Consider the following 115,343-nt stretch of genomic DNA (forward strand, 5'->3'; position numbering starts at 1 on the left):
CTCATTCATCACCAAGCACAATCGGGCAGGCAAGGGGTTGGGCGTGCGTCTCTTTCGCAGCCACGATGCGCTCAGGCGGTATGTCGGGAGCGATGTCTTCGAAGAGCCGATCGATGGCATCACCCTGGTGCAGGAATACATCGGTGCACCTGAGCCTTTCATTACGCGTGTCGAGTTTGTCGGTGGCCGATTCCTGTATGCGGTACGTGTCGATACTTCACTCGGCTTCGAGTTGTGCCCGGCGGACGTGTGCCAGGTCGACGACGCGTTTTGTCCGGCAGGCGAGGCGCCGCCCGCAGCTTCCGCGCCGCGCTTTCGCATCCTGAAGGATTTTCGGGAACCGATTGTCGAAAAGTACGCCCGCTTCATCGCGGACAATGGCATCGGCATCGCCGGCATCGAATTCATCATCGATGCTGCGGGCACCATCTATACCTACGACGTCAATACCAATACCAATTACAACAGCGAAGCAGAAGCCGAAGCGGGCATGTACGGCATGCGCGCTATCGCTGCATATCTGGGTGAAGAACTGGAGATGTCGGTCAGACCGTGACGCCGGCGGCCGTGTAGTCACGCGCATCGTCGCGGGCTTGAGGCGAAATTAAGAGCCAGCCCGAAGAGGCTGGCTCCTGCAGTTCCGGCATCTGCAGACTTGCGTGCCTAGCGGTTGTTCAGGCTGATCTCGGAGGCGAGCAAGACATTCCCCTGCATATTGCCTTTGACGTAGACTGCCGCTCCGGGGATGAGATCGCCGGAGCTGATAGGTGCAATAAACGATGTAAAGCCATCCCACTTTACCGTGACGTTGCCGTTGCGCATGGTGAATGTCCGGTTTCCTGAATCAACATTGAAAATCTTGCCATGCACCTCGTTGAGATTGGCTTGCGGCTGGGTCTTGTCCAGAACCAGGATGCGTGAAGCCAGCAGGACGCCATTGCTGAAGCTGCCTTCGACTTCGACGCGCGCGCCCTGAGTCAGGGTGCCGATGAGCTGGCCATCGGCGGCGAGGCTGACTTTCAGTTTGTTGATTTCGAAATCAGCAGCCGATGCAAACTTCGTCACCACGCCTTCCAGCTCGGCATACTGGCTTTCCTGAAGGGCCGGGACCAGGCCAATTTGCCGCACTTCGCTGGCGAGGATCATTCCTCCTGCCGATATCGAACCTTTGATCCTTACTGTGAGGCCTTCCAGGACGCCATATGGCAAGCCAACGAGTTGGGCGCTGGAATACTTCACCGTGGTGTCGCCGATCTTGAAGGTGAGGGCGTTGCTGTTTGCTTCGGCGGCAGTGCCGGTCAGGCGTACCTCCGTGGTGGCGACAGGCTTTCGTTCGATGCGGGTCGCTTCCAAGGTACCCGCTGCATCAGGGAGTCCGTAGACTTCCACGATGTCGCCTGACTGCAGCCCGCTCACATCGGAGAGGCTGCGATTGTCGCTGTCGTCATATACGGTGTTCGGCGTGACGTTTACCGATACGCCGAGGACCTTGATTTGCTGGCCAACGAATTCGACCGGCCCTTGCACGTAACTGCGTCCGGCGATGCGTGAAGCGGTCCCGGAAGTCGCACCCGCAGCCACAGTGCCTTCGATATCGACCGTCATGCCGAGTCGCAGATCGCCATCCGTTGCTGGCGCATCGTCCAGCATGATGGTCGCAGAATCGTCGTCCATACGGATGCCGTTCACGATGACGCTCCCGAAGCCGGTCACCGTGCCGCTGACCGCGGCGCCCGTGCCGCCGCTGCCGACGCCGGCAACATCGACTCCGCCGCCGCCACAGGCGATCAGGATGGCTGCAAGGCCGGCTGTGGCCGCGAGCCAGAGCCGGCGGGGCGTGAACAGCGTGAGATGGGAACGAATATTTTTCACTTTGCTTTCCTGTCTAGATCGTTTTGCAGGTCCTGAGCGGGCTCGCGCTCGTCTTCTGCATAGAAATACATGCCCAGCCTGATACGGGCATATCGCGGCGGGTTGGCGCCGGCTGCAGGTTGGGCATCCTGTGTGTCTGGTTCATGGCGCGCGACTTCCGGCACGAAGCTTTTCAGGATGTGGGTCCATTCCTGGCGGGCCAGTCCTGCCAGTTCGGCAACCGCGTTCGCATGCACGGCATCGCTGTAAATGCTTTGTTCCAGGAATGCCGGCTTGATCCCAAGCGTGTTGCGCACTGCAGTGGCCGCATGGTCGTGCAGGTTGGCGCCCAGGTAGGCCAGCATTTGAGCGAAATCGGAGTTCGGCACGAAGGCATTGAGCCTGGGATGAACGCTCTCACCGTCGACGTCCACCAATCCCAGCCGGCTCAATTCGTTAAGCACGGTACGCGGGTGCACATCGGTGGAGATGCATTTGACGAGCGATGCGAAATCGTGCGGGGCGTCGCCGCGCCGCAGCAGTGTTCTCGGCTTGCCGTCCTTCTCGCAAAAGGCCGGATCGCTCAGCCAGCGGGTGAATACGGCAGAAGGCAGGCTGACGGACATCTTGCGCGGCCCGTCTGGTGTGGCGCGTGCCCGCGCACCGCTCAGGCGCTTGGCATCCTTGCGGTGAATGCCGGTTTTCACGGCCAGCCGGCTGTCGGTCATGCGCCGTCCATTGTCACGCACTTCCTCCCGCGCCACTTCAATGAACACGCCCTTCAGCATTTCGGTCAGTTGCGGATATGTCACTCCGTGACTGAGCAACAGTCGCACCAAAGGACGAAACGCAAGGGCGGCCTGCTGCAGCACCGCGACGCCTCCGGGCGTGCTGTGGACCGCATCGATGCCAGACTCATCGTCGCCTTGGCGAGCCTTGTTGTCCATATTGAAAGTTTCTTTCGCGGAAAGAACCCTCGCATTCTGCCATCTGGCAACTCTTGCCACCAGCGATGTTGCGCCTGAGCAGCAATAAATGGGAAAAAATCCCATTTATTGCCGTAACTCAATTATAGTTTTGGAACCGTATAAAGGCGGGGAAATCCGCCCGGAGTTGTCAAGGTGGCATCAATTCTTCAGGTTCTTCATACAAGGAAGCAGCGAATGGACAGCAACATTGCTCGCAGGCGGACAGATAGCCGTGGCTTTACCTTGATCGAGTTGATGATTGTCGTCGCCATCATCGGGATCTTGGCTGCGGTGGCTTATCCGTCGTATCAGCAGCATCTCGTCAAGTCGAACCGGGCGGCGGCGCAATCCTTTTTGATGGACATTGCGCAGCGTGAGCAACAGTATTTGCTCGATAGTCGCAATTACGCATACTCCGTCAGTGATCTCAATTTATCCACCCCTGAAAAGGTGGGCAGTTTATATACGGTTACGATTGATCCGGTTCCCGGCTCGGCGGTAAGTTTCATCGCGAAGGCAACCCCGATAGCAGGTAAAGCTCAGGCGAATGACGTTGTCCTGAGCATCGATAACGCCGGGGCGAAGACCCCCGCTGGCAAGTGGTAGGCGAACCATGAAATCCGCTGCTTGCGTCCCGATTCGCTTAAGTCTGTCGAGCATGGAACGCCTGCTTCGGCAGCAGGCGTTTACGCTCGTGGAACTGGTGACCGTGGTTGCCATCGTTGCAATCCTGGCAGCCATGGCGGCTCCGTCCTTTTCCACCATGATCGCCAACCAGCGCGCTCGGGCAGCCGCGACGGATCTGCATACTGCCCTGATCAAGGCGCGCAGCGAGGCGATCAAGCGGAATACGAGCGTAAGCCTCGTCCCGAATGTTGCGAACGACTGGCAGTCGGGCTGGAAAATCCCCAATCCTTCGAACCCCGCACTCGATATCGAAGACAAGGCCGCCGTTTCCGGTGTCACGATCACCGGGCCGGTCAGCGTCATCTTTCAAAGTTCAGGCCGGATCAAGGGCAGCACCACGCCAAGTTTCGAGGTCTCGGCTCCCCGTGCTACCAAGCGCTGGTGCGGTTCCGTCGACTTGAGCGGCCGTCCCTACCTGAAGGCGTCATCATGCTGAGAATCCGTTCAACTCGCCATCGGCAAGGTGGCCTGACGATGATCGAAGTGCTGATCACCATCGTTATCCTTGCGTTCGGCCTGCTCGGCTTGGCTGGCTTGCAGAGCAAGATTCACGTTGCGTTGGTGGAGTCCTATCAGCGGGCCCAGGCGGTTTTGCTCCTGACGGATATGACCGAACGGATCAAGGCCAACCGCAATCAGGCCGCAAGCTACGTTACCGCGGATGTGCTTGGCACCGATGACAGCCAGCCGGATGACTGTAATACCACAGCGATCGGTGTTGCACGCGACCACTGCGAATGGAGCAAGGCCTTGAAGGGTGCAGCGGAGGTCAAGGACACGGCGAATGTGGGTGCGATGGCAGGTGCGCGGGGGTGCATTACCGAGGTACAAGCACCCAACCCGGCGTCCGGAGTATGCACGCCTGGGATTTACCAGGTAACCGTGGCGTGGCAGGGAATGTATGAGACGAAAGCACCGGATGCTGCCTGCGGCAAGGATTTGTACGGAGCCGATACTCAGCGTCGCGCAATTTCCGCGCGGGTCTCGGTTGGCTTACCTTCCTGTTCCTGAGGCGAGGTCCTAATGCATCACTATTCCAGCCAACAGAAGCGGCGCGTACAGGAAGGCTTTTCCCTGATCGAACTGATGATCGCGATCGCGATCGGCCTGTTCCTCGCAGCCGGACTGACCGCAATCTTCGTCAACAACAGCCAGTCGCGCGCAGAAACAGAACGCAATAACCGCCAACTGGAAAATGGCCGTTATGCGATGTCTCTACTCACGGAAGATCTGCGGCTTGCGGGATTCTTTGGTGAATTCGATCCGACTGTCTTGACAGGTCCGACTGCAGTTCCCGACCCTTGTGCAACTTCGGTGGCCGACCTCAAGGGAGCGATGCCGCTTCATATACAGGGCTACGACGATGAAGCCGGATTTGCCGTGCCAAGCTGCCTCAGTGATGTCCGCAGCGGGACTGATATCGTCGTAATCCGCCGCGCCAGCACTTGCGTGGCGGGCAGCGCCGACTGTGAAGCTGTCATAGAAGGTACCCCTTATTTTCAGGCTTCCCGTTGCAGCGACACGAACGAGCTGGCCTCCGGCGACGTGACAAAGTTCTATGCGCTCGATACAGCAACAAGCAACCTGAACAGGAAAAAGCGCGACTGCACGACCAAGGCAGATTTGCGCCGCTATCGGACGCACATCTACTACATTGCGAACAACACCGATGGCTCGGATGGTGTTCCCGCCCTCAAGCGCGCGGAGCTTGGTCCGGATGGTTTCAACATCGTTCCCCTGGTGGAGGGAATCGAGAATTTTCAGCTGGAATACGGACTTGATACCGACGGCAACGGGGCGCCGGATCTTTACACCACGCAGCCGGAAAGCGGCTGTACAGGTGCGGACTGCGTAACCAATTGGAAAAACGTAGTGACGGTCAGGTTCAGCTTGTTGGCCAGAAATACCGAAGGATCGCCCGGCTACAGCGACGAAAAAACTTATGTCCTTGGCGTCAAGCAGGACGGTACAGCCAAGTCCGTCGGCCCGTTCCGCGACAATTTCAAGCGCCATGCCTATCAAGGTTTGGTAAAGCTTGCCAATCCGGCAGGACGGAGAGAGTGATGCACAGATTTTCAAACCATCCATCCCTGAGCCGCCAGAAGGGGATTACCCTTTTGATTGCCCTGATCATGCTGGTCCTTCTTACCCTGCTCGTCGTCACAAGCCTGAATCTCGGGAAGGGCAGTCTTCAGGCAACAGGGAACATGCAACATCGAAACGACACGATCAATGCCGCGCAGGAGGTGCTGGAGAGGACCATCAGTACCACGCGCTTTGTCGAGACTCCGACAGCGGTTTTCCTTAATCCTTGCGATGGGGTCCCCAACAGAAGGTGTGTCGACATCAATGGCGATGGCAAGAATGACGTCAAAGTCACGCTTACCCCTGCGCCGACCTGCCTGAAGGCGCAAACCATCAAAACCACATCGCTGGACTTGTCGAATCCGGAGGACGCCGGTTGCAGCCTTGGCACGCCACAGAACTTCGGAATAGGCATGCCGGGAACATCCTCCGGCGACTCATTGTGCTCCAACAGCTTGTGGGAGCTGCGCGCAGAGGCAGTTGACGACGTAACAGAAACCAAGGTGGTCGCCACGCAAGGCGTATCCGTGCGGGTGTCGAACGACAGTATTGCTGCCTCCTGTCCTTGAATGTAAGGGGAACCGTGATGAATAAATCCTTCATATCGAAGTTGCTCACGCTGGCGCTATGCCTTGGCCTGCTCGCTGCGCCACTGCAATCTGGCGCGGAAGATATCGATATCTTTACCGGCGCGTCCGGTGGCACATCCATCAATGCCAACGTCCTGATCATTCTCGACAATACATCGAACTGGTCGGCAGCCAAGCAGCATTGGCCCGAGGACGGCGGCAAGCAAGGGTTATCGGAGCTGAAGGCGCTTCAGACAGTCGTGGCAGGCCTCGGCAGCAATGTCAATCTCGGCCTCATGATGTTCACGCCGAACGGCTCAGGCAACGCGGGCGGTTATGTTCGATCCGCGGTTGTGCCAATGACCGACGATAACAAGACCATCATGAACGCCAGGATCCAGACCATCATCGACAACTTCCAGAGTTCGAGCGAGAAGGCGGCGTCCAATGCGAATTACGGCAACGCGCTATTCGACGCGTTCAAGTATTTCGGCGGATATACCAAGCCTGCCAATTCGAAGACGGATACAGCAGGAAGCCCGCTGGACAAGACCCACTTCGGACCGGCGGTGTTTAACGACCTGACACCTGTTTCCATGGCCGACCAGCGCGCCTATACCGACAGCACGTTCAGGACTTATCTGCCGCCGGGAACGGTCGCCAACATTTGCGCACGAAATTACATCATCTTCATTGGCAATGGCTTTCCCAACGCGGATGAAAAGACTTGGCTGTCAAATGTCGGTGGGGACACTACCGAGCTTCGCCTGACGAATTACGTTACGAAAACCACGGTTGTTGGAGATCCTGTCAATCTGGGTCAGTCAAGCGCCTGCTACGTTGATGCGGCGTCATGCGGAAGTTCCGGCTTCCCGGATTATCCGGCCTGCACGGACGGTACCTACAGCACATGTTCATGCCTGAGTTCGAGTGCCAATGGCGCTGGTTGTTCGAAAGTCAAAGGCAGCAACACTTTTAAATTCACGGTTCAGGGCATCAATACCGTAACGACCCTGGAGCCCTCCGGAACTTACCTGCCCTCCGGGTCGACAGCACGTACCGCCGACGAGTGGGCTAATTTTCTGGCCGACACTGATATGAACTCGGCGACCGGTCAGCAAAACGCGACGATGTTCACCATCGACGTCTACAAGGATGCACAGGATGCCAACCAGACTGCGCTTTTGCGCAGCATGGCCGATTACGGCGGTGGCAAATACTACGCAGCGACCAGCAAGGACCTGATCATCAAGGCGATGAAGGAAATTCTCGCCGAAATCCAGGCAGTCAACACCACCTTCGCTTCCACCAGCCTGCCGGTCAATGCGACCAACCGCACGCAGAATGAAAACCAGGTCTTCATTGGCATGTTCCGTCCGGACGCCGATGCCAAACCGCGCTGGTTCGGCAATCTGAAGCGATATCAGTTGATTAACTCTGCGGGGAGCATCGAACTCGGCGACGTTGATGGTGTGCTGGCGACCAATACCCTGACTGGCTTCGTCACCAACTGCGCAACCAGCTACTGGACCAAGGATTCAGGTACTTACTGGCAAAACGTGACCATGAATCCCAGTCCGGCCGGCGGCTGTACGACGACGGCTTACAGCCCATATTCTGATGCGCCCGATGGTCCGCAGGTTGAGAAGGGCGGAACCGCGGAAGTGATCCGCCAGGGGAATAATCCGCCAGGTACTGCAACGAATCCAAGCTGGCAAGTCAACCGGACCATCTATACCGAAAATGACAGCGCGCTGACTGCCTTCGACACGAGTTCTTCCGGCCTGTCTTCCGATCTGGTGGATTTCCTGAAGGGCTATGACTTGCTGGACGAGAACCGGAACAATGTGCGAACGGATACACGGGTGTCGGTGCATGGCGACGTCGTTCACTCGCGGCCACTGCCGGTGAACTATGGCGGGACCAAAGGGGTGACCGTGTACTACGGTGCGAATGACGGCACGCTGAGAGCCGTGGATGCGGCAACCGGCAAGGAGCGTTGGGCATTCGTTGCGCGCGAATTCTTCCCGCGGTTGTCGCGCCTGAAGGACAACAGTCCGCTGGTCAATTATCCGAGTTTGCTGCCGGGCGTTACGCCGACTCCGACGCCGAAGGATTATTTCTTTGACGGCACGACCGGGATTTATCAGAACGCCGACAATACGACAGTCTGGATCTATCCCACTACCCGGCGCGGCGGGCGGATGATCTATGCGCTCGATGTGAGCGATCCGGCCTCCCCTGTATTCAAATGGAAAGTGGGCTGTCCTAATCTAACCGATGACACGGGTTGCACCACCGGGATGTCGGCCATCGGGCAAACCTGGTCGGCACCGAATCTTGCGTTCATCAAGGGATTCTCCGACAACACGCCCCTGATCCTGGTTGGTGGGGGATATGACAACTGCGAAGATGTCAACAGCTCCAGTCCGTCATGCGAAAGTGCGAAGGGCCGCGTGATCTATGCGCTCAACGGCAATACGGGCGAATTGATCCGGGCATTCACTACCGAGCGCAGCGTCGTAGGTGATGTTTCCTATGCGGATATCGACGGTGACGGCCATCCGGATTATGCCTATGCCGCAGATACCGGTGGCAATCTGTACCGGATCAGTTTCATCGACATGTCGAATACTTCGGGATCGACAGCACTGGCAAGCAATGAATGGACTATCACCAAGATCGCTTACACGAGCGGCGCTGGCAGAAAGTTCCTGTTCAGGCCGGAAGTCCTCAGCAACAGCAAAAAGGTGTATATAGCGATCGGTTCCGGCGATCGCGAGCATCCGCTCCAGAGCCATTACCCGTATGCGTCATCCGTGGTTAACCGCTTCTATGTATATGTGGACGATCCGGCTTCCAACACGGTCGTTAACCTTGATGACACCAGCAAGATGTATGACTACACGAGCGACACGACGTGCAACACCACGCCGGTCCTGCCGGGCTCACGCATGAAAGGCTGGTTCATGAGCCTGGATCAGTATGGCAGAGGTGAGCAGGTAGTGACCTCGGCATTGATCGCAAGTGGCATGGTCACGTTCAGCACCAATCGTCCGATTGTCAACTCCAACCAGTGCTCCACGATTCTGGGTGAAGCAGGAGGCTACTGGGTCAACTTGCTGAACGGGTCCGGGGCCATTGGCGTGACCGGAAATTGCGGCGGTACCCGGCGAACCACCTTCGTCGGCGGTGGCCTCCCACCATCTCCAGTATTGGCTACAGGGGTACCGATCGATGGCCGTCCTACCACGGTCGTGCTTGGTGCGGCAAGAAGGGGTGGTGGTGCAAGCGTCACCATTAATCCGCAGGAAGTAAAACCGACGATCTCGTCCAGGCGGAAACGCACCTATTCTGCTACATCAACGGATAATTGAAATAGACGCGTAATAGCAAAATGCCCGCTCATGAGCGGGCATTTTTTTTCTCTGCATTCCCTGCGGGACTTGCACCATAAGCCCGCATGAATACCTCGACAGCGGCCGCGACAATGCGCTCGATCTCCTTGCGGGTCACCTTGCTGATGACCCCAAGCAGCTGGAGTTCAACCACTTCAGCTTCGTACAGGCTCTTGAGATGCATGGTCATGATGCGTGCGTCGGCAGGGCGCAGAACGCGGTTGTCGATGGCGGATTGGAGCAGGTCTGTCACCTGTGCCCATGCGCTCTTCGGGCCGCGTTCATAAAATAGCCGGCCGAGATCCGAGCGCCCGCTTTGGGAAATCACGATACGTCGCATGGCAACGATTTCCGGGGCCATGATGATCTTCAAAAAACTCTGCCCCAAATTTTGCAGAATGGCTTGCAAGTCGCCTGACCTTTGCAACGCAGCGAAGAACATGTCGCGGCCTTGCTTCTGGGCAGACGAAAGCATCACCTCGACAAACAATTCTTCTTTCGAAGAAAAATAATTGTAGAGCGTTGCCTTCGAACCTCCGGTTCGCACGGCGATTTCCGCCATCGATGCTGCATCAAATCCGACTTCCTGAAATACGTCCGCCGCCGTGGCAAGAATCGCCTGGCGCCGCGCTTCGGTTTTTACTCTCACGGCATCTCCTCGTTCTTCTTTCTTTTATGAACCAGGGAGTACAGTTTTGCTTGACAGAAACAGCAATTGCAAACTACGATCATAACTGTACTGCGCTGTGCAGTTTATGCTGGCCTACAGGGCCAGGCAAGACGTTGCGGGCAATGCGCAACGATGAAGCAGCAAACCCGCCCGCCCAAGCAACCGAGCAACTTGATCAACCAAGCAATTGGACTGGAATGTCGCCGATCAAGTGCCGGAAAAGGGTCTCAATCTGTGGCCGACCAATTCCGCGGACGTTCAGGTACAAGCACGTTTCCGCCCATTCGGCCGCATGGCAGCGGTCCCGGTGCCCCTGATTCACTGCGACGCTGCCGGAAGTGAATTTGACACTTACGGGCGCCGCATGTCGTCTGGACGCGTGTCAAAAGCGACGTCTCGCGGAAATCTCCATCGCGAGGGTGGCTATAACAATTTCAATGCTGAGAGGGATACGTCTGCCGAACCGCGGCCCTTGTGCCCATACGTATCGCGCTCTGGCTTACTTCTGGAACAAGGGAATTGATGTCTTTTGAAACACTTCTAGCCTCTAGCGAAGCCGGCATGCCGGATGGACCGAATTCCGTGGAGCGGCATAGTTTCAGCAAGCGCCTGCAGCAGGCTTTGCAGCAGGCGAATTATCCAGCGGATAGCCCGACCCGGCTGGCTCGTGAATTCAATGTGCGATTTACCGGAAGTCCGATCTCGGTGCATGCGGCACGAAAATGGATCGTGGGCGAGGCCATGCCCACCCAAGAAAAGTTGCGCACCCTTGCCGCCTGGCTCGGTGTATCTGCGGAATGGCTACGCTTTGGTACGGGCGGGAGTGAAACGGATACAAGCATCCTCAGCACCCGGCTGCAATCGGAAGATTTGGCCCTCCTTTCTGATTTGCAGCAGCTCGAAGACAAGCATCGCCAGATCGTGCGGACCATGATCCGCATGCTGCTGCATGCGCAGAAATAGGCAGAGGCGACCCAAGAGATTTACTGTGCACGAGCGGCCCTCCGGGCGCTGCTAGATAACGCCGGCCGACATGAGCTCTGGTTGCGAAGAGGTGCTTCCGCCTGCATGTGAATGCGCTAAAACAGCTCGAATTGCCCTGTCGCATTCCCAGGCTTTCTCATGGCTTGCACTGTCTCGATCGCGGGGCGGCGAAAGCGTGAGGCATCCAGCGTCTTGAATCCGCGCGACCTGTCACCGAGACCGAGACGCGCAGCTGCCTTTGCAAAACGCTGCCTGATCAAGTCGGCCCATACGCCTTCGCCACGCATGCGCGCGCCAAAGCGCGCATCATATTCCTTGCCCTTGTGCATGTCGCATATCCGGTTCATGACCCGTTCGGCACGATCGGGAAAGTGTGCCTGCAACCATTGCTGAAACAGCGGATTTACTTCCCAAGGCAGCCTCATGACGATATAGCTGGCATTGATGGCGCCGGCCTCTACCGCGGCTTCGAGTACGCGTTCCAAGTCCGGTTCGGTAATGAAAGGGATGACCGGCGCGATGCTGACGCCAACCGGAATGCCGGCGTCGGCCAGGGTGCGGATGGAGCGCAGGCGCCGCGCAGGCGCTGCTGCGCGCGGCTCCAGGATACGTGCGAGGGTGTGATCGAGCGTCGTGATGGTGATCGCTACCACTGCCTGCTGCTTTGCGGCCATGGGCGCCAGCAAGTCGATATCGCGTTCGATCAGGGAAGACTTGGTGATCAGACCAACCGGATGTTCGCACTCATGCAGCACCTCGAGCACGCGTCGTGTCAGCTTCAGGCCGCGTTCGCATGGTTGGTAGGCGTCAGTGTTGACACCAAGCGCGATCGGTTCGGGCTCATACGATGGCTTTGCGAATTCCTTTCTCAGGAGTTCCGGCGCGTTGGCCTTTGCAAAAATCCGGCTCTCGAAATCCAGGCCCGGCGACAAGCCAAGATAGCTGTGCGTAGGGCGGGCATAGCAATAAATGCAGCCATGCTCGCAACCCCGATATGGATTCAGCGTGACGCCGAATGGCAGGTCGGGAGAAGCATTGCGACTCAAAATGCTTTTGGCCTCTTCGAAATGGACTTCAGTTTTCGCGCGCTGCGGGACGGCATTATCGTCGTCGCTCGGCCAGCCGTCATCGAACTCTTCGCGGACATCCACTTCATGACGGCCCTGCAGGTTGGAAACCGCGCCGCGCCCCTTCTGTGCCTTCAGATCCCGTTCCCCAGCCGGAGGCAGGCTCACCGGTTTCCAGTTGTTATCTGCCATGGCGTTTCATGTACTGTATAAAGAAACAGTATCTTAGTTGGCAGTTGCTCCGAGATCAAGGGCTTCTATGCCTGAGTGGAATCGTCAAGGTGAGCTTTCGCACAAAGGTTTGATCTCACTCACCATCCATGCAAATGGCGATGATTTAAATCGGGAGAAGACTGTCATTGAACGATGCACGGTGTATCTCTCTGTGACTACGTTTCCGGTCCGAAGGCGGCCCCTGTCGGGCGGCCAATCGTAGCCGCTACACATGTGCAGTAGCTCGGCAAGGAGGCACCGTGAGGCGCAAATACGCAGCCATGTTTGTGCGGCAATTCATGCAGCCATGGAGGCTAGCATTGCTGTTGCTGGCTGCATTGTTGCAAGTTGCCGGCTGCGGCCAGAAGAACCAAGGCCCGGCACAGGCAGCGCCGCCGCCACCGGAAGTGTCGGTGATCAAGGCTGCTACGTCCCCTGTCACCTTGCTGGAAGACTATGCTGCGCAGACGGAAGCGGTGGAGGCGGTCGAGATCCGTTCGCGCGTCGGCGGCATCCTTGAGCGGCAGGCGTTCAAGGATGGCAGCCCTGTAAAGAAGGGGGAACTGCTTTTCGTGATCGACCAGCAGCCCTTTCTTACCGCGCTGTCGCAATCCAGGGCAAATCTGGCGCAGGCGCAGGCGTCCCACCTGAACTCCGCCCAGAATCTGGCGCGGCTGAAACCCCTGATGCAAACCCGGGCCATCAGTCAACAAGACCTTGATGCAGCTGTCGCCAAAGAACGCGCGGACGCGGCCAGTGTCGAGGCAGGCAAGGCCCAGGTACGCCAGGCCCAGCTGAACCTTGACTACACCACCATTCGCGCACCCCGCGACGGGATGATCAGTCGCGCATTGATCAGGCCGGGAGGGCTGGTCAATGCCTCGTCGACACTCCTGACGACACTGTATTCGGTCGATCCCATGTATGTCAGCTTCACCATCAGCGAACAAAAGCTGAATGAGCTGCAACGGCATTACAACTTGCGCGATGCCCGCAAGAGGCCTGATTTCAAGGTCAAGCTCATCGACGGTTCCGACTACAAGTATGGCGGCAAACTCGATTTCGTCGATGCAGCCGTCGATCCGCGAAACGGAACGCTGCCGGCACGGCTGGTCGTGCCCAATCCGGAAGGCTACCTGCGGCCCGGGCAGTTCGTGCGCGTCATCATGCCGGGCCAGGAAAATCCGAACGCCATCCTGATACCGCAGAAGGCAGTGCAGGAATTGCAGGGAAAGCGATCGGTATATGTCATCGGGCCGGACAACAAGGCGCAGTACCGGGACATCGTTGCCAATGCCCGGGTTGGGAATAACTGGGTCGTGGAACAGGGGATCAAGCCGGGAGAACTGGTCGTGGTCGAAGGCATTGCAAAGGTCAAGCCGGGCGCACCAGTGAAGCCGGTTCCGGAAGGCGCTGCCGGAAATGGCGACGCAAAACCCGCGCAGCAGGCAAGCGACCACAAACCGCAGAAAGCAGGAAGCTGATTTTCACGGGACGCCACAGTCGAATGCCCGGGCCTGAGGCTTGCCTGACAGCAGGTAACACATGTTCAATTTCTTCATTGACCGGCCTGTTTTTTCCACGGTGATTTCCCTCATCATCACCCTGGCAGGCGCGCTCGCCGCATTCACCTTGCCGATCGCGCAGTATCCGCAAATCGTCCCGCCTCAAGTGCAAGTCACCACGAGCTTCCCCGGTGCCAACGCGAACGTGGTTGCCGAATCGGTGGCCGCGCCGATCGAGCAGCAGGTCAACGGCGCGAAGGGTATGATTTACATGGATTCGAAGAGTGCAAACGACGGCTCCTACAGCCTGACCGTTACCTTCGATATCGGGACCGACCCCGACCTCGACGCCGTCGATGTGCAAAACCGGGTGGCGATTGCTCAAAGCACGCTTCCACCCGATGTGGTCCGGCAAGGCATCACCATTCGCAAGCAGTCGACCGATTTCCTGGAAGTGCTGGCGCTGACCTCTCCGGACGGTCGTTTTGATACGACCTTCATGAGCAATTACGCCTTGCTCAACCTGCAGGATACGCTGTCGCGCATTCCCGGCGTCGGCATCGTGCGCATCTTCGGCGCGCGCGATTACAGCATGCGCATCTGGCTCAACCCGGACAAGATGGCGCGGCTGGGCGTGACGGCATCGGATGTGCAGCGGGTCATCCAGGAACAGAACATCGTCGCGCCGGCAGGACGGATCGGCATGCCGCCGGTGCCGCCCGGCCAGCAAATGCAGTATTCGTCGACGATCCAGGGACGACTGTCCGAACCGTCGCAATACGAAGATCTGATCATCCGCGCTGCGCCGGACGGCCAGATCGTCTATCTGCGGGATATCGCTCGGGTCGAACTCGGCGGCGCCGACTACAGCATCAATGTCCAGGAAAATGGTACTGCCGGCGTGTTCATCGGCATTTTCCTGCAGCCGGATGCGAACGCGCTCGACGTGGCAAAACAGGTGGGGCTGACGATGGATGATGCGGCCAGGCGCTTTCCTCCCGGCCTCGAATATTCCATTCCCTACAGCACTACGCCATTCGTGACGGAATCCCTGAAGGACGTGGTGAAGACCCTGGGCGAGGCATTCCTGCTGGTACTGTTCGTGGTGTTCCTGTTCCTGCAGACATGGCGCGCAACGATCATTCCCATGCTTGCCGTCCCGGTATCGCTCGTCGGCACCTTCGCGATCTTCGCTGCGCTCGGCTTTTCCATCAACACGCTCACGCTGTTCGGGCTGGTGCTCGCCATCGGCATCGTAGTGGATGATGCGATCGTGGTGGTGGAGGCGGTGCAGCATCGCCTCGACGAAGAACAGATGTCGCCGGCCGAAGCAACCAAGGCGGCCATCGCCGACGTCGGCGGGCCTGTCGTCGCCATTGCACTCGTGCTTGCGGCAGTGTTCATTCCGGTCGCATTTCTGGGCGGCTTGACCGGCCAGTTGTACCGGCAATTCGCACTCACGCTCGCCACCTCCGTGATCCTGTCCGCCGTCGTCGCGCTGACACTGACACCCGCCTTGTGTGCGTTGCTGCTGCGTCCGGCCGCCCATGCGAGACCGCCCGGTTTGCTGGGCAGGTTCTTCCGGAAGTTCAATCACGGATTCAACACATTCGCCGACCGTTACAGCGGCTGGGTCGTCTATCTGGCACGGCATGCGGCAATGGTCATGCTGACCTTTGCGGCCTTGCTGGTCGTCCTGTACGGCCTGATCAAGGCACGTCCGACCGGGCTGGTGCCGTCGGAAGACCAGGGCTATGTATTTGCAGTGATGCAATTGCCGCCAGCGGCATCGCTGGAACGCACGAACGAGGCGATGGCCCAGCTGACCCGGATTGCGAATGAAACGCCGGGCGTGGCAGGTGTTGCATCCCTGGCCGGATTCAACCTGCTCACCGGCCTGACGACGTCCTACAATTCCACCTCCTTTATCCGCTTGAAGCCATGGGATGAACGCAAGGAGCCCGGACTGAACGCCGATGGAGTCGTGCGCGCATTGACTGCGCGCCTGAACAGTGAAATCAGGGAAGCACAGGTCCTGGTGCTGAACCCGCCGCCGATACGCGGCCTCGGTTCGACCGGCGGCTTCGATTTCATCCTCCAGGACCGGACCGGCGGCGATCCTAAGCAGTTTTCCCAGGTTCTCCAAAACGTGGTCGCCGCTGCCAGCAAGCGGCCGGAAATCGCCTTTGCCTTTCCCAACTATAACGACCGCATCCCCCAGATTGAATACCAGGTGGATCGGGAAAAGGTGAAGACCTTCGGCATCGCCCTGAACGAAGTCTTCTTCACCCTGCAAACCCTGATGGGAAGCTACTACGTCAACGACTTCAATCTGTACGGCCGCACTTTCCGGGTGCAGATGCAGGCGGAGGCCAGTGCGCGGGCGCAGCCGAATGACATCAACCGTTACTATGTGCGCAACGGGAATGGCGACATGGTTCCGCTCAACACGGTACTGACACCGAAATCGATCAACGGGCCGGAGTTTTACGAGCGCTACAACGTCTACCGCGCCGCAACCATCACCGGTGCTGCAGCGCCGGGCTACAGCTCGGGCCAGGCTGCGCAAGCCATGCAGGAAATCGCCAGCAATATGCCGCCGGGCTTCGGCTATGAATGGACCGGGGCCACCTATCAGGAACAGAAAACCAGCGGACAGACCGGATACATCTTCGCGCTGTCGCTCATGTTCGTGTTCCTGGTGCTGGCGGCGCTCTATGAAAGCTGGGCCATGCCGGTCGCCATTCTTCTCGTGATTCCGTTCGGGGTGCTGGGGGCATTTACCGGCTTGACGCTGCGCACTTCGGTAAACAATGTCTACACGCAGATCGGGCTGATCATGCTGATCGGGCTGGCGGCGAAGAATGCCATTCTGATCGTGGAATTCGCCAAGCTCGCGCATGAGCGGGGCGCAAGCATCCTCGAAGCCGCGCGCCAGGGGGCGCAATTGCGGCTGCGGCCGATTCTGATGACTTCATTCGCCTTCATCTTCGGCACGATCCCGCTGGCAATCGCCACCGGCGCCGGTGCTGCTGCGCGCCAATCGATCGGTACGGCAGTGGTATTCGGAATGCTGTTTGCCACCGCGATCGGCATCTTCGTTATCCCGGTTTTCTACGTGATCCTCCAGCGTATCAGTGAGCGCAAGATGCCGTTCAGGCATGAGGACGAAAGGCCGCCGGGCGGCAGGCTGCCTCCGAGCACCGCGCCTGCCGCGCCGAGAAAAGGAGAGCCGTAGCGCAGCTTGCCGCCGTCGTCACGGCCGGCGCGCGGATTTCGTTACCCTTGGCCGGTCTATCATGAGCCATGCAGTACAGGCTGCGCCAAGAGCAAGCAGTGCCGATGCGAGCATGACCCAGCGGAAGCCGTAGACAAACGAGTCGGAAACTGCCTCCCCGAGTGCCTGCCTGTCATGTTCGGTCGCTTCATCAGGAATTTCGACCGCCGCCAGCTTGTATTGCTCGGCCAGGACTTGTTCCAGTATCGGAGGCGGCACGCCGGACTGCTCGGCATGCCGGCCCAGTGCGCTCCCGAAGGCCTGAGTCATTGCAATGCCGAGTACTGCAATTGCCAGCAGGCCTGCAGTCCGTGAAACCGCATTGTTGACTCCGGACGCGATGCCGGCCATCTTGTTGTCAACCGAGTTCATGACCGTGGTGGTAAGCGGCGCCACGCTGATCGTCATCCCCAGGCCCAGAACCAGCACCGCGGGGAAGAAGGTGAGCCAGTAACTGCCCCCGACGCCGGGTACGGCAAACAGGGTGAAGCCAAGCGCAGCGATCGCGGGACCGATGACCAGCGGGCGTTTTGCGCCATATCTGTCCACCAGGCCGCCAGCCCAGCGCGACAGCACGAACATCATCAGGGTCAAGGGTAAGAAGACGGCCCCTGCTGCGGTGGCGGAGTAGCGGTGAATCTGGATCAGATCGAGCGGTATGAAGAACATGCTGCCGCCGAGGGCCGCATAGAGCAGCAGGGTCAGCAGATTGGCCCCGGAAAAATTCCGGGAGCGAAACAGGTGCAAGGGCAGCATGGGTGCCGGGTGCCTTGCCTCGGCAAATATGAAACCTGAGAGCGCAAGCACCGCTGCCATAAACGCAGCAATTGTTTCGGCATCGCTCCATCCCTGCGTAGGCAATGCAATCAAACCATAGACCAGGCATCCCAGCCCAATGCTGGCAAGCAGCGCTCCCAGCCAGTCGAGGCGCTGCACGCCCTGCGCACTGCGGCTTTCGGGCACGTATCTGAAAGCAAGAAACAGGACCAGCAGAGCAAGTGGCAGATTGATGAGGAAAGCGTAGCGCCAGGACCAGTGCTCAATCATGAAGCCGCCGAGCACCGGGCCAAGTGCGGTGGTAATGGCGGTATAGCCCGACCAGCTGCCGATCGCCTTGCCGCGGACATTTTCAGGAAACGAGGCACTGATGAGGGCAAGGCTGCCCGGAACGAGCAAGGCGCCGCCGATGCCTTGCAGGGCTCGCGCGACAACCAAGTGCGCGAGCGTCGGCGCCAGCGCGCACCAGACCGAAGCGGCAGCAAACAAGCTGACTCCGAGGGAAAACACCCGGCGCCGCCCGAACCGATCTCCGGCACTTCCCCCGACCAGCAGCAATGCGCTCAGCAGCAAGGCATAGGATTCGACGATCCACTGGACCTCGGCCATGTTGGCCTTGAATTGCGCCTGCAAGGCGGGCAGGGCAACATTGACGATCGTGCCATCGATGAAGGCCATGCTGGAAGCCAGGATCGTGGTCGTCAGGACCCAGGGGCGCGCCTTTTCACTGCATGGGAAGTCCACGACACTGGTCCGGATAAAAGGTTCGTCGCATGGAGGCAGTAGTTATCAGAGAAAAAGTACGGTGATTTGCGCTCGAAGTCCTGCCTCCACTGGTGAGCGGCAGTATCGATAGACAGCAACGAATGGGAGAAGTGCCGGCCAATGCGGCCTGGAACATTTTCTGCCTAGTCCTTCAAATGGAAACGCCGGCGCAGGAATACGCGTTCGACAAGTTCGAACAGGAATTGGGTCAGCAGCGCGAGCACGGCGGCAGGGATGGCGCCGGCCAACAGGATGGCATTGTCGTTGAGTGCGAGACCGGTGGCGATCCGCTCGCCATAGCCGCCGGCACCGATAAAGGCTGCGATGGTCGCGGTGCCCACGTTCATTACCGCAGCGGTTTTGATGCCGGCCAGGATAAAGGGCAGGGACAAGGGCAGGTCAATATGCACCAGGGTATCCCTTGGACGAAGGCCGAGCGCCAGCGCGGCTTGCCGCAATCCGGTCGGCACCTGCTCGATGCCGGTGCAAGTGTTGCGCACGATGGGGAGCAGGCCATACAGGAACAGCGCGATCAGGGCCGGTACGGCACCAATGGTCCCCAGGACCGGGATCAGGATGGCGAGCAGGGCAAGCGAAGGTACGGTCTGGAGTACGCCAGCCACTGCCATGATGGCCTGGCGCAGGCGCGGCTTGAAAGCAGCGACGATGCCGAGCGGGATGCCGATGCATGCAGCGAGCGACACGGACAGCAGCACGAGCATGACATGCTGCCGGGTCAGGCGCCCGAGATTCCCGTCGAACAGTTGCTCAATCAAGCCGTTGGGTTTGGATGGAAGCGTCCGATCCTGCGCTAAAAACGCGCCCGCAACCGCAGAGAAACTCTTGCCCTCCAGTTCGGCTGCCGCATTCATTCGAATCATGTCGTTGGCCGATATCCGGCCTTCCAGCTTTTGAATCGCTTGCCACGCTTGCGGAAAACGTGCCGGAACGTCGAGGCGGTACAACAGCACGGCATCGTAGCGGGGGAAATAATTCAGATCGTCCAGCAGGACGTATAAATGCATTCGCTCGATCCTGGCGTCGGTGGTGTAAATGTCGATCGCATCCACCTGCCCGCTGGTTAAGGCTTCATACGCGATGCCATGGTCCAGCCCGGTCACCCTGTTGCGCAGCCCGTAACGCCCGGCGAGTCCGGGCCACCCGTCCGCCCGTCCCAGAAATTCATGGGATAGTCCCAGGCGCAATTCCGGGTGGCGCGCCAGTTCGCTGAGCGTGCGGATTCCGTAACGCTCGGCATCGGCGACCCGCATGGCGATTGCATAGCCGTTGCTGAAGCCGAGCGGCACGCCGATTCCGATCCCGAACACAGCCAGCTCGCGCCTTGCCGATTCGAGCGGCATAGGGGATGAATGTTTCAGTATTTCGCGTTCAACAGTCCCGATGTATTCGGGATAAACATCGATGGCGCCGGTCTTGAGTGCTTCGAACACGATCGCCGTGTTACCCAATCCCTGCTTGTGTGCCGACTTCGCATAAGGTGCACTTGCCTGTGCCAGGATCTCTCCAAGAATGTAGGACTCGGTGAATCGCTTCGATCCGATTTTCAGTACTTCCTCGGCGCCAACTGTTCGGGGCACCAGGATTGCGGCGAAAACCAGCAGCAGGAAAAGAGTTGCGCGCAAGGCAGGAAGCCGCGTGTGCGGACATCTCGCGGCAAGCGCCGCAAGAGGCGGGAACAGTGAGTGGTCGGTCATTTTGGTCGCGGGCACTCCGGCAGGTGCAGGAATCTGCTTCGTGCTCTGGTCTCGTTTCCGGGCATGGATTCACGAAACATCCTAATTCTTGAACATTATGCATGTCGCGACCGCGGCGAGGCGGCTGCCATGTCAACCCGGGAGCACCGTACCAGCGCTCCCGGGGCAAGGGCCGGCACGGTTCCGAAAGAAACTGCGATATGACCGGTGTCAATTCCGCCGGACGGAAGCAGCGCTTGCCATGCCCGCTTTTCGGTACACTTGGAACGCCCGGCGAAACATTCCAGGCGGCAGGTGAATTGCATCTGCCGTTTTCGCTTCCGATCCCACGACAGGAGGACACATGCTGCATCCACAGGCGCGTGCATTGCTCGATCTGATTGAACAGCGCGGCGTGCCGCCGACCCATACGCTCGCGCCGGAAGAGGCCCGGCGTGTCTATCGGGAGCGCCGGTCCTTTACGCAGCCGGATGCCCCGGCAGTGGCCGAGGTCCAGGATTTGCAGGCAGAAGGGCCGAATGGTCCGATTCCCGTCCGGCTGTACCGGCCGCGCCTGCCCGAGCAGGCCGCAAACCATACCCGATCGCTACCGGTGCTAGTCTATTTTCACGGCGGAGGCTGGGTGATCGGCGACCTCGAGACCCATGATACCTTGTGCAGGGAACTGGCCAATGGCGCGCGCTGCGCAGTCATGTCCGTGGATTACCGCATGGGACCGGAGCACCGTTTTCCGGCTGCCGTGGAGGACTGCATTGCCGCGACCTACTGGGCAAGGCGCAATGCTGCCAAACTTGGGCTCGACGCAGAGCGGCTTGCAGTAGGCGGGGACAGCGCCGGCGGCAACCTGGCCGCAGTCGTCGCCATCGCGGCCCGCGATGCAGGCAACTTGCCCATCGCATTCCAGCTGCTGATCTATCCCGCTACCGACATGCGGCGCAGCGCGCCGTCGCATGCGACCAATGGCCAGGGCTATCTGCTCACGCGCGACACCATTGACTATTTCCACGACCACTACATCATCGATCCTGCGCAAGACCTGGACTGGCGTGCATCGCCGTTGCTGCGGGAAGACCTGGGTGGTTTGCCGCCCGCCTTCGTGCTGACTGCAGGATACGATCCCTTGCGCGACGAAGGTCTCATGTACGCGCAGCGCCTTACCGAAGCCGGCAACCGGGCCGCACATATCTGCTTCGAACGGCAGATCCACGGCTTCATCCTGATGGGCAGGGTGATCGATGAAGCCAATGATGCCGTTGCCATTTGCGCGTCGCAGCTTGCGCGGGCGCTCGGGACAAGCAGTGGATGAAAGGATTCGACATGAACAAGACGATTTTGATGGCTGCGCTGTTGTGTTGCGCGAATGTTTCGCAGGCGGCAGGCACGTCCAAGCCGATCAGCAACGAGGATATCCAGCAGCAGATTTCCCTGGCCCAGGAAATGGTCGTCGGCTGGCTGCAGCGTGCCGGCGTTCAGGGTGAAGTGGAGATGCGGCGCGATTCCCTGGAGAAGAATCCGAACCCCAAGAATGTCTGCGCAATCAAGCTGGAAACACAGAGCTTTCAGGCTGGTGATAATGACTTCGTGCAGGCTTGTGCAAAAGCGCTCGACAAGCTCAAGGCCGCGCGGCCCGATCTGGCTTCCAAGGCCGAAGCCAATGCGCCGAAGTAAAGCTCACTGGAAAAATGCCGGCTGGGTCAGCCAGAGCCAGTATCCGCCTCCGATGATGAGCAGGTAAGGCCAGGAAGCAATCGAGAGCACCCAATCCTGGCGCGAAGGCCAGAAGGAGAGGAATTGCGGCGCGAGAAGAAAGGCGATGCCGAGGTCGACCCAGGTGAACGACCAGGGCTGCCTGACTCGCCAGGCGGCGACGATGAAGGGAATCGCAAGTATCGCAAAGGGCGCGAGTGCGGTTGGCGCGGCGTTGTACCAGCGCAGGTTGGCAAACTCGACCGATCCCAGCATCCATTCCCGGGCGCTGCGGCGCGGGATGACTGAAAACGAAACCGGCTCCGCCCGGGTAATGAGGCCTGCGCAAAAATGTGCCAGTTCATGGCAGATGGTGCCGGCAAGATAAAACACAATCACGAAGTCATGCCTGCGCCCGACCAGTGCAATCACCACGGCCAGCGCGATCGAGGGCGACAGATAGATGAGGATGTCCAGGTGGCTGCACAGGTAGAGCGGCGCAATCGCTTGGCAGGCTTGGGCTGGGGACATCTGGTCGGTCTTGGTGGTGATTCCGGAAGAAGCATAAAGATAGGATCAAATCGCTGCGCAGTCCAGTTGTACTGATGTTCTGATGAGACGGTGCATGTCTGCACGAGGCAGGCTGAACGCAGCGGGATCCGAGCGGCGCTAGAATGGTGGCTCTCTCCCGCACATTCCCCGCTTGCCATGAGTACCGCTCCCGCCAATCCATCGCTTTTCCCTCCCATCGAACCTTACCGCAGCGGACGGCTCGCCGTCGATGAATTGCATACCTTGTACTGGGAAGAGTGCGGCAACCCGGACGGCCAACCAGTGCTGTTCCTCCATGGCGGCCCGGGCGGCGGGCTGTCGCCGAAGCACCGGTGCTACTTCGATCCGGCCCATTACCGGATTGTTTTGTTCGACCAGCGCGGCGCCGGCCGGTCGACTCCGCTTGGAGAATACCGCAACAACACCACGCAGTTGCTGATTGCAGACATAGAGCGCATCCGGCACATGCTCGGCATCGACCGATGGCTGGTGTTCGGTGGTTCATGGGGATCGACGCTGGCCCTGGCTTACGGCGAAACCCATCCGGAGCGTTGCTTCGGTTTTGTGCTGCGCGGGATTTTCCTGTGCACGCAGGACGAGATCGACTGGTTCCTGCATGGCATGCGCTGGTTCTATCCCGAAGTGCATGCGGAATTCGTCGCCCCGATTCCTGAAGCCGAGCGAGGCAATCTCCTGCAAGCCTATGCCAAGCGCCTGTTCAGCGACGATCCGGCGGTGTATGTGCCGGCGGCCCGCGCCTGGAGCCGCTATGAAGGAAGCTGTGCCTTCCTGCTTTCCAACCCGCAGGCGATCGAGGACTTCAGTTCGGATGCGGTGGCCCTTGGTCTCGGACGCCTGGAGGCGCATTACTTCCTGCACCGGGGCTTTCTGGAAGAAGAGCAGCTGATCCGCAACATTGACCGTATCCGGCATCTGCCGGCAGTTATCGTGCAAGGGCGCTACGACATGGTTTGTCCGCCGCGTACGGCGTACCGGCTGCACGCCGCCTGGCCGGAAGCCAGAATGCGCGTGATCGCCGCTGGCGGCCATTCCGCCAGCGAACCGGGGATTGCTGCGGCCCTGGTCGGCGCAACCGAACAGTTCAAGCTGCGCCAGGCCTTCGCCTAGCGTCGACCTTTGTAGCGGAAAAGCCGCCTGCATTCCAAAGCGGCAGGGAATCGGTTAACATTCCTGGCCACCGAATCCTTGCGCATCATGATCGACCAAGCAGATACCGTTACCCGGCCTCTCCCCATTCCCATCACTGCTGCCTTGCGCGTGAATCTTGCGACTTCCAAGCGCTTGTATTGCATCGAACTGAGCCAGGATCTGCTCGGCGACTGGATGCTCACCCGTTCCTGGAAGGACAAGACTGACGGTCGGGTAGGGCGCAAGCAGACGATGGTGGAAAGCCAGACCGTCGGCCTCGCCTTGCTCGATACGATCACGAAAAAACAGATGAAGCTCGGCTACATGCCCTGCTGAGGCTGCTTTCCCGGACAGTCCGCCTTCTTAATACTGCCCGGTTCCCCGAAGCAGACTTGCCTTCGCAGCCTGCAGTTCAACGGGCGCGGAGCTGCCGTCGGATTGTGGGCTGCTCCGTGCGGCCTTTCTTGCGTGCGAAATTCCATAGGGTTCCGAAGGATCATCGGCGCATCCTGCAAGCATGGCGAGGACAAGCAGCGGGAAGATGAAGCGTTTCATGATCTGTTCTCCACAAAATAATCCGCAAATTTACGCATGAGCGTGCGATGAGCAAGAGGTGGTGAAACATTGGTTGCGGCGCATCAAGCGCACGGCCGGTGCCGCCACGCTCCTTGTGGAAAATCAAGGGGCCTGCACTCGCTTCGCTCCTCCGCAACGGGATGCCGTTGCCCAGCCTTAACAAATATTTACAATAAAGCGATACTGGCCTGTCGATTTCGCTATTCCTCATTCGTCGTGCAAATGGAGAGTGAAAACAGTCTCCGCATCCGGGAAGCCGGTCGGAACCAGCGGGCCACCCGGCTTCCCACCCGTTACTCAGCAAAGGAGAAAGGACGATGAGATTCATGATCATACGGAAGGCCGACAAGGACACCGAGGCCGGCGTGATGCCGAGCGAGCAGCTCCTGGCCGACATGATGAAGTACAACGAAGAACTGGTAAAAGCCGGCGTGATGCTTGCAGGCGAAGGCTTGCAGCCGAGTTCGAAAGGGGCACGGATCAAGTTTTCCAAGGGAAAACCGACCGTGATCGACGGTCCATTCACCGAAGCGAAGGAATTGATTGCGGGCTTCACCATGATTCAGGCGAGATCGAAGGAAGAAGCGCTCGAATGGGTCAAGCGCTGGCCGGCTTCCGACGCCGATGGCGAGGTTGAACTGGAACTGCGCCAGGTATTTGAAGCCGAGGATTTTGGCGATGAGTTCACGCCCGAGCTCAGGCAGCAGGAAGAGCGGCTACGGGCGCAATCGGCCGAAGTCGCTAAAACCGGGCAGCGTTGAAACCGAAATCAAACTCTAGAGGAGATATCATGCAAGTCCAACCCTATCTGGTCTTTGACGGCCGTTGCGAAGAAGCAGTCACGTTCTATCGCGAAGCGCTTGGCGCGGAAGTGGAGATGCTCATGCGCGTCAAGGATAGCCCGGAGCCGCCACCGCCCGGCACGCTTGCGGCCGGTTCCGAAAACAAGGTGATGCATGCGAGCCTGCGCATCGGCGAGACAACTGTGATGGCATCCGATGGCTATTGCCACGGGCGGCCGAGCTTCCAGGGTTTTTCGCTGTCGATCCAGGTGACTGACGAGGCCCAGGCCGAGCGCCTGTTCACCGCTCTGGCTGACGGAGGGCAGGTGCAGATGCCTCTGTCGAAGACCTTCTTTTCCCCGCGCTTCGGCATGGTTGCCGACCGCTTTGGCGTGTCCTGGATGATCAACGTGGTGCAGTAAGGTCCAGGCGGCATGGCAGCGTCTCCTGCGCATCGAGTGGTCGAGGCGGTCTGGCGGATCGAATCCGCCAAGATCATCGCCGGCCTTGCGCGCATCCTGCGTGATGTCGGTCTCGCGGAGGAACTGGCGCAGGATGCGCTCGTCACGGCGCTCGAGCAATGGCCGCAGTCGGGCATCCCGGACAATCCTGGCGCCTGGCTCATGGCCGCGGCCAAACATCGCGCGATCGACTATCTGCGCCGGAAGAAGCTGCTGGAACGCAAGCATGAAGAACTGGGCCGGGAACTCGAAGTGCAGCATGAGTTGGCGGAAGCGGATCTTGCCGAAGCCATCGAGCGGTCGATCGGCAAGGACATCGGCGACGATCTCTTGCGGCTGATGTTCGTCGCCTGCCACCCCGTGCTGTCCAGTGAGGCGCAAGTGGCACTCACCCTGCGCCTGCTCGGCGGGTTGACGACGCAAGAGATTGCCCGTGCCTTCCTCGTGTCGGAACCTACCGTGGCCCAGCGCATTGTCCGGGCCAAGAAGACGCTCGCCGATGCGCGCGTGCCCTTCGAGATACCGCGGGCGGGCGAACTGGCTGCCCGCCTGTCGTCGGTGCTCGGCGTGATTTACCTGATCTTCAATGAAGGCTATGCGGCAACCGCGGGGAATGCGTGGACGCGGCCGGCGCTCTGCGAGGAAGCACTGCGGCTCGGCCGCATTCTGGCCGAACTCATGCCGCAGGAACCGGAAGTTCATGGCCTGATTGCGCTCATGGAAATCCAGGCATCGCGGCTTGGCGCACGCACCGGGCCGGATGGTGAGCCCATTCTCTTGCTGGACCAGAACCGTGCGCGCTGGGATCATCTCCTCATACGCCGCGGGTTGGCGGCGCTGAAACGCGCCCAGACGCTCGATGCGAACCCCGGTAGCTACGTCTTGCAAGCGGCCATTGCTGCCTGCCACGCGAGAGCGCGCACTGCAGAGGAAACCGACTGGAAGCGCATTGCGGACTTGTATGACGCGCTAGCCGGGATTGCGCCGTCGCCTGTGGTAGAACTCAATCGTGCGGTTGCAGTGGGGATGGCGCACGGTCCGGCAGCCGGACTGGAAATTCTCGAGGGACTCGCCGCAGACCGGCAACTGCGTCACTACCACCTCTTGCCGAGTGTACGGGGAGACTTTCTGGCAAGACTCGGCCGCCATGACGAAGCTCGCGCAGAGTTCGAGCGTGCAGCAGCGCTCACGCACAATGCACGCGAACGTGAACTGTTGCTAAAGCGCGCGCAGGCATGCATATCCAGCCCGCCCACGCCCGATCCGAAATGACGCTTCGGGTAAGGCTGCATCGGCGTGCATACCGATAAACTTGTAGTATTTCTCCTGCAGACGCGATCCTGAAGAGTCGGTCTTTCTGGAAAACATCCCTTGGGCAAGAAAACTGATATGGCGATGAACACCACCTATGCATCGATTGAGCCGACGCGCGCAGAAATCGATACGCTCGACAGTCCGACGGTACTCGAATTCGGCGCGCCCTGGTGCGGCTATTGTCAGGCGGCTCAGCCACTGCTGGCTTCCGCCTTCGCCCACCATCCCGGGGTACGCCACATCAAGATTGAGGATGGCAAGGGCCGGCCGCTGGGTCGTTCATTCAGGGTCAAGCTTTGGCCCACACTGATATTCCTGGACCGGGGCAGGGAAGTCGAGCGGCTGGTTCGCCCGACGGATGCAGAGATGATTCGCGAAGCGCTGGCACGGATCGACGCCGCCAGCTAAACCCTCAGCACTCATCTTTTCTACTGATTCTCGGTACTTCCGCCCTAGCCAGCTCATCCACATCTTTTCAGCCAAGCAACGCCCTTCAGTTCTGTGCGGCCTTTAAAGTCCCATTCCGCGTAACAGTTATTGCCATAAAGGCAATGACGTTGCTTTCCAGGCAGCCCCCTAAACGTGCCATTGCGTAACATCGGGTTACAAGTTATTTTATATTGCTTAGAAGAAATTACAGAGTGTTAACCGTATAAAAAGAATTACAAGCAAGCATAAATAAATCATCGGTGTGCCAAGTTAAGAAGCTGCACTTAAAAAAATTTTTCGCTTCTACACCGTCGAATTCCACGAAAGCAGGAGACAAAAATGTTTAAGGGCATCGCTGTCGCTCCGGCCTTGAAGAAGTACGTTTCGGTTTTACACTGGTTCGTTCCCGAGCGCTTACAGCACAAGCCGCTCGAACTGTCACGTTCCCAGAACATTGTCAGCGCCACTATCATCGCTGCCATATCCGGCCCGTTCTACGCGTTCGTCTACCATCTGCTCGGCTTCACACCAGCGAGCTACGTAATTTTGCTTTGTTGCGCCGTGATGATGAGTGCACCTTTCATACTTAAGGCGACAGGCAGCATCAGAGTGGCTGAAGCGGTCTTTGTCAGTGCCGTCTTCTTCAATTTTTCCTGGTTGAGCTACCACCTCGGCGGCGTCATGGCTCCTACCGCCGCGTGGCTGATCGTCTGCCCCCTTGTGGCAATGCTATTGGGCGGAGTCGCGACTGGTATCTTCTGGCTGCTGATGAGTTCCTGCTCGCTCATCACCATTTATCTGCTCGAGGTGAACGGTTTTGCCGCGGACCCAGCGCCGATTGCCAATACCTTGTTGCTGCAAACGCTATGCACTCTGGGCCTGTTCATGGTGGTTGCGATTTTCGCTTTGCTTTTCGAGCAAGCCAAGACCCAAGGCTTCATCAAGCTCGAGCGTGCGTTGAACACCATTCAGGAACTGGCCATCCGCGACGAACTGACCGGCACCAATAACCGCCGCCACCTCATCAAACTGATCGAGGACGAGAAGACCCTGGCGAACCGGACTGGCAACTCGTTTTGCATATGCCTGCTGGATATCGACCACTTCAAGCGGATCAACGACACCTACGGTCACTCGGTTGGCGACCGGGTTCTAAAGGTCTTTGCGGATACCGTTCAGAGCAAAATCCGGGCAATAGATTGCTTCGGTCGGTATGGAGGGGAAGAATTCCTGTTGATGCTGCCGCAGACAATGCTTGATGAAGCACAGGCGCTAGCTGAAAGGGTTCGGATCAGTACGGAACAGATTGATTTTTCAGAAATAGCCAGGAATCTGACGGTCACGGTTTCCATTGGGATCTCGGAATTCCGTCCCGGTGACACTGTCTCCCAACTGATTGCCTGGGCCGATCAGGCTCTGTACCAAGCCAAGTCCAGCGGACGGAACCGCGTCGTTCTCTTCAGTGACAGCGACACAGCCAATTGCCATTACGTTGTAGAGCGACACCACGAAGATCCTGATGCAAGCACGTCCATTCCGGCCGACCTGGATGCAGAAGGGCGAAAGCTTGGACATGCACATCCGCTTCATCCTCATGACCTGCAGTCGGTTCTGGATTGCATACCGGACAGCGTTGTGCTTGTAGACAAAGATGGAGAGTGCCTGTTTGCCAATGCTGCAGCGCGAACCTTTATTCCATTTGTCACTCGGCAGTCCTTGAACCAGAACCAGGATTCATATGGATTGTTCCTGCCTGATCAAGTAACGCCGTACCCGGTCGACATGATTCCGCTCAATCAGGCCTTACGAGGGCAGAGCGTCGACAATGCCGAAATTTACGTGCGGGCGCCATTTAGTGCTGCGCCTGTCTGGCTGAGCTTCAGTGCAAAGCCTCTCCGGGACAACCAAGGGAACGTGTGGGGCGCCGTAGGAAATTTCCGTGAAATCACGGGCCAGATGGAAAATAAATCCAGGCGTATATCCCCTGCTCAGTACGATGCATTGACCGGCCTTCCCAACCGCCACATTTTCCGCGACCGCCTGAGCCATGCAATGCATCGCTCGATACGGAGCCATCACATGATTGCTCTGATGAGCCTGGACATCAACAAGTTCAAGGAACTTAATGACGCGTTGGGATATGAAAATGGGGATCTTGCCCTCGTGCAGGTTGCCGGGCGCATCAAGGACTGCTTGCGCGACTGCGATACCGTTTCACGTTGGGATGGCGATGCATTCAGCATCATCCTTGAGGACGTGATAGATGAGAGAGACGCCTGTGTGGTCGCACAGAAGATCATCGATGCGTTATCTGAACCGCTGGTTCTAAATGAAACCGAATGCTTTTTGAGCGTCGGTATCGGGATCATCCTGTTCCCGGTTCAGGACATTCATATCGACAGCTTGCTGAAGAAGGCCGATCTTGCAATGCTCCGGGCGAAGAGTTCGGGGCAGAATAATTATGAAGTTTATTCACAAGACATGACCGGGATGGCGATTGAGCGTCTAACGCTGAAGAACCAGTTAAGGCGCGCACTTTATCGCGACGAGCTGTTTCTGCAATACCAGCCTCAGGTCGACATCAAGACGAATAGGATAATCGGCGTCGAAGCTCTCATAAGATGGCAGCATCCGGAGTTGGGATTCATAGCGCCTGCCCAGTTCATTCCACTTGCCGAGGAAACAGGGCTCATCATTCCTATTGGCGAATGGGTACTGAAGACAGCATGTGCGCAAATGGTGGCATGGCGGAGTGAAGGATTCTCCCCCATAAAGATCGCCGTCAATCTCTCGGCACGGCAGTTGAAGCATCCCCGGCTAGTTGCAAGCATCCGCGAAATCATTTCGGAAACTGGCATCGATCCCACTTATGTGGATTTGGAAATTACAGAAGGACTTCTCATGGAAGACCTGCTCTTTAGCAGGAAAGTCATTTCCGAGCTAAGGGCAATCGGGATCAAGATATCAATCGATGATTTTGGAACCGGCTATTCAAGCCTGAGCTATTTAAGTGAGCTTCCCTTGGATATCCTCAAGATGGATGGCTCATTTGTGAAGCGACTGGAAGACACCTCGCACGAAGAAAACTCCTATTCAATTGCAGAAGCCATCATTGCGATGGCGCATAGCATGAACCTGACAGTCATCGCCGAAGCTGTCGAGACTGAGCAACAACTGGCAAGCCTGCGGAAGATGAAGTGCGATCAGATGCAGGGGTTTTTGTTTAGCCGACCCCTGGCTTCCTACGGAGTTGCTGCAATGTTGAAGAGACAAAAATTGAGTTTGACGAACGAAACGAATCTACTGCACGTCAAGGAGAGCATGGCCTAAGGGCTATGTGCCGTAATTGTTGGCAGAAGAAGACCCGACCGGCTTATACCGGAATGGAAGGTGAGAAGAAGATGGGCGATCCACATTTTGCAGTGACTTATCCGAACACCGATACCGGCCCGGAAAATGAAAACATTTTCTTATCTGCATTTTCAGAATTTGATTACGAGGGCTTGGCCCGGAGCGGTGCGCTGTCCGGCTCCACTGCCCAGTTTTCCCTCCTGGCCGGCCCACATTTGCTGAAGAGGACAGAGCCACTCAACCAATGGCGCGAAACACGTGGTAAGCACGGCGTCTGGCAGTATTCCCGCTCGCTTGAAGGTCCGCCGCATGCGATCGCTACAATCCATGATGAAAAGGGTGCCAAGGCGCGCGGCATCAATTTCGCATCACAGGATTACCTATCGCTCGCTTCCCATCCCGCAATTGTGGAGGCGGCGACGAGGGCCCTGCGGGATTACGGCCCTCATAGTGCAGGATCGGCCGTGTTGCTCGGCAATACCAGGCTTTCGCTGGCTCTGGAAGAAGCCTTGGCCGATCTCCTGCAAATGGAACATATCGTTCTGTTTCCGACTGGATGGGGCGCAGGCTTCGGGGCCATCAGTGCCTTGGTTCGTCCAGATGACCATGTCGTGATCGACCAGTTGGCGCATGCGTCATTAAAGCAGGGTGCAGCTGCGGCCACCCAGAATATATGTACTACCCGGCATCTGGATATCGAGCATGTTCGGCAGGTTTTGAAGGACATACGCGTTCGGGATGCTCAACATGGCATTCTCGTTATCACCGAAGGGCTATTCAGCATGGATTCTGACATGCCGGACATCCCCAAACTGCAGTCGATTTGTCGTGAACATGACGCCATTTTGTTGGTAGACGTTGCGCATGACCTGGGGGCCATGGGTCCTGGCGGCACTGGCTGCATCGGAATGCAGAAGATGCTCGGTGAAGTCGACCTGGTAATGGGGGCATTCTCGAAATCTTTTGCATCGAATGGCGGTTTCCTCGCGACTCATTCGGAAGCGGTCAAGCAATATATAAAATTATTTGGCGGTCCTCACATGTTCTCGAATGCTCTTTCACCTTTGCAGGCGGCAGTGGTTTTGGAGTGCGTGAACATTATCCGCTCCGCTGAGGGGGAGGAACTGCGCGCAGACCTGACGAGAAACGTACGAGCCTTGCGCAACGAGCTTGCATCAGCCGGCATTTCATGTCTGGGTGAACCATCCCCGATAGTGCCGGTTCTTATCGGCAGCGAAAAGATTTCGAGGCTCGTAGGGCGGCTGATCTTCGAGCAATCGGTATTTGCCAACCAGGTTGAATTTCCAGGCGTGCCAATTGGCGCTTCGCGCCTTCGCATGCAGGTAATGGCGAACCACAATGTGCAGCAAGCCAAGCGGGCGGCTGCCGTAATAAGGGAAGCAATAGGCCAAGCCCGGAATATGTTGAAAATCATGGACGCAGCCTCTCCGAAATGACTGGGTGGGCTGCAATAATAAAACAGGACGCCTGATGAGCCATCTTCCGACCATTACCGAACAGCTTCGAATTCATGCAGAGTCATCGCCGGACAAGGTCATTTATACATTTCTTCGCGATGACGGCAAGATAGACGAGATCAGTTTCAAGGAGCTTTACGATCAGGCGCGGGAACTTGCTGGAAGACTGCTCTATTGTGCTGAAAAAGGTAGCAGAGCCTTGCTGCTGTATCCGTCCGGCCTGGAATTCATCAAGGCATACCTCGGCTGCCTCTATGCCGGCATTGTCGCTGTCCCGGCGACATTGCCCCGCAAGGCCCGCTCTTCTCAGCGCTTGACCGCGATCTTGAAGGATGCGGATCCACTGCTTATTCTGACCACGCAGGATTGCATCCAGTCCGTCAGGTTAAGCTATTCATCGGAAGATCTGGCGCATCGTGTATGCATGGCTACTGATGCGGTCGGCGTCCCACGAGAAAGTAAAGAGCTTCCGCCTGCGGCGAACGAGGGGATCGCTTTTCTTCAATATACATCTGGCTCCATAGGAACTCCGAAAGGAGTGGTGGTTACGCACCAAAATATCGTCAGCAATGTGCGGGCAATCCAGGAAGCGTTTCGATTTTCCAACAACAGCGTGATGGTTGGCTGGCTGCCTCTCTTTCACGACATGGGACTTGTCGGTGGTGTTCTGTCTCCGCTTTATGTGGGGTTTCACAGTGTCTTTATGTCGCCGAACACCTTCTTGAAAAATCCGTTCCAGTGGCTGGAAGCGATATCGAAATACAGGGGAACGTGCGCTGGGGCTCCGAACTTCGGCTGGGACTACTGCATTGATCGGGTGTCCGATGATCAGAAGAAGGGGTTGGACCTTAGTTGTCTCACCGTGGCCTATAACGGATCTGAGCCAGTCAGAGCAGATACGCTTCGCCGTTTTTATGATGCGTTCGCTGTCTGTGGCTTGAGGCAGGATGCGCTGTTTCCCTGTTACGGCATGGCAGAAGCGACGCTGTTTGTTTCCGGTGGCCCGGCCCAAAGGCCGCCCGTCGTACTGGCTGCCAGCAAATCGGCTCTGGAAGGAAATCAGATCAGCCCGGTTTCATCGGACGGCAACGACGCCCGCCATATTGTAAGTTGTGGCCAAATTCCGGCGGACATGTCCGTTGTTGTCGTAGATCCCGAGACTTGCCTGCCCTGTTCCCGTCGCCGGGTTGGTGAAATATGGATTGCAGGCAGCAGCGTTGCCCAAGGTTACTGGAACCGGCCCGAAGAAACGGAGAAGGTGTTCCGGGCTCGCTTGTCGGAGAGCGGAAGCGGACCGTATCTCAGGACGGGAGATCTTGGATTTGTCAAAGACGGGGAACTGTTCATTACGGGACGCCTGAAAGATCTCATCATCGTCAATGGGAGGAATATATATCCGCAGGACATCGAACAGGTCATCGAGCAGTCGATTGACTTCATAGAGCCCAACATGGCCGCGGCTTTTTCGGTCGAAATTGATAACCGGGAAGGATTGGCAATCGTGGCAGAAGCGAATCGAAGCTTGATGCGTGCCGCGCACCTTGAACAAAAACAGGCGGCGGACAAGGAAGGCCAAGCCCGTATCAAAAACGAATACCTGGCAAAAATCGATCTGCTTGCCAGCAATATTTGCAAGGTTGTCGCCGAACAGTTCGATGTTTCTGTGTCAACGATTGTTTTCGTGAAGCCGGGCACTTTTCCCAGAACATCCAGCGGCAAAGTACAAAGGCTCAGATGCAGGCAAATGGCATTGAACGGGGAACTGGATATCGTTTATGTCACCTCTGGAAGTATTTTAGATCGCAGGGAGTCCTTTTCGTCTGCTCCCCATGATGTTCCGGTGCCGGCCAAAGAGATGCCGGTGGCGAGTGCCTGCGCGGAAAAGGGTATGGACGATCGTACTCTTGCTATTGCCGCCTCTTCAAAACCTGACAGCCAACGGAGCAGGGCAAGCGCAGACTCGATGATCATGTGGTTTCGCGATTATGCCGAGCGGCGCCTCAACTCTCGGATGATGGACGAGCGCCGGACCGTTCCACCTTATGTAGTCCTGGATCTCGGCAATCATGGATTCTTCGGGCTTCAAGTGCCAAGACGATTTGGCGGGTGCGAGCTGACAACCACTGATTTGTTGCGCGTCCTGGAGCAGTTGGCAGGCGTGGATCTTACTCTCGCTCTGCTCGTCGGCATCCACAACGGTCTTGGCATACGCCCGATACTAAAGTCTGCTAGCGAGACGATGAAGGAGCAAATCCTGCCAGGTCTTGCCGCGGGTCGGGAGCTTGCAGCTTTCGCGCTGACAGAGCCCGCTGCCGGGTCAAATCCGCTTGCCATGAAAGCGAGCGCAGTCAGGGTGGCCGGCGGATGGCTGGTAAGCGCGGAAAAGCAATGGATTGGGCTCGGAGCATGGGCAGGCATGCTGACGGTATTTGCGAAAGCCCAGGATTCGGAGGGAATGCCGCTGGGTACCGTTGCCTTGGCCGTCCCGGAGAATACGCCGGGGCTGTCGCAAGGAACAGAGTCTCTTACCATGGGCGTGCGCGGAATTGTGCAGAACACGATTCATCTCAACAATGCCTTCGTCCCGGATAGTGCTTTGCTTGCCGAAGTGGGTGAAGGAATGGCAGTCGCACAGGATGCCATGATGTTCAGCCGCCTTGGCATTGGCGCTGTCAGCGTTGGAGCAATGAAGCGATGTGCCCAGTTGATGATGCGCTATGCGATGAACCGTACGGTTTCTACCGGACTGCTGGCCAATAATCCAGTGACTCTGACGAGGCTGGACGAATTGGCTTCTGCGATTTATGCAATGGAGTCCCTCGTTCATGAGATCGCCGCACTAATAGACCGTGGAGAAGATGTTCCAGCCGAAGCGTACATCGCATGCAAGACTTCAGGCCCGGAGCTGCTGGGTGAAGCGGCTGACCGGCTCATTCAACTACTGGGCGGGCGTGGATATGTTGAATCAAATTTGGCCCCACAACTGCTGCGCGATGCCAGAGTGTTGAGAATTTTTGAAGGACCTACTGAAACTCTTTGCATGCATCTTGGTGCCAGCGTGATGCGACAGAGCCACGCGGTAGTAGATTTTATGGCTACGACACTCAATTCGCTGGAGGCTGCGGATGCGCTTCGGCAGGCGATCGACGAGATTCGGACCAATGCGAACAAAGCGTCATTGCTGTTTCAGAGCGAAGCCGCTGCAGAGCAATGGATCCAGTTCCAGGTTGGACAACTGGCCACTGCGGCGATCGTATTTGCTGCGACTAGAAAGCGGCATCAGGACGAGCACGGAGTACATGGCTCTTTGCAAGCGGTCTTGTGGGCGAAAAGACGTTTTTCGGATCTTCTGCAGAGTGCTGTCCGCTGGTACGCAGATGATCGGCCAATCCTTGCTTCGACTGGGCTGCTACGCGTTGTTAAGCAATATCAGGCAGCGATCGGCGATGTGGAACAAAAAATGGCCGGGGAGGAGCACGGGGTGGACAGCTTGTTGCGCCGCGAGCCGGATGCCTCGGCTGAGGATCCATTCAGATGGCACGCGGGCATTGCGAATGCTTCTTCCATTCAACCGGGAAATTCCATTGTTCAGGCATCAGACAGTCCGGAGAACAAGTCGGCCGTGTTCGGCGGCGGCATGCATTCTGATACGGTGCAGGAACAATCAACAAAGCACATCATTCATGATTGCGTTCTCAAGTGGCTGTACGCCGAGAAAAGACGAAAGCTCGACAAGCTTGATTACGACATGCCATTCAGCCAGATGGGAATGGATTCCTTGGGGGCGGTAGCCCTGACCGTGGAAATAGAGCGACGAATTGGGCTAAGCCTCAATCCGGAAATTGTGTATGAGTATCAGACTATCAACGACTTGGCACCGTATATTGATGCCAGTAGATCAAGCGCAGCAAATTGATCTATGTTCCAGTTTTCTTAGCCTTCTAGGCCGGTACTCTTGGCTCGGAATTGCAAGGCCGTCAGGGCCATAAACGCGGGACGAGGACCGAATTACAAGAAAGTGAACACCTATGAGCAAAAACGAAATCATGAGAGCATCACTTTGGATCGGTTCCATCTTCAATTTCGTGGCGAGTTTTATTCTGGCATTTCCCGAGTCCGCGCTGGGGAGGCTTGTTGAATTGCCCCCAGCAGTTCCATCGTTGTATTGCGCGCTTTCTAGTTTTTTGGTTGGACTATTTGGCGGTGCATATGCCTGGCTCGCATGTCAGGAACAAATTGACCGGCCACTGGTTGCACTGTCGACTATCGGAAAGGCCAGCGTTTTCTGTATTGCCTTGGTGCTTTGGTTATTGGGCAGCGCGTCGGTTCGCATCGTTTTTCTCGCCAGCGGCGAATTGATCCTTGCAGTCCTTTGGGCCTGGTGGATTTTCGAATCGGGCCAATCGGGCACGCGAGCAAATATGGGCAGGCATGTGACACGTTAAATAATCGCGCGGCCGCGCCGTCATATGCATGCCCTTCCTTCCACATCTACACGAACCCGGGACGACGGGACTCATCCGTAAATCTTGGAAGTATTATCCACGATAGTTTCGGCGGTGCTGAGGTAGCCTTCAACGGGATTGACGCTTTCTCCCGGCGGCCATTCACGCTGCGACTTGGCCAATTCTGGCGCAATTTTCTCCAAAAGGTCGAGCGGGATCGACTCGGCGCAGGCTTCAACCACATGAAACTCTCCGGCAGCGGAATACTGCAGCGCTCCCTTCTCCACTTCCTGCGCGAGCGAAGCGAAGCGGGATCGCGCCAGTTCCATCAAGGAGGCGCGCATCCGCGACGAGTACGGGTTGGAAAGGGCGGCTTCCGCCAGGTCCGAATGGTCTATCACGGGAAGGTCGGAACTGCCGGAACCACTTCTCACCATCCTGAAGGGATCAAAACCTGCCTGCAGCGCATGGCCCAGGAAGCGCTCATGAAATTCACTGTGCTGCACACCATCCAGGGCCAATGAGTGGAACGAGGGGCCGGTGCCTTCGTTATAGGCATGTGCACTGTTTCTGGCCAGTGCCTCAAGGGATGCCCAGTCAAAGCCGTCCGGGTCTTTTTCCCAGCGTTCTTGCAGATCCATGAACTCACCAATCAACCGGTTGATCTCATTAGGGTCTTGCTGACTCATGAAAGCCTCCTAAACTGGGTTTGGCGCGTTTAGTGCAAAAACGTTCAGACCGTAATGTCCGGGGACTTGTTGCATGAAACGCAGCAGAACGATCGGTCCCTTTATTTTGGATAACTTTTTAGGGCGTTTTTGAGCCATTTTTCGCTTCCACCCCATGAAATCCCATATTCATGGTATGGGCGGGGCAGGTTTTGTCGGGTCTAATTGCTCAAAATCAACAAAATTGCTGTAAGAAAAGATTAGGCAGCCAACAGCGATTCATACCTATTCAAGAGAAGAACATCATGAACGCAGCAACACTTACCCAATATCGCAGCCCGGCACCCGCCCGGCGCATTGGCGTTGCCTGGAGCTTGTTGTGGCGCGGGCTTCTCGCCACCTTCGCCTGCGCAGCCGGGGGTATTGTCGTCGGCGTGTTGCTGGGCTTCGTGGTGGCCTTTACCGAGCCAGTCCCTCATGCCGCCACATGGCACGAGGCACTTGTGCACTACTCCCGCCTCTTTTCCGAGTTGCTGACGGGGTTCGTCGTATGACTGCGCTCTGGTGCTACCTCAAGCAATTCTTCGGACCTGCCTCGGCCGGCCTGGCTTGCAACTGCCCCCAGTGCCGCGGTTATCGAAAACGCTTCCAGGTCGGCTAGCCCCGCGTACAGCAATAAGTTGCTACTACACCCGTGCAGAATCGTAAGAGTCGGCGGCTTCTGACCGGCGCACCTGAAACACCGGTAACTCCGGCTCGGCCCCCTAAAAGAATTCAATGTCGTGCGCGTGCCGCTAGTGGGTCTGACGCACGCTGAAGCTAATTCCTACCTTTACTTGGGAGTCCGACCATGTCACTGGAACTCATGAGTTCGCCGGCCGTGATTGCCGCTCTTGTCTTGGGGATCCTTGGCGCCATCCTGATGTTCTGGGGCCTTTTTGCGCTGCTGCGTTTCCGGCCACGATGGTCCATACGACGCATATTGGGCGGCATGCTGATGCTGGGCATCGCTGTGCTTGGATGCACGATGGCGCTTGCCCTCCACGGTTATCAGGCACTGACGCGAGAGGAAGTTGCCGTGCGTCTGAGCGTGCGGCCGCTGGAAGCACAGCGGTTCGAGGCGAGGATGCGGTTTGCCGACGGGCGCGAGGCGGTGTATCAACTCGCCGGCGATGAGGTGTACGTCGATGCGCGCATTCTGAAGTGGCATCCTTACGCGAACATGCTCGGTCTGCATACCGTCTATGAGCTCGACCGCGTAGGCGGCCGCTACCATGCGATCGAGCAGGAGCGGGCGGCACAGCGCACCGTCTACCCGCTCGGGCAGGAAAAACTGGTGGACCTGTTCGGCCTGCGCCGGCGCCATGAGTTCTTGAAGCCGCTCGTCGATGCGCAATACGGGTCGGCCACCTTCCTGCCGGTCAGCGGCCCCGCCGAGTTCGAAGTGCGCGTGTCGACGACGGGGCTGCTCATGCGCCAAGCCGAGAGTACCCCGATGTAATCAGGCTTGCTTGTCGCCGATCTCGAAATTGGCGAGTTGCTCAAGCGCGCGCACCATGGCTGAATGGTCCCATGCCTTGCCTCCGTGGGCCGAACAGGCATTGAACAATTCCTGCGCCGTCGCGGTATTCGGCAGCGACACGCCGAGGGCACGGGCACTGCTGAGCGCGAGGTTCAGATCCTTCTGATGCAGTTCGATACGGAAGCCCGGATCAAAGGTGCGCTTGATCATTCTCTCCCCATGCACTTCCAGGATCCGTGATGACGCGAATCCTCCCATCAGCGCTTGCCTGACCTTGGCAGGGTCAGCGCCCGCCTTGGCGGCAAACAGCAAAGCTTCAGCGACCGCCTCGATGTTGAGCGCAACGACAATCTGGTTGGCAACCTTGGCAGTTTGACCGTCGCCATTGCCGCCGACCAGCGTGATGTTTTTGCCCATCAGATCGAACAAGGGCTTGACCTGGTCGAATGCTTCCTGAGGGCCACCGGCCATGATCGACAGGGTGCCGTTCTTTGCGCCGACTTCGCCACCAGAGACGGGGGCATCGATATACTGACATCCCAGCTGGTTGATGCGTTTTGCAAATTCCTTCGTCGCAACCGGGGAAATCGAACTCATGTCCACCACGATCTTGCCGGCGCTCAGGCCCTGGGCCACACCGTTTTCGCCGAACAGCACGGTTTCCACATGTGGCGTATCCGGCACCATGGTGATGATGATCTCCGATCGTTCTGCCACTTCCCGCGCATGGGTGCATGCGACGCCGCCTGCCGCGGTCAAGTTGGCTGGCACGCCGGATCGGCTGAACAGGTAAAGCTCGTGGCCGCCCTTGATGAGTTGCCCGGCCATGGGATTGCCCATGATGCCGAGGCCGATGAATCCTACTTTCATGATGTACCCCTCCTGCTATGTGTTGACGTTATTGTTGGCGCGTGAGCTGTTCATGCACCTGTGCTGCAATTTCATAGGAACGCAGGCGCGCCCTATGATCGAAAATCTGCGACGTGATCATCAGCTCGTCGGCGCCGGTCTGGGCGATGAAGGCTTCCAATGACTTTCTGACCGTTTCCGGCGAACCGATGGCCGAGCACGACATGGTCTGATCCAGTATGCCGCGTTCAAGCGGCCCCAGCTGGCTTTCGTAGTCCTTGACCGGAGGCGGAAGCGGACCAGCCCTGCCGGTGCGCAGGTTCACGAAGGCTTGCTGCATCGAAGTTGCGAGAAAACGGGCTTCGTCGTCGGTATCCGCCGCGAATACATTAAAGCCGAGCATGACATACGGGCGGTCGAGCTGTTCGGAGGGACGGAACAGGCCGCGGTACAGGTCGATCGCCTGCATCAGCTGGGCCGGCGCGAAGTGCGAGGCGAAGGCATAGGGCAGGCCGAGTTGCGCCGCAAGCTGCGCGCCGAACAGGCTGGAACCCAGGATCCAGATCGGCACGTTCAGACCGTTACCGGGCACGGCGCGCACGGTCTGTCCAGGCTCGACCGGCCGGAAGTAATGCATCAGCTCGAGTACATCCCGGGGAAACTCATCGGGGTCGGACGCGAGAGTGCGCCGCAGGGCGCGCGCAGTGGCCTGATCGGATCCGGGGGCGCGACCGAGCCCAAGGTCGATGCGGCCCGGGAACAGGGATTCGAGGGTGCCGAACTGTTCCGCGATCACCAGTGGCGCGTGATTGGGAAGCATGATGCCGCCCGCGCCGACGCGTATGGTCGAGGTTCCTGCAGCGACATGGCCTATGACCACGGCAGTCGCGGCGCTGGCAATGCCGGGCATGCTGTGATGTTCCGCCAGCCAGAAACGCTGATATCCCCAGCGCTCGCAGTGCCGGGCGAGATCGAGCGTGTTGCGAAACGAGTGCGCCGCCGTGCTGCCTTGCGGGATCGGCGACAGGTCAAGGACGGAAAACGGAATCATTGCAAGTCCAGGATTTGAAAATGGGAAACCGGCCTGGCTAGACAGGCCGGCGAGTACGAGGAGTGAGTTTAGCGAGATCGGCCAAGTTTCGCTTGCGCCTCGCATTGCAGTCACCAGAGGGCGGTGATGGACCAGCCGAGAACTATTCCTATTGGAGACCGCTTGGCGATCCGCTTGAGATATTTCCTTGCTTCCGGCTTTGATATCTGGAAGTCGGGGAAATTGCGGAGTTACCAGAGCATGAGGGTCAGTACTTCACGCAGCATTTCCATGTAATGCAGGCCTATTTCGCCCCATGAATTGAAGTTGGACGCCACGTCGTTCAAGGCGATCAGGCATCCCAGTGCGACGCCAACGATAACGCCGGCAATCGTCGTGCAACTAGCCGCCAGCAGCCAGCGCCAGAAGAATCCCCAAGCTGCGCCGACGCGCTGTGTCGACTCCATGCTGCCAGACTGCACCATTGCCGCCGCTTCCATCTCTCCATCCCCAAAAAGCCGAAATGACGGCTTGTAGCAGGGCTGGCCGGCATTTCTTAAAAGAAAATATTGATTTTGAGCAATTAAACCGCACAATCCAGCTTCAGCCCATCCCATAGATATGGGAATTTGAGAGGGAGAAACCGAAAGTTGTAGCCGCACCGGAGACAGTTGATTTCTTCTTGACTGGACAATTCAAATTAGAGGGGCTCGCTGCCCAGCGCAGTTCCGGCATACAATCCGGTTCTTTTCCTGCACGCTTCTGTTCATTTTCCTCACCCTATGAGTCCCTGGAATCCAGCCCAGCCGGGCGATGCGCTTGAGGCGATCGAGACGCCCGCCCTCATCCTTGATCTCGACGTCTTTGAATCCAACTTGCAGCGCATGATGGATGCCCTACAGGGCCGGCAAGTGCGCCTGCGTCCCCATGCAAAAAGCCATAAATGCCCGGAGATCGCATTGCGTCAGATAGCACTCGGCGCGGTCGGCGTGTGCTGCCAGAAGGTCAGCGAAGCAGCAGTGTTCGTGGCAGCCGGCGTGAAGGACATCCTGATCACCAATGAAGTCGTAGGCGCAGGCAAGATCCGGCGCCTGTTGGAGCTTGCCGCCAAAGCCCGCATCGGGGTCCTAGTCGACCATCCGCAGCAGGTGCAGGCGCTGGCGGTGGCGGCGCAGGCCAGCGGCACGGGGCTGGATGTCTATATCGAGGTTGATGTCGGAGCGCGCCGCTGCGGCACTCTCCCGGGCGAGGAAGCAGTGCGCCTGGCGGAACTGATCACTGCCGCAGCACCGCTGCGCTTCGCCGGACTGCACTGCTACCACGGATCGGCCCAGCATTTTCGCGAGCCGCAGGAACGTGCGGATGCCATCCGCGGTGCCGCCGAGCTGGCGCGCATGACCAAGCAGCAGATCGAAGCACGCGGTATTCCGGTCGGGATCATCACGGGCGCCGGGACCGGCACCTTCGTGCATGAACGCGATTCCGGCGTGTATGGCGAGCTGCAAGCCGGCTCCTACGCCTTCATGGATCGCGATTACGGTGACAACCGCTCGGGTACCGATGATGTGCGCTTCGACCATGCGCTGTTCGTGCTGACCACCGTGATGAGCCGGCCGACGGCCGACCGGGCGGTGGTGGATGCCGGACTCAAGGCGTCGAGCGTCGATTCCGGCATGCCGTCGGTATGGCAGCGTCCCGACCTGAAGTATGTGAAGGCCTCGGACGAGCACGGGGTCATCACCACCGCCGATGCGGACTCCCTTGCGCTTGGAGACAGGCTGATGCTGGTGCCGGGGCATTGCGATCCCACCGTCAACCTGTATGACACGCTGGTCTGCGTACGCGGCGGGAAGGTGGAAGCCCTGTGGCCGATCGCGGCGCGGGGAGCGCTGCTATAGTCAGCAGGCCATGGGCGGGACCAGCCGCTGCTTTCCCGCAGTTTGCGTAAAGCAGACAGCGCCTCCCCGAAAGTGGGAAAGACTGCCGCAAAACTGGCGGGGGCGCCCACAGACTCTCCTTGAGTTGGTATTATTTCCACAAAAAAACATCCGCGACTGCCGGTTGCATCGGTGGTGCCGCTACCGAGAACGCGGTAGCAAGGCCTGCCTCCGGGTACCGTGATTCGTCAGACTTGCGGTAGCTGGCAATCGCCAGTGTTGCAACAAGAGGGGGGAGCATGAGCGCTGAAACCAGGTATGTCTATTTTTCGCTCAGCGGCCGGCAGATACAGCTGCTGCTCGCTGCGCTGCTGCGCAGCCTGTCGAAGATTTCGGCCTTGGGCGACACCGCGAATGATCTTCAGCGAGCGCAGGCCCTGGAACTGGAAGCGGTGCACCGGGTGCTCGAAAACCTGGGGAATACCGAGAAGAACTCGGTAAAGGTGATCCTGTCCGAGGATCAGTTCAGCATCGTCAGCATCTCAGTGAAAACCACGTTGTTGAGCCTGGCTCCCAATCATGCGCTCAAGCAGGAATACGAGGAATTGATGGCCGCACTGGAAGCACGTCGCCCCAGTCGCCGCTCTCCGGCGCGCGATGAAGCGGTGGCCAGCGGCCTGGCCAAGCTGTGAGAGCGGCAAGCTTCCCTGTCTTTCGCGCACTCATGCTCGCCCTGCGCCGACATGCGGAATGAAACGGTCAAGACCGCGCCTTGTTCGCCACTTCCTCGATCTTTTCCCCGACCTTCTGCAGTGCTTCGCCCGTCTTTTCCCCCGCTTTCCTCAGGGCTTCGCCGGTCTTTTCCATTGCCTTGTTGATGCCCCGGCCTGCGCTTGCAGCGGCCCTGTCGATATGTTCACCGGCAGTTTGCGCCGGTCCGGCATCCGCCTGGGCCGAGGCCAGGCTTGCGGCAAGGGCGAGTACAGTCAATGCATGAAGAAAAATGCGTGGATTCGTCATGCCTGCTCCAGTATTCCATGCTTGGTCCGCCGCAATATAGCATCGTGCCGGAGCCGGCTTCGGGACTCTTAAAAAAAGTTACATCGCGTAACGGCCAAGCGAAAGAAGTGCTAGGCGATTTCGGTTTCGACTTCCTGCTTCTCCGGTTTTTCCGGAGTTTTGATATCCGGCGAGAGCTGCCAGAAAATCCAGGCGGTAGCGGCGGTGATGAATCCCATGCAGACAAAGCTGGCATGGAAGGCTGGCAGAGACTGGTTCGCATGGTCATGGCCGAACAGTCCGGAAAAGGTCGCCAGCAGGGCGCCCGCTGTCGCCACGCCAAGGCTCATCGACAGCATCATCACCATCGACAGCAGGCCATTGCCGCTGCTGGCATGCGCGCCTTCCAGGTCTTTCAGGGTCAGCGTATTCATCGCAGTAAATTGCAGGGAATTGACGGCACCGAAGAAAGCCAGCTGGAGCAGGCGCAGCCAGGATGGCTGCGCAGGCGATATCAGCGCGAAGCTCGCGATCGTCAGGCCGGCCAGTACCGTGTTGAGGATCAGAACTTTGCGGTAGCCGGCGCGCTTGATCAACGGCGTGCCGATGCGCTTGATCAGGATGCCGGCGATGGCAACCGGGATCATCATCATGCCTGCCTCCAGCGGCGTGTAGCCGAGGGTCAGTTGCAGCAGGAGCGGAATCAGGAACGGCATGCTGCCGCTGCCGATGCGTGCAAACAGATTGCCGAGGACGCCGACAGTGAAGGTTTCAATCTTGAACAATTCCAGGGGAAAGAGGGGATCGGGCCGGCGCGCGGCGCGCAGCCAGTATGCCGCCAGGCAGAGCAGGCCGAAGATCAGCAGGATCAGCACGGTGGCGCCGCGCATCGCGAACTCGGACAAGCTATCCAGGGAAAGCGAAATCGTGATCATGCTGAGAGCAAGCAGCAGATAACCGCCAATGTCGAAGCGCGCCGCCAGCGGCGCCCGGCTGTCCGGCATGTAGGCGATTGTGGCCAGGCAGCCGATGATTCCAACGGGAAGATTGATCAGGAATATCCAGTGCCATGATGCAAATTGCACCAGCCAGCCGCCCAGGGTCGGACCAACGAGAGGGCCGATCAGGCCGGGAATGGTGACAAGACTCATCGCGTGCAGGAATTTCTCGCGCGGGAAGGCGCGCAAAACCGCGAGCCGCCCCACCGGCAACAGCATCGCACCACCGATTCCCTGGACCACGCGCGAGGCGGCCAGGAAAGTCAGGTTGGGCGAGTAGGCGCACAGTAGCGAGCCGAAGGTAAACAGGATGAGCGCGGACAGGAATACCCGGCGCGTACCGAAGCGATCGGCCAGCCAACCGGAGGCGGGAATCAGCATGGCCATTGCCAGCGAATAGGCGATGACCACCGACTGCATGCGCAGCGGGCTTTCACCAAGGCTTTGTGCCATCGCCGGCAAGGCAGTGTTGACGATGGTCGCGTCCAGCGTCTGCATGAAAAAGCCGACGGCTGCGATCCAGAGCAGCATGTTGGGCGATTTTTCTGCTTTCATCGGCCGGTCCGGTCCTCTCCTCTGCTGCTCCGGCCAGCGGCCCGAATGGATCCAGGCAGTTGACTATTCATGCTGCTACTGATGAAACCGGTTTCGACCGCCATCTCCGCAGACTGCCCGCATTTTCCTTTCGATAGCCGTCCGCAACTCGCCGAAGGTAATTCGGCCATCGGCGGCAATGCCTAGGTCCCTGGCTTGCTGGCGCAAGGGATCGTCAGGCGGCACGACATTGATTTCGAGGTCTTCCGTTACTTCCAACAGCGACTGCACATCCTTGAGCAGCTGTTCGATTGCGCGAGGGTCCGTCGCCATATCCTGTTCCTCGTTGACCTGGATTCAGCCCGCCCGGGAAGGAAGGCTGTTGCCTGCGCCCGCTCCGGCAATCTGTTTGTGCTGCCGGGGCTGCTGCTTGCTTTCCGTACTCTGTGCGCGGCTGCCGATTTCGACGGCATACTCATGGGTGAACAGGGCGCCATAAAAGAAGATCTGCGCCGAGTAATAGATCCAGGTAATGAGAATCACCACTGAGCCAGCCGCACCGTAGGAAGAACTGATGTCGCTGTGAGCGACATACATGCCGATCAGGAATTTGCCGACCGTAAACAGCACCGCGGTAAGCAGCGCACCGACGAGTACGTCCTTCCATGCGATTTTCGCGGCAGGCATGTATTTGAAGATCACCGCGAACAGCGCGGTCACGATCAGGAAGGAAATCGTATCGGAAATGGCGAGCGAGATGATCTTGAACGCCGAATCTGACGCGACGTCGCCCCACAAATTGCCGAGGGCGGCCAGTGCAGTGCTCACGGCCAGCGAGGCTAGCAGCATCAGCACGAGCACCAGGATGAGGCCGAAGGACAGGAAGCGCTCGCGCAGGAGATTCCACAATCCCGATTTGCCTGTTGGCGGCACTTCCCACAGTTCATCCAGGCTGTCCTTCAGTTCCGAAAATGCAGTGGTCGCGCTCACCAGCACCAGCACCGCCGATACCATGCCTGCAATCATGCCGCCGTTTTCATGACGCGACCCCGCCAGAATGGTCTTGATGGCTTCCGCTCCCTGCGCGCCCATCAGACCTGACATCTGCTCCACCAGCAACTGCCGCACCGTGTTTTCCCCGAAGAACACGCCCGCCAGCGTGACGACCAGCACCAGCATGGGCGCGAGCGAAAACAAGGTGTACAGGGCAAATGCCGCGCCCTTGCTGGCCGCACGGCGCGCAGACCAGGCCTTGGCGGCCGCGATCACGATATGCAGCAGCGCCTTCGGATAGGATGACTGCCGCGTCGCCGGCGCCGCCTTGGGGGTGTCGGTAGGCTGCGCGCTTTCAGTTGGCGCAGCTTGGAGTGGCGGCGCAATTGGAACATCGGCGAGAGAGTGGGAGCTATTCCGGTGCGATTTCCGACTTCGCAGTTGCCAGAGTGAGAAGGCCGCAGCGGCGATCTTTGCCAGATTCAGAAACAGTTCCCTTTTTTCCAGGCGATGGATGCTTGTCATGAGTGCTTCTCCCGAAAAGGACGGCACATCTGAAAGTGGATTTTCCTGCATGCTCTTTTATCCATACGAGTGGACAGGCCGCGGATTTGTTCCTGAGCATGTGATGCCTGCCTGTCAATGAAATCCGCAGCAGCATCAGGAAATTGTTGCCACAAAGGCTAGCAAAACATGCTGCATGTGCTCGATGGGATTTCGTTGGCATGCAAATTCTCTGCACGCTTGTGGCGGGAGTCTTACAATGTGTTGTTTACCGTCACAATTGGAATAGGGAAAGCAGTAATGAGTATGCAGCACAGCGGCGCAGGAAAAGGCAATTCAGCCGCTACAGTATTGTTTGCCAGCTTGATCGGTACCACCATCGAGTTCTTTGATTTCTACATCTACGCCACCGCCGCAGTCCTGGTTTTTCCCAAGCTGTTTTTCCCATCCTCCGACCCGACCGCAGCCACGCTGCAGTCGCTCGCGACTTTTGCGATCGCATTCTTTGCAAGGCCGGTGGGTTCGGCGGTGTTCGGCCATTACGGCGACCGCATCGGACGCAAGGTCACGCTGGTCGCCGCCTTGCTGACGATGGGGATTTCGACCGTGGTCATCGGCTTGCTGCCAACTTATTCAACGATTGGAACGGTGGCGCCTCTGCTGCTGGCGCTGTGCCGGTTCGGTCAGGGCCTCGGCCTGGGCGGCGAATGGGGAGGGGCAGTGCTGCTTGCCACCGAAAACGCGCCGCCGGGAAAGCGGGCCTGGTATGGCATGTTTCCGCAACTCGGCGCTCCGATCGGCTTCTTCCTCTCCGGCGGCATTTTCCTTCTCCTGAGCGAAACGCTCAGCGATGCGCAGTTCTTCAGCTTCGGCTGGCGCATCCCTTTCCTTGCCAGCGCGCTGCTGGTGCTCATGGGCTTGTACGTGCGTCTGAAGATCACGGAAACGCCGGTGTTCCAGAAAGTGCTGGACAAGAACGAGCGCGTCGAAGTGCCGGTGCTGGCAGTGTTCCGCGACCATGGCCGGATGCTGGTGCTCGGTACCGTGATCGCCGTTGCAACCTTCGTGCTGTTCTATCTGATGACGGTGTTCGCGCTCAGCTGGGGCACCAGCGCGCTGGGTTACTCGCGCCGTGAGTTCCTGCTGCTGCAACTGTTTGCGGTAGTGTTCTTCGCACTGACGATTCCGCTGTCGGCCGTGCTTGCGGACCGCTACGGCCGCCGATTCGCCATGATCCTGGTCTCGGCCGGGATTGTCCTGTTCGGCTTGCTGATGCCCGTCATGTTCAAGTCCGGGAATGCGCTGGAAGTCACCTTGTTCATGTCGCTCGGCCTGGGCTTGATGGGAATGACTTACGGTCCCCTGGGTACCCTGCTGTCGGAATTGTTCCCGGCAGAAGTGCGCTACACCGGCTCCTCGGTGACCTTCAATTTCGCAGGCATCATCGGCGCTTCGCTGGCGCCGTACATCGCCACCTGGCTGGCGTCGAACTATGGCCTCAAGTATGTCGGCTTTTATCTGTCGATCGCAGCCGTGTTGACCCTGATCGCCTTGCTGTTTACGAGGAAAACCCGGGCGCACAGTTTCGCGTGACAACCGCTGTCCGCTTGCTGACCGCGCAAGGTCCTCGGCCTTGCGCGGTTAAGCGATGCGATTAGCAATGCGGCACGTTTGGCGCTACCATCGGATCCTTGCCAAGCTTGCAAAAGGATCTGCATGGATGCCGACTACGTCATCATTACCGTTCACCTGCTCGGGGCATTGATCGCCGGTGGAGTCATCGGCCTCGAACGCAGCTATCACGGCCGCCCTGCCGGCTTCCGCACGCATACCCTGGTCAGTCTCGCATCCAGCCTGCTGATGCTGGTAATGCTTTATCAGTGGAAATGGCTGCCGGGCGTTCCGGCGGATACGATTCGTACCGACCCGACGCGGATGGCGCAGGGGATCATGACCGGCATCGGTTTTCTCGGCGCCGGCGTCATCTTCAAGGAAGGCTTGAGCGTGCGCGGCCTGACCACGGCGGCGTCGATCTGGATGACGGCGGCAATCGGCATCCTGATCGGCATCGGCTTTTATTTCCCCGCGATCCTCGCGACTCTGCTGACGCTTGGCGTGCTGTCGGTATTCCGCTGGCTCGAGGCGCGCATCCCTTCCCATACCTACGCCCACCATTCCATCCGCTTCGACCGCGAAAACGTCATGCCGGAGCAAGACGTCAGGGCGCTGCTGGCCAGCTACGGCTTCACCGTCGCCAACATGAGCTATCGACTCACCGACGATGGCCTGTCATTCGAATACCGGATGGTGCTGCAGACTTCCGACGTAAAGAACACGTCGAGGCTTGCCGCCGACCTGCGCGGCATGAAGCAGGTGCGCTGCTTCCAGATTTCGCCTACCGGTGATTAGATAGAAAATTTACGCCGCGACCCGCATCGACTGTATGCTCCGCGGGACGACGCCGAGATCGTTCCATGCCTCGGGATGGCAGGTGAATACCAGGATCTGGTGGCGTTCCTGCGCATCGAGCAGGGCGCGCTTGATCCGGTCGCGCCGAGCGGCATCCGTATGCACCACCGCATCGTCCAGCAGAAGCAGGGTCGGCACTTGGGCTTCCCGCAGCAGGTCCGCATAGGCGAGGCGGCACAGGATGCCGAGCTGCTCTTGGGTACCGAAGCTCAGTTGCCCGAGCTGCGCTTCCCAGCCGTTGCGCCTGAAGCCTGCCGGCGACAGCTTGTCGTCGAGTGAAAGACCGGCCTGGGGAAACAGCTTCCTGCAGTAATGCTCCAGGCGCGACAGCAGCGGCGCCTGCAGACGCTGCACCATCCGGTCGCGCTCTTCCACCAGCAGGTCGGCGAGCAGGGCGAGCGCATCGGCGCGCAGCGCCAGCTCCTGCTGGCGCCGGCCCAGTTGTTCGAGCGCGGCTTCCGCTTCTGCCAGGCGCTCGCCGAGGCCGGATGCACCCACCTGTTCCAGGCGGGCACCAAGCGCGATCAGTTCGCCCTTCTGCCTGTCATGCGCTTCCCTTTGCAACCGGGCAGACCGGGCAAAACGTTCCGCATCGCCTTCATCGACTTCGGTTGCCAATTCTTCGAGCCGCCTCTTTGCGGCTTCGATCTCGCTCGCGCGCATGCCGGCCGTCGCCAGCGCATCGGCCAGCTCATCCTGGTCTTGCCGCCTCCGCGCCTGCCAGTCGGTTGCCCCTAGCAGCCTGCGCTTGGCCTCGAGCTGCTCAAAGAGGGAGGAAGTTCTTGCTTCCAGACTGGAGCGCATGCCGATCAATTCGCGGTGCCGCTGCTCGCATGCCGCGTGGCGCGCAGTGGCTTGCGCGAGCCGCTCCTTCGCTTCCTGCAGGGGCAATGCATGCGCGACGTCCGGCATCGCCGCCAGCACGTCCTGCGTCTGCTGCAGGCCGGCCCGAGCTGCGTCGCGCGCGCTTTCGAGCGCATCGATGCCCTTGGGCGCATGAAATTGCAATTGCCGGTTCAGGCTGTCGAGTTCCCGCTCCAGGCCTTGGTGCGCGAGGAAGCGGCCTTCGGCATCGGCAAGCGTCGATACCCTCAGGGCCAGGAACAGGGCTGCCTGCTCCGCCTTGCGTTCGCCATGCTGGGCAGACAGGCTCGACAGGTTCGATGCGCCGGGAATGATGGTGACTTCGCCGACGCCCGGAATTTGCAGAACCGCTTTCCCTTCCAGCAGCTTGTGGCCGCTGCCCTGAAGGATGGCATCGTCCAGGCGCAACGCCTTGCCGTCCGCCAGCCGGTATTCGATGCGAGTGCCGGCGGCATCCATCTTCGCCTGCAGGGACGAGAGTTCCGTTTCCAGCGCACGCAGCCGGCGCAGCTTCGCTTCATCGATCCTTGTCTTGCCCGCTTCGGTCTGGACCGACTTGATCTGCACTCGAATGGCTTGCGCTTCCCTGAGGCTGTGTCCCAGGCGGTCGAGTTCTTCCTGCTGCCATTGCGCCTTCGCCTGCAAGTCCTTCGCCTGTTCCGCCGTCTGCGCCAGTTGCAGCTGCTGCCGCGCCTGTTCCACTGCGGCAGCGAAATCGCCCATCGTCCGCAGCTGTTGATCCAGTTCGCCAGCCGCTTCATCGGCCGCCTTGCGCGCCTTCGCATGCTCGGCTTCCAAAGTTGCAAACGCTTCGAGGTCCCGGTTCGCATCCAGCTCCCGTTCCCGCAGCAGGCGTATTTTTTCCCTGCCCGCATTCTGCAGGCTTTCCAGCTGATCGAGCGCGCGCTTGGCGATGCGCAATTCCTCGACCTTGCTGCGCGCATCGGCCGCCTTCTTCTCCAGCGCTTCCCATGGCTTTTGCCGCGCGACCTGATCGTACTCGGCCTGCAGGCTGGCAAGCCGGTCCACGTCTTCCTCGAACTGTCCCTGCTGGCGGCGCAACTGCTGCGCCTGTTCGCGTGCCTGGGCGAGCTCGGCTTCGACGGCGGCGAGTTCGCCGGTGGGCTTGCGGATCTTTTCCGTCACGAGCGAATGCAATTCCCGATTCACTGCGGCGATCAGCACATCCTCGCCGCTTTCGATCTTCGCCCCCGACAACTGGTTAAGCGCTTCGCGCAGGTAGATCGCCGCATGGGTAACGGGCCCGTCGACATCCTGTGCCTGGCCCTGGGTCACCCACAACAGGCCGGGAATGCCGCCATGTTCCGGCGACGCCGAACCGCGTCCCGGGCGCGAGAAGCGCAGCAGGGCGGCCAATGCTTCTTCCGCTTCTTCGCCTTCCAGCCGGTGGCGGCCATCGTGTATCAGCTCGCAGCGGGCTTTGGTGACGAAGCTCTTGCGCAGCAGGTAATGCTGCTCGCCGGTGGTGAATTCCACTTCAATGCGCGGTTGTCCGGACGACGCCTGCCACGGCACCAGGTGCTTGAGCGTGCTCGAGCGGTGTTTTTCGAGGAAGACCGTGCGTACCGCGGTGGCGATGCTGGTCTTGCCGGATTCGTTCGGGCCAGTGAAGATGTTCAGGCCGGGGCTGAGCTCGTCGATCAGGACCTGGCCGGCGAACTGCTTGAAGTCTTCGATCAGGATGCGCTTGAGTTTCATGGCTTGTTTCCCAGATCGCGGTGGATGCGCGACAGCAGCAGCAGGGCTTCCGCCGCGGTTTTGCCCCTGGCCGCATCATCCTGCAGCGCCCGCAGGCGCTCGACCACATTTGCGAGGTAGCCACCCTGCGCGCCAAGTTCCGCCAGGTCCTGCGGCGTCGGCATCAGGCGTATTCCGGTCAGGTCGGCGCGCAACGCGCGGGCGCGGGCCTGAGCGTCGGCGATCGCCGCTTCCAGGCGGGAAGACGCGGCCAGGTCGAGCGCGCCGCGCACGGTCAGCTGCACCACATCCCGGGTCCCGAGGTCCGCAAGCCTGGCCGTCAGCATCTCGACATCGGACGCGACCGCGAGCGTCTCATCCCAGCGCTGCCAGTCATACCGGCCGATACGGTGCTCGGACACTTGAGGCAGTGCACGCGGCTCTTCGATTTTCACTTCCAGCACCATGCCGGAACGGTTTTCGCGGAAGCGGTCGGTCTCCGGCGTGCCGGAATACCAGGTGCGCTCGTTGATCTGGTAGAGGCCGTGCCAGTCGCCTAGTGCAAGGTAATCAAGCGAGGCGCGCTGCGCCCGCTCCGCTGCAATCGGATTGCCGCCGTCAATGCCTTCCGGCAGCCTTTCCAGCACACTGCCATGCGACAGTCCGATGCGCACATGGCCCTCTGCCGTAACAGCGCGGTCAAAGAATTCGGTCACGTCATCAAAGGTGCGGCGCTGCGTCAGTGGTGCGGCGAGAATGGAAAAGCCTTCGTCGAAGGACAGCAGTTGCGGTGCAAGCAGGAGTTTTACGTTGCCAGGAATGCAGTTGAGGCGGAGAGCACGCGTCCATACGCTTTCCGGCAGCGCCGCATCATGATTGCCGGGAATCATGATCCAGTGCCCGCGAAAACCGGCCAGCGAGGCGAACAGGCGCCGGACCACACGGTCGGTCACCGTCTGCTGGTCGAACACGTCGCCCGCCACCAGGACCGCCTGCACGCCCAATTGGCTTGCCAGGCGCGCAATGTTTTCCACCGCCTCGAACCGGGCCTCCGCAAGCAGTGCGGCTTCTTCCGGGCCAAACTGGCCGAATCGCGTGCCTATCTGCCAGTCTGCGGTGTGGAGAAAATGGACCAAGCTGCACTCCTCTGTTTCTGATCACCCGAATATATCAAATCGGGGAGGGCTTGCGAATTGGGCACAGATGAGCTTTAACGTAACCCGACCTTGGCGATTTTTGTTTAATGGAGGGATCGCCGGTAGAGGGATCGAAAGCCTGGGAAGCGCGGTCATGTAATTCTTCATTGCAGCGTCTTTTACCGCAATCCCTCTTACCATGCCGCTACTGTCACGGGAGTCCGTGTCATTGGTTAGCGATATATGCATTTATGGTGGGAGGCGTTTATGCAGCGTCCCCTATATCGATATGTCGATAAGTGCTGACCTTTCCCGCCTCATCTGCACAAGCACCTATCAACCGCTCTCTCATGTTTATGGGATAGCGCCATAAAGATGACTTGGATACGCTTCACCCATTTTTGCAAAAATGCAAATGAAATAGGGCGGACGTCTGCGCACTCTTGAACAGGGCATATGCAACGACCGCTAAATTCTGCGTAAGACATGGTTCATCTGACGATCAAGCCTGCAAAGAAAAAATTGTCTGTACCCGGCGCAAATACCGGTCGGTCGAACACTCGGACTGTTGGGCCAGTGTCGACCGCTGCTCCATCCAGCATGTGTTCGTCAATTGCACTGGTATTTGCTTCAATCGCCATGCCAAATGCGGCCGTGGCGCAGACCGCGCCACCTGGTCCATCATCGGTACAGGCGATTGAAGAAGGCCTGCGCCGGGAAGAAGCCCGAATGAAGGAATTGCAGCAACAGGTGCAACCCAAATCCGATGTGCTGCAAGCAACACCCCAAGTCGCCGCGCCGATGGCACTTCCAATCGAGACGCCGTGCTTTCCCATTGAGGAAGTCCAGTTCACCGGCAACCATGTCGGACGGTTTCGTTGGCTGCAGACTACCGTGCAGCCTTACCTGGGACATTGCGTCGGAGTCGTCGGCATACGCCAGATCGCCGCAGCATTGGATGCCACCCTGATCAATTGGGGATATGCCACGACCCGGGTCTCGCTACCGCAGCAGAATCTCAAGTCCGGTGTCCTGACCTTTCATCTGCACGTAGGTCGGGTAGCCGAGGTGCGCATGGTGAAGGCCGATGATCCGAAAACATCCGACGATGCATGGGGAACCTGGTGGAATGCGTTCCCCACCGGCCGCAAAGACATTCTGAATGTGCGTGACCTGGAACAGGGCGTGGAACAGATGAAGCGGGTACCAAGCCAGACGGTCGCCACCGAGCTGGAACCGGGAACGGATCCGGATACGAGCATCGTGAAAATCCTGCGCAAGCCGGGCAGCTTATCCGACCGTGTACGCGGAGGCATCACGCTGGACAATTCAGGCAACGAGGTATTGGGAGCGACCCAATTGTCGACCTATCTGTCTCTCGACAACGTGCTGGGTATCAGCGACATTTTTTCGATCTCGGCCAATACCAATGCTGAGCATCCCGACAGCGACCACCGCAGTCAAAGTGCCGCATTCAATTACAGCATCCCCTGGGGGTACAACACCTTCACGCTCAACAAAACCAACAGCCGCTACGCACAGGTGGTGCAGGGAACGACCACACGCTTTCTTTCCAGCGGCACGAGTCAGTCCGCCCAATTTCGCTGGGATCGCGTAATGCTGCGCACCAGCGCTGCCAAGACAGGCGTGTATGCGGCTGTTGTCACCCGGCGCGCCAAGAGCTTTCTGGATGATGTGGAACTGATCGTGCAGCGGCGGCGCACAACCAGTCTGGAAACCGGCGTCGCCTACAAGCAGTTGATTGGGCAAGGTAGTGTGGATTTCGAGATCGGCTATCGGCGCGGCATGCCGTGGCAAGATGCCCAGGAGGATTTTCCGACAGCCGCGACCGGCGGGCTGACGACACGCCCCACCATCTGGGGGCTATCCGCCGCCTACAGCCAACCGTTCAACATCGGGAAAACCCCTGCGCAATACACCGCAGTCCTGCGCGGACAACATACTCGTGACACGACATTGACGATCGACCAGATCGCAATCGGCAACCGCTTCAGCGTGCGCGGTTTTGATGAAAACAGCCTGCTGCTTGCCGAGAGCGGCTACTTCTTGCGCAACGACTGGCTCGTGCCCGTCAAGCTGGTGACTGAGTTTGACGCCGCTGCCTATGTCGGGATCGATATCGGCCGGGTTTGGGGAGCAAGTGCGGGCAATCTGGTTGGTACCAAGCTCGCCGGCGCCGCTGCTGGAGTGCGCGGCAAGTGGAAGCAGCTCCAGTTCGACTTTTCTGCCGGCACGCCCTTATACAAGCCGGAAGGCTTCCGAACCAAGTATTGGAATCCCTATCTGTCTGCAACCTACGCATTTTGACGATGATCCTGAAACAAGGCATGGGATCGGAAAGGCCCGATATGAACTGGCAACGGCACCTTCTCTGGACAAACGGCACTGTTGAGTCTACGTATGTGCCTGTAAGCACGCGAGCCTGGGTCAGGCAAGTCGCCCGGGCGATCGCGATGCTGATGCTGGCCCAGAGCACGCTGCCGGCTTTCTCGCAATCGACGGCGCCGGTCGTGCCCAATGCAAATGCGCCGGCCGGGCAGCGGCCGATCATGGATGCAGCGTCCAACGGCGTGCCGATCGTGCATATTGCACCGCCAAGCGCGGCAGGCGTATCACGCAATGAATATACGCAGTTCAATGTCAACCCGAACGGGCTGATCCTTAACAACAGCACGGTCAACACCCAGACCCAGCTGGGCGGATGGGTTACGAGCAATCTGCAGCTTGGGCCGGTGCCAGCTCGCATCATTCTCAATGAAGTCGTCAGCACCAATCCCTCGCAATTGCGCGGCACGATGGAAGTGGCGGGGCAACGCGCGGACATCGTGCTTGCCAACCCGAACGGCATCACCTGCGACGGCTGTGGATTTCTTAACACCGGCCGTGCCAGCCTTTCCACCGGCCGAGCACAATTCGGCGGCGATGGTTCGATACAAAGCTTCGACGTGCGCCAGGGACAGCTCACCGTCGGCAGTAACGGACTCAGTGCCACCAATGCCGAGCAGCTTGATCTCATTGCGCGCGGTTTGGTGATCGAAGGCGAGATCTGGGCAAAGAACCTTAACGCCATCACCGGTGCCAACCGGGTGCTTTACGGCTCCTTACAGGCAAGCGCACAAAGCGGCACGGGTGCCGTGCCCGGCTTCGCCATCGACATCAAGAATCTGGGCGGCATGTATGCCAATCAGATCTACCTGGTGGCAACCGAAAAGGGCCTGGGCGTCAACAGCGCCGGCCGAACCGCTGCCCTGCAAGGGAATCTTGTGCTGTCTGTCAATGGGGATCTCAGCCTGAGAGACAGCTATGCGAAAAAGAATGTTCACATTGACAGTTCCGGGAATATCCAGCTTTCTGGCCAGACCCAGGCCGAAGGCGCTGGGGCCATAAATGCCAGCGGCGATCTCAGCAATCAAGGCACTGTCGACGTACAAAGTCAGCTTGTGATTAAGGCGGCCGCAATCAGAAATATCGGCACCGTCGCCCAGCGCAATGCCGATGGAGCATCGCTTAAGACAGCCGGTGCGATTAACAATAGCGGCGCGATCTATAGTGGCGGCACGCTGGTGGCTACCGGCCGTTCGCTGAAAAATGATGCTGGCAAAATCACTGCCGCCCTCGATCTGCAGCTGACAAATCAAGGACTGTCAAACGACCAGGGCTTGCTGCAATCAGGACGAGACGCCAGCATCAATACGCAGGGACAAGTCCTCGTCAACACCAACAGCGGCACAACCGGCGGCATACTCGCCGGTGGCACACTGAATCTGGCAGCAGGCAGTTTGGATAATAGGGCTGGATTCATTGCCAGTAACGGTAGCCAGGTGTTGAGTGTGACGGCCGATATCGACAACGGTCAGGAAGGAAAGATCCTGGGGAATTCGGACAGCACGATCACGGCAACCAGAATCTTGAACAGCGCCGGCCTGATCAGCTCGCTCGGCAAAGCGAAGCTTACTGCCGACACACTGGAGAATCGGAGCGGGCAGCTTAGTGCCGGCAACGACAGTCAGCTGCAACTGGCAATGTTCGACAATACCAGCGGTGTGCTCACCTCCACGAAAAATCTCGACCTCGCCGCAAACAGCCTTGTCAATGACAGCGGAAAGCTAATTGGCGATGAGTCGGTGACGATCCAGACCAGCAGCCAGGCGCCTGGAGGCACGATTGCCTCGGCCAATAATGTGACGCTCACTGTCAATGGCGACTACAGCAATGCCGGTCTCCTGTCGGCGCAAAAGAATCTGACCGTTAATGCGAGCAACATCCACAACAGCGGGACGCTCACTGCCGGCCAGGCACTTACTGCCAATACCGGCAATCTTGCCAACTCCGGCGAGATCAGCGCCAACAATCTGCTGCTGAATCTGACCGGGACGCTATCGAATGCCGGTGCCGGGTTGATCGACGGCGGCGACACGCGTATTGACGCGGCGACTACCAACAACACCGGCCGCATTTATGGTGACAGGCTGCGCATTGCCGGCGGCACGCTCAACAATAGCCGCAATGGCGCGATCGCCGCACGCGATACCTTGCTGATCAGCGTGCAGAATTTGAACAATACAGAGGGTGGCCTGATTTACAGTAGCGGTGACATCGAGATGGCCGGCAGCTTCGATAGCGCAGGCCAGCCGCAGGGAGCGATGCAAAACCTGATAAACGCATCAAGCACTATCGAAGCCGGGCGCAACCTGAGCATTTCCGCGGTTAGCATCGTGAATCGCAATGACCATTTGACGACTCGGACGGTAGTGGATGGCTCATGGTCCGAAGACAAGATCGAGCCGCGCAGCTCGGGAACCCGCTATTCGATCGAACATTGCTGGGGCATCGGAGGCGGGCAGGACAACAATTCCTGCATCGTGCATCCCGACCGATATGGCCAACGCAGCACGATACTTCCGGCACGTTCGGAGAGCTGCGACATTGATGGCAATTGCGCCATGGTACCCAATTACAGTTGGGATTCCCCGGTGTTTGCCCAGTTCCAGATTGCTCCGGTCGGTCCGCCGCCAGCACAACCCCCTTCCTGCGGGATCTTCGTGCTAGGCGCGGCATGCAGTCAATGGCAATCTGAACTGGTCGCGTGGGATGCGCAATACCAGAACACCTTGAATCAGCTCACGCCCCGGATTGATGCGTACAATGCTCAGGTCAATGAAGACAATCGGACAGTTAACTTTGAGGATTACACCTGGTACAGGGTCATCCGCACCGACAGTCACACTCAAGTAGCTAGCAGTGCGCCGGGCCAGATACTCGCCGGTGCCAAGATCATGCTGACTGGCGCCGGCATCGGCAGCACGGTCATCAATAGCGACAGTCATATCGTGGCCGGTGGCGTACTGGAAGTGAACGGCTCGTCGGTATCCAACCAGGCAACCAAAGGTGAAATTCGCTCGGACTACAATGCCACGCGAGAGGACACCGAGGTCGTGTCCTGCGGAACATTCGGTAACAAGCATTGCCGTAAATGGTATGGACAAAGCCCGTACCCTATACAGGCAAAGGTGGATAAGTCTCAGGACCTGCCGACGATACGCTATGACCAATATGCCGGCAACGCGACATCGGGACGGGTGCTGACAGGTGCTGCCGCCAGCGCCGATAACAGTACGGCGCCCGTAATTATGCCCTCCGCTGGCAGCAGTCGGGACTTGCCACTGCTTGGCCCGACAAGCCGCCTGTTTGCCTTGCATGCCGAGCCTGCAGCCCTCTATCTGGTAGAAACCGATCCGCGCTTTACCAATTACCGTACTTTCCTTAGCTCCGACTATTTCCTGAATGCGCTCAATCGCGATCCGTCGCATCAGATCAAACGCTATGGCGACGGCTTCGCCGAACAGCAGCTCGTCAATGACCAAATTCTCGCCTTGACTGGGCGGCGCTACTTGAGCGGCTATGCCAGCACGGAAGATGAATACAAGGCGCTGATGAATGCCGGCGTCGCCTTCGCCAGGCAATATCGGCTTACGCCCGGAGTGGCATTGACGGCTGAGCAGATCGCTCTTCTGAGTACCGATATTGTCTGGCTGGTCACGCGCACAGTCGCCTTACCCGATGGCTCGAACCAGGACGTGCTCGTACCTCAGGTCTATCTGCGCCGCCCGACCAGCATAGATCTAATGCCAAACGGGGCGCTGATAGCGGCCAACAATGTCCGCATCACCACCGCAGGCGATCTAGTCAACAAAGGCACGATCGCCGGCGACAGCGTCACTATCGAGGCCGACAACGATCTGGTCAACCAGCAAGGCCATATCGGCGGTCATGACATCTGGATGCACGCTAGTAATGACCTGAAGAACCTGTCCGGCGTCATCGGCGGCACTGGTGCGAATTCGCTAGTTAACCTGCTTGCGGGAAGGGACATGCTGCTGCAAACCCAGACCGTGCAGACGGCTAGCAAGGATGGCAACAGCACCCGCACCAACGTGCAACGCGTGGCTACCATACAGGGTGGCGATGTGCAGCTGGAAGCCGGACGCGATCTTGCCATTGCGGGCGCTATTGTGAATGCGAAGCAGAACCTGATAGCAACGGCTAGCGAGATCAAGGTGACGGCCGTGGCCGGGGGACAGCGGATCGAGGCCCAGGGCATAAGTGGCCGCAGTATCCGCGAGGATGCTGACAAAACCGAAGGCGGCCAGGTGCCTGCCTCGCGTACCGCCTACTCTAGAGAAGAGCAAATCGCCAACCAGTTGGCAACGCTCAATTCCGGCAACAACGTGGTGCTCGCCGCCACCGGCAACGTCGGTATTCAGGGTGCGAATATTGCCGCCGGCCAGGCCGGATCGGGTGAGGTGCAGATCCAGGGGCAGAGCGTCATCATTGAATCGACCAAGGACCGTTCAGCGACCGACACACAGTTCATCGGTGCCAAGAGTTACACGCGGGGGGCGCGTGATGATGAAACCTTGGTTGGCGGCTCCATCACGGCCGCCGACAATGTCGCGATCCGCGCAACCGGCGCGCCTGCTATCCGGGTTTATAACAATGATGGCAGCCATGCCGGTGATGACAACGGCGGTCCGGCTGTAGGGAATGTTGGTGGCGACATTGCGCTCACGGGAGTGGCAATCGCCGCGCAAAAGGGGCAAGTAGCGCTGACCGCCAACAACGACATCGTGGTTCAGAACGGCACGGCACGCCATCTGACCATCGATGAGAGCTACAGCAAGAGCGGCAATATGCTGCGCACCACGGCAACCACGAGGTCAGACTACGTCGATGCCATGCAAGTGCAAGGCAGCAGCGTCAGCGGCAATACCTTCGTGGCGCAGGCGATCCATGATCTGACCGTGCAAGGAAGCTCCGTGGCTGGCGACGGCGATGTGACGCTGGCAGCAGGTAACAACGCATCCATTATTGCGGCCATCGGTACCCGCACAGAAAGCCACTACACCAAGGTCAAGGAAGACGGTTTCCTGAGCGGTGGTGGGTTCGGCATCACCTATGGTGAGCGGATCACCACGACGGATCAGAACCAGCGAGCAACGACCCAGAGCGGCCAGTCGCGCAGCCTCGTTGGCTCCAATGGCGGCAACCTCAATGTGCAGTCTGGGGCCGCGGTGAAGGTCAGCGGCAGCGACATCGTCGCCGCACAGGATGTCGATATCACTGGCAAGAGCGTCACGATCGATCCGGGACGCGACACTACAGACGGCAAGCTGACGTATCGGATGCAACAGGATGGCCTGACGCTAGCGGTCGGCGGGACCGTCGTAAACGCTATCCAGACCATGCAGGCGATGGACGACGCGGCCGGCAACACCGGCAACTCGCGCGTGAAGGCACTGGCCGCCGCCACGGCGGCGATGGCTGCTGCCAATGCGGCCAAGGACGTTGCAACGAATGGCGTGAGTGTCAGCATTAGTCTGACAGTTGGTCATTCGGAAACTGAGCAGACCCGTACTCACTCTGCTAGCAACGCTGTCGGTAGCACGGTCGTGGCCGGCAACGACCTTAACATTCGCGCCACGGGCGACGGTAAGGCAAGCAACATCCATGTGATCGGCAGCGACCTCTCCGCTAATAACAATGTCAATCTCGTTGCCGAACATGAGGTCAACTTTCTGGCGGCGCAGGACCTGGAGTCGCAGCACAGCAAAAGCAAGAGCATGAGTGCGGCCGCTGGGGTCGCCATCTCGGCCAGCACCAATGGAGGCATTGCCCTAGGCGTGACCGGCAGCGTTGGCATGGGACGCAGCCAGGAAGATGGCGAAGGCGTCACCCAGCGCAACACGCATGTGACAGCCGGCAACCAGTTAGCGATCAGGAGTGGCGGCGCTACCAACATCAAAGGTGGCGTGGTGAGCGGAAAAGAAGTCCATGCCGACATCGGCGGCGACCTGAACATCGAAAGCCAGCAGGATACGGCACAGTTTGACAGCATGAGCCAGAGCGCCAGCGTGAGCGCGACGGTAGGCTATGGTGCCAGCGTCAGCGCCAGCTACAGTCAGAGCAAGATCCGCAACGATTATGCCAGCGTGCAGGAGCAAAGCGGCATCCAGGCTGGCGATGGAGGCTTTGATATTGTGGTCAAGGGCAATACCGACCTGAAGGGCGGCATCGTCAGCAGCAGCCAGACGGCAATCGAAAACAACAAGAACCGTCTGACTACGGGTACGCTGACAGTCAGTGATATTCAGAATTATTCCAACGCTAGCGCCGATACGGTGGGAATCAGTGCCAGTGCCAGCATCTCAGGCGGTAATGATAAGGAAGGTGGCCGAGAAAAAGGCCCGGGTAAAACCAATCTGATCAATGCCGGGAGTGGGCCGAATGTCACGGATGGAAAATACGAAGCCGGCAAGACCATATTGGGCAATCTGCTTAACAATGGCGCCGAATCAGGATCATCGTCCGGCATAACCCGCAGCGCGATCGGCACCGGAACAATCACCATCACAAATGCTGCGGAACAGTGGAATGCTTCAGAAAGGGACGCTGCGGATGTGATCGCATCGATTCGCCGCGAAACCGCGGGTACGAACGAAACGGTAAAGAAACTGAATGTGCAGCAAATGGCCACTGATGCGCAGATTCGGCAGGCATTCAATCAGGCAGTTTTTCAGGAGGCAGCCAAATTTACCGATGAGTCATACCGCAAGATGTTTCTTGAAAAGGCTAAGGTGTACGAGATTTTGAAGGATGGAAATGGAAAACCTCTTTTGAATGATGACGGTACGCCCTTGATGCGGGAACTTTCGAACGCCGAAAAGCGCAACCTGAAGGCCGGGTCGGATGGCGTTGTTCACATCGCCAATAACGGCATTTTCAACGACGGCGATGCAGCATCAAAATACGCCAATCAGCATAGCTCGGTCCAGGGAGCTCAGTATCTCATTCACTTCCCGGAGGCGGACAACATGATTTCCGAGCTTTTGATTGCTGGCTATCAGAAGTTTTTGGAAAATGACCTGTTGGGATTGGCGAATGCGACCGCGGAGACTAAAAGAATGATGCTCGAATATGGCCAGACGGGACTGCATATTGACGGTCACAGTCGCGGCGCGCTAACGACCGGCAATGCGCTGGAATCACTTAACCGACAACCGGACGCACAGGGAATCTTGAGCGGTACAACAATCAATTTCTATGGTCCTGCCTACAATGCAGAAAAGGCAGATGCCATCCTGAGCAACCTGCAGAATCGCGAAGCGGTTAGTGTCCTCGCGCAAAAGAACGGGATGGTCCTGCAAATGCAGAATCACCAGGCGGATCCCGTAGGGAGGCTATTCTTCATTGGTAACAATCCGAGTACGGGAGGTACGATTCCTGAGGGGAGCAACGTAGCTAAGGAAGCTATCAATGCATTGGGAGGGGAGTTTACAGTTCATAACTGCTACGGAAATGGAGATGCACGATGCCAAAAGTTCTGGCAGACGTATCCTGATTCAGTGCCCCAACTAAAGCCCGTAAAGAACTATCCATAAATTTAGTCGGTATAAGAAAGAGCATGCTAAAAAGAACCCTTCTTTTGATTTTTATAGCGTTTGAATTGAATGCATGCATTATAAAACCGCTTCAACCTACACCAGCGACATTCACATTATGGAAAAAAAAGGACGGATCAATTGGCGAAGTAAAGTCTTCGCTTTTGGCTTGTGGCTTCAATAGTCCATACACGACGTTTGGAATGACCGAAAATGCTTATGCAGAAGCAGAGCTTTGCATGCTGGACAGGGGTTTTGTAAACACTTCAAGGGATGGAATTTTATGTAATCAGATTGAATACAAAAAGCGCTTGCCGGCTTGTCAGGTAAGGGAGGAAGCTCAACGCAAGTGACGAATTGCAAAGACACCGAGCAGGGAAATTTGTTAGCGAATTAGGTTTAATTAAATTTTAAAAAAATCGATGAAGTCACTTATCGCAACTCTTGTTCTGATTACGCTCTCTGGTTGTGCTAACCGAATCTTCGATGTAAAAGGTGAGCCAAAATATGACCCTAGCATAAACGCGAGGATGCGGGTCAGGGGGAATATGACGCTGCATTTTGGAAATGCATGCGAATTGGCGACATGGACTCCTGTCGGAAATATCACGCGGGTTGTTAGCGATGCCAAAACGCTCTTCGTTCCTGCAACAGGATTTTTGTACCAAAACAAAACGCTTGGCATGCCCGTAGCGAGCGAGGGAAGCGCGACATCGTCCTTCCACGAGATTGTCCTACCCACCGGCAAGCCGCTTGCCCTGTCTGCGATCTTCAATCAGGGAAGCCTCAGGTGCGGTCCGGTCTCAGGAAAATTCTGGCCGCAAGCCGGGCATGACTATGAAGCGGACTTTTATATCAACAACGACCGTAAATGCTTGCTGGAAGTCGAAGAGTTGATTGCGGCGAACGGAAGGATTACCAGATCTTCTGTTCCTCTCGTTCCGCTGGAGACCGCTTCTACCAGTTCGCCAAATCCAAAATGCGAATTCGCGTCGGGTCAGATGCCAGGCAATTGAGGTTCTATCGCAGCCCGGTATATCTTGGTGCTTTCAAAGATAGTGAGGAAGCGATAATGCCTGCTGTGAAATGATTGCCCTGACCGTATAGTCACTATTTACAGGTTCGCGACTATCTCCCCACAACACAAAATGAAATGCAGGGGACTGCCTCCCGCACCGTTAATTCACTTGCAACCGCGCCTCCGTCACACCGCTCAACCCAAACACAAAATCCTTCCCCATCAACCTCGCCGGCGTCCAGGTGCCGCATTCCTTGCGTCCCTCCAGAAAGCTGCGAACGATGGAAAGAGCGCCGTCGACGGTCAGGGCATAGCCGCTCGGGGTGGTGAAGCGCACTGTTGCCGTCTTGCCCGATGCGTTGCGCGCTTCGCCCCAGATATAAGTGCGCAGCTTTTCCATCGCTGTCTGGTCCGGGCCCTTCACCTTCTTTTCGATCTGGCGGCTGAGCGCTCCCTTGATCAGCCGGGAACGCAGGAGCGGGCGCATCAGGTTGGCTACCTTGGCCGCGCGAATCGCTGCGGGCGCGGCTGGGATATAGGTGGTGATGTCGGGGATGCCGGTGGTGTAAAACGCGGAAGATACGTCACCCCAGGGAATCGACATGGCCAGTCTCTCACCCTTGCCGAAATCGATGCGGCGCACCGCATAGGCAAAGGGCACGCGCAGCATCTCGCCGCGGCGCCGGACCCAGCCGCCGTCTCCGAGGCCTTCGACCGCGGTCTTGGCGGTGCCCGGGGATAGTTCATTGCCGGCCTGGAAGCCGAGCGACAGTTCGGTCGCATCCGGCAGCGTTTCCTTGAGGAGCAGGGCGGCACAATCGGTCGGCACCACGTCGAAGCCGACGCCCGGGCAGATCACGATGCCGGCGGCCCGCGCGCGTTCGTCGAGCCGCTGCGCGGCTTCGAACACGGCGATCTCGCCGGTGATGTCGAAGTAATGCGCACCGGCTTCGAGGCAGGCTTCCATCATCGGTGCCGCGGTACGGATGAATGGGCCGGCGCAGTTGAGGACCACATCGATGCCGCGCAAGTCGTGTTCGGCTTCGGAATCGAAGCCGAGGTCGAAGATCCGCGATTCCAGCTGCAGCTCCTCGGCTAAGGGAAGAATGGCCGTGGGATTGCGACCGGCGAGTACGGGCGCGAGGCCCAGGTGTACTGCCTGTCGTGCGATCAGGCGCCCGGTATAGCCGTTCGCGCCGTAGATGAGCCACTTCATTCTTGTCCCTCCTGTTGTTGTGAGCCTGTGGTTGCCGTAAAGCCAGCCAGTCGATATTTTCGCTTGACCTTGCCATTGCGGGAAGGTCTACAGTGAGGCTACCTCATCTTGTTCAAGGAGAAAACCATGCTTGAGTTCCAGGTGGAAGACATGACTTGCGGCCACTGCGTCAGCACGATCACCAAGGCGATCAAGGGCGCCGATGCGAATGCCTCAGTCGAAGTCGATCTCGCGAAGCATCTCGTGCGGGTCGAAGGCAGCGCAGGCGGCGAGGAAATCGCCGACGCGATCCGGGAAGCCGGCTACACGCCGGTGCCCAGCAAGTAAAAGCTGCCCGGCAGGCAGGCGTCTGCCGGGGGGATTATCCGAAGGAGGCAAGTATTCCCATGAGTACGTTCGGAAAACGCATTCGTCCGCACGTCACGGCTGAAATCTCCCGGGCGGATCGGGCCGAGCGCGAGGGTTATGCCGGCCGCGCGTTCCTGCATCTCGAGCGGGCGCATGTATTGGGGCAGGCGTCGACCCGCGAACATGTGCGCGTGCATTGGCGCATGCTGGTGTGGGGCTGGAGGCGGCGCGACATGCGGGAAGTCGCGGGCCAGTTGCTGCGGCTGGTCGGGGCCGCCACCAAGACGGCGATCGGCTTCATCCCGTCTGGCAATACGGGCGGGGCCAACATCAGCCCGGTCAAGCGCCTGCCGGTTCCCGCCGATCTTGTCGCCATCATTCAAGCTGCAAAGCAGCGATAAAACTTTTCGCCATGCTGCCGCTGGTCGCAGGACCGGCCAGGGCGGCCCCGCATGTCGCAAGGCCCGGATGGGCCAAATCCCACGCACTATTAAACAGTCGCACCGAGCAGTTTTCCAATTTGAACCGGCACCCGATCAGGAAGGGCAGCCAAGTGGAGAAATCGTTCAGGCAATTGCCGCAGCCACGGCAAGGCCGTCACGCATGTAAGCAATTGTTACCGCAGTTACTTTTTTGTAGTATATTTCCCAAATGCAATTTTTTAAGAAGCAATGAAGATTTCTTGATCAGGTGCTGGCAGTACCCCGTGTTTTGTCCTTGCCAGTCGGTTGATGAAAAAGCCTGTCCTGCCGGCAAAAGCCGACCGGACCATGAGCCCGGCAGTCTGCCATGCGAAAAGACCAGAGGTTGAACGAGACAATGGATACCCGCCGCACGCCTACTCATGAATCGGCTTCGGTCCGGCAGGCCCTGCGCGAGCTCGCCGACTCGGCACAGATGCTGGTCTGGATGACGGATGCGAACGACAATTGCCTGCGCCTGAACGAGAGCCAGCCGGAACTATTCGCAAGTGGAGTGCAGCTAAATACTTCCGCCTGGCTGGAATACGTGCATCCGGATGACCGCGAGCGCATCATCGCCGTCCGGGACGAAGCCCGGTTGCAGTGCAAGGAATACCAACTCGAATATCGCATCGTCAGAAGCGATGGTTCCATCCGCTGGATGATGGGGGCAGCCGCGCCGCGCGTGGCGCCCGGCGGTGAATTCCTTGGCTACAACGGCACGACGCACGACGTGACCGACCGGCATGAAGCCCTGGAACGCCTCGCCAAGAGCGAGGCCGGCCATCGCCTACTGGCCGAGAACAGTTCCGATCTGCTGAGCCACCATGCCCCGGATGGTTCCTTCATTTATGCCTCGCCGTCCTTCGAACGCGTGCTCGGCTACACGCCTTCCGAAATGCTCGGCACGAATATCTACGAACATGTCCATCCGGACGATGCGCAGGTCATCCAGGAGGAATGGCGCACGCAGATCTGTTCAGGCTCTGACAGCGGCCTGATCGAATTCCGCTTGCGGCACAAGAAGGGGCACTACATCTGGGTGGGCAGCAAGGGCCGGAGGCTGGTTGACCCGACCACCGGCAAAATTGTCGGCATGGTCTCGATCTCGCGCGACACCACCTTCGAACGCGAAGCCAAGGAAGAGCTGCGAAGGCGTGAGGAGCGGTTTCGCAGCCTGACCAACCTGTCGTCAGACTGGTATTGGGAAACCGATGACGACGACCGCTTCGTCTTCATTTCCGATGGTGTGCAGCGCCTGTTCGGCATGTCGCCGCTTTCCATCCTTGGCAAGACGCGGCTCGAACTGATCAGCGACCCGGACCAGTCGGCGCTGCTTGACTGTGCCGACAAGATCGCCCGGCGCGAGCCGTTCAAGGATGTTACCTACCGCTTCAGGATGGGCAACGAGGGTGTCGACTTCCATAACCTGATTTCCGGCGAACCGGTCTTCAGGGATGGCGTCTTCATCGGATACCGGGGTGTGGGCCGCAACATCACCAAAGAGAAGGCGATCGCCGACGAATTGGCCAGGCTTGCCGCGGAAAACAAGGCCCTGATCGAAAATTCGCTCGACATCATGGTGCTCGGTGACCATGAGGGCCGTATCCTGCGCATCAACGAAGCCGCCAGGACCATACTCGGCTACGAGCCGGAGGAGCTGCTTGGCAAGCGCTACCGGCAGTTCGTCGCACGCGATGAACTGGAGAAAACCCGGGCAATCGAGGAACGGGTCCGGGCGGGCACCAACATCGTGTATGACTTCGAAAGCCGCTGGTTTCACAAGGATGGCCGCATCGTGCACCTGTCATGGGCGCTGCGCTGGTCGGACGACAAGAAGCTGTTGTATGCAACCGGGCGCGACATTTCCGAGAGTTACCGCACCCGCATCGAGCTGAAGAAGTCCAAGGACAGGCTCCACGCCGTGCTGGAAAGCATAGGCGACGCGTTTTTCGCGGTCGACCGCGACTGGCGACTGACTTATGCCAACCGCAAGACTATGGAATTTGCCGGCCTGGCCGACGATGTGATCGGCAGGACGGTGTGGGAGGCATTGCCGCAAATTGTCTCGCCTGCGCTGTGCCCGCATTACCGCAAGGCGATGAATGAGCGCCGGGAAACCTTCTTTGAAGCCTATTGCGAACCGGCGCGTGCCTGGCTGGAAATCCGTGTCTATCCCAATGAAGACGGCTTGTCGGTGTTCTTCCATGACATCACCGAACGCAAGCAGGCCGAAGCCCGGCTCGAGCAGCTGGCGACGCACGATACCCTGACCGGCCTGCCGAACCGTGCCCGTCTCAATGAGCGCTTGCAGCAGATGCTGGATTTTACGCCGCGCGATGAATCGGTCGCGGTAATGTTCATTGATCTCGACCGCTTCAAGGAAGTCAACGACTCGCTGGGGCACGAAGCCGGCGACCAGCTGCTGTGCGCGATCGCGTCCCGCCTCAAGGATGGCATGCGCCCGAGCGACATCGTGGCCCGGCTCGGAGGCGACGAATTCGTGGTGGCCGCGCATTGCGCCGAGGGCCCGGATTCCGCAGCCAGGATTGCGGAAAAGCTGCTGGCCACGCTGGCCGAGCCGGTGCAAGTCGGCGGCCATGAAGTCTTTGTCGGCGCCTCGATCGGCATCAGCATGTTTCCCCAGGACGGGCAGACGCGGGAATTGCTGTTCCAGAATGCGGACACCGCCATGTATCGCGCCAAGGCGAGCGGACGCAAGGCCTATCGCTTCTTCGAAGAAGAAATGAGTGTCAAGGCCAAGACGCGGATGACGCTGGAACACTCGTTGCGGCGCGCGCTTGAACGGCGCGAATTCGAGCTGCATTACCAGCCGCGCGTCAACCTGAAAACGATGGAAGTGGTCGGGATGGAAGCCCTGATCCGCTGGAACCATCCGCAGCTGGGCCGGGTACCGCCTCTGGAATTCATCCCGATCGCCGAGGAGAGCGGCCTGATCGAGCCGATCGGCAAATGGGTGCTGGAAGAAGCCTGCGCCCAGGCCCGGCGCCTGATGGACAAGCTGGACCGGAATCTCTGCGTGTCGGTCAACCTGTCGGCGCACCAGTTGAAGTGCAGCGAGCTGGTGCAGCAGGTGGCGGATGCGCTGCAGCAGTCCGGCCTGCCGCCCCATCTGCTGGAACTCGAACTGACGGAAACTGCGCTCGTCGAAGATATAGATGTCTCCGTCGGCGTGCTCAAGAAGCTCAGGGACCTCGGTATCCTGCTCGCCATCGATGACTTCGGTACCGGCTATTCCGGGCTTGCCTATCTGCGCCGCTTTCCCCTCACTACCCTGAAGCTGGACCGCTCCTTCGTCAACCACCAGGATGAAGAGATCAGCAATTTCAGTTTCATCAAAGCCTTCGTCAATCTCGCCCGGGCCCTCAAGCTATCGGTGGTGGCGGAAGGCGTCGAGGGCGGTGAAACCCTGGAGTTCCTGAAGGAAGCGGCCTGCGACGAAGCGCAAGGCTATTTCCTGGCCCAGCCGTTGCCGATCGAGACGTTCGAAAGCTTCCTGTCACGCGTGCCCGACACGGCAGGCAGTACGGCCTGAATGGGGCGGCGCCCTGGGCACGGAAGCTTTCCGTCGCACCGGCTTCCTGAAGGCAGAGGTCGCATCTACACCACCTTTTTCGATGCAGATCAGAAAGAGGTCCAGCACGCGCTCGCTCTCAATGGTGCCACTTGCAAGATACTGACGAGAAACCGGCTCATGCGGCAAATGCATGACGAGCGCCGGCAAAGCTTGCATGGGCACGCTGCCGGAATGGCGCAGCTGCCCGCTTGACGTTCAAACCGTCTCATCCCTACACTGGCCGTCCCGCAGCGGGAAGCCGCCTACTTGTCGACTGGCATGTCTGTGGTTCCGGGAAGAGAACGAGCCATAAGGAAGACGACGTGCAAATCGGCTTGCCGGCTGAGCGATCCTGCGAACTCTCTTGTCCGGGTCGCGGCCTTCGTTGACTGTGTTCCCAAGGTGCACCGCCACCGCAACCCCAGGAGGAAATCCATGCCAATCTTCGAAGGCGCCGACGTGCGCCTGCATTACGAAATCGACGGGCCGGAAGACAAGCCCTGGCTCGTTCTGTCCAATTCGCTCGGCACCACGCTCGACATGTGGACGCCGCAGATGCCCGCGCTCGCGCAGCACTTTCACTTGCTGCGCTACGACACGCGCGGTCATGGTGCATCCTCCGTGCCGCCCGGGCCCTACAGCATCGATCAGCTTGGCAGGGATGTCATCGCGCTGATGGATGGCCTCGGTATCGCGCGCGCCCATTTCTGCGGCCTGTCCATGGGAGGCATGACGGGGATCTGGCTTGGCATCCATCAGGCGGCACGCATCGATCGCCTGGCGCTATGCAATACTGCGGCCCGCATCGGCACGCCGGAAGTATGGAATGCGCGCATCGACAAGGTCAGGTCCGAAGGCATGGCTGCCATCGTTCCCGCGGTGCTCGAGCGCTGGTTCACGCCGGGCTTTGCGGCCCGCACTGCAGAGCAAGTGGAACAGGTACGGGCCATGCTGCTGACTACCGATCCTGCCGGGTATGCCGCCAACTGCGCAGTGGTGCGCGACATGGACCAACGCGATGCCCTCGGCGTGATCAAGGCGCCGGTCCTGGTCATCACCGGCACGCACGACACATCGACTCCGCCTGCGGAGGGCAAATGGATTGCGGACCGGGTGGCGGGCGCGCGCCATGCGGAACTGGATGCCGCCCATCTGTCGAACTGGGAACAGCCGGAGCAGTTCACGCGTACACTCTTGGATTTTCTTTCCGGAGCGGCAAGCGGATGAACGCGAACGCCATGCTCGAGGAAGTTCGGGTGCATGTAGCGGGCAAGGGCCATGAAGGTAGTCAGATAAGGTGCCAGCGCCGCATCCTTGACTAGAACAAGCTTGCAAGAGGAGAACCATGCAGTATTTCGCGCCCGGGAGGACGCCATGCTAGGCAATTTCATCGGCGTTCTGTTCGACGGGATCGCTTATGGCAGCCTGCTGTTCCTGATCAGCGTCGGCCTCTCTGTCACAATGGGCCTCATGAATTTCATCAACCTGGCCCATGGTGCGTTCGCCATGTTCGGCGGTTATGTCTGCACGAGCCTGATGAGTCGCGCCGGAATGCCCTTCCTGCTGACGCTGCCGGCTGCGTTCGTCGCGGGCGCTGTTGCCGGGCTGGTGCTGGAGCGAACCCTGTATCGCCGGCTTTACCGCGCCAGCCACCTCGACCAGGTATTGTTCTCGATCGGCCTGGTGTTCGTGGCGATGGCGGGCGCAACCTACATCTGGGGACCGCAGCAGCAGCCAGTCATGCTGCCGGAATACCTGCGCGGCCGCGTCATGCTGCTGGGACAGGAAGTCGGGACATACCGGCTGTTCATGCTCGCCGTGGTGATGGCGATTACGCTCCTGCTCGGACATTTGCTGGAACGCACACGTTTCGGCGCGCAGCTGCGTGCGGCGGTCGACAACCGCGCTGCGGCCGCCGGCCTGGGCATCAACGTTGAGCGGGTATTCAGCCTGAGCTTCGCGCTCGGTTCCGGGCTGGCCGGGCTCGGTGGGGCGCTGGGCGTCGATGTGCTCGGCCTCGATCCGACGTTCGCCATCAAGTACATGGTGTATTTTCTGCTCGTGGTCGCAGTCGGTGGTGCCGGCACGATCCGCGGGCCGCTCTTTGCCGCGCTCATCCTCGGGGTGTTCGATGTCGCCGGCAAATACTATGTGCCAGATGCCGGCGCATTCGTGATCTATGCAATGATGGTCCTGCTGCTCTTGCTCTTCCCCGCCGGCATACTTGGAAGGCGTTCATGAATCCGAAGGATATCTTCAGCCCCGGTGCTGGCATGCGGGCCGACACGCCTGCGGCCACGGAAACACTGCAGCTCCCCCATGACCGCTGGCGTCTGCCGGAAATCCTGTTCTGGCTGCTTCCCGTCGCCGCTTTTTTCCTGTTCCCGGAACACCTGATGGTCGGCAGCCAGGTCATGATCACCGGCCTGTTTGCCGTGTCGCTCGACCTGATCCTCGGCTATGCAGGCATCGTGTCGCTCGGCCATGCCGCTTTCTTCGGCATCGGTGCCTACAGTGCCGGCTTGCTTGCCGCGCATGGCTGGGGCGAGCCCGTCAGTGGCTTGCTGGTTGGTGCTGCAATTGCCGGGCTTGCAGGTTTCCTTGCGGCCTTTCTTGTAGTGCGCGGCCAGGACCTGACGCGCCTGATGGTCACGCTCGGACTTGGACTGATGATCTTCGAAGTCGCCAACAAGGCGGCCTCCATTACCGGCGGCATCGACGGCTTGTCGGGCGTGGCAATGGACAAGCTGTTCGGTTACTTCGAATTCGACCTATACGGAAAGACCGCTTATGTCTACAGCCTGCTTGTGCTATTCCTCGTCGTCGTCCTGTTGCGCCGCCTGGTCAATTCGCCGTTTGGCTTGAGCCTGGTCGGCATCCGCGAAGGCGCTCGCCGCATGCCGGCACTTGGAGCCGACGTGAACAAGCGGCTTGCCATCGTCTTTACCATTGGTGCATCGATTGCCGGGCTGGCAGGGGCGCTTCTGGCCCAGACCACCCAATTCGTCGGTCTCGATACGCTCGGTTTTTCGCGTTCGGCGGAAGTATTGATCATGCTGGTCCTTGGCGGCACCGGGCGACTGTACGGTGCGCTGGTCGGCGCGGCGGTATTCATGCTCGCCCAGGATTACATTGCCGGACTTAACCCGGTGTACTGGCAGTTCTGGCTCGGTCTCCTGCTGATTGTCATCGTCTTGTTCGCACGCGGCGGCATCCTCGGCGGCGTGCAACGCCTGCACACCCTGCTGCTTGCGAGGGCAGGGGAGGCGAAGCGATGAATGCCTTGCTGCGTACCGAAGGCCTGATGAAGCGTTGGGGCGGCTTTGCCGCAAACAGCGATATCAGCATTTCTCTCGCGCCGGGCGCGCGGCATGCGCTGATCGGCCCGAACGGCGCCGGCAAGACCACTTTCATCAACCTGCTGACGGGCGTGCTTGCACCGACGTCCGGCAAGGTGTTTTTTAACGGCGAGGACATTACCGGCCTGCCGCAGCATGTGCGGGTCAAACGCGGCATGAGCCGCACCTTTCAGATCAACACCCTGTTTTCCGGCTTGACGGTGCTCGAGTCGGTGATCCTGGCCATCGTCGAGCGGGAAGGCATGCACAGGCTCTGGTACCGGACGGTTGCGCAACAGCATGCGGCTGCGGATGAAGCGATGTCCCTGCTTGCCATGCTCCGGCTGGAGCGGGAGCTGAATACCGTCGTTCGCAATCTGGCGTACGGCAAGCAGCGCCTGATCGAAATTGCACTCGCGCTCGCCGGGCGGCCGAAGCTCCTGCTGCTCGATGAGCCGGCAGCCGGCATTCCATCTGCCGAAAGCGGCGAATTGTTCGAGACCATTGCACGCTTGCCGCGCGAGGTCGGCATCCTGTTCATTGAGCATGACATGGACCTGGTATTCCGTTTTGCCGAGCGCATCACCGTGCTGGCAGGCGGCAGGGTGATGGCGGAAGGCAGCCCCGACGACATCGCCGCCGATCCGCGGGTGAGGGAAGTCTACCTGGGAGAAAGCGCGCATGGCTGAGCTGCTTGCATTGGACAGCGTCAGTGCCGGTTATGGCGACGCAGTCATACTTGAAGATATCTCCTTCAGCATGCAGGAAGGCGACAGCCTGGCGCTCCTCGGGCGCAACGGGGTCGGCAAGACCAGTCTGCTCGCAACGCTCATGGGATTCACGCGCCTGCACCGTGGCAGCATCCGCTGGCGCGGTGCCGAGATCGCCCGCATGCCGACCCACAGGCGGGTGCATGCCGGCCTTGGCTGGGTGCCGCAGGAGCGCTGGATTTATCCATCGCTTACTGTCGAGGAGCACTTGACGGCAGTGGCGCGTCCGGGTGAATGGACCGTCCCCATGGTCTACCAGCTGTTTCCGCAGTTGCGGGAACGGCGCACCAACATGGGCAACCAGTTGTCGGGCGGCGAACAGCAAATGCTTGCCATTGCCCGCGCGCTGATGGTCAATCCCAGGCTGCTGCTATTGGATGAACCGATGGAGGGGCTGGCGCCGGTCATCGTGCAGGAACTGACGCGCGTGATCCGGTTGCTGGTGGCCGAGCGTGGCATGTCGGTGATCGTGGTGGAGCAGCATGCGCGGCTCGCGCTGGCGCTGACCCGGCGCGCGATCGTGCTCGACCGGGGACGCATCGTGCATGCATCGGACAGCGCCAGCCTGCTGCAGGACGCGCAAGCGCTGAGCAGGCTCGTTGCGGTCGCTTGAACGCCGTGTCTGCGGCGAAGGGCTGAAAGCGGGATTGCCCGCCTGTCCTATTTCCCCGGGTCTTTCACGTTGGCGAACTTGTCGAATTCCACGTTGTACAGCTCGCGTCCGACTTTCTCCACCTTGCGCACGTACACCGTCTGCACGATGTCGCGGGTAACCGGGTCGATCGTGATCGGGCCGCGCGGGCTGATGAGCTTCAGTCCCTTCAGCACGGCCATCGCCTTGTCGCCGTCGATTTTTCCATCGAGCTGGCGCGCCACCTGATAGATGGCAGCCATGCCGTCATAGGCGGCAACCGCCATGAAGTTCGGGCGGCCCGCTTCCGGATTGGCGGCCGCATAGGTTTTCAGGAATGCCTTGTTCTCCGGCGAATCGTGGGCGGCCGAATAGTGGGACGTGGTGATCGCGCCGAGCGCGGGGTCGCCCATCGCATTCAATACATGGTCGTCGGTCAGGTCGCCGGTGCCGATCACCCTGATGCCGGCTTCGGCGAGACCCCGTTCCCGGTAAGCCTTCATGAAGCCGATGCTCTGTTCGCCCGCCGGCACGAATACGAACACCGCATCCGGCTTCGCATCCCGGATGCGCTGGATGTAGGGCGCGAATTCGGGATTGCGCAGCGGCACGCGGATCGATTCGACCAGCTGCCCGCCGCCGGCAGTAAAGCTGGACTTGAACGCGGCTTCGGCATCGATGCCCGGGCCGTAATCCGCGACCAGGCTCACCACTTTCTTCATGCCGTTTTTCGCCGCCCAGCTGCCCATCGGCTGGGATGTCTGCGGCAGCGTCATCGAAACGCGTGCGATGTAGTTCGACTTGGCCGTGATTACCGAGGTCGCCGCATTCATGATGATCATCGGTTTTTTCGCCTGCTCGGCAATCGGTGCCGCGGCCAGCGCTTCCGGCGTGAGGCCGAAGCCAGCCAGGAAGTCCACCTTGTCACGCACCACCAGTTCCTGCGCGAGCCGCTTGGCGACTTCCGGCGCCGGCCCGGTGGTATCCCGGGCGATGATCACGATCTTCTTGCCTGCAACGATGTCGCCGTGCTGCTGCATGTACGTTCTGATTCCGGCCTGCATCTGCCTGCCGTAATCGGCGAAGGGGCCGGAGAAAGAGGCGATGAGGCCGACCTTGATGACATCCTGGGCATGCGCCGCAGGTACAAGGCCGAGCGGGCTGCACAGGGCAAGAACGGCCAGCATCTTCTTGAAATGCATGAGGGTCTCCTGGGGGAATCGTGATGATCGGGAAGGGCGGAGATGATAACGGATTGCCCTCGGGCGGCGCTACCCGTTCAGATCGGGTCCGGCGCCCACCGGCAATCCGTGCCTTCTATCCGGTAGCTGCTGATCAGGTTGTTCTCGTTGACGTCCCAGTACACCGTGCAATCCTCATTCTTCATCCGGTACACGAAGATCCTGTGTCCGCCGTCCTTCGCGAGGATCCTGGCAGGTTCGCCGTTATGCCATCTCCATTGGTTGATCGGCGCCCCGACCCAGGACGCAATGTCGCTTTCGAAGGAATGCCGGGATACACAGCCCGCCACGAGGAAAGGCCACAATGCAAGGATCGCCGCGCGCCCCAGCACAGCTCTTGCGCTGTCACCGAGCCGGGAAAAGTTTTTCGTCACGGTCATCAAAAAATCGAGTGATCGCATATCTGCAGGTACTTACACGGCAAAGGAGCCTGTTTCAGTGAGTTCAGTGAGGGTTTTCATGAAATATTTGGGAGACTCTTCATAACCCTGGCGTGCATAAAACCGGTGCGCACCGGTACGCCTGGAATGACAGTGCAATTCGATACGGTCGCAATGCCGCGCCCTGGCTTCCGATTCCGCCCGCCGTTCCAGTTGCGCGCCGATGCCGCGTCCCCGCGCAGTTTCAGACACGCAGAAATAACTGATGCGGCAAAAGTCGCCGGGCAGGGCCAGTTGCGGAATGAAATGCAGGGAAATCAATCCGAGTATCCGTTCCCCTTCTGTCGCCACCAGCAGGAGCGCATCGGGATGCGCCGCCTGTTGCGCGATCTTCTGCGCAATGAAGGCTTCCGTGCCGGGATAGCCGAGCTCGGCCAGCAGTTGCGCAAGCGCGCCTGCATCCGACGCCGTGGCTGGTCTGATCCGGGTACCTGAGTCCGTTTTCATGAGCGATAAGACTTATTCTGTCGTGGAAAATTTTCGCATGTCTTGCCGACTTCCGAGTATGGCATGAAGGCGGGCCGCTCCGGGTGGCTTTGGTCAGAAGCCATCGCCGCATATTCCACCCGGAAAGATTTAACTTTTGGCCGCGGCTTTGCCCCCGATTCCCGAGCCCGGCGCCGGCTTGGGCAATTTGCGCAAGCTTTCTGCACCCGATGCTGGACATTTGTCCAAATGCTCCTTACCATTGGTTTCGCAACATAAGACATGGTCATTGCCGCGCCGGCGCTCGCCGGGCAAAAGCGGCATTGACAGCAACGGCAGAGACCCAGTACAAGGGTCGGCCCGGGCAGCAGAGTGCAAGCGGCGGAGGAGATGAGTCGGGCGCATTCGGCTTTGTTTGATCGATGCTGGCTTCTTTGAGGGGTAAAAAATGAATGCATTTGCGATGCCGAAACCCGCGTTTGACGATCGACTGGAGCTTGCGTTCGCATCCATGCGCGCGGCCCACGGCAAGGACCTGACGCCGGGCTGGGAAGTCAGGGCCGGCCGGCTGCGCCGCCTGCGCTCGATGGTGCTGGCGCACCGCATGGAAATCGCTGCGGCCGTCAGCCGCGATTTCTCCCACCGGCCGCAGGAGGAGACCGAACTGCTCGAAGTCTTCCCATCCCTGCAAGCCATCGACGATGCGCTTCGCCACGGCCGGAAATGGATGAAGCCGCGCCGGCGCCGTACCGGACTGTGGTTCAAGCCCGCGCGCTCCATGCTCATTCCCCAGCCGCTCGGCGTGGTCGGCATCATCGTTCCCTGGAACTATCCGCTGTACCTCGCCGTCGGGCCGCTCTCAGCCGCGCTTGCCGCCGGCAACCGGGCCATGCTCAAGCTGTCCGAATTCACGCCGGAATTCGCAGCACTGTTCGAACGACTGATCGCCCGGCACTTCGACCCGGCCGAGATCAAGGTGATCAACGGCGACGCCTCCGTGGCAAGCGCCTTCAGCGCACTGCCGTTCGATCACCTGCTGTTCACGGGTTCGACCCGCATCGGGCGGGAAGTCATGCGTACCGCAAGCCAGAACCTGACACCGGTCACGCTGGAACTCGGCGGCAAATCGCCGGCCATCATCGGGCCGGAAGCCGACTTCGAAAACGCCGTGACCTGCATCCTGCGCGGCAAGCTGTTCAATGCCGGCCAGACCTGCATTGCGCCGGACTACGTGCTGCTGCCGGAAGGCTCGGAAGAACGCTTCATCCGCACCGCGCGCGAGGTCTTCGCCAAACTCTATCCTGCCGAGCGGCAGTACAGGGATTACGCCAGCATCATCACCGAGCGGCACCGCGAGCGCCTGCTGTCCCTGGTCGATGAAGCCAAGCGCATGGGCGCGGCCGCGCATCCGCTTGCGGATGAAACCGCGCCCAAGACGGGCCGCCAGATGATGCCCGTGCTGGTCACCGGCGCGAGCGAGCAGGCGAAGCTGATGCAGGAAGAAATCTTCGGACCGGTTCTGCCGCTGAAGACTTACCGCTCGATCGAGGAAGCCATGGCTTACGTCAATGCCCATCCGCATCCGCTCGCGCTCTATGTCTTCGAAAGGAATGACAAGAGCATCGAGCGCGTGCTGGCGCAGACGAACGCAGGCGGCGTGACGGTGAACGACACGCTGCTGCATATCGCCCAGGATGAGCTGCCCTTTGGCGGCGTCGGCGAAAGCGGCATGGGTGCCTATCACGGCGAGCACGGATTCAACACCTTCACCAAACTCAAGCCGGTCGTCTATCAGTCGCGCCTGAACGGCATGTGGCTGGTGCAGCCGCCGTACGGCAGCCGCTTCAGGAAGATGATGAGCATCATGATCCGGTAAGGCTTGCGGCATATGAGCGCCATGCCGCGACGCACTGCCGCGGCGGCGGGGTCGATTAGAACAATATTGGGAGACATATGGCAAACACGCTTTCTCGCCGCAGCTTCCTGAAAGCCGGCATCGTCGGCGCGCTCGCGCTGGCAACGGCGGGCGGCATCTACCGCATGACGCGGCAACCTGCGACGCTGACGCCTTACACCCTCGATGGCGATGCCCGTACCGCGCTCGGCGCCATCGCATCCGTCATGCTCGACGGCGCGCTGCGTCCGGGCACGAGCGACATCCAGGCCGCGGTGCAGCGCACGCAGGATGCCATCCACGGCTTGCCGTTGAATATCCAGAAGGAAGTGCAGGATCTGTTCGCATTGCTCACGCTCGGTCCCACCCGCCGCTTCCTGGTCGGCCTGCCGGACGACTGGGCGCAGGCGAAGCGGGAGGACATCGCCGCCTTCCTGCAGAACTGGCGCACGCATCGCCTGCAGCTGCTGCAGGCGGCCTACCAGGCCCTGCATGAACTGGTGGCAGGCCCCTGGTATGCGGATGAATCGACTTGGGCATCCATCGGTTATCCCGGCCCGATCAAGGAACTGAGCTGAGGCAGATCATGACGACAAAAAATTCGAACAGCCCCATACCCGATCCGATCCAGGAAGGCCTTGCCTCCGGCTGGAAAGTCATCGATGCCTCGACCCTGAGCGACAACCGTGATGTCGAGGCCGACGTTGCCGTCATCGGCACCGGCGCCGGAGGCGGCGTGACCGCCGAAATGCTGGCGCTGGCCGGCCTGAAGGTCGTGATGATCGAGGAAGGGCCCCTGAAGTCATCGAAGGATTTCAAGATGCGCGAAGCGCAGGCCTATCCGGCGCTGTACCAGGAATCCGCCGCGCGCAAGACCAAGGACAAGGCCATCAACATCATGCAGGGGCGCAGCGTGGGCGGCTCGACCACGGTCAACTGGACCTCGAGCTTTCGCACACCGGAAGATACCCTGAACTACTGGGGCAGGAACTTCGGCCTGAAGGACTATTCGCCGCAGACGCTGGCGCCGTGGTTCGCGATGATGGAGCGGCGGCTGAACGTCGGCCCGTGGGCAGTGCCGCCGAATGAAAACAATGACCTGCTGCGGCGCGGCGCGGCGAAGCTTGGCATCCCGACCGCAGTGATCCCGCGCAATGTGGTCGGCTGCTGGAACCTCGGCTATTGCGGCATGGGCTGTCCCACCAATGCGAAGCAATCCATGCTGGTGACGACCATTCCGTCGGCGCTCTCGCATGGCGCCATGCTGTTTACCCGCGCGCGTGCCGAGAAGCTCAACTTCAAGGGCGACCGGGTCGAGAGCCTGTCCTGCCTGGCGCTGGATGACAGCGGTCTGAAGCCCTCCGGCAAGACCGTCACCGTGCGCGCCCGGCATTACGTGGTCGCCGGCGGCGCGATCAATTCGCCGGGCTTGCTGCTGCGCTCGAAAGCGCCCGATCCGCAAGGATTGCTTGGCAAGCGTACCTTCCTGCATCCGGTCGTGATCTCATCGGGGCTGTTCGAGCAGCAGGTGAACGGTTATGCCGGCGCGCCTCAATCCATTTATTCCGATCACTTCCTGCACACCCAGCCGGTCGACGGCCCGATCGGCTACAAGCTCGAAGTGCCGCCCCTGCATCCCTTGCTGTTCGCTTCCACCATGGTCGGCTTCGGCACGCGCCATACCGAGATGATGCAGCAGTTTGCCCACACGCATACTCTCATCGCATTGCTGCGCGACGGCTTCCATCCAGAATCGGTTGGCGGTACAGTGCAGTTGCGCGACGATGGTTCGCCCGTGCTCGATTATCCGATCACGGACTATATCTGGGACGGGGCGAAGCGCGCCCTGCTGTCGATGGCAGAGATCCAGTTCGCCTCCGGTGCCAAGAGCGTCTATCCGGTCCATGAATTGTCCGAAGGTTACACCAGCTGGAACGCCGCCAAGAAAGCAATCGAGGAATTCCCGTACAAGCCTTTCCTGGCGCACGTGGTGTCGGCCCACGTCATGGGCGGCTGCACCATGTCGGACGACGTGAAGCAGGGCGTGGTGTCGTCCAGCGGGCGCTATCACGGCGTCGCCAACCTGTCGGTGCATGACGGCTCGCTGTTCCCGACCTCGATCGGCGCCAACCCGCAACTGTCGATCTATGGCATGACAGCGCGGCTTGCGAGCGGGCTCGCACAGCAGCTGACGGGCAAGCCGGCGCCGGTATTGCAGCGCAGCGCGGCTTGACGAGGCGTTCCTGCCGCGCGCAATGCCGGCAGGACCGTCAGGTCAGGTCTCTTCCTGCGTGTGAGCCAGGGACGCAGCGGGTACAATGACGGCCTCCCATCGCACTTAAAGAATGCCGCAAGAATGGAATTGAAGGAAAAGGGCAAGGCTGGCACCCGTCGCCCGCCTCGCAGCACCAAGCCGAACGGGAAACCGGACGCGCAAAGCGACAAAAAGCGCGAGCTCGCCCTGCATATGCTGTCAGCGCTTGCCGACCTCGGGTTTGCACAGCTGAACCTGCGCGAAGTGGCGGCGCGCTCGGGCGCGTCCCTCGGCAGCATCCACTATTACTTCAAGGACAAGAACGACCTCCTGATCTACGGCTTACAGCTGTACAAGGACGGTTTCATCGGTTCGCTGGACACGCTCATCGATTCGGCCGCCACCCTCGATGGCCTGGCCGCCATGGGCACGGATGCGATCGCCAATGTGATCGAGGACGACGGCCACCTCCACCGGCTCTGGTTCGACGTGCGCACGCAGGCGCTGTTCGATCCGGCATTCCGCCCCATCGTGAAGGAGATCGAAGGCCGGCTGATCGGGGTGGCGGAACGATTCCTGGCACGGGTACGCGCGCTGGGCGCGAAAAAGTCGCCCTCCGATGCCCTGAGCCTGTACCTGACGATCGATGCCCTGGTGCGCTACTTCCTCCAGCAGCATCTGGCCGGCGATACGCAAGCCATCGGCGAGCTGCGGCGCCAGCTGATCGAGATTTTCCATCGCCTGGTCAAGGCCTAGCCCCGTCCTTAAGGTCATAAACTGGATTTATGGCCGGCATCAAAAACGATCAATTCACCACGGCTGTCCGGTTTGGCTAGACTTGGCTGTCTTTCACTCCGGAGCAGGCCATGGACTTCGAACCAAGCGCGAAATCGGCGGAATACCTGAAGCGGGTAAAAACCTTCATCCAGGACGAAATCACGCCGGTCGAGGCGGACTTCTGGGCCGGCATCCGCGCTGCCAACAATGGCTCGGACTGGAAGCGCTGGAGCGTCCCGCCCATGCTGGAAACCCTGAAGGCCAAGGCGAAGGCTGCCGGCCTGTGGAACCTGTTCCTGCCCGATGAAAAGCTGGGCGCGGGCCTGAGCACGCTCGACTATGCGCCGATTGCGGAGGAGACCGGGCGCAGCCTGCTGGCGCCGACCGTCTTCAACTGCAATGCGCCGGACAGCGGCAACATGGAAGTGCTCTGGAAATACGGCTCGGACGAGCAGAAGGCGCAATGGCTGACGCCGCTCCTGAACGGTGAAATCCGCTCCGCCTTCTGCATGACGGAGCCGGATGTCGCTTCGTCCGATGCCACCAACATGCGGGCCACCGCCGTGGTCGAGAATGACCAGATCATCCTCAGCGGCAAGAAATGGTGGTCGAGCGGCATCGGCGACCCGCACACGAAAATCCTCATCGTCATGGCGCACACGCCCGATTTTTCCAAGGGCCCGCACCAGCAGCATTCGATGGTGCTGGTGCCGATCGACACGCCTGGCGTGACTATCACCCGCATGCTGCCGGTGTTTGGCGCCTACGACGAACCGCATGGCCATGGCGAAGTGCATTTCAAGAATGTGCGCCTGCCGCTGTCGAACTTCATTGCCGGCGCGGGACGTGGTTTCGAAATTGCCCAGGGCCGGCTCGGTCCCGGGCGCATCCATCATGCGATGCGCTGCATCGGCGCCGCTGAAGCCGCCTTGGACCTGATGGTCCACCGCGGCATGAAGCGGGTCGCCTTCGGCAAGCCGGTCATGATGCTGGACGGGAACCGGGAGCGGCTCGCTGAAGCACGCATGGCGATCGACCAGGCGCGGCTGCTGACGCTGTATGCCGCGTGGAAGATCGACAAGGTGGGCGCGAAGGCGGCGATGACCGAGATTTCCGCGATCAAGGTGGTTGCGCCGAATGTACTGCAGCGCGTTACCGACATGGCGATCCAGATCCATGGCGGCGCCGGCGTGTCCGACGATACGCCCTTGCCGGCCTTCTTCATCCAGGGCCGCTCAATCCGTATCGCCGACGGGCCGGACGAGGTGCACAAGGCGGTGATCGCCAAGATCGAGCTTGAAAAGCGCGGGTACAAGAAGCGCTGAGCGGCGCGACATTTTTGTGATCGAAGAACGATGAATAAAACCAGCTTGATTGATCAGGCCAGGGCGGTGCGCCAGGGCGAAGAACTCGATGCGCGGGCCGTGACGGAATGGCTGCGCTCGACCGGAGTGGAACTGATCGGGGAACCGCAGGTAACGCAATTCTCGGGCGGCGCCTCGAACTGGACCTACCGCCTCAAGTATGACAACCGTGACCTGATCCTGCGGCGCCCGCCGATGGGGACCAAGGCCAAGTCGGCGCACGACATGGTGCGCGAGTACAAGGTTCAGCATGCGATCAAGCCGGTCTATCCGGTGGTGCCGGCCATGGTCGGGCTGTGCATCGATCATGCCGTGATCGGCGACGATTTTTACGTGATGGACCGCATCGAAGGCATCATTCCACGGCGCCACCTGCCGCGCGGGCTGGAGATGACGGAAGCGGACGTGCGCCGGCTGTGCCTGAATGTGCTCGACAAGCTGGTCGAACTGCACCAGGTCGATTACCGTGCGGCCGGGTTGCAGGATCTCGGCAAGGGTGCGGGCTACGCACGCCGCCAGGTCGAAGGCCGGTCGGCCCGCTACCTGAAGGCGAAGACCTGGAACGTCTCGGATTTCAGCTATGTCCGCAACTGGCTGCAGGAGCGCATCCCGGAAGATGTGAAGACCTGCCTGATCCACAACGACTGGCGCTTCGATAACGTGGTGCTGGCCCCGGACGATCCCACGCGCGTCATCGGTGTGCTCGACTGGGAAATGGCGACGCTCGGCGATCCGCTGATGGAACTGGGAAGCATGCTGGCATACTGGGTCGAGGCAGGCGACGGCTTCCTGATGAAATCCACGCAGCGCCAGCCCACCACCCTGAAAGGCATGCTCAGCCGCAGGCAGGTGGTCGACTATTACCGGGAACGCAGCGGCCTGAAGGCGGACAACTGGATCTTTTACGAAGTGTTCGGCTTGTTCCGCCTCGCCGTCATCGCGCAGCAGATCTACTATCGCTACCACCACAAGCAGACCGCCAATCCCGCCTTCAAGCACTACTGGGTGATGGTCAACTACTGTGCCTGGCGCTGCCGCCAGCTGATCAGGCAGCACGGCCGCTGAACCGCAGCAGCGGCTGAAACTTTTTAACCTATCGGTAAATAAATGCTCAGAAAAAATATCCTGATCACCGGCGCAAGCTCCGGTCTCGGCGAGGGAATGGCACGCGAATTCGCGGCGAAGGGACGCAACCTGGCGCTATGCGCAAGGAGAACCGAGCGCCTGCTCGCCCTCAAGGCGGAACTGGAAGGCAAGCATCCGGGCATCCGGGTGCTGGTCAAGCCGCTCGACGTGAATGATGCGGACGCGGTATTCAAAACCTTCCGCCAATTCGCTGACGAGCTCGGCAGTCTTGACCGCGTAATCGTGAACGCAGGTGTCGCCACGGGTCGAAGAGTCGGCACCGGGAATTTCGAAGCCAATGCCCGGACGGCGCAAACCAACTTCCTCGCCGCACTGGCGCAATGCGAAGCGGCGGTCGAAATCTTCCGCAAGCAGGGGCAGGGTCACCTGGTAGCGATCTCTTCGATGAGCGCGCTGCGCGGCTTGCCCAAGCATCTCACCGTCTACGCGGCGACCAAGGCTGGTCTGGCGACGCTGGCTGAAGGCATCCGCGCCGAACTGCTTGCCACGCCGATCAAGGTATCGACAATCTACCCCGGCTACATCCGGACCGAACTCAATGCCGGTGCAAAGAAGCTGCCCTTCGAAGTCGACGCGCGCACCGGCAGCGCGGCACTGGCCAAGGCGATCGAGCGCGAGCCGGCCAAGGCTTACGTGCCGTCCTGGCCATGGATGTTGGTCGGCGGCCTGCTGCGAGTGATGCCGCTGTCGCTGGTCGCGAAGTTTGCATAACCGAGTTTGCACACGGCACTGCAATTGAATGGGGAATGAATCGATGACTACACGCATTTTCGTTACCGGAGGTGCTTCCGGGCTGGGCCGCGAAATCGCCCTGCGCTGGGCCCGCACCGGCGCCCGGGTTTGCATCGGCGACCTCAACGACGAGCGCGGGCAGGGCGTGGCAGCGGAGATCGCGAAGATGGGTGGAAGCGCCCTGTACCGGCGCTGCGATGTCACCAAAACCGAAGACCTGCAAGCCGTGGCCGACCTGCTGCAGCGGGAGTGGGGCGGCGTCGACATCGTCGTCAACAATGCGGGCGTGGCGACGGCCGGCGAGCTGAGCGGCGAAACCATCGAGCAATGGCAATGGATCCTGAACATCAACTTGCTCGGCGTGGTCCGGGGATGCCAGGTATTCGCGCCGCTGTTCAAGGCGCAGGGATCGGGCCGGTTCGTGAACATCGCTTCCATGGCAGGCCTGGTCCATCCGCCCGCCATGGGCAGCTACAACGCCAGCAAGGCGGCCGTGGTCGCCTTGTCCGAAACCCTGCACCTCGAACTGGCGCACGACGGCATCGGCGTCACCGTGGTCTGCCCCTCGTTCTTCCGCACCAACCTGAACGAATCCCTGCGCAGCAGCGACCCGAACGCTGCTGTCGTGATGGAAAAGCTGTTCCGCAAGGCGCGCATCACTGCGCCGGAGATTGCCGACCGCATTTTCGACGCCGTCCGCGCCAACCGCTTCCTGGTGCTGCCGCATGCGGATGACCGCAAGGCTTATCTGATGAAGTGCTATGCGCCGGTGCGCACCTACCTGAACATCATGGCCAAGATGACGCGCGGCTTCCGCTCGTCGCGTGCCAGGACAGCGCGGACAGCCGAGCCGGCCCGCTGAGGCGGGAAGGGCGATCCATCCATGGAAACCGAAATGAACGATTCCGTCCGCCGCAAAAGCCTGCTGGCATCCATCCAGGCGCGCCTGTCGCCGCTGCCGAGGCCCCTCCAATACCGAATCCTGAGTTTTCTGTTTGGCCGCTTCAGTCCTTACTTCCGGACCAACCGGATGCGGATTGCCGACATGGCGAAGGATGAAATAACAATCGCCGTGCCCAATCACCGCGCATTGCGCAACCATGTGCGTGGCATTCATGCGGCAGCCATCAATCTCGCATGCGAATATGCATCGGGACTTCTGCTCGGCCAGTATGCGGATGCCGACAAGGTGGTGGTGGTAAAAACCATGCACCTCGAAATCCACAAGCCGATCACCGGTGCTGTCCGGGCAACAGCCAGGCATGACGGCAAGGAACTGGCGGATATGCTGGCGCAGGACAAGGGGAGCGTGCGGATTCCTGTCACGGTGGTCGACTCAACCGGCGCGACGCCGGTGAGCGGCTACATGGACATCGCGTGGTTCAAGCGGCGCAGATAAGCTTCACTGCAGCTGGCCTGCAGCCTGCCTGCTGATCGAGGCGATGAGTTCCCTGAACCAGCTCTGCGCCGGGTCATTGTCCCGGGATTCATGCCAGTACATTTCGATGCGCATCGCTTTCAGCCGGATCGGCAGCGGCCGCACCACCACCGGCAATACCCGCGACAGGCGCTGCGCGTAAAAGCCGGGCACTGTCAGCAGCCAGTCGCTGCTTGCCGCGACTTCGGCGGCGGCAAAATAATGCTGGCACACCAGGCCGATGTCACGCGTCTTGCCATCCTCCCTCAGCAATGCATCCAGCGCTTCGCTCCCGCTTTCCTGTGACACCGCGACGTGCCGCGCACTCAGGTAGTCGCGCCGCTGCAGCGGATCCGACGCCAGCGGATGCCTGTCTGACATGACGACGACCAGGGAGTCGTCGCAGAGATAGGCGCTGCGGACCCGCGCCATCGCCTGCAGCCGCCGGTCGACCACGAGATCGACCGCGCCGGAATTCAACTGCCTTTCCACTTCGCTGCGCACCACCGGGCGGCTGAGGACCTTCGCCCGCGGCGCTTCCTCTGCAAGCCGGGCAACCAGCAGGGGAAAGGCAATCGATTCGAGCACGTCGCGGAAACCGACGGTGAACACGAGGTCGAGGCCGGCGGGATCGAATGCTTCCTCCATCGACACCGCCGCCTGCAAGCCATTCAGGTGCAGCTGAATCTTCGGCATGATCGCGCGCGTCCTGTGGGTGGCGACCATCCTGTTTCCCTGGCGAACGAACAAGGGATCGCCCAGGAGTTCCCGCAGCCGGTTGAGGGAATGGGTAATGGCCGGCTGCGTCAGGTGCAGGGCACGCGCCGCCCCAGTGATCCCGCCATGGGTATAGATGGCGTCCAGGATCTTGAGCAGGTTGAAATCGAGTCGCACATCCCGTTGACTCATGTCGGGTTCCAGGTTCTCAGGTCGGATGAAAATCGGTTTGCGTACGGAACAGGCGCGTCCCGCAAGGGGCGGCACAAGCGCCTCCTAAGGCAGGCGCATGGCGATTGCCGAAGCGAAACAATTTTAAGCGCTTGTCTTCGCAAATGCCCGTTCTTTTTTACATGCTGCATGTACAAATTACGGGAGCGAAAGCTTTTATGGACGATGCACAGAACGCGTTCGCTGGCGCCTATGTCTCCGCAATACCGGTCGCATAAAGCCCTTTTCGGCTCCCATGTGCGGAAGTAGAAAAAAATGCATCGCTGCGCACGGTTCCTGCTTGTTGGGATTCAAGAATTGATTTAATGAAAGGAAAACTATGCCGCAACAGCCCGGCGCATCAGCGCCTGCGCCAGCGTGAAAGCCAGCATGAACAGTCGCCATCGCATCGTCCCATTCAGCCGTCCCAGGTTCCAGGAGTAATCCATGTTCTTCCAAATCCCTGACCGCCTGATGCGCGGCAGGCCGTATCCGCTCGGCGCCACTTACGATGGCTCGGGCACGAACTTCGCCGTGTTTTCGGCGAATGCTGAAAAAATCGAGCTATGCATTTTCGACCAGGCCGGGCGCCGCCAGCTGGCCTGCCTGCCGCTGCCGGACTGCACCGACGAAGTCTGGCATGGCTACCTGCCCGAAGCCGGCCCCGGCTTGCTTTACGGCTATCGGGCCTACGGGCCCTACGATCCGCAGCGCGGCTTCCGCTTCAATCACCACAAGCTGCTGCTCGATCCGTATGCGCGCCAATTGTCAGGCCCCCTGCGCTGGACTGATGCCCTGTTCGGATACCGGATCGGATCCGCGCGCGCCGATCTGAGCTTCGACCGGCGCGACAGCGCGCCCGCCATGCCCAAAGCCGTGGTGGTCGAGGATGCCTTCAACTGGGGCGACGACCGCCGGCCTCGGACCCCCTGGGAAAAGACCGTGATCTATGAAGCGCATGTGCGCGGCATTTCCATGCTGCGCGACGACTTGCGCCCGGACATGCGCGGCACTTTCACCGCGCTGGCCAATCCGCGCTTCATCGAACACCTGCACAAGCTGGGCGTGACCGCCATCGAACTGATGCCGGTGTATGCCTTCATGCAGGAAAACTACCTGCTGCAGAAGGGCTTGCGCAATTACTGGGGCTACAGCCCGCTGTCCTTCTTCGCGCCCGAACCATCCTATCTGTCGCAGGGTGGCCTGAACGACATGCGGCTGGCGGTGCGGCGCCTGCATGCGGCCGGCATCGAAGTCATCCTCGACGTGGTCTATAACCATACCGGCAGCGGCAACGAGATGGGACCGACCATCTGCTTCCGCGGCCTCGACAACCCAAGCTATTTCCGCCTGGTGCCGGGCAACGAGCGCTATTACATCAACGAGACCGGGTGCGGCAACACGCTCAACGTCTCGCATCCTCGCGTGCTGCAAATGGTGCTCGATTCCCTGCGCTACTGGGCTGAGTCCTTCCACGTCGACGGTTTCCGCTTCGACCTCGGCGCGACTCTTGGCCGCGAAGGCACCGGCTTCGACCCGGGTTCGGGCTTCTTCGACGCGATCCTGCAGGACCCGGTCCTGTCGCAGCTCAAGCTCATTTCCGAACCCTGGGACATCGGGCCCGGCGGCTACCAGCTCGGCAATCATCCGCCGCGCTTCGCGGAATGGAACGACAAGTTCCGCGACGGCGTGCGCCGCTTCTGGCGCGGCGATTCCGGCCAGCGCGGCGACTTCGCCGCGCGCCTGTCGGGCTCGGCCGAACTGTTCAACCGGCGCCGCCGCAAGCCCTGGGCCTCCGTCAACTTCGTCGCCTCGCATGACGGATTTACCCTGCACGACCTCGTCAGCTATACGCACAAGCACAATGAAGCCAACGGCGAAAACAACAACGACGGCCATTCCGAGAACTACAGCGCCAACTGGGGCACGGAAGGACCGACCGACGATCCGGCGGTACGCGAGGTGCGCGAGCGGGTGAAGCGCGCCATGCTCGCCACGCTCCTGTTTTCGCAGGGCACGCCGATGCTGCTGGCCGGCGATGAATTCGGGCGCACGCAAGGGGGCAACAACAATGCCTATTGCCAGGACAACGAGATTTCATGGGTGAACTGGAACATGGCGCAGGAGCCCGCGGGACAGGCGCTGATCGACTATGTCGGGCGGCTCACCGCAATTCGCCACGAGTTCGAAGCGCTGCAGTCGTACCGCTTCCTCCACGGAGAGGAACTGGCACCGGGCATACGCGACATTGCCTGGTTCGACGAACGCGGCGAACAGCTCTCGTCCGAGGCCTGGCAGAATCCGGAAGCGCGCGCGCTGGCGGTGCAGCGCGCCAGCGTCAATGGCAACGGGAAGATCGATGTCGTCCTGATGCTGGTCAACGCTGCTGCCGATCCGATCACCTTCCGTTTTCCGCCGCCGCGGGACGAGTGGTATCTGCTGCTCGACAGCGCAGAGCAGCAAACCGTGGTCCGAAAGATCGCGGAACCGGAAGCGACGGTGCAGGGACATGGCGTAGTGGTGCTGGCGAATCGGGTACCGGCGAAATTGGCCGCATAACAAGTCAGCGACGACGCGACGCGACGACCTAAAGCAGCTTCCATAAGCCTGAAGGACTGAAGTAGGGTGCGCCATGTGCACCGGAATTGCATGGTGCGCGTGGCGCACCCTACTTCCCCTTCGCAAATCGAAATCTGCTCTAGGATTTTGAGTGAGGCGCCGGGCGCAGTCATTTCCTGCCCGCGCAGCGTGGTCTTGCTACCCCAGGACGCTTAAGGCACGAGATGGCCGCGTATGAGCGCGGCCTGCTCCTGAAGTGTCGGAAATGACGTGCGCCTGCCGAACAGGCCGGTGAGGTGTAACACCATGCGTAAAAAGAAGCCCGCGTTATCCCGGCCGCTGCGCGGGATCAGATGGAAGTGCACATGCGGGACGTGCTGGTTCGCTGCCTTGCCGTCATTCAGCAGGAAGTGGGTGCCACCGACGCCGAACCCGGCCTTTCGTTGCGAGGTCACGATGCGGTTGCAAATGTCGAACAGGTGATGTCGCACGGCTTCTGCTAGCATCTGCCTTAAATGCTAGGCGCTTCGGCATGCAGGCGCCTTGTCTTTCCATTTGACAATCAGGCTATTCATTTCGATGGTACGACTTATGAAATATGATTCCCAGAATGTATTTGCCAGAATTTTACGCGGCGAGATCCCATCCGTCAGAGTGTACGAAGACGACGCAACCGTCGTGATTATGGACGCTATGCCGCAGTCTGAAGGGCATGTCCTTGTCATTCCAAGGGAGCCGGCTGTCGAAATATTCGAGCTCTCTGAAGAGAGCGCCGCGGCATGCATTCGCACGGTTAAAAGAGTGGCGGCGGCGGTAAAGGCTGCGCTGAATGCGCCAGGCATCATGATTGCCCAGCTCAATGGAAGTGCAGCGGGGCAAACTGTGCCCCATGTTCATTTTCATATTATCCCAAGGCATCAGGCGGAGCCGCTTAGGCCACACGCCGCCGTTCCCGCAGATCTCGACAGGCTACGCGAAATTGCAGCCCGGATTGTCGCGGCCTTGCCTGCTAGATCAGATTAAATTTCTAACGCGCCAATACCAAATCACCGTTTGAGTGTCCGCTTCTGGCCGATACCAGTCTCTGGCGATCTCCAGCTTTCGGCCAGAAGCGGACATCGTTTCAATGTGATGTGATAGCATTCAAGCGTCGAAAAAGACGGGCCGGTATGGTTAGTCCGGCCGTTCCCTCGGGAATTCTGCGTTGGCATCAGCCCAACCCCACGACCTTCACCTGACTCAACGGGCTCAGGATGGTGGTCGTGTGCCCATTCCACAGCGATCCCGTTTGGTGATGTTCACTTCCTTTCATCTGTGGAGAACGTCATGCAAGCTAGAATTTCTGTTCTTACCCTCGGCGTACAAGACCTCGAACGCTCCGTCAGGTTCTACCGTGACGGGCTTGGCTTGGCTACGGAAGGTATTATTGGTACTGAATTCGAGAACGGCGCGGTCGCCTTTTTTAATCTGTCCGGTGGACTCAAACTCGCCTTGTGGCCGACGAAAAGTATTGCCGCCGATACTGGACTACAGATTCAGGACGGATATGTGCGATCAACCATCGGCCACAACGTGTTTTCCAAGGATGAGGTCGATACAGTTCTAGAAGAAGCGCGAAAAGCCGGTGCCCAGATTGTCAAGCCAGCGGCAGAGACGTTTTACGGAGGGTATGCGGCCTATTTCGCCGATCCGGACGGGCATCTGTGGGAGATCGTGTTCAATCCGCAAATGCTTCCAATGCTCTAGTAGCTCGGCTGCTGGCTAGGACATCCCGTGTTCGCTTCGAAGCGGATGTGATCAGTTCGTCCATGTCCGCTTCGGGTCGCAAGCGGACGTATTTTCGGCACCTGTTATTTATTGCCTCGGGTCTTCATCGACACTCATGCCTGCGAAAAAACGCTCACATCCAGCGTCGACGCGTACCCGTAGACTCACCGATGCTCTCCAGTCATGACGTCCGCGATATCAAATGCTTACACCTTCTTCGCTGTACCATCCAAGGTGAGCAGACAAACAATGCTGAAAAGCGGAGAGTAAGAGTGCGGGCCATCCCAAGTTTTGTAATCCCGTCAGATCACTGGCAGCTTTCATGCATCAGAACACTCAGCCTGCATGGCCTGAGCAAACGTTTGGGCCCCCGCAATCGCTTCGAACTCCGCACGATTCTTACCGCATGCAGTCTTTAGCCTGTCAGCGAGATCGCGGAATGAGAATCCGTGATGTAGGTCGAGCTGGGCCGCTCGTTTTCGAAGCGATAAGTGAAACCTCGCCGCGTCTACATTTCTTCCCGAGAAGACGATGCGGTTGAAGCTGCTGCTGGCGTCGCACCACCATAAATTGCCGTGGAAAACACCATATAGCCGCTTCATCATGGGTAAAAGATCAGCCGTATCTCCCCAAAGGTTCGATACGAGAACACCGTTCTGTTCAAGTACGTCATGGCACCGCCGGTAGAAAGCCTCGCTGCTGAGCGTGGGGGCGAGCCCGTCCGCCGTAAAGCCGTCATGCAGGATGACGTCGACTTGGTCGTTCATGGCAGACAGATAGTCTATCGCATCAGCCTGAACTACCTGAAACCGGTCGTTATTGTCGGGAACGCAGAACGTGCTGCGCAGCGCAATGACATCGGTATCCAGTTCGATAACCGTGATGCGAGTCGCGGGCAGCCCGCGGTAGCAATATTTTGCTAGCGAACCCCCGCCCAGGCCAATCATGAGGATGTGCTGCGGGGCCGGATTAAACAGCAAGAATCCCATCATGGCCTGGGTATAACTGAGCAGCAGGTCGTCGGGGGCCGAAATCCGCATCGCACTTTGAATGTATTTTTCATCAAAGTGCAAGGTGCGCATGTCGCCATGGTCAAACGCGAAAGGCTTGCCCCCGCTGTTGTTCAGTGCGTCGGCAAAATGCGGGGGAAGGGTGATGGCATCATCGCGTTGCGAATTTTTCATGTAGAACTACTTGATTTCATACCGTGCGAATAGTGCATACGTGCCTGCACCCGCAAGGCGCAGCATGCACCCTCGTCATACCTTTTTGACAAACTCCGATTTCAGACTCATGGCGCCGAAGCCATCGATCTTGCAGTCGATATTGTGATCACTGTCGACCAGTCGGATATTCTTGACCTTGGTGCCCATCTTGATGACGCCTGCCGACCCCTTCAGTTTCAAGTCCTTGATGACCGTAACCGTATCACCATCTTTCAACACATTGCCGGCCGAGTCGCGATAGACCGTTTCGCTATCTGCGGGCGCCGTAGCGGCTTGCGCTGACCATTCATGGGCGCATTCCGGGCAAGTATAGTTGCCGCCATCATCATAGGTAAATTCGGAATTGCACTTTGGGCAAGCGGGTAATGTATTCATGGCGTGTTCTTCAGTCTCGGGCGATGCCTGCAAAAGGGCGCAAGTATACCGCGCGGGCGGGCGCCAACCATTTCGGCATTCGTGGATTTGAATCTGTGAGGCAGTACACCGGATAGCTGCAGGCATGCAAAGGGACACGCTCAGCGACTTAGTGTTGGTCGAGGACAGGAGTCAAGCTGGTCGAAATTTTTCGCACGGCGCACGCAGCAATCTGTCTTATCCAGCCCCCCTGTTCCGGCGGCGGCGGCAGCAGCTGCCTTTTCCGCAAAACAAATGCAAGCGGGCAAGCCACGCCCCCAGAACCAAGCGATCCAGGCCGTGTCAATAAGGCACTGGTCGGAAGCGCCGACCCATCCAAGGGAACATCATGAACACCAATCTCGAGCCCGCTCTGCAATCCATCGACCAGGCTGCCGTGGCAGATGCGCTTGCGTCCGCTTTGACGGCTGTCATTTCCAACGCTTCCGCACCGGAATCGAGCCTTGCGGGCTTGCGCAAGGAAAGAAACGACTCGGTCCCGCCAGAGAAAATGGCTGCCGTAGCTGCCTTGCAGGCGTATGGGGCCGAATGCGCCGCAGATGTACTGACTGCGGGGCTGGAACAGGATGCGAGCGAACGTGCCGCGCGCCTGCGTGAAGGGCTGGAGGCGGATGCGGGAAGTGAGACTCTTTCGCTATTACGAACAAACGTCGATGCCGGTTCCACGTTCAAGTCCAGGCTGGCCCTGCGGATCGCATCGAGATGCGCGGAAATGATCGCAGCTGAAATAGAACGCGACAAGCAAGGGCATTTCACCATCCTCAATGAGCAAGACGCAGCGATATTCGAGTCGAGACGCGAAGCGCACCGCAAGCTGCGCGCCGAGGTAGCGCGCGACTTTCTCGCATCACTGCCGAGCCGATACCCTTCCTTTGGCGCAGCCTTGTTCGCTGACATCAGGCGACATGTAGAACGAGAGGTCGCGGAGCAACACAAGCGGCCCGATATACATGAGGCCGTGGCGTCGTTGTTCGACACGGCTATGCGCTGCATGCCAGAGACAATGCGCGACGCAGTGAAGCGCGCGCAGCAATCGGCGCAATAAGCGCTACAGCTAACCTCTACAGCTAACCTCTACTGCCCCTGCATGCCAGGACCACCGCATACGGCGGTCCTTGATCCGTGGCCGCATGTGCGGCCCGCCTTCTTGCCCGCAAATGCGCGAACACCCTGCAGGGCCATCCTCGTGTTCAATGTCGGCTGAGAATCGGATGGCTCGCTGAACGTGCATAAACGTCCACACGGCAAATTGCCAATGCAACAATTCCCGATCCTGTCGCTGCACACCATCCATATAGATGGGAACCAGATGGTAAATGGATGGTCTCACTCGGCAAGGAGGCGACCATGGGACGCGAAACCAGTACTCAAGACAATCGGACAAGAATGGGTGAATCGGAAAAAATCACCATCAATCTTGGCCCGATTGACCTGGGCCAGATCGACTTGCTGGTGCAGGAGGGCTTTTATTCCAATCGCACCGATCTGATTCGCACGGCTATCCGGAACCAGTTGCAGTCGCACGGCGATGTGATCAAGCAAACGGTCGCTCGCAAGAGTCTGGTTCTCGGTTTGCAACATTTCACCCGTGCCGATCTGGAGGCGGTGCGGGACGCAGGACAGAAGCTTCAGATACAGGTGTTGGGGCTGGCCAGCATTGGCGCGGATGTCACGCCCGAACTGGCACTGGCCGCCATCGACTCTGTCACCGTGCTGGGTGCCTTGCATGCCAGCGCAGCCGTCAAGGCCGCCCTGGCCGGACGGATACATTAACTACACGCGAAAGAATGTTATGAAAATCGATGAAGGCTTTCTCGCGCAAATGCGCGAAGCTACCCAGATCCTGCAAAACGAGGGCCCAATGGCCGCGACTGCCGCAATTCAGCGTGCGCTGCACAGAGCGAATGCAACGGACAAAACGGCCGCGCAACCAGACTGGGATCGGCTCCGGCCGAAGGCGCCGGAACTACGCGACATCAATCAAGCGCATGCACGCGCTGTTGATCCGAGTGCGCAACCGCAAGACGACATGCTCAATCGCCTGAGCAGATTCCCGGGCAAGTGGGCAGGCGCGATGGCCAGGCAAGCATTTGAGGATGTCGAAGTCAAGGAAGCCGTCACCCCGGCGGGCAAGGGCCGCTTCCTGTCCGGATCGTGCACCAACCACGCCGGCACGCGCGACTACAAGCTGTACATCCCCAGCGGTTACACCGGTCAGGCGCTGCCCTTGGTCGTCATGCTGCACGGCTGCACGCAGAACCCGGACGATTTCGCCGCCGGCACCAATATGAATGCAGCTGCGGAAGACAATAATTGCTTCGTCGTGTATCCGGCCCAGGCCAGGGCCGCAAACGGATCGAACTGCTGGAACTGGTTCAACACCAGCGATCAGCGCCGTGATCATGGCGAGCCTGCAATCATTGCCGATATCACGCGCGCCATCATCCGCGAGTACGCGGTCGACACTAATCGCATCTATGTCGCGGGCTTGTCTGCAGGCGGCGCCATGGCGGCCGTGCTGGGCGCAAGCTACCCGGACTTGTATGCTGCGATCGGCATCCATTCTGGCCTGCCGTACGGCGTCGCACACGACGTGCCATCTGCTTTTGCCGCGATGAAGAATGGCAGGATCAAGACGTCGGCACGCAAGACAGGGGGCAAGGTGGTGACGCCGTTCGGGCACACCATGCCGGTCATCGTTTTCCACGGCGACCGCGATACCACCGTGGATCCGGCCAACGGGGACCTGGCATTGGCGCAATGCGTCCCGCTGCTTGATGCCGGTTCCGGCTTGGATACGGGCGTCAAGGTGGAGCAAGGCGCAGTCCCGCATGGCCGGACCTATACGAGAACGGTTCTGCATGATGTGCAAGGCAAAGCCATTGCGGAAAAATGGATCGTGCACGGCGCCGGGCATGCGTGGGCCGGCGGCAGCAGCAAGGGTTCTTACACGGATCCCAAAGGGCCGGACGCTACGCGCGAGATGCTCCGTTTCTTCTATACGCATGGACGGAATGGGGGCTAGTGTCCAGCCGGTGCCGGACTACAGAAGCGGGGGGCGGCAGTGCCTCCGCAATCTGGCAAGCTGGATAGCAGCCGGCTTGGGGTGACACGCCATATGCGCGTCATCATTGCATTGCTGGCCGCGTTGTTCCTGTTCGGCTGCAAGACCGGGCCTGCTCCGGATGCCTCGAAAGCCGAAGTCGCGGCAGCCACTCGACAGTGGGTTGAGGGTATGACCCGTCACGACATCGATAGCGTTGTGGCGCTTTATGACCCGGAAGCGGTGTTGTGGGGGACTCGCTCGCCCACGCTTCGCGATAATCCGGCCAAGGTTCGAGAGTACTTCAACATATTGCGCACGGTGCCGCCAACGTATAAGGTGGATCTCGGGGAGCAGCGTATTCGCGTCTATGGCCCTATCGCAATTAACACCGGGACATACACTTTTTCGGAAGTACGCGACGGCAAAGAAATTGTTCGTCCCGCTCGATTCAGTTTCGTCTACCGCCATGTAAACGGACGGTGGCTGATCGTTGATCATCATTCTTCAGCCATGCCCGCACCGACGTAATGGATTTCGCAAGGTCGGCGGCATGCGAATTGGGGCTGCTTCAATTTTCCTTAGCTTCCGCGCCTGCTCATTGACGCGCTAAATAAAGCGGTCATTTTCGCGAAACTTCTAAGCCCGCTCCGGATCGGGAGCAGACGGTCGTCAATGACGGCATCCGATCGATTTTTGGCTGGTCGGCCTTCATTCTCAAATGGCTCTTTTACCTGGATCGTCGTACTCGACAGTGCAAGATCTATTGCTAGCCCCATATCGTTCTTGGTTCTACCAAGAGAAACCGCGACAGGTGCATTGCGGCGTTTATTCAATGACGTGGTTAGCGGTTTCCAAAAGGTCCGAAGGAATAGCTATTCCCAATTCCCGAGCGGTCCTTGGGTTGATAGCTAGCTCACGGCGAGAAACGACCTCAAGCGGCGTGTCAGCTGGGTTGGCACCTTTCGATATTTTATCGATGATGGGCGGCAGCCGAGGGAAGTCAGTGGTGAAGGGAGTGCCATAACTTACCAGGCAACCAGAATCGGATGCACCACCCCAAAACATTGTTGGTAAACGCTGCTTCAAAGCGAATTCCGCAATGCGCTTGCGGGCCGCAATGGTGGCGGGTACTTCCAGCACGACCAGCGCCTGTGCGTCCTCGGTGGCCATGGCCTTGAAAGTATTTTCCAGATCAGGGTTCGGGCCGCGCACTTTCGGCACTTGAGACGAGAGACCGGCGGAGCGAGCGGCGGCTACAATGGCCCGTTCTATGGGGGCGAGGCCGCTGGCATCAGCGCCGGGAATGTCAGAGTCGCTCAAAATCGCAACGCGCGCTAGTTTTGGTAAAAGCGCTTTCAGCATGTCTAACTGCCGCCTGGCGAGCTCAGGGTCGTTGTTCGTTGCCCCGGTAATGTTTCTTCCAGGGCGCTCCAACGTTTTCGCAACTCCTATCGCTAGCGGGTCGGCAACGAGAGCAGCTGCGACCGGGACTGTCGTTGTCGCCTTTCGCGCAGCGTTCGTTGATGGGCCCCCAAAGGTGGAAATGGCATCAACGCCCTTGGCTACCAGTTCGGAAGCAAAGCCAGGCAGACGTTCAAGTCGTCCTTCCGGAAAAGGCGCTTCATAGATTATGTTGGTTCCCTCAACATAGCCAAGTTGCGCCATGCCTTTGCGAAGCCCATCGAATGCCGGATTGGGTTTCCCATCTATGGTAGCGCCGCCATTCATAAGGACGCCGACTCGGTAAACCCTGCCAGTTTGCTGCGCATTTGGTGTTTCTGGGAAGATTACCAAACCTGCGATAAGGGCTGCCACGCCCGCGAGAATAGTACGCCGGTCCATGGTATTTCCTTCCGAATAAAACGGCTGCAATGCTGAAGCGATAAAGCCATCTTAGGTCTCTGGAGGCTTATCGCCTTTATTGTTCGATGTGCTTCCTTAATACATATCAAGCTACGTATTTTTTCTCTGGATCTGTAAATAAGGCAGCAACAATAAACGGCAGCTTCAATAGCAGAATGATTTCTTCAACTGGATTGAGTTGAGCGAAAACCTGTCAATGAGCCACGCGTCCTTTCCTGAACACTTCCATTTCTCTTGCAATGTTCTCCAATTACGACTTCTGCGAAATCGATGTCCTGCACATTCTTTAGCGTGCCGCCGAGATTGAACAGAAAAACAATGCTGCTATCGCTGTAGCGTCGCACAAGGGAAAGTACGCCTTCGGTCGCGCCGAGCAGTTCTATGCTGCCCATGTGCAGCTCCGGCCGCATGTTGCGCAAGGTGATCCGTTTTCGCGCGAACTGTAGTATCGACTCCGGCTGCGCTTCCTGCAGCACGGCGTTCATGCCGAGGTGTGCTCAATCACCGACAGCCGTCGCAGGCCGTGAATTTCGGCCAGAAGGATTTGACGAAGGGATCCTGCAGGCGTTCGAATGGGGCGCCGGCCTGGATCAGGAAGTGAGGAACGTGTAGTGCAATGGTTCGGATTCCCCGGCCAATCGGGCAGGGCCATGTGAAGGACGGGTTGCCGCCAGAGGCTAGATGTGCGGAGATACCGTCGATATAAACACGCGCAATGGCCGTAGAGGCCAGCACTTTCCTATGCGCTCGGTGTCCCATGGTGGATGGTGCACAAGATCAATCCAGACTTATATTGGAGAAAGTTATGCGACGAACCGCACTGGTAGTGGGGGCTAGCGGCATCGGTGGAAGCCATGTTGCGCGTGAGCTGGTCACAAACGGCTGGACTGTTTACGGGCTGGCACGCCGGCCAGCACAAGATGTTGCCGGCATGATACCAGTCGCCGCTGACTTGCTTAAACCGGAGAGTCTTGGGGCGGCGCTGGCTGAAGTCAATCCGACACATGTATTTATTACGACCTGGATGCGCAAGGACACGGAAGCCGAGAATATCCAAGTCAACGGTAGCATGGTTCGGAATCTGCTCGCTGCACTTGCCTCAAAACAAATGCTGCGCCATGTAGCATTGGTGACCGGCTTGAAGCACTACCTTGGTCCGTTCGAGGCATATGCACAGTCGGGGACCTTGCCGGAGACGCCGTTGCGGGAAACTCAGCCACGGCTTCCCATCGAGAATTTTTACTATGCGCAGGAAGATGAGGTATATGCCGCTGCCGAGCGTGATCGATTCACCTGGAGCATTCATCGTCCCCATACAGTGATCGGTATGGCCGTCGGTAATGCAATGAATCTCGGCACCACGCTGGCGGTCTACGCGTCGATATGCAAGGAGACTGGACGGGTGTTCCAATTTCCCGGCTCTGAAGCGCAATGGAAAGGTGTGTCCGACGTGACCGATGCGCGCATGCTGGCCAGGCAACTGGTTTGGGCAGCCGATACGGACGCTGCCCGCAATGAAGCGTTCAATATCGTGAACGGGGATGTGTTTCGCTGGAGCTGGTTGTGGGGACGACTGGCCGACTGGTTCGGCGTACCGGCGGCGGGATTCAGCGGCCGCGCGCAGCCACTCGAAGCCGCAATGGCAAACGATCATGCACGGTGGCGCGACATGGCGCAGCGCCATGGGCTGGCCGAACCGGATCTGGATCGCCTGGCGTCACCCTGGCATACCGACCTTGATCTGGGCCGGCCCATCGAAGTGATGACCGATATGGCGAAAAGCCGCAAGCTTGGCTTTTCGGCCTATCAGGCAACCGATGAATCATTCTTTGACTTATTTTCCCAACTGCGGGCCGCGCGCCTGATTCCCTGATCAGGTCGTGACGGACGGAGTTCTGCATGCTGGCTGTTCAGGCGGCATGAACCATTGACAAAGCGCATGCAATGGAGATTGGCTGCAATGACATCGGACTTCATAGCGTCTTCCTGTCCCGCTTGCGCCTCCGCAGGTCGGCTTTGCTATCGTGAATTAAGCTTGGGCAGCGCCTCCCTCGTCAACTCATCAATACAGTAATTTTGGTCCGAACATCTCCGCTGATTGTGACGTTGAAACTGGATGACGTTTCCTTCGCGCGGCTAAATGAATTACGTCGGATTCATTTTCCACCGGAGCGCAACTTTTTATCCGCACACGTCACCTTATTCCATGCGCTTCCAGGCGAACAGCTGCCGACTATTTGTTCGCACTTGCAACAAATATGCGCACACATGGCACCGATCCCTGTCGAATTTCCCCGCGTCCGGATGCTCGGCCGTGGAGTTGCCATCGAAATCGAGAGTGACGAGCTACAGCGTTTGCATGATCAACTCGCAGCGTGCTTCAGTGCCTGGTTAAGCCCCCAGGACCGCCAACGCTTTCGGCCGCATGTCACCATTCAAAACAAGGTATCGCCGCAGCAAGCCCGTGAACTCCATGATTCCCTTGCGCCGCGGTGGACGATGATGTCAGGAAAATCGGCAAGCTTATTGTTATGGGAATACCGGGGCGGTCCCTGGCACTGTATCGACGAGTTTCCATTTGCGGACGCATAGGGTGCTTCGATCAGGGCGTCTGACGCTTCTTCGATAAACCTGCAGGCTGTGCGCCGAGCCAATGCTGGCTCGGTGCCACAGTTTATGCCCATAAGGCCATTGGGATAGCCGTTGATGACAACCTGGCGCTCTTGGCGGACGTGTAAAGCCTGCCTCACGCCCGTGAGCTGCTGAATGTCTTAAAAGCGCTTCCCATATTCAGAATTGGAAATCATCTATTGTTGTCTACACGTCCGTTCTGGGGGGGACTTGTCAGTTCACGATCAGAACGTTCGGCATCCGGATCCGGGCTGGCCTGTCGAGTTAACGGCTAAAGCTCGCCTACGTACTCGCCGCGAGCGGGATAGTCGTGAGCGACGGCAAAATCAATCGCACCGATAAGATCTGTGAAGTTCGGCCGGGCAAACGGCATTGTCTGCACAGAGCCGTAGTATAGGGAACCATCAGGCCGTATGAGGAATACGCCAGGCTCGGAAAAGCGCGGCGGTTCTTCGATGCCGATAGACGTTTTCCCACGACTCTCTGACACATACAGGCCCCATTCTCTGGCCGTTCGCAGATCCAATCCGTAACCCAGTGGCAGCCGGACAGCCTTGATTTTCTCTGCCATTGCGCCCGCTCGTTCCGCATCGTCCGAGGAAACTGCTAATACCCGTACGCCTCTCTTGTCAAACTCGGGAACCAATCGTTCCAACTCCATCAGGTACTTGGCGCAAATAGGGCAGTGCAAGCCGCGGTAGAAAACCACCATGGTAAAACGCTCGGCATGCCCGCTCAGCAGGCTGAATGAACCGTGAGCAACGGTATTCACGGTGAGGGCAGGGACACTCTGGCGCGGAACAAGCATGATTTCCTCCTTCTATGGTTGGGTAGGAAACCAAATTCTGCTGTACTATCTGCAATCATTCGTTCAAATTCTCTAGCAATTCGTTCAAAACATGGGACCAATGCGCCTTGACCGGCTTTCTGCAGTACTGGACGGGCTTGCTCCGACCATGATTGTCCGGTTTGCCGGCCAGATCTTGAACCCGCAAAGTTTCGAGCCAAATGAGTTCGACGGCCTGCGACTACATCTGCTCACCCAGGGCCGGATGCAGGTCGAAAGGCCTGGCGAGGAATGCAAGACTCTCTCTGCACCCGCAGTTGCTGTTTTTCGGGCCGACGACCGCTATTTGCTGCGCTCGCTGCCCGGCGATGATGCAGTGCATCTGCTGCACATCGACGCGTCATTTCAAGGACCAGCCGCCACCCTCCTGTTGGAAGCGTTCGATCGGCCCCTACTTCTAGCCCTCCGCGGCACGGATACAGAACTGGATCTCGTCGTGCAACTCATCGCGTCGGAACTTGCCGATCCCAGGTGCGGCCATCCCGCGCTCTTAGCCAGAGCCGGGGAAATACTTTTCATTGGCGTATTGCGGCACCTGCTCGCGCATCCCCGCACTGCATCCGGATTGCTCGGCGGTTTAGCTGATCCGCGTATCGCCCGGACACTTGTTGCAGTTCATGGTGCTCCCGAGGCACCGTGGAGCCTGGAGACGATGGCAGAGCAAGCCGGCATGTCGAGGACGGCATTCGCCGTCCGATTCCGGGAAGTGATGAGTCAGACGCCCGGCAATTATCTGAAAAGACTACGGCTATCGATAGCTGACAAGGTGGTGAGCAGGGGGGAAGGTCTGAAGCGTGCAGCGAAGCTCTCCGGATACGCGAGCGTCTCCGCGTTGTCGCGGGCGCTGGCCCAGCATGCTGCGACAACTGCCGGACGGGCCGTTTAGGGTCGCAAGCGGGCATCCGCTCAGCGGCCTTTACTTATACCCTCAAGCATTCGTCGATAATCAGCTCTGCAGCAAACAATACCCGCTCACATCCAGCGTCACCGCGCGCTCCTCGACACGCGCATGCTCTCCAATCACGACCTCGGCGAAGTCGATGCCCTGCACCTTCTTTGCTGTTCCCTCCAGATTGAACAGACAGACGATGCTGCTGCCCCCATGGCGGCGGGCGAACGCAAGCACACCTTCCGGTGAGTCAAGCAATTCGATGCTGCCCTGGTGCAGTTCCGGCCGCGCCTTGCGCAAGGCGATCAGTGTCCGCGCGAACTGCAGCATCGACTCCGGCTGCGCTTCCTGCAGCGCGACGTTCATGCCGAGGTGTGCCGGGTCGACCGGCAGCCAGGGTTCGGCATGGCTGAATCCGCCATGCAAGGCATCGGCCCAGGGCATGGGTGTGCGGCAGCCGTCGCGGCCCTTGAATTTCGGCCAGAAGGATTTGCCGAAGGGATCCTGCAGGCGCTCGAACGGGACCTCGGCCTGCGGCAGGCCGAGTTCCTCGCCCTGGTAGAGGCAGATGTCGCCGCGCATGGCGAGCAGCAGCGCGAAATGCATGCGGGCGGTGGCATCGCGGTCGCGGCCGTTCTGCCAGCGGGTGGCGACACGCGCCTTGTCGTGGTTACTCATCGCATAGCAGGCGGCGCTTTCATCATGGATGTGGTGTTCCAGCGTGGCGATGACATTACGCACATAGGCGGCACCGCTGTCGCCGCGCATCAGCGCGAAGCTGTAGGCGGAATGCAGGCGGCCGGGCTGAGTGTATTCGCCCATCAGCTTGAGCGGATCGGTGCCGCCGACCTCGGCCAGGCTGAATGCGCCGTAGGCGTCGAGGAGCTTGCGGACCTTTTCGAGGAAGGGCAGCATCTCGGGCCGGCCCTGGTCATACACATGCACCTGGAAGCCGTAGGGATGGAGCGCGTCGACGGGATTGTCGCGCGGCGGGTTGTTGCGCAGGAGCGTGTCCTGGAAGAGGTGGTTGCAGGCATCGAAGCGGAAACCGGACACGCCCATGTCGAGCCAGAAGTCCATTTCCGCCAGCACCGCCTTCTGCACATCCGGGTGATGCATGTTCAGGTCGGGCTGGCTGGAGAGGAAGGAGTGGAAGTAATACTGGCGCCGCTCCGCATCCCAGCGCCAGGCCGGGCCGCCGAATACCGATACCCAGTTGTTGGGCGGACTGCCATCCGGCTTCGGATCGGCCCAGAGGTACCAGTCATCCCTGCCGTTTTCCTTCGCCCGGCTTTGCCGGAACCATTCGTGTTCGTCCGAGGTGTGCGAAATCACCATGTCGACCAGGATGCCGAGACCCTGCGCCTTCGCGGCTTTCATCAGGCTCCTGAAATCTTCCATCGTGCCGAAAATCGGATCGACTGCGCGGTAATCGGCGACGTCGTAGCCGAAGTCTTTCATCGGCGACTTGAAGAAGGGGCTGATCCAGATGGCATCCACACCGAGACTCTTGATGTAGGCAAGCTTTCTTTCGATGCCTGCCAGGTCGCCTATGCCGTCACTGTTCGAGTCGTAAAAGCTTCTCGGATAAACCTGGTAAATGATCATTGAAGTCTCACAAATCTGCGGCGGCTCGCCTCGCTGTCAATGCGAGGCGCTTCCCTGTTCGCCAATCTTATTGCCCATAAGAATCTCCCGCCAGGGTAGATCGCGCGCGCGGCTGTTTTGTTCCTGAAGGGCAACAGCAATTGTGGGCAGAACGATAAAGATCATCTCTTTCATGCAAGGAAGTTGCGATTTCTGAATGTCTTCCTGAGAACAAATTGGCATTCTCGTCGCTCTTAATTGCAACCCTTGCATCCAGCCTCTTTTCATCCGATCCATCCCTTTCATGAGCATGCCCCGCGCAACACCTTTCCTGCCCCGGATCTATGCCCTGCATCCCGCTACTCCTGCATCGGAACTCGACGCGCATCTCGACCGTTGCGCACAGATGGGCTTCACCCATGTGCTGATGCCGACCGTCTCTGCAGCGCATGCCGGCGAGGCGCCGGGCGCTCTGACGCGCAGCTGCGCCCGGAACAAGCTGCAGCTGCTGGTCGACCTTGACATCGGCAGCGTCGCCGGCGACAACCGGCTAGCCGACACGCATCCGCACTGGTTCACCGGCGAGGAAGCCGATGACTTGCCGGACCCGCGCAGGCTTCCGCAGCAGCAGGCCGTGCGCAGGTTGCGCCTGGACGACCCCCAGGTTGCGGAAGACGTGCTCGGCTGGTGGTTGGGCCAACTGCGCGCCTTCGCCAATGCAGGTGTGGCAGGCTTTCGCTGCATCGATGTGGCCGGCCCGCCGGCGTCATATTGGAAGAAGCTGATCGAAGCGGCGAAGGCCGTGCAGCCATCGCTGTGCTTCCTCGCCTGGACACCCGGATGCACGCCGGAGCAGCTCGAAGCCCTGGCCGATTGCGGTTTCGATGGCAGCTTTTCCTCCGGTGCCTGGTGGGACTACCGCTCGCGCTGGCTGGTGGAAGAGCAGGCGCGGCTGGCGCGCATCGCGCCGCCGATTGCCTTTCCCGACAGCCCGGATGGCGAGGTGATCGCGCGGGTGGCGGGATTCGACGAGATCGGTCAGCGCCGCCGCCTCTTCCAGCGCGCGCTGCGCCTGGCCGCGGCCACCGGCAACGGCATCCTGGTGCCCATGGGATTTGAGTACGGCATGTCGCGCCGCGATGCGGCGGCGGGAGACGGTGAGCAGGCGGTGTTCGACCTTTCCGACGAGATCTCCCGCGCGAATGCCTTCATTGCGGCCAGCGGCGCGGATTTCTATGGCGCCCATCTGCGCCTGCTGAGCGGCCTCGATGCGCAAGTCGCGGTACTGCTGCGCGAGCCTTGGGCTGAGCAGGCTGCGGCACAACCGGATTCCGGTGCGGCCCTCCTGATCGTCGCCAATGCCGACAGCGCGCGCGCCTGCGCCGTCAACGACAGCCGCCTGCTGGAACGCGGCGGCGGCTTCGTGCGCCATGAGCGCATCTGGCCGCAGTCCGGTATCGCACCCGCGCCGGGCCAGGCACTGGAGCTCGCTCCGGCGGAACTGCAAGTCTTCAGCGCACGCCGCCTCGCACCCATCCTGACGCCGCTGCCACAGGACGACGACGCCATCATCGCGGCAGCACGCATGCCGCGCATCGCGATCGAAGCGGTCACGCCCTCGGCAGACGAGGGCCGGTTCCCGGTCAAGCGCATCATCGGCGACGTGGTCCAGGTCGAGGCGGATGTGTTCATCGATGGCCATGACAAGCTGGCCGTCGTGCTCCTGTGGCGCAGCGCGGACGAAACCGAGTGGCATGAGACACGCATGCATCCGCTGGGCAACGACCGCTGGTGCGCGCCGCTGCCGCTCACGCGCATCGGCCGCTACCTGTTTGCGGTCGAAGCCTGGCGCGACGCCTTCGCGACGTATCGCGATGAACTGGAAAAGAAAACCACGGCAGGCCTGAATGTCAGCCTCGAACTGGAAGAGGGGCGGCTGATGGTGGAAGCCGCCGCCCGCCATGCGAAGGAAAACGGCATCAGCGTCGCAGCCACCCTGAGCGCGCTGGCGCAGACGCTGCGTACTGCGGAGCCGGGCATGCGCGATGCCGCCGGCAACGATGGCGAACGGATCGCAGCCCTGCTGTCGGAACCGACCATGGAAGCGATGCGCGCAGCGGATGCGCGGCCGTTCGCGGTGCGCAGCGAACCGGTGTTGCGCATCGATGTGGAGCGCCCCGCTGCACGCTTTTCCAGCTGGTATGAATTGTTCCCGCGTTCGCAGAGCGGCGACCCCGCACGGCACGGGACCTTCGACGACGTGATCCGGCGCCTGCCCGCAATCCGGGCCATGGGCTTCGATACGCTCTATTTCCCGCCCATCCATCCGATCGGCAGGAAGCATCGCAAGGGCCGCAACAACAGCCTGACCGCGGGGCCCGGCGAGCCCGGCAGCCCGTATGCGATTGGCGCGGAAGAGGGCGGGCATGATGCAATCCACCCGCAGCTCGGCACGCTGGACGACTTCCGCCGCCTGCGCGACGAAGCGAAGCGGCATGGCCTGGAACTGGCGCTTGATTTCGCGATCCAGTGTTCGCCCGACCACCCCTGGCTCAAGCAGCATCCGGAATGGTTCGCCTGGCGCCCCGACGGCTCGCTGCGCTATGCGGAGAATCCGCCGAAGAAATACCAGGACATCGTCAACGTCGATTTCTATGCCAAGGGTGCGGTGCCCGGCCTGTGGATGGCGCTGCGCGACGTGGTGCTGTTCTGGGTGCGCGAAGGCGTGCGCGTGTTCCGTGTCGACAATCCGCATACCAAGCCCTTGCCGTTCTGGGAATGGATGATCGCCGACATCCGCGGGCGCCACCCGGACACCATCTTCCTGTCCGAAGCCTTCACCCGACCGAAGATGATGTACCGGCTTGCCAAGGCGGGATTTTCGCAGTCCTACACCTATTTCACCTGGCGCCACACCAAGGAAGAATTCACCGAGTACCTGACGGAACTGACGCAGACGTCCGTGCGCGAATACTTCCGTCCGCATTTCTTCGTCAATACGCCCGACATCAATCCCTATTTCCTGCAGCGCTCGGGCCGGCCCGGCTTCCTGATCCGCGCCGCGCTGGCCACCATGCTGTCCGGCCTGTGGGGCATGTACAGCGGCTTCGAGCTGTGCGAAGGCACGCCGATACCGGGCAAGGAAGAATATCTGGATTCCGAAAAATACGAAATCAAGGCCTGGGACTGGCAACGTCCCGGCAACATCATCCGAGAGATCAGCCAGCTTAACCGCATCCGCATGGAAAACCCTGCATTGCAATCCCACATGGGCGTGCGCTTCCTGCAAGCGTCCGACGATAACATCCTGTACTTCGCCAAAACCACCGAACCGGCCGACAGCGGCCAGCGCATCGGCGACAACGTAGTGCTGGTGGCGATCAACCTCGACCCGTTCGCCGCGCACGACGCGAAGATCGAACTGCCGATGTGGGAATTCGGCCTGGCGGACGATGGCATGCTCGAGGCCGACGACCTGGTCAATGGCGGCAAGGTCTCCTGGCACGGGAAAACCCAGCAGCTGAGGCTGGATCCGTATGACTGCCCCTACGCCATCTGGCGCATCCGCCACAGGGGGACTTGAGCATGGACCGACGCACAGTAGTGGACCGCCGCAGTGCCGTGCGGCCCGGCGTCTCCGGCGCCGCGGCGGCAGGCCGTACGCCCTTCCAGAAGGATCCGCTCTGGTACAAGGATGCGATCATTTACCAGGTGCACGTGAAATCGTATTTCGATTCCAACAACGATGGCATCGGCGATTTCGCGGGACTGATCGACAAGCTCGATTACATTGCCAGTCTCGGCGTCAATACCATCTGGCTGCTGCCTTTCTATCCCTCGCCGCGGCGCGACGACGGCTATGACATCGCCGATTACCGCGGCGTGCATCCCGACTACGGCACCCTGGCGGATGCGAAGCGCTTCATCGCCGAAGCGCATGCGCGCGGCCTGCGCGTGATCACCGAACTGGTGGTCAACCACACGTCCGACCAGCATCCCTGGTTCCAGCGCGCGCGCCGTGCCAAGCCCGGATCGGCCGCGCGCAACTTCTATGTCTGGTCGGACAATGACGAAGCCTATGCCGGCACCCGCATCATCTTTTGCGACACCGAGAAATCGAACTGGACCTGGGACCCGGTGGCCAACGCGTTTTACTGGCACCGCTTCTTTTCGCACCAGCCGGACCTGAACTACGACAATCCGCAGGTGCTCAAGGCAGTGCTCGGCGTCATGGAATTCTGGCTCGACCTCGGCGTGGACGGGCTGCGGCTGGATGCCGTGCCCTACCTGGTCGAGCGCGAAGGCACCACGAACGAAAACCTGCCGGAGACGCATGCCATCCTCAAGCGCATCCGTGCCGAACTCGACAGCAAGTATCCGGGCCGCATGCTGCTGGCGGAAGCCAACATGTGGCCGGAAGACGTGCTGCCGTATTTCGAAGACGAATGCCACATGGCTTTCCACTTCCCGCTGATGCCGCGCATGTACATGGCGCTGGCGCAGGAAGACCGCTTCCCGATCGCCGACATCCTGCGCCAGACACCGGAAATCCCGGACAACTGCCAGTGGGCCATCTTCCTGCGCAACCATGACGAGCTGACGCTGGAAATGGTGACCGACCGCGAGCGCGACTACCTGTGGAACTACTACGCCTCCGAAAAGCGGGCGCGCATCAACCTCGGCATCCGGCGCCGGCTTTCGCCGCTGCTGGAGCGCGACCGTCGCCGTACCGAGCTGCTCAACAGCCTCCTGCTGTCGATGCCGGGCACACCGGTCATCTATTACGGCGACGAGATCGGCATGGGCGACAACATCCATCTCGGCGACCGCGACGGCGTGCGCACGCCGATGCAATGGACCCCGGACCGCAACGGCGGATTTTCCCGCGCCGATCCGGCCAAGCTGGTGCTGCCGCCCATCATGGACCCGCTCTATGGCTATGAAGCGGTGAATGTGGAAGCGCAGGTCGCCGATCCGTATTCGCCCCTGAACTGGATGCGGCGCATGCTCGCGGTGCGCAAGCAGCACTGCGCTTTCGGCCGCGGCACGATGACGCTGCTGCATCCGGCCAACCGCCGCATCCTTGCCTACCTGCGCGAGTACCGCAAGGGGGATGACGAGCATGCAGTGGAAACCATCCTGTGCGTGGCAAATGTTTCGCGCTCGGCCCAGGCGGTGGAACTCGACCTGTCGCCCTATGCCGAGCGGGTGCCGGTGGAGATGATCGGCGGCTCGGCCTTCCCGCCGATCGGCAAGCTGCCTTACCTGCTGACGCTGCCGCCTTACGGTTTCTACTGGTTCCTGCTGGCGTCGAAGGACAAGATGCCGGCCTGGCACCAGCCTTCCCCCGAGCCCTTGCCGGACCTGATGACCCTGGTGCTGCGGCACGACATGCTGGAATTCCTGGAAGCGCCGCGGCGCACCCAGATCGAGCACGACATCCTGCCGGCCTACCTGCCCAAGCGCCGCTGGTATGCCGCCAAGCAGGAAAAGCTGCGCTCGGCACGCATCACGCTCGCTGCGCCGCTGCCGGCTTCGCACGCGCGGCCGCATGTCATGCCCACCATGCTGGCCGAGATCGAGACCGTCACCTCCGGCCGCACCGAGCGCTACCTGTTGCCCCTTGGCTACATCCGCGAAGAAGACATCCTCACCGCGCTGCCGCACCAGCTCGCGCTGGCGCGGGTGCGCCGCGGCCGTCATGTCGGCCTGCTCACCGACGCCTATGTGATGGATTCCTTCGCCTACGTGATCGTGGAATTGCTTCGCGCCCGTGTGTCCGTCCCGTCCGAGGCGGGCGAAATACGCTTCCTTCCGACCGAGGCGCTGGAGCGGCTGGAAGTGACGGAGGAGCCCGAGGTCAGGCGCATGGCGGCGGAGCAGTCGAACAGCTCGCTGATCATCAATAATGCCATGGTGCTCAAGCTGATCCGGCGCATTTCCTCCGGCGTCCATCCGGAAGCGGAGATGGGGCGTTACCTGACTTCGCTCGGCTATGCCAATACGCCGCAACTGCTCGGCGAAGTGACGCGCTTTGGCGCCGATGGCACCCGCCATACGCTGATGCTGCTGCAGCAGTACATCCACGGCCAGGGCGATGCCTGGGAATGGACGCTCGATACGCTGGCGCGCGCCATGCAGCAGGTGACCGTGTCCGAGCCGGCGGCTTCGGCCGAACTGGTCAGCGAAATTTCCGATCCGCAGGATGAGCTGATTCAGCTGGCGTCGATGCTGGGACGGCGCCTCGGCGAAATGCATTCGGTGCTGGCCAGCCCGACCGACAATCCGGATTTCGCGCCGCAGCCCGCCACTGAAGAAGATGCGAAAGCGTGGGCCGCAGACGCGCGGCGCCAGCTCGAAGCTGCCTTCGACATCCTGCGTAGCCGCCCGGATTGGACGAGCGAGGCCGAGTCGCGGCGGGTGGCGCACCTCATCGAGCAGCGCGAGAACCTGCTGGAAAAAGTCGATGCACTCGCCGCCGCTGCAGCGGGCACGCCGCGCATCCGCATCCACGGCGATTTCCACCTCGGCCAAGCGCTGGTTGCACATGGCGACGTGTACATCATCGACTTCGAAGGCGAGCCCATCAAGTCGCTCGAGCAGCGGCGGGCGAAGAGCAGCCCGATCCGCGATGTCGCCGGCCTGCTGCGCTCCTTCGAATACGCGGCGGCTTTCGCCGCCCAGGTCGGGCCGGGCGACCTGGACGAGGAAGCGGAACTGCGCAAGCAGCACATCATCCAAAACTTTGCGCCGATGTCGCAGGCGGCTTTCCTGGCAGCGTACCGGGAAGCGGTGGCGGCCGGGCCGCTGCGCTTTACCGAGGAAGCGGAGCAGGCGCTGCTGCAGATGTTCGTGCTGGAGAAGGCCGCGTATGAAATCTGCTACGAGGCAGCGAACCGACCGAGCTGGGTTCCGGTCCCGGTCAATGGCATGGCAAAGATCGCCGACCAGCTGCTGGGCTTGTCCATAGGAGATTTGTCGAATGACTGAGCAAGGCGAAGAATTTGCCGGCGTCGGCCAGGGAACGATCGATGCGCTCCTGCACGGCCGCCTGCGCGACCCGTTCGCGCTGCTCGGGCCGCACCCAGTAAACGGGAAGGCGATCGTGCGCACTTTTCAGCCCGGCGCGCGCGCAGTGGACGTCGTCGCACGCGAACCCCGGAATGAGGTCGGCGGACAGCTGATCGAATCGCTCTACAACCTGCATCAGAGCGGCCTGTTCATCAGCGGTGCACCATGCCTGGAACCGGGCCAGCGCTACCTGCTGCGCATCACCTGGCCGACGGCAGACGGCGGCGAGCATGTCGAGTACACCGAAGATCCGTACAGCTTCGGCCTTCTGCTCGGCGAGCTCGACATGCACCTGCTGGCCGAAGGCAGGCACCGGGAGCTCGGGCGCTGCCTCGGTGCCAATCCGATGGTCATCGACGGCGTTGCCGGCGTGCGCTTTGCGGTATGGGCGCCGAATGCGCTGCGGGTATCGGTGGTGGGCGACTTCAACCAGTGGGATGGCCGGCGCCATCCGATGCGGCTGCGGGTCGAGGCCGGCGTATGGGAACTGTTCATTCCGCGCCTCGGCAGCGGCGCGCGCTATCAGTACGAAATCGTCGGGCCCGACGGCAAGCTGCTGCCGCTGAAAGCCGACCCGGTGGCGCGCGCCACCGAGGCGCCGCCTTCGACCGCGTCGGTGGTTGCGCCGGACGCGCCTTTCCGCTGGACCGATGCGGCATGGATGGCGGACCGGCCACGCCGCCAGCGGCCGGATGCGCCGATCGCGATTTATGAAGTGCATGCGGCCTCCTGGCTGCGCGTCCTGGAGGAAGAGGGGCGCAGCCTCGACTGGCACGAGCTGGGCGACCGGCTGATTCCGTATGCACTCGGCATGGGCTTCACCCATGTCGAATTCCTGCCGATCATGGAACATCCCTTCGGCGGTTCCTGGGGCTACCAGCCGCTCGGCCTGTTCGCGCCCAGCGCGCGCTTCGGCACACCGGCGGGATTCGCTTCCTTCGTCGACCGCTGCCATGCCGCCGGGCTAGGTGTGATCCTCGACTGGGTGCCGGCGCATTTTCCCTCTGACGAGCACGGCCTGGCGCGATTCGACGGCACCGCCCTCTACGAGCATCAGGACCCGCGCGAGGGTTACCACCAGGACTGGAACACGCTGATCTACAACCTCGGGCGCCGCGAAGTGTCGGGCTTCCTGATCGCCAGCGCCCTCGAATGGCTGGAGCATTTCCATGTCGACGGCTTGCGCGTCGACGCGGTGGCATCGATGCTGTACCGCGACTACAGCCGCCGGCAGGGGGAATGGGTGCCCAATGTTTATGGCGGGCGCGAAAACCTGGAAGCAATCGCCTTCCTGCGCGAACTGAACCAGGTGATCGCGCAGCGCTGCCCCGGTGCGATCATGATCGCCGAGGAATCGACTGCGTGGCCCGGCGTGTCGGCCCCGGTGGAGCAGGAGGGGCTTGGCTTTTCCTACAAGTGGAACATGGGCTGGATGCATGACACGCTGCGCTATATGCGCACCGATCCGCTGTTCCGCCAGCATCACCACCACGACCTGACCTTCGGCCTGGTCTACGCCTTCTCGGAGCGCTTCGTGCTGCCGATCTCGCATGACGAAGTAGTGCATGGCAAGGGCTCGCTGCTCGGCAAGATGCCGGGGGTGGACAAGGCCCAGCGGCTGGCGAACCTGCGCGCCTTCTTCGGCCTGATGTGGACCCATCCGGGCAAGAAGCTGCTGTTCATGGGATGCGAGTTCGGACAGGAAACCGAATGGAACCACGATGCCTCGCCGAGCTGGAACCTGCTCGACGACCCGGCGCACCGCGGCGTGCAGCGCCTGGTGCGTGACCTGAACCGCCTCTACGTGGGCGAACCGGCGTTGCATCGCAAGGATTGCCTGCCCGAAGGTTTCACGTGGGTAATCGGGGATGACAACCGCAACAGCGTGTTTGCCTACCTGCGCAAGGGCGGGCCCGATGATGAGCCACTGCTGGTGGTCCTGAATATGACGCCAGTGCGGCGCGAAGGCTATCGCATCGGCGTGCCGGCAGCCGATGCGCACGCCGCCGGTACCTGGCAGGAAATCCTGAATACCGATGCGGCGATTTACGGCGGCAGCGGCGCCGGCAACGGCGGCACCGTGCGCAGCGAGCTTGTGCCCGGTCACGGCATGCCGCAATCGCTGGTGCTGACGCTGCCGCCCCTGTCGGTGCTGATCCTCAAGCGCCAGGCATGACGAGCACGCCGCTGCCGCCGATCCAGCCCGGTTCGCCTTATCCGCTGGGCGCGACCTACGACGGCCTCGGCACCAACTTCGCCGTGTTTTCGGCGCATGCGGTCAAGGTGGAACTGTGCCTGTTCGACGCGGAAGGGCGGCACCAAATTGCGCGTTATGCGCTGCCGGAATGCACCGATGAAATCTGGCATGGCTACCTGCCGGGCGTGCAGGCGGGGACGCTGTACGGCTACCGCGCCTATGGGCCATACCGGCCGGAGCAGGGCCACCGCTTCAATCCGAACAAGCTGCTGCTCGACCCTTACGCGAAGCAGCTGCATGGCCAGGTGCGCTGGACCGATGCGCTCTACGGTTACCGCTTTCACTCGCTGAAGGCCGACTTGTCCTTTGACCGGCGCGACAGCGCATGGGCCATGCCCAAGGCGGTGGTCACCGATTCCACCTTCAACTGGCATGGCGACCGCCATCCGCGCACGCCCTGGGAAAAGACCGTGATCTATGAAGCCCATGTGCGCGGACTGACGATGCGCGCGGAACGGATCCCGGCGAAGGAGCGCGGAACCTTTGCCGCGCTCGCCAATCCGTTTGTCATTGACCATCTGCACAAGCTGGGCATCAGCGCCGTGGAATTGCTGCCGGTGCATGCCTTCCTGCAGGACCGGCGGCTTGTGGGGAATGGCCTTTCCAATTATTGGGGTTACAACACGATGTCTTACTTTGCGCCCGAGCCGCGCTATCTCGCGAGCGGTTCCCCCGATGAAATGCGGCATGCGATCCGGCAGCTGCATGCGGCCGGCATCGAAGTGATCCTCGATGTGGTCTACAACCATACCTGCGAAGAAAGCGAACTCGGGCCGACGATGTCCTTCCGCGGCTTCGACAATGCGAGCTATTACCGCTTGCAGGCCGGCAATCCACGTCACCTGGTCAACGACACCGGCTGCGGCAATACCCTGAACCTGTCGCATCCGCGCGTGATCCAGATGGTGATGGATTCCCTGCGCTACTGGGTGCAGGAATTCCATGTCGACGGCTTCCGCTTCGACCTCGGCGCGACGCTCGGCCGCGAGGCGCATGGTTTCGATCCCGGTTCCGGATTTTTTGATGCGCTGCTGCAGGATCCGGTGCTGTCTCGGGTCAAGCTGATTTCCGAACCCTGGGATATCGGGCCGGGCGGCTACCAGGTGGGCAACCAGCCGCCCGGCGTCGCCGAATGGAATGACCGCTTCCGCGACGACGTGCGCAGCTTCTGGCGCGGCGATCGCGGCATGCGCGGCGCGCTGGCGGCACGCCTGCTCGGCTCCGCCGACCTGTTCAACCGCCGCCGCCGCCGTGCCTGGTCCTCAGTCAACTTTGTCACTGCGCATGACGGCTTCACGCTGCAGGACCTGGTGACCTACAGCCGCAAGTACAACGAAGCCAATGGCGAAGGCAACCGCGACGGCAGCGACCACAACCTCGGCAGCAACTGGGGCGCGGAAGGACCGAGCGGCGACCCGGCAATTGTCGCGACGCGCGAGCGGATCAAGCGCGCGATGCTGATGACGCTGATGTTTTCGAACGGCACGCCGATGCTGCTGGGCGGCGACGAGTTCGGCCGCAGCCAGAACGGCAACAACAATCCCTACTGCCAGGACAACGAGATTTCCTGGTTCGACTGGACGCTCGCCGAGACCGATGCCGGCCGGGCGCTGATCGAATTCACCCGGCGCTGCATCGCCATCCGGCTGGCGCGGCCCAGCTTGCGCAGCACCCGCTTTCTCACCGCCAGCTCAAAGACGCTGCAGGGCGTGCCGGATACCGGCTGGTTCGATGAAACCGGCGCCGAAATGACGCCTGAGCGCTGGAATTATGCGGAAGGGCGTTTGCTGGCCCTGCGCCGCATCACCAGCGAAAGGCCGGATGGCAAAACTGGGGCGGTGGCAGCCTCGCTCCTGCTGCTGAACGCGTCCGCCGAAGACCGGGAATTCGTGCTGCCGCAACCCGGGATGCACTGGCGCACCGCGATCGACGCGGCCGAAAGCGCCGAAGGCGGCTGGAACGACGGGGCTAACCCGTGCCGCCAGCCGCAAAACAACAGGATGATCGTCGCCGCCCATAGCGCGGCATTACTTACTGCTGACCATGTCACTCTTTAATCCTTCCTTTGGTGCGCAGCTGGTCGCACCCGACCGTACCCGTTTCCGCCTCTGGGCGCCGGGCAGCCAGCAGGTATTCCTTGAAATCGAAGGCGCGCCTGCCATCGAAATGACGTCTCTGGCCGACGGCTGGTTCGAGATCGAAGCGCCCTGCGGCGCCGAGGCCCGCTACCGCTACCGGGTCAGCGAGGCGCTCGCGGTGCCCGATCCGGCGTCGCGCGCCCAGGATGGCGACGTGCATGATGCGAGCATCGTGTGCGACCCCGCCGCCTACCACTGGACACACGGCACCTGGCTG

The 115,343-nt window shown here is 59.8% G+C and carries 95 protein-coding genes (2 of these 95 cut by a window edge); 64 read left to right on the forward strand and 31 right to left on the reverse strand.

The window, feature by feature from the left end:
• On the forward strand, nt 1-556 hold the 3' portion of the coding sequence (locus tag HGHM_RS17750) for an ATP-grasp domain-containing protein (RefSeq protein ID WP_019142909.1). It extends 395 nt beyond the left edge of the window; the window shows 556 of its 951 coding nt (coding positions 396-951); the start codon falls outside the window, past its left edge; it ends in the stop codon at nt 554-556.
• A gap of 107 nt (nt 557-663) precedes the next feature.
• Here HGHM_RS17750 and HGHM_RS17755 read toward each other — a convergent pair whose 3' ends face one another.
• Nucleotides 664-1,872: a DUF5666 domain-containing protein gene (locus HGHM_RS17755; RefSeq protein ID WP_019142910.1), complete on the reverse strand. Its 1,209-nt coding sequence runs from the start codon at nt 1,870-1,872 to the stop codon at nt 664-666.
• A complete protein-coding gene (locus tag HGHM_RS21775; protein ID WP_019142911.1) occupies nt 1,869-2,798 on the reverse strand; it encodes a DUF6502 family protein in 930 nt (309 codons plus the stop codon). The genes HGHM_RS17755 and HGHM_RS21775 overlap by 4 nt, the downstream gene beginning before the upstream one ends.
• Nucleotides 2,799-3,014: 216 nt before the next feature.
• Between HGHM_RS21775 and HGHM_RS23840 the strand changes: the two genes are divergently transcribed.
• Genes HGHM_RS23840 through HGHM_RS21785 form a run of 6 tightly spaced genes read left to right on the forward strand, consistent with a single transcriptional unit; the run spans nt 3,015 to nt 9,537 of the window.
• Complete coding sequence (locus HGHM_RS23840; RefSeq protein ID WP_019142912.1) at nt 3,015-3,425, forward strand: type IV pilin protein; 411 nt, start codon at nt 3,015-3,017, stop codon at nt 3,423-3,425.
• A 52-nt stretch (nt 3,426-3,477) separates the two neighbouring features.
• Nucleotides 3,478-3,942, forward strand: a complete 465-nt coding sequence (locus tag HGHM_RS17770) for a GspH/FimT family pseudopilin (RefSeq protein ID WP_019142913.1) — start codon at nt 3,478-3,480, stop codon at nt 3,940-3,942.
• Nucleotides 3,936-4,517, forward strand: a complete 582-nt coding sequence (gene pilV, locus HGHM_RS17775) for a type IV pilus modification protein PilV (RefSeq protein WP_026076172.1) — start codon at nt 3,936-3,938, stop codon at nt 4,515-4,517. The genes HGHM_RS17770 and pilV overlap by 7 nt, the downstream gene beginning before the upstream one ends.
• 12 nt (nt 4,518-4,529) lie before the next feature.
• Nucleotides 4,530-5,570 (forward strand): PilW family protein, encoded by a 1,041-nt coding sequence (locus HGHM_RS21780; protein WP_019142915.1) that lies wholly within the window; start codon nt 4,530-4,532, stop codon nt 5,568-5,570.
• Complete coding sequence (locus HGHM_RS17785; protein WP_019142916.1) at nt 5,570-6,160, forward strand: hypothetical protein; 591 nt, start codon at nt 5,570-5,572, stop codon at nt 6,158-6,160. Before HGHM_RS21780 ends, HGHM_RS17785 begins: the two co-directional genes overlap by 1 nt.
• A 17-nt stretch (nt 6,161-6,177) precedes the next feature.
• Nucleotides 6,178-9,537, forward strand: coding sequence for a pilus assembly protein (locus tag HGHM_RS21785; RefSeq protein WP_019142917.1), 3,360 nt, complete (start codon nt 6,178-6,180; stop codon nt 9,535-9,537).
• A 28-nt stretch (nt 9,538-9,565) separates the two neighbouring features.
• Here the strand turns inward: HGHM_RS21785 and HGHM_RS17795 are convergent, their stop codons facing one another.
• A complete protein-coding gene (locus tag HGHM_RS17795) occupies nt 9,566-10,207 on the reverse strand; it encodes a TetR/AcrR family transcriptional regulator (protein ID WP_019142918.1) in 642 nt (213 codons plus the stop codon).
• A 642-nt stretch (nt 10,208-10,849) separates the two neighbouring features.
• Here HGHM_RS17795 and HGHM_RS21790 point away from each other — a divergent pair.
• The gene (locus tag HGHM_RS21790) at nt 10,850-11,191 is read left to right on the forward strand and encodes a hypothetical protein (protein ID WP_245549297.1); all 342 of its coding nucleotides are present in this window, start codon (nt 10,850-10,852) and stop codon (nt 11,189-11,191) included.
• Nucleotides 11,192-11,307: 116 nt separating this feature from the next.
• Here HGHM_RS21790 and HGHM_RS17805 read toward each other — a convergent pair whose 3' ends face one another.
• Nucleotides 11,308-12,471: a PA0069 family radical SAM protein gene (locus HGHM_RS17805; protein WP_019142920.1), complete on the reverse strand. Its 1,164-nt coding sequence runs from the start codon at nt 12,469-12,471 to the stop codon at nt 11,308-11,310.
• A 281-nt stretch (nt 12,472-12,752) separates the two neighbouring features.
• On the opposite strand from HGHM_RS17805, the gene HGHM_RS21795 reads away from it, so the two are divergent.
• Nucleotides 12,753-13,976 carry an efflux RND transporter periplasmic adaptor subunit gene (locus HGHM_RS21795; protein ID WP_148415756.1) on the forward strand — a complete coding sequence of 408 codons (1,224 nt, stop codon included), beginning with the start codon at nt 12,753-12,755 and terminating at the stop codon, nt 13,974-13,976.
• Nucleotides 13,977-14,037: 61 nt separating this feature from the next.
• Nucleotides 14,038-17,235 carry an efflux RND transporter permease subunit gene (locus HGHM_RS17815; RefSeq protein WP_019142922.1) on the forward strand — a complete coding sequence of 1,066 codons (3,198 nt, stop codon included), beginning with the start codon at nt 14,038-14,040 and terminating at the stop codon, nt 17,233-17,235.
• Between the two features lie 18 nt (nt 17,236-17,253).
• Here HGHM_RS17815 and HGHM_RS17820 read toward each other — a convergent pair whose 3' ends face one another.
• Together HGHM_RS17820 and HGHM_RS17825 are read right to left on the reverse strand one after the other, a co-directional pair.
• Entirely contained in the window at nt 17,254-18,795 is a 1,542-nt protein-coding gene (locus HGHM_RS17820; RefSeq protein ID WP_019142923.1) for an MFS transporter, read from the reverse strand.
• A 164-nt stretch (nt 18,796-18,959) separates the two neighbouring features.
• Nucleotides 18,960-20,531 (reverse strand): glycine betaine ABC transporter substrate-binding protein, encoded by a 1,572-nt coding sequence (locus HGHM_RS17825; protein WP_019142924.1) that lies wholly within the window; start codon nt 20,529-20,531, stop codon nt 18,960-18,962.
• A 343-nt stretch (nt 20,532-20,874) separates the two neighbouring features.
• Here HGHM_RS17825 and HGHM_RS17830 point away from each other — a divergent pair, with 343 nt between their 5' ends.
• Together HGHM_RS17830 and HGHM_RS17835 are read left to right on the forward strand one after the other, a co-directional pair.
• Nucleotides 20,875-21,837: an alpha/beta hydrolase gene (locus HGHM_RS17830; RefSeq protein ID WP_019142926.1), complete on the forward strand. Its 963-nt coding sequence runs from the start codon at nt 20,875-20,877 to the stop codon at nt 21,835-21,837.
• 11 nt (nt 21,838-21,848) lie between these two features.
• On the forward strand, nt 21,849-22,199 hold the full coding sequence (locus HGHM_RS17835) for a hypothetical protein (RefSeq protein ID WP_019142927.1): 351 nt from the start codon (nt 21,849-21,851) through the stop codon (nt 22,197-22,199).
• A gap of 3 nt (nt 22,200-22,202) precedes the next feature.
• Here the strand turns inward: HGHM_RS17835 and HGHM_RS17840 are convergent, their stop codons facing one another.
• Nucleotides 22,203-22,748: a hypothetical protein gene (locus HGHM_RS17840; protein WP_019142928.1), complete on the reverse strand. Its 546-nt coding sequence runs from the start codon at nt 22,746-22,748 to the stop codon at nt 22,203-22,205.
• 177 nt (nt 22,749-22,925) lie between these two features.
• Between HGHM_RS17840 and pip the strand changes: the two genes are divergently transcribed.
• Both pip and HGHM_RS17850 read left to right on the forward strand, forming a co-directional pair.
• Nucleotides 22,926-23,897, forward strand: a complete 972-nt coding sequence (gene pip, locus HGHM_RS17845) for a prolyl aminopeptidase (protein ID WP_019142929.1) — start codon at nt 22,926-22,928, stop codon at nt 23,895-23,897.
• Between the two features lie 87 nt (nt 23,898-23,984).
• Entirely contained in the window at nt 23,985-24,254 is a 270-nt protein-coding gene (locus HGHM_RS17850; RefSeq protein ID WP_026076174.1) for a WGR domain-containing protein, read from the forward strand.
• Between the two features lie 27 nt (nt 24,255-24,281).
• On the opposite strand, the gene HGHM_RS23890 is transcribed toward HGHM_RS17850, so the two are convergent.
• Entirely contained in the window at nt 24,282-24,473 is a 192-nt protein-coding gene (locus tag HGHM_RS23890) for a lipoprotein (protein ID WP_019142931.1), read from the reverse strand.
• A gap of 338 nt (nt 24,474-24,811) precedes the next feature.
• On the opposite strand from HGHM_RS23890, the gene HGHM_RS17860 reads away from it, so the two are divergent.
• The 8 genes from HGHM_RS17860 to HGHM_RS17895 all read left to right on the forward strand — a co-directional run bounded on the left by HGHM_RS17860 (nt 24,812) and on the right by HGHM_RS17895 (nt 36,754).
• Entirely contained in the window at nt 24,812-25,255 is a 444-nt protein-coding gene (locus HGHM_RS17860; protein ID WP_019142932.1) for a YciI family protein, read from the forward strand.
• 29 nt (nt 25,256-25,284) lie between these two features.
• Nucleotides 25,285-25,698 carry a VOC family protein gene (locus HGHM_RS17865; RefSeq protein WP_019142933.1) on the forward strand — a complete coding sequence of 138 codons (414 nt, stop codon included), beginning with the start codon at nt 25,285-25,287 and terminating at the stop codon, nt 25,696-25,698.
• Between the two features lie 12 nt (nt 25,699-25,710).
• Nucleotides 25,711-27,009 carry an RNA polymerase sigma factor gene (locus tag HGHM_RS17870; protein WP_026076175.1) on the forward strand — a complete coding sequence of 433 codons (1,299 nt, stop codon included), beginning with the start codon at nt 25,711-25,713 and terminating at the stop codon, nt 27,007-27,009.
• Between the two features lie 117 nt (nt 27,010-27,126).
• Nucleotides 27,127-27,459, forward strand: a complete 333-nt coding sequence (locus tag HGHM_RS17875) for a thioredoxin family protein (RefSeq protein WP_019142935.1) — start codon at nt 27,127-27,129, stop codon at nt 27,457-27,459.
• Nucleotides 27,460-27,819: 360 nt separating this feature from the next.
• Nucleotides 27,820-30,810 (forward strand): bifunctional diguanylate cyclase/phosphodiesterase, encoded by a 2,991-nt coding sequence (locus HGHM_RS22425; protein WP_019142936.1) that lies wholly within the window; start codon nt 27,820-27,822, stop codon nt 30,808-30,810.
• Between the two features lie 53 nt (nt 30,811-30,863).
• Nucleotides 30,864-32,288, forward strand: coding sequence for an aminotransferase class I/II-fold pyridoxal phosphate-dependent enzyme (locus HGHM_RS17885; RefSeq protein WP_019142937.1), 1,425 nt, complete (start codon nt 30,864-30,866; stop codon nt 32,286-32,288).
• A gap of 34 nt (nt 32,289-32,322) precedes the next feature.
• Nucleotides 32,323-36,225, forward strand: a complete 3,903-nt coding sequence (locus tag HGHM_RS21805) for an AMP-binding protein (RefSeq protein ID WP_019142938.1) — start codon at nt 32,323-32,325, stop codon at nt 36,223-36,225.
• Nucleotides 36,226-36,337: 112 nt separating this feature from the next.
• Nucleotides 36,338-36,754, forward strand: coding sequence for a hypothetical protein (locus tag HGHM_RS17895; protein WP_019142939.1), 417 nt, complete (start codon nt 36,338-36,340; stop codon nt 36,752-36,754).
• 71 nt (nt 36,755-36,825) lie between these two features.
• Here HGHM_RS17895 and HGHM_RS17900 read toward each other — a convergent pair whose 3' ends face one another.
• Nucleotides 36,826-37,443 carry a hypothetical protein gene (locus tag HGHM_RS17900; protein ID WP_148415760.1) on the reverse strand — a complete coding sequence of 206 codons (618 nt, stop codon included), beginning with the start codon at nt 37,441-37,443 and terminating at the stop codon, nt 36,826-36,828.
• A gap of 284 nt (nt 37,444-37,727) precedes the next feature.
• Here HGHM_RS17900 and HGHM_RS17905 point away from each other — a divergent pair, with 284 nt between their 5' ends.
• Both HGHM_RS17905 and HGHM_RS22430 read left to right on the forward strand, forming a co-directional pair.
• Nucleotides 37,728-37,976 carry a hypothetical protein gene (locus HGHM_RS17905; protein ID WP_148415762.1) on the forward strand — a complete coding sequence of 83 codons (249 nt, stop codon included), beginning with the start codon at nt 37,728-37,730 and terminating at the stop codon, nt 37,974-37,976.
• A gap of 296 nt (nt 37,977-38,272) precedes the next feature.
• Nucleotides 38,273-38,923 carry a hypothetical protein gene (locus tag HGHM_RS22430; protein WP_019142942.1) on the forward strand — a complete coding sequence of 217 codons (651 nt, stop codon included), beginning with the start codon at nt 38,273-38,275 and terminating at the stop codon, nt 38,921-38,923.
• Here HGHM_RS22430 and glxR read toward each other — a convergent pair whose 3' ends face one another.
• From glxR to HGHM_RS17925, 3 genes are all read right to left on the reverse strand, one after another.
• Entirely contained in the window at nt 38,924-39,814 is an 891-nt protein-coding gene (glxR, locus tag HGHM_RS17915) for a 2-hydroxy-3-oxopropionate reductase (protein ID WP_019142943.1), read from the reverse strand. It abuts the gene before it with no gap.
• Nucleotides 39,815-39,842: 28 nt separating this feature from the next.
• The gene (locus tag HGHM_RS17920; protein ID WP_019142944.1) at nt 39,843-40,844 is read right to left on the reverse strand and encodes an LLM class flavin-dependent oxidoreductase; all 1,002 of its coding nucleotides are present in this window, start codon (nt 40,842-40,844) and stop codon (nt 39,843-39,845) included.
• 230 nt (nt 40,845-41,074) lie between these two features.
• Nucleotides 41,075-41,323 carry a hypothetical protein gene (locus tag HGHM_RS17925; protein WP_019142945.1) on the reverse strand — a complete coding sequence of 83 codons (249 nt, stop codon included), beginning with the start codon at nt 41,321-41,323 and terminating at the stop codon, nt 41,075-41,077.
• Nucleotides 41,324-41,605: 282 nt separating this feature from the next.
• On the opposite strand from HGHM_RS17925, the gene HGHM_RS17930 reads away from it, so the two are divergent.
• Both HGHM_RS17930 and HGHM_RS17935 read left to right on the forward strand, forming a co-directional pair.
• Nucleotides 41,606-42,721 (forward strand): DSD1 family PLP-dependent enzyme, encoded by a 1,116-nt coding sequence (locus HGHM_RS17930; protein WP_019142946.1) that lies wholly within the window; start codon nt 41,606-41,608, stop codon nt 42,719-42,721.
• A 278-nt stretch (nt 42,722-42,999) separates the two neighbouring features.
• Nucleotides 43,000-43,392, forward strand: coding sequence for a hypothetical protein (locus HGHM_RS17935; protein ID WP_019142947.1), 393 nt, complete (start codon nt 43,000-43,002; stop codon nt 43,390-43,392).
• 67 nt (nt 43,393-43,459) lie between these two features.
• On the opposite strand, the gene HGHM_RS21815 is transcribed toward HGHM_RS17935, so the two are convergent.
• The 4 genes from HGHM_RS21815 to HGHM_RS21820 form a co-directional block, all read right to left on the reverse strand.
• Entirely contained in the window at nt 43,460-43,720 is a 261-nt protein-coding gene (locus HGHM_RS21815; RefSeq protein ID WP_019142948.1) for a hypothetical protein, read from the reverse strand.
• 110 nt (nt 43,721-43,830) lie between these two features.
• Nucleotides 43,831-45,303: a multidrug transporter subunit MdtD gene (gene mdtD / locus HGHM_RS17950; protein ID WP_281004511.1), complete on the reverse strand. Its 1,473-nt coding sequence runs from the start codon at nt 45,301-45,303 to the stop codon at nt 43,831-43,833.
• A 24-nt stretch (nt 45,304-45,327) separates the two neighbouring features.
• Nucleotides 45,328-45,564: a hypothetical protein gene (locus HGHM_RS17955; protein ID WP_019142950.1), complete on the reverse strand. Its 237-nt coding sequence runs from the start codon at nt 45,562-45,564 to the stop codon at nt 45,328-45,330.
• Between the two features lie 24 nt (nt 45,565-45,588).
• A complete protein-coding gene (locus tag HGHM_RS21820) occupies nt 45,589-46,749 on the reverse strand; it encodes a YihY/virulence factor BrkB family protein (protein ID WP_161603793.1) in 1,161 nt (386 codons plus the stop codon).
• 285 nt (nt 46,750-47,034) lie between these two features.
• Between HGHM_RS21820 and HGHM_RS17965 the strand changes: the two genes are divergently transcribed.
• Together HGHM_RS17965 and HGHM_RS17970 are read left to right on the forward strand one after the other, a co-directional pair.
• Nucleotides 47,035-48,321: an MFS transporter gene (locus HGHM_RS17965; RefSeq protein WP_019142952.1), complete on the forward strand. Its 1,287-nt coding sequence runs from the start codon at nt 47,035-47,037 to the stop codon at nt 48,319-48,321.
• 123 nt (nt 48,322-48,444) lie between these two features.
• On the forward strand, nt 48,445-49,137 hold the full coding sequence (locus HGHM_RS17970; RefSeq protein ID WP_019142953.1) for an MgtC/SapB family protein: 693 nt from the start codon (nt 48,445-48,447) through the stop codon (nt 49,135-49,137).
• 9 nt (nt 49,138-49,146) lie between these two features.
• On the opposite strand, the gene HGHM_RS17975 is transcribed toward HGHM_RS17970, so the two are convergent.
• Complete coding sequence (locus HGHM_RS17975) at nt 49,147-51,780, reverse strand: AAA family ATPase (RefSeq protein WP_019142954.1); 2,634 nt, start codon at nt 51,778-51,780, stop codon at nt 49,147-49,149.
• On the reverse strand, nt 51,777-52,895 hold the full coding sequence (locus HGHM_RS17980; protein ID WP_019142955.1) for a metallophosphoesterase family protein: 1,119 nt from the start codon (nt 52,893-52,895) through the stop codon (nt 51,777-51,779). Before HGHM_RS17980 ends, HGHM_RS17975 begins: the two co-directional genes overlap by 4 nt.
• Before the next feature lie 639 nt (nt 52,896-53,534).
• Here HGHM_RS17980 and HGHM_RS17985 point away from each other — a divergent pair.
• The 4 genes from HGHM_RS17985 (at nt 53,535) to HGHM_RS17995 (ending at nt 63,870) form a co-directional block, all read left to right on the forward strand.
• Nucleotides 53,535-55,223, forward strand: coding sequence for a ShlB/FhaC/HecB family hemolysin secretion/activation protein (locus HGHM_RS17985; protein WP_019142956.1), 1,689 nt, complete (start codon nt 53,535-53,537; stop codon nt 55,221-55,223).
• A gap of 2 nt (nt 55,224-55,225) precedes the next feature.
• Nucleotides 55,226-62,854, forward strand: a complete 7,629-nt coding sequence (locus HGHM_RS17990) for a two-partner secretion domain-containing protein (RefSeq protein WP_081583607.1) — start codon at nt 55,226-55,228, stop codon at nt 62,852-62,854.
• A 23-nt stretch (nt 62,855-62,877) separates the two neighbouring features.
• Nucleotides 62,878-63,207, forward strand: coding sequence for a hypothetical protein (locus HGHM_RS23285; RefSeq protein WP_148415766.1), 330 nt, complete (start codon nt 62,878-62,880; stop codon nt 63,205-63,207).
• 69 nt (nt 63,208-63,276) lie between these two features.
• The gene (locus HGHM_RS17995) at nt 63,277-63,870 is read left to right on the forward strand and encodes a hypothetical protein (protein ID WP_148415768.1); all 594 of its coding nucleotides are present in this window, start codon (nt 63,277-63,279) and stop codon (nt 63,868-63,870) included.
• A 162-nt stretch (nt 63,871-64,032) separates the two neighbouring features.
• Here the strand turns inward: HGHM_RS17995 and HGHM_RS18000 are convergent, their stop codons facing one another.
• Nucleotides 64,033-65,088 (reverse strand): saccharopine dehydrogenase family protein, encoded by a 1,056-nt coding sequence (locus tag HGHM_RS18000; protein ID WP_019142959.1) that lies wholly within the window; start codon nt 65,086-65,088, stop codon nt 64,033-64,035.
• Between the two features lie 126 nt (nt 65,089-65,214).
• Between HGHM_RS18000 and HGHM_RS18005 the strand changes: the two genes are divergently transcribed.
• From HGHM_RS18005 to HGHM_RS18055, 8 genes are all read left to right on the forward strand, one after another.
• Complete coding sequence (locus HGHM_RS18005; protein WP_019142960.1) at nt 65,215-65,415, forward strand: heavy-metal-associated domain-containing protein; 201 nt, start codon at nt 65,215-65,217, stop codon at nt 65,413-65,415.
• Between the two features lie 59 nt (nt 65,416-65,474).
• Complete coding sequence (locus HGHM_RS18010) at nt 65,475-65,837, forward strand: DUF3703 domain-containing protein (RefSeq protein ID WP_019142961.1); 363 nt, start codon at nt 65,475-65,477, stop codon at nt 65,835-65,837.
• Nucleotides 65,838-66,255: 418 nt separating this feature from the next.
• Nucleotides 66,256-69,453 carry a PAS domain S-box protein gene (locus HGHM_RS22435; protein ID WP_019142962.1) on the forward strand — a complete coding sequence of 1,066 codons (3,198 nt, stop codon included), beginning with the start codon at nt 66,256-66,258 and terminating at the stop codon, nt 69,451-69,453.
• A gap of 456 nt (nt 69,454-69,909) precedes the next feature.
• Complete coding sequence (gene pcaD / locus HGHM_RS18030; RefSeq protein ID WP_019142965.1) at nt 69,910-70,701, forward strand: 3-oxoadipate enol-lactonase; 792 nt, start codon at nt 69,910-69,912, stop codon at nt 70,699-70,701.
• Between the two features lie 147 nt (nt 70,702-70,848).
• Nucleotides 70,849-71,715, forward strand: a complete 867-nt coding sequence (locus HGHM_RS18040) for a branched-chain amino acid ABC transporter permease (RefSeq protein WP_019142967.1) — start codon at nt 70,849-70,851, stop codon at nt 71,713-71,715.
• 32 nt (nt 71,716-71,747) lie between these two features.
• On the forward strand, nt 71,748-72,752 hold the full coding sequence (locus HGHM_RS18045; RefSeq protein WP_051155362.1) for a branched-chain amino acid ABC transporter permease: 1,005 nt from the start codon (nt 71,748-71,750) through the stop codon (nt 72,750-72,752).
• Nucleotides 72,749-73,501 (forward strand): ABC transporter ATP-binding protein, encoded by a 753-nt coding sequence (locus HGHM_RS18050; RefSeq protein ID WP_019142969.1) that lies wholly within the window; start codon nt 72,749-72,751, stop codon nt 73,499-73,501. The genes HGHM_RS18045 and HGHM_RS18050 overlap by 4 nt, the downstream gene beginning before the upstream one ends.
• Nucleotides 73,494-74,195 (forward strand): ABC transporter ATP-binding protein, encoded by a 702-nt coding sequence (locus HGHM_RS18055; RefSeq protein ID WP_019142970.1) that lies wholly within the window; start codon nt 73,494-73,496, stop codon nt 74,193-74,195. Before HGHM_RS18050 ends, HGHM_RS18055 begins: the two co-directional genes overlap by 8 nt.
• A 47-nt stretch (nt 74,196-74,242) precedes the next feature.
• Here HGHM_RS18055 and HGHM_RS18060 read toward each other — a convergent pair whose 3' ends face one another.
• The 3 genes from HGHM_RS18060 to HGHM_RS18070 form a co-directional block, all read right to left on the reverse strand.
• Nucleotides 74,243-75,415 carry an ABC transporter substrate-binding protein gene (locus tag HGHM_RS18060; protein ID WP_019142971.1) on the reverse strand — a complete coding sequence of 391 codons (1,173 nt, stop codon included), beginning with the start codon at nt 75,413-75,415 and terminating at the stop codon, nt 74,243-74,245.
• A 77-nt stretch (nt 75,416-75,492) separates the two neighbouring features.
• The gene (locus HGHM_RS18065) at nt 75,493-75,834 is read right to left on the reverse strand and encodes a hypothetical protein (RefSeq protein WP_148415770.1); all 342 of its coding nucleotides are present in this window, start codon (nt 75,832-75,834) and stop codon (nt 75,493-75,495) included.
• Nucleotides 75,835-75,867: 33 nt separating this feature from the next.
• A complete protein-coding gene (locus tag HGHM_RS18070; RefSeq protein ID WP_019142973.1) occupies nt 75,868-76,341 on the reverse strand; it encodes a GNAT family N-acetyltransferase in 474 nt (157 codons plus the stop codon).
• A gap of 427 nt (nt 76,342-76,768) precedes the next feature.
• Between HGHM_RS18070 and HGHM_RS18075 the strand changes: the two genes are divergently transcribed.
• The 9 genes from HGHM_RS18075 (at nt 76,769) to HGHM_RS18115 (ending at nt 85,886) form a co-directional block, all read left to right on the forward strand.
• Nucleotides 76,769-78,196: a coniferyl aldehyde dehydrogenase gene (locus HGHM_RS18075; RefSeq protein ID WP_019142974.1), complete on the forward strand. Its 1,428-nt coding sequence runs from the start codon at nt 76,769-76,771 to the stop codon at nt 78,194-78,196.
• Between the two features lie 77 nt (nt 78,197-78,273).
• Entirely contained in the window at nt 78,274-78,792 is a 519-nt protein-coding gene (locus tag HGHM_RS18080; RefSeq protein ID WP_019142975.1) for a twin-arginine translocation signal domain-containing protein, read from the forward strand.
• A gap of 8 nt (nt 78,793-78,800) precedes the next feature.
• Nucleotides 78,801-80,447, forward strand: a complete 1,647-nt coding sequence (locus HGHM_RS18085) for a GMC family oxidoreductase (RefSeq protein WP_019142976.1) — start codon at nt 78,801-78,803, stop codon at nt 80,445-80,447.
• A 123-nt stretch (nt 80,448-80,570) separates the two neighbouring features.
• Nucleotides 80,571-81,224: a TetR/AcrR family transcriptional regulator gene (locus HGHM_RS18090; protein WP_019142977.1), complete on the forward strand. Its 654-nt coding sequence runs from the start codon at nt 80,571-80,573 to the stop codon at nt 81,222-81,224.
• A 110-nt stretch (nt 81,225-81,334) separates the two neighbouring features.
• On the forward strand, nt 81,335-82,570 hold the full coding sequence (locus tag HGHM_RS18095; RefSeq protein WP_019142978.1) for an acyl-CoA dehydrogenase family protein: 1,236 nt from the start codon (nt 81,335-81,337) through the stop codon (nt 82,568-82,570).
• Nucleotides 82,571-82,600: 30 nt separating this feature from the next.
• Nucleotides 82,601-83,674 carry a phosphotransferase family protein gene (locus tag HGHM_RS18100; protein WP_026076179.1) on the forward strand — a complete coding sequence of 358 codons (1,074 nt, stop codon included), beginning with the start codon at nt 82,601-82,603 and terminating at the stop codon, nt 83,672-83,674.
• A gap of 42 nt (nt 83,675-83,716) precedes the next feature.
• A complete protein-coding gene (locus tag HGHM_RS18105; protein WP_019142980.1) occupies nt 83,717-84,466 on the forward strand; it encodes an SDR family oxidoreductase in 750 nt (249 codons plus the stop codon).
• A 43-nt stretch (nt 84,467-84,509) separates the two neighbouring features.
• On the forward strand, nt 84,510-85,349 hold the full coding sequence (locus HGHM_RS18110) for an SDR family oxidoreductase (protein WP_034349354.1): 840 nt from the start codon (nt 84,510-84,512) through the stop codon (nt 85,347-85,349).
• Between the two features lie 33 nt (nt 85,350-85,382).
• Nucleotides 85,383-85,886, forward strand: a complete 504-nt coding sequence (locus HGHM_RS18115) for a DUF4442 domain-containing protein (RefSeq protein WP_161603794.1) — start codon at nt 85,383-85,385, stop codon at nt 85,884-85,886.
• Nucleotides 85,887-85,889: 3 nt separating this feature from the next.
• Here the strand turns inward: HGHM_RS18115 and HGHM_RS18120 are convergent, their stop codons facing one another.
• Nucleotides 85,890-86,813 carry a LysR family transcriptional regulator gene (locus tag HGHM_RS18120; RefSeq protein WP_019142983.1) on the reverse strand — a complete coding sequence of 308 codons (924 nt, stop codon included), beginning with the start codon at nt 86,811-86,813 and terminating at the stop codon, nt 85,890-85,892.
• A gap of 465 nt (nt 86,814-87,278) precedes the next feature.
• Between HGHM_RS18120 and glgX (HGHM_RS18130) the strand changes: the two genes are divergently transcribed.
• Nucleotides 87,279-89,390: a glycogen debranching protein GlgX gene (glgX, locus tag HGHM_RS18130; protein WP_019142985.1), complete on the forward strand. Its 2,112-nt coding sequence runs from the start codon at nt 87,279-87,281 to the stop codon at nt 89,388-89,390.
• Nucleotides 89,391-89,602: 212 nt separating this feature from the next.
• On the opposite strand, the gene HGHM_RS21830 is transcribed toward glgX (HGHM_RS18130), so the two are convergent.
• Complete coding sequence (locus tag HGHM_RS21830) at nt 89,603-89,896, reverse strand: HIT family protein (protein WP_019142986.1); 294 nt, start codon at nt 89,894-89,896, stop codon at nt 89,603-89,605.
• 85 nt (nt 89,897-89,981) lie between these two features.
• On the opposite strand from HGHM_RS21830, the gene HGHM_RS18140 reads away from it, so the two are divergent.
• Together HGHM_RS18140 and HGHM_RS18145 are read left to right on the forward strand one after the other, a co-directional pair.
• Nucleotides 89,982-90,413, forward strand: a complete 432-nt coding sequence (locus HGHM_RS18140; RefSeq protein ID WP_026076180.1) for an HIT family protein — start codon at nt 89,982-89,984, stop codon at nt 90,411-90,413.
• A 303-nt stretch (nt 90,414-90,716) separates the two neighbouring features.
• The gene (locus tag HGHM_RS18145) at nt 90,717-91,136 is read left to right on the forward strand and encodes a VOC family protein (protein ID WP_019142988.1); all 420 of its coding nucleotides are present in this window, start codon (nt 90,717-90,719) and stop codon (nt 91,134-91,136) included.
• 341 nt (nt 91,137-91,477) lie between these two features.
• Here the strand turns inward: HGHM_RS18145 and HGHM_RS18150 are convergent, their stop codons facing one another.
• Both HGHM_RS18150 and HGHM_RS18155 read right to left on the reverse strand, forming a co-directional pair.
• A complete protein-coding gene (locus HGHM_RS18150) occupies nt 91,478-92,341 on the reverse strand; it encodes a spermine/spermidine synthase domain-containing protein (RefSeq protein ID WP_019142989.1) in 864 nt (287 codons plus the stop codon).
• Between the two features lie 75 nt (nt 92,342-92,416).
• Nucleotides 92,417-92,758, reverse strand: coding sequence for a zinc ribbon domain-containing protein YjdM (locus tag HGHM_RS18155; RefSeq protein WP_019142990.1), 342 nt, complete (start codon nt 92,756-92,758; stop codon nt 92,417-92,419).
• 367 nt (nt 92,759-93,125) lie between these two features.
• Between HGHM_RS18155 and HGHM_RS18160 the strand changes: the two genes are divergently transcribed.
• The 4 genes from HGHM_RS18160 (at nt 93,126) to HGHM_RS18175 (ending at nt 96,371) form a co-directional block, all read left to right on the forward strand.
• Nucleotides 93,126-93,842: a hypothetical protein gene (locus HGHM_RS18160; RefSeq protein ID WP_019142991.1), complete on the forward strand. Its 717-nt coding sequence runs from the start codon at nt 93,126-93,128 to the stop codon at nt 93,840-93,842.
• A 302-nt stretch (nt 93,843-94,144) separates the two neighbouring features.
• Complete coding sequence (locus HGHM_RS18165) at nt 94,145-94,570, forward strand: CopG family transcriptional regulator (RefSeq protein WP_026076182.1); 426 nt, start codon at nt 94,145-94,147, stop codon at nt 94,568-94,570.
• Nucleotides 94,571-94,589: 19 nt separating this feature from the next.
• The gene (locus HGHM_RS18170) at nt 94,590-95,822 is read left to right on the forward strand and encodes an extracellular catalytic domain type 1 short-chain-length polyhydroxyalkanoate depolymerase (RefSeq protein ID WP_019142993.1); all 1,233 of its coding nucleotides are present in this window, start codon (nt 94,590-94,592) and stop codon (nt 95,820-95,822) included.
• A 93-nt stretch (nt 95,823-95,915) separates the two neighbouring features.
• Entirely contained in the window at nt 95,916-96,371 is a 456-nt protein-coding gene (locus HGHM_RS18175; RefSeq protein WP_019142994.1) for a DUF4440 domain-containing protein, read from the forward strand.
• 297 nt (nt 96,372-96,668) lie between these two features.
• Here the strand turns inward: HGHM_RS18175 and HGHM_RS18180 are convergent, their stop codons facing one another.
• Nucleotides 96,669-97,685: an ABC transporter substrate-binding protein gene (locus tag HGHM_RS18180; RefSeq protein WP_019142995.1), complete on the reverse strand. Its 1,017-nt coding sequence runs from the start codon at nt 97,683-97,685 to the stop codon at nt 96,669-96,671.
• 185 nt (nt 97,686-97,870) lie between these two features.
• On the reverse strand, nt 97,871-98,191 hold the full coding sequence (locus tag HGHM_RS18185; protein WP_019142996.1) for a hypothetical protein: 321 nt from the start codon (nt 98,189-98,191) through the stop codon (nt 97,871-97,873).
• Nucleotides 98,192-98,511: 320 nt separating this feature from the next.
• Here HGHM_RS18185 and HGHM_RS18190 point away from each other — a divergent pair, with 320 nt between their 5' ends.
• Together HGHM_RS18190 and HGHM_RS18195 are read left to right on the forward strand one after the other, a co-directional pair.
• Complete coding sequence (locus tag HGHM_RS18190) at nt 98,512-99,579, forward strand: SDR family oxidoreductase (protein ID WP_026076183.1); 1,068 nt, start codon at nt 98,512-98,514, stop codon at nt 99,577-99,579.
• 233 nt (nt 99,580-99,812) lie between these two features.
• Entirely contained in the window at nt 99,813-100,298 is a 486-nt protein-coding gene (locus tag HGHM_RS18195; RefSeq protein ID WP_218918059.1) for a 2'-5' RNA ligase family protein, read from the forward strand.
• Nucleotides 100,299-100,608: 310 nt separating this feature from the next.
• Here the strand turns inward: HGHM_RS18195 and HGHM_RS18200 are convergent, their stop codons facing one another.
• Entirely contained in the window at nt 100,609-101,145 is a 537-nt protein-coding gene (locus HGHM_RS18200) for a peroxiredoxin-like family protein (RefSeq protein WP_019142999.1), read from the reverse strand.
• A 91-nt stretch (nt 101,146-101,236) separates the two neighbouring features.
• Here HGHM_RS18200 and HGHM_RS18205 point away from each other — a divergent pair, with 91 nt between their 5' ends.
• Nucleotides 101,237-102,070 carry an AraC family transcriptional regulator gene (locus HGHM_RS18205; protein ID WP_148415772.1) on the forward strand — a complete coding sequence of 278 codons (834 nt, stop codon included), beginning with the start codon at nt 101,237-101,239 and terminating at the stop codon, nt 102,068-102,070.
• A gap of 60 nt (nt 102,071-102,130) precedes the next feature.
• Here HGHM_RS18205 and HGHM_RS18210 read toward each other — a convergent pair whose 3' ends face one another.
• Nucleotides 102,131-103,681 (reverse strand): alpha-amylase family glycosyl hydrolase, encoded by a 1,551-nt coding sequence (locus tag HGHM_RS18210; protein WP_019143001.1) that lies wholly within the window; start codon nt 103,679-103,681, stop codon nt 102,131-102,133.
• A 36-nt stretch (nt 103,682-103,717) separates the two neighbouring features.
• A complete protein-coding gene (locus tag HGHM_RS18215; RefSeq protein WP_148415774.1) occupies nt 103,718-103,966 on the reverse strand; it encodes a hypothetical protein in 249 nt (82 codons plus the stop codon).
• Here HGHM_RS18215 and HGHM_RS18220 point away from each other — a divergent pair.
• The 5 genes in view from HGHM_RS18220 to treZ are tightly spaced (at most 2 nt apart) and all read left to right on the forward strand, a layout consistent with a single transcriptional unit that may run on beyond the window.
• Nucleotides 103,965-107,243, forward strand: a complete 3,279-nt coding sequence (locus HGHM_RS18220) for a maltotransferase domain-containing protein (protein ID WP_019143003.1) — start codon at nt 103,965-103,967, stop codon at nt 107,241-107,243. The genes HGHM_RS18215 and HGHM_RS18220 overlap by 2 nt on opposite strands.
• 2 nt (nt 107,244-107,245) lie before the next feature.
• Nucleotides 107,246-110,650 carry a maltose alpha-D-glucosyltransferase gene (gene treS, locus HGHM_RS18225; RefSeq protein ID WP_081583609.1) on the forward strand — a complete coding sequence of 1,135 codons (3,405 nt, stop codon included), beginning with the start codon at nt 107,246-107,248 and terminating at the stop codon, nt 110,648-110,650.
• A complete protein-coding gene (glgB, locus tag HGHM_RS18230; protein WP_019143005.1) occupies nt 110,643-112,907 on the forward strand; it encodes a 1,4-alpha-glucan branching protein GlgB in 2,265 nt (754 codons plus the stop codon). Before treS ends, glgB begins: the two co-directional genes overlap by 8 nt.
• Nucleotides 112,904-115,045, forward strand: a complete 2,142-nt coding sequence (gene glgX / locus HGHM_RS18235; protein WP_019143006.1) for a glycogen debranching protein GlgX — start codon at nt 112,904-112,906, stop codon at nt 115,043-115,045. The genes glgB and glgX (HGHM_RS18235) overlap by 4 nt, the downstream gene beginning before the upstream one ends.
• Nucleotides 115,032-115,343, forward strand: partial view of a malto-oligosyltrehalose trehalohydrolase gene (treZ, locus tag HGHM_RS18240; protein WP_019143007.1) — the start only. Its footprint extends 1,479 nt past the window's final position; 312 of the gene's 1,791 nt are visible here — the first part of the coding sequence; it begins with the start codon at nt 115,032-115,034; its stop codon lies beyond the right edge, outside the window. The genes glgX (HGHM_RS18235) and treZ overlap by 14 nt, the downstream gene beginning before the upstream one ends.

Source organism: Noviherbaspirillum massiliense JC206 (genome assembly GCF_000312045.1).
GTDB classification, from domain to species: domain Bacteria; phylum Pseudomonadota; class Gammaproteobacteria; order Burkholderiales; family Burkholderiaceae_D; genus Noviherbaspirillum; species Noviherbaspirillum massiliense.

Coding starts and splice junctions, on each gene's coding strand:
- HGHM_RS21775 (WP_019142911.1), bottom strand. CDS start 2,798: ATGGACAACAAGGCTCGCCAAGGCGACGATGAGTCTGGCATCGATGCG.
- HGHM_RS23840 (WP_019142912.1), top strand. CDS start 3,015: ATGGACAGCAACATTGCTCGCAGGCGGACAGATAGCCGTGGCTTTACC.
- HGHM_RS17770 (WP_019142913.1), top strand. CDS start 3,478: ATGGAACGCCTGCTTCGGCAGCAGGCGTTTACGCTCGTGGAACTGGTG.
- pilV (WP_026076172.1), top strand. CDS start 3,936: ATGCTGAGAATCCGTTCAACTCGCCATCGGCAAGGTGGCCTGACGATG.
- HGHM_RS21780 (WP_019142915.1), top strand. CDS start 4,530: ATGCATCACTATTCCAGCCAACAGAAGCGGCGCGTACAGGAAGGCTTT.
- HGHM_RS17785 (WP_019142916.1), top strand. CDS start 5,570: ATGCACAGATTTTCAAACCATCCATCCCTGAGCCGCCAGAAGGGGATT.
- HGHM_RS21785 (WP_019142917.1), top strand. CDS start 6,178: ATGAATAAATCCTTCATATCGAAGTTGCTCACGCTGGCGCTATGCCTT.
- HGHM_RS17805 (WP_019142920.1), bottom strand. CDS start 12,471: ATGGCAGATAACAACTGGAAACCGGTGAGCCTGCCTCCGGCTGGGGAA.
- HGHM_RS17815 (WP_019142922.1), top strand. CDS start 14,038: ATGTTCAATTTCTTCATTGACCGGCCTGTTTTTTCCACGGTGATTTCC.
- HGHM_RS17825 (WP_019142924.1), bottom strand. CDS start 20,531: ATGACCGACCACTCACTGTTCCCGCCTCTTGCGGCGCTTGCCGCGAGA.
- HGHM_RS17830 (WP_019142926.1), top strand. CDS start 20,875: ATGCTGCATCCACAGGCGCGTGCATTGCTCGATCTGATTGAACAGCGC.
- HGHM_RS17835 (WP_019142927.1), top strand. CDS start 21,849: ATGAACAAGACGATTTTGATGGCTGCGCTGTTGTGTTGCGCGAATGTT.
- HGHM_RS17840 (WP_019142928.1), bottom strand. CDS start 22,748: ATGTCCCCAGCCCAAGCCTGCCAAGCGATTGCGCCGCTCTACCTGTGC.
- pip (WP_019142929.1), top strand. CDS start 22,926: ATGAGTACCGCTCCCGCCAATCCATCGCTTTTCCCTCCCATCGAACCT.
- HGHM_RS17850 (WP_026076174.1), top strand. CDS start 23,985: ATGATCGACCAAGCAGATACCGTTACCCGGCCTCTCCCCATTCCCATC.
- HGHM_RS23890 (WP_019142931.1), bottom strand. CDS start 24,473: ATGAAACGCTTCATCTTCCCGCTGCTTGTCCTCGCCATGCTTGCAGGA.
- HGHM_RS17860 (WP_019142932.1), top strand. CDS start 24,812: ATGAGATTCATGATCATACGGAAGGCCGACAAGGACACCGAGGCCGGC.
- HGHM_RS17865 (WP_019142933.1), top strand. CDS start 25,285: ATGCAAGTCCAACCCTATCTGGTCTTTGACGGCCGTTGCGAAGAAGCA.
- HGHM_RS17870 (WP_026076175.1), top strand. CDS start 25,711: ATGGCAGCGTCTCCTGCGCATCGAGTGGTCGAGGCGGTCTGGCGGATC.
- HGHM_RS17875 (WP_019142935.1), top strand. CDS start 27,127: ATGGCGATGAACACCACCTATGCATCGATTGAGCCGACGCGCGCAGAA.
- HGHM_RS22425 (WP_019142936.1), top strand. CDS start 27,820: ATGTTTAAGGGCATCGCTGTCGCTCCGGCCTTGAAGAAGTACGTTTCG.
- HGHM_RS17885 (WP_019142937.1), top strand. CDS start 30,864: ATGGAAGGTGAGAAGAAGATGGGCGATCCACATTTTGCAGTGACTTAT.
- HGHM_RS21805 (WP_019142938.1), top strand. CDS start 32,323: ATGAGCCATCTTCCGACCATTACCGAACAGCTTCGAATTCATGCAGAG.
- HGHM_RS17895 (WP_019142939.1), top strand. CDS start 36,338: ATGAGCAAAAACGAAATCATGAGAGCATCACTTTGGATCGGTTCCATC.
- HGHM_RS17900 (WP_148415760.1), bottom strand. CDS start 37,443: ATGAGTCAGCAAGACCCTAATGAGATCAACCGGTTGATTGGTGAGTTC.
- HGHM_RS17905 (WP_148415762.1), top strand. CDS start 37,728: ATGAACGCAGCAACACTTACCCAATATCGCAGCCCGGCACCCGCCCGG.
- HGHM_RS22430 (WP_019142942.1), top strand. CDS start 38,273: ATGTCACTGGAACTCATGAGTTCGCCGGCCGTGATTGCCGCTCTTGTC.
- glxR (WP_019142943.1), bottom strand. CDS start 39,814: ATGAAAGTAGGATTCATCGGCCTCGGCATCATGGGCAATCCCATGGCC.
- HGHM_RS17920 (WP_019142944.1), bottom strand. CDS start 40,844: ATGATTCCGTTTTCCGTCCTTGACCTGTCGCCGATCCCGCAAGGCAGC.
- HGHM_RS17925 (WP_019142945.1), bottom strand. CDS start 41,323: ATGGAAGCGGCGGCAATGGTGCAGTCTGGCAGCATGGAGTCGACACAG.
- HGHM_RS17930 (WP_019142946.1), top strand. CDS start 41,606: ATGAGTCCCTGGAATCCAGCCCAGCCGGGCGATGCGCTTGAGGCGATC.
- HGHM_RS17935 (WP_019142947.1), top strand. CDS start 43,000: ATGAGCGCTGAAACCAGGTATGTCTATTTTTCGCTCAGCGGCCGGCAG.
- HGHM_RS21815 (WP_019142948.1), bottom strand. CDS start 43,720: ATGACGAATCCACGCATTTTTCTTCATGCATTGACTGTACTCGCCCTT.
- HGHM_RS17955 (WP_019142950.1), bottom strand. CDS start 45,564: ATGGCGACGGACCCTCGCGCAATCGAACAGCTGCTCAAGGATGTGCAG.
- HGHM_RS21820 (WP_161603793.1), bottom strand. CDS start 46,749: ATGACAAGCATCCATCGCCTGGAAAAAAGGGAACTGTTTCTGAATCTG.
- HGHM_RS17965 (WP_019142952.1), top strand. CDS start 47,035: ATGCAGCACAGCGGCGCAGGAAAAGGCAATTCAGCCGCTACAGTATTG.
- HGHM_RS17970 (WP_019142953.1), top strand. CDS start 48,445: ATGGATGCCGACTACGTCATCATTACCGTTCACCTGCTCGGGGCATTG.
- HGHM_RS17975 (WP_019142954.1), bottom strand. CDS start 51,780: ATGAAACTCAAGCGCATCCTGATCGAAGACTTCAAGCAGTTCGCCGGC.
- HGHM_RS17985 (WP_019142956.1), top strand. CDS start 53,535: ATGCCAAATGCGGCCGTGGCGCAGACCGCGCCACCTGGTCCATCATCG.
- HGHM_RS17990 (WP_081583607.1), top strand. CDS start 55,226: ATGATCCTGAAACAAGGCATGGGATCGGAAAGGCCCGATATGAACTGG.
- HGHM_RS23285 (WP_148415766.1), top strand. CDS start 62,878: ATGCTAAAAAGAACCCTTCTTTTGATTTTTATAGCGTTTGAATTGAAT.
- HGHM_RS17995 (WP_148415768.1), top strand. CDS start 63,277: ATGAAGTCACTTATCGCAACTCTTGTTCTGATTACGCTCTCTGGTTGT.
- HGHM_RS18000 (WP_019142959.1), bottom strand. CDS start 65,088: ATGAAGTGGCTCATCTACGGCGCGAACGGCTATACCGGGCGCCTGATC.
- HGHM_RS18005 (WP_019142960.1), top strand. CDS start 65,215: ATGCTTGAGTTCCAGGTGGAAGACATGACTTGCGGCCACTGCGTCAGC.
- HGHM_RS18010 (WP_019142961.1), top strand. CDS start 65,475: ATGAGTACGTTCGGAAAACGCATTCGTCCGCACGTCACGGCTGAAATC.
- HGHM_RS22435 (WP_019142962.1), top strand. CDS start 66,256: ATGGATACCCGCCGCACGCCTACTCATGAATCGGCTTCGGTCCGGCAG.
- pcaD (WP_019142965.1), top strand. CDS start 69,910: ATGCCAATCTTCGAAGGCGCCGACGTGCGCCTGCATTACGAAATCGAC.
- HGHM_RS18040 (WP_019142967.1), top strand. CDS start 70,849: ATGCTAGGCAATTTCATCGGCGTTCTGTTCGACGGGATCGCTTATGGC.
- HGHM_RS18045 (WP_051155362.1), top strand. CDS start 71,748: ATGCGGGCCGACACGCCTGCGGCCACGGAAACACTGCAGCTCCCCCAT.
- HGHM_RS18050 (WP_019142969.1), top strand. CDS start 72,749: ATGAATGCCTTGCTGCGTACCGAAGGCCTGATGAAGCGTTGGGGCGGC.
- HGHM_RS18055 (WP_019142970.1), top strand. CDS start 73,494: ATGGCTGAGCTGCTTGCATTGGACAGCGTCAGTGCCGGTTATGGCGAC.
- HGHM_RS18060 (WP_019142971.1), bottom strand. CDS start 75,415: ATGCATTTCAAGAAGATGCTGGCCGTTCTTGCCCTGTGCAGCCCGCTC.
- HGHM_RS18065 (WP_148415770.1), bottom strand. CDS start 75,834: ATGACCGTGACGAAAAACTTTTCCCGGCTCGGTGACAGCGCAAGAGCT.
- HGHM_RS18070 (WP_019142973.1), bottom strand. CDS start 76,341: ATGAAAACGGACTCAGGTACCCGGATCAGACCAGCCACGGCGTCGGAT.
- HGHM_RS18075 (WP_019142974.1), top strand. CDS start 76,769: ATGAATGCATTTGCGATGCCGAAACCCGCGTTTGACGATCGACTGGAG.
- HGHM_RS18080 (WP_019142975.1), top strand. CDS start 78,274: ATGGCAAACACGCTTTCTCGCCGCAGCTTCCTGAAAGCCGGCATCGTC.
- HGHM_RS18085 (WP_019142976.1), top strand. CDS start 78,801: ATGACGACAAAAAATTCGAACAGCCCCATACCCGATCCGATCCAGGAA.
- HGHM_RS18090 (WP_019142977.1), top strand. CDS start 80,571: ATGGAATTGAAGGAAAAGGGCAAGGCTGGCACCCGTCGCCCGCCTCGC.
- HGHM_RS18095 (WP_019142978.1), top strand. CDS start 81,335: ATGGACTTCGAACCAAGCGCGAAATCGGCGGAATACCTGAAGCGGGTA.
- HGHM_RS18100 (WP_026076179.1), top strand. CDS start 82,601: ATGAATAAAACCAGCTTGATTGATCAGGCCAGGGCGGTGCGCCAGGGC.
- HGHM_RS18105 (WP_019142980.1), top strand. CDS start 83,717: ATGCTCAGAAAAAATATCCTGATCACCGGCGCAAGCTCCGGTCTCGGC.
- HGHM_RS18110 (WP_034349354.1), top strand. CDS start 84,510: ATGACTACACGCATTTTCGTTACCGGAGGTGCTTCCGGGCTGGGCCGC.
- HGHM_RS18115 (WP_161603794.1), top strand. CDS start 85,383: ATGAACGATTCCGTCCGCCGCAAAAGCCTGCTGGCATCCATCCAGGCG.
- HGHM_RS18120 (WP_019142983.1), bottom strand. CDS start 86,813: ATGAGTCAACGGGATGTGCGACTCGATTTCAACCTGCTCAAGATCCTG.
- glgX (WP_019142985.1), top strand. CDS start 87,279: ATGTTCTTCCAAATCCCTGACCGCCTGATGCGCGGCAGGCCGTATCCG.
- HGHM_RS21830 (WP_019142986.1), bottom strand. CDS start 89,896: ATGCTAGCAGAAGCCGTGCGACATCACCTGTTCGACATTTGCAACCGC.
- HGHM_RS18140 (WP_026076180.1), top strand. CDS start 89,982: ATGAAATATGATTCCCAGAATGTATTTGCCAGAATTTTACGCGGCGAG.
- HGHM_RS18145 (WP_019142988.1), top strand. CDS start 90,717: ATGCAAGCTAGAATTTCTGTTCTTACCCTCGGCGTACAAGACCTCGAA.
- HGHM_RS18150 (WP_019142989.1), bottom strand. CDS start 92,341: ATGAAAAATTCGCAACGCGATGATGCCATCACCCTTCCCCCGCATTTT.
- HGHM_RS18155 (WP_019142990.1), bottom strand. CDS start 92,758: ATGAATACATTACCCGCTTGCCCAAAGTGCAATTCCGAATTTACCTAT.
- HGHM_RS18160 (WP_019142991.1), top strand. CDS start 93,126: ATGAACACCAATCTCGAGCCCGCTCTGCAATCCATCGACCAGGCTGCC.
- HGHM_RS18165 (WP_026076182.1), top strand. CDS start 94,145: ATGGGACGCGAAACCAGTACTCAAGACAATCGGACAAGAATGGGTGAA.
- HGHM_RS18170 (WP_019142993.1), top strand. CDS start 94,590: ATGAAAATCGATGAAGGCTTTCTCGCGCAAATGCGCGAAGCTACCCAG.
- HGHM_RS18175 (WP_019142994.1), top strand. CDS start 95,916: ATGCGCGTCATCATTGCATTGCTGGCCGCGTTGTTCCTGTTCGGCTGC.
- HGHM_RS18180 (WP_019142995.1), bottom strand. CDS start 97,685: ATGGACCGGCGTACTATTCTCGCGGGCGTGGCAGCCCTTATCGCAGGT.
- HGHM_RS18185 (WP_019142996.1), bottom strand. CDS start 98,191: ATGAACGCCGTGCTGCAGGAAGCGCAGCCGGAGTCGATACTACAGTTC.
- HGHM_RS18190 (WP_026076183.1), top strand. CDS start 98,512: ATGCGACGAACCGCACTGGTAGTGGGGGCTAGCGGCATCGGTGGAAGC.
- HGHM_RS18200 (WP_019142999.1), bottom strand. CDS start 101,145: ATGCTTGTTCCGCGCCAGAGTGTCCCTGCCCTCACCGTGAATACCGTT.
- HGHM_RS18205 (WP_148415772.1), top strand. CDS start 101,237: ATGGGACCAATGCGCCTTGACCGGCTTTCTGCAGTACTGGACGGGCTT.
- HGHM_RS18210 (WP_019143001.1), bottom strand. CDS start 103,681: ATGATCATTTACCAGGTTTATCCGAGAAGCTTTTACGACTCGAACAGT.
- HGHM_RS18220 (WP_019143003.1), top strand. CDS start 103,965: ATGAGCATGCCCCGCGCAACACCTTTCCTGCCCCGGATCTATGCCCTG.
- HGHM_RS18215 (WP_148415774.1), bottom strand. CDS start 103,966: ATGAAAGGGATGGATCGGATGAAAAGAGGCTGGATGCAAGGGTTGCAA.
- treS (WP_081583609.1), top strand. CDS start 107,246: ATGGACCGACGCACAGTAGTGGACCGCCGCAGTGCCGTGCGGCCCGGC.
- glgB (WP_019143005.1), top strand. CDS start 110,643: ATGACTGAGCAAGGCGAAGAATTTGCCGGCGTCGGCCAGGGAACGATC.
- glgX (WP_019143006.1), top strand. CDS start 112,904: ATGACGAGCACGCCGCTGCCGCCGATCCAGCCCGGTTCGCCTTATCCG.